Source organism: Undibacterium sp. TJN25 (assembly GCF_049339885.1).
Taxonomy (GTDB): domain Bacteria; phylum Pseudomonadota; class Gammaproteobacteria; order Burkholderiales; family Burkholderiaceae_D; genus Undibacterium.
On the sequence record NZ_JBMPPM010000002.1, the window covers coordinates 394,417 to 506,036 of the forward strand.

General features: G+C 56.8%; 110 protein-coding genes, 3 tRNA genes and 1 pseudogene (2 of these 114 only partly in view). 67 read left to right on the plus strand and 47 right to left on the minus strand.

The genetic code is table 11. The features are described 5' to 3' along the window. Positions 1 to 436: the 3' portion of a peroxiredoxin family protein gene (locus tag ACO0LO_RS05445; RefSeq protein WP_422963187.1), read on the plus strand. Its footprint begins 95 nt before the window's first position; the window shows 436 of its 531 coding nt (coding positions 96–531); its start codon lies off the left edge, out of view; the stop codon is at positions 434 to 436. A 27-nt stretch (positions 437 to 463) separates the two neighbouring features. Here the strand turns inward: ACO0LO_RS05445 and ACO0LO_RS05450 are convergent, their stop codons facing one another. Together ACO0LO_RS05450 and ACO0LO_RS05455 are read right to left on the minus strand one after the other, a co-directional pair. Continuing rightward, a complete protein-coding gene (locus ACO0LO_RS05450; RefSeq protein WP_422963188.1) occupies positions 464 to 895 on the minus strand; it encodes an SRPBCC domain-containing protein in 432 nt (143 codons plus the stop codon). 153 nt (positions 896 to 1,048) lie between these two features. Further along, the gene (locus tag ACO0LO_RS05455) at positions 1,049 to 1,702 is read right to left on the minus strand and encodes a TetR/AcrR family transcriptional regulator (protein ID WP_422963189.1); all 654 of its coding nucleotides are present in this window, start codon (positions 1,700 to 1,702) and stop codon (positions 1,049 to 1,051) included. Positions 1,703 to 1,910: 208 nt separating this feature from the next. Here ACO0LO_RS05455 and ACO0LO_RS05460 point away from each other — a divergent pair, with 208 nt between their 5' ends. From ACO0LO_RS05460 to ACO0LO_RS05470, 3 genes are read left to right on the plus strand one after another with little or no spacing between them, the layout of a single operon-like run. Beyond that, entirely contained in the window at positions 1,911 to 3,530 is a 1,620-nt protein-coding gene (locus ACO0LO_RS05460; RefSeq protein ID WP_422963190.1) for a hypothetical protein, read from the plus strand. 4 nt (positions 3,531 to 3,534) lie between these two features. Next, a complete protein-coding gene (locus tag ACO0LO_RS05465; RefSeq protein WP_422963191.1) occupies positions 3,535 to 4,122 on the plus strand; it encodes an SCO family protein in 588 nt (195 codons plus the stop codon). An 18-nt stretch (positions 4,123 to 4,140) separates the two neighbouring features. Continuing rightward, positions 4,141 to 4,386: a hypothetical protein gene (locus tag ACO0LO_RS05470; RefSeq protein ID WP_422963192.1), complete on the plus strand. Its 246-nt coding sequence runs from the start codon at positions 4,141 to 4,143 to the stop codon at positions 4,384 to 4,386. Positions 4,387 to 4,401: 15 nt separating this feature from the next. Here the strand turns inward: ACO0LO_RS05470 and ACO0LO_RS05475 are convergent, their stop codons facing one another. The 3 genes from ACO0LO_RS05475 to ACO0LO_RS05485 form a co-directional block, all read right to left on the minus strand. Next, positions 4,402 to 5,196: a basic secretory protein-like protein gene (locus ACO0LO_RS05475; protein ID WP_422963193.1), complete on the minus strand. Its 795-nt coding sequence runs from the start codon at positions 5,194 to 5,196 to the stop codon at positions 4,402 to 4,404. Positions 5,197 to 5,359: 163 nt separating this feature from the next. After that, positions 5,360 to 7,744, minus strand: a complete 2,385-nt coding sequence (locus ACO0LO_RS05480; protein ID WP_422963194.1) for a TonB-dependent receptor — start codon at positions 7,742 to 7,744, stop codon at positions 5,360 to 5,362. A 272-nt stretch (positions 7,745 to 8,016) separates the two neighbouring features. Next, positions 8,017 to 8,376, minus strand: coding sequence for a hypothetical protein (locus ACO0LO_RS05485; RefSeq protein WP_422963195.1), 360 nt, complete (start codon positions 8,374 to 8,376; stop codon positions 8,017 to 8,019). A gap of 276 nt (positions 8,377 to 8,652) precedes the next feature. Between ACO0LO_RS05485 and ACO0LO_RS05490 the strand changes: the two genes are divergently transcribed. The 3 genes from ACO0LO_RS05490 to ACO0LO_RS05500 all read left to right on the plus strand — a co-directional run bounded on the left by ACO0LO_RS05490 (position 8,653) and on the right by ACO0LO_RS05500 (position 10,703). Further along, on the plus strand, positions 8,653 to 8,868 hold the full coding sequence (locus ACO0LO_RS05490; RefSeq protein WP_422963196.1) for a hypothetical protein: 216 nt from the start codon (positions 8,653 to 8,655) through the stop codon (positions 8,866 to 8,868). 80 nt (positions 8,869 to 8,948) lie between these two features. Further along, positions 8,949 to 9,398: a DUF2844 domain-containing protein gene (locus ACO0LO_RS05495; RefSeq protein WP_422963197.1), complete on the plus strand. Its 450-nt coding sequence runs from the start codon at positions 8,949 to 8,951 to the stop codon at positions 9,396 to 9,398. Between the two features lie 21 nt (positions 9,399 to 9,419). Beyond that, complete coding sequence (locus tag ACO0LO_RS05500; RefSeq protein WP_422963198.1) at positions 9,420 to 10,703, plus strand: DUF3443 domain-containing protein; 1,284 nt, start codon at positions 9,420 to 9,422, stop codon at positions 10,701 to 10,703. Positions 10,704 to 10,763: 60 nt separating this feature from the next. Here the strand turns inward: ACO0LO_RS05500 and ACO0LO_RS05505 are convergent, their stop codons facing one another. Continuing rightward, positions 10,764 to 11,402 carry a TetR/AcrR family transcriptional regulator gene (locus tag ACO0LO_RS05505; RefSeq protein ID WP_422963199.1) on the minus strand — a complete coding sequence of 213 codons (639 nt, stop codon included), beginning with the start codon at positions 11,400 to 11,402 and terminating at the stop codon, positions 10,764 to 10,766. A 93-nt stretch (positions 11,403 to 11,495) separates the two neighbouring features. Here ACO0LO_RS05505 and ACO0LO_RS05510 point away from each other — a divergent pair, with 93 nt between their 5' ends. Continuing rightward, entirely contained in the window at positions 11,496 to 12,074 is a 579-nt protein-coding gene (locus ACO0LO_RS05510; protein WP_422963200.1) for a hydrolase, read from the plus strand. Positions 12,075 to 12,104: 30 nt separating this feature from the next. Then, on the plus strand, positions 12,105 to 12,557 hold the full coding sequence (locus ACO0LO_RS05515; RefSeq protein WP_422963201.1) for a GNAT family N-acetyltransferase: 453 nt from the start codon (positions 12,105 to 12,107) through the stop codon (positions 12,555 to 12,557). 37 nt (positions 12,558 to 12,594) lie between these two features. Here ACO0LO_RS05515 and ACO0LO_RS05520 read toward each other — a convergent pair whose 3' ends face one another. After that, positions 12,595 to 13,218, minus strand: a complete 624-nt coding sequence (locus ACO0LO_RS05520) for an SAM-dependent methyltransferase (RefSeq protein ID WP_422963202.1) — start codon at positions 13,216 to 13,218, stop codon at positions 12,595 to 12,597. Between the two features lie 16 nt (positions 13,219 to 13,234). On the opposite strand from ACO0LO_RS05520, the gene ACO0LO_RS05525 reads away from it, so the two are divergent. Continuing rightward, positions 13,235 to 13,654 (plus strand): hypothetical protein, encoded by a 420-nt coding sequence (locus ACO0LO_RS05525; RefSeq protein ID WP_422963203.1) that lies wholly within the window; start codon positions 13,235 to 13,237, stop codon positions 13,652 to 13,654. Positions 13,655 to 13,808: 154 nt separating this feature from the next. Continuing rightward, the gene (locus tag ACO0LO_RS05530; protein ID WP_422963204.1) at positions 13,809 to 14,408 is read left to right on the plus strand and encodes a hypothetical protein; all 600 of its coding nucleotides are present in this window, start codon (positions 13,809 to 13,811) and stop codon (positions 14,406 to 14,408) included. Positions 14,409 to 14,465: 57 nt separating this feature from the next. Here the strand turns inward: ACO0LO_RS05530 and ACO0LO_RS05535 are convergent, their stop codons facing one another. Both ACO0LO_RS05535 and dacB read right to left on the minus strand, forming a co-directional pair. Beyond that, positions 14,466 to 15,131 carry a DsbA family oxidoreductase gene (locus tag ACO0LO_RS05535; protein ID WP_422963205.1) on the minus strand — a complete coding sequence of 222 codons (666 nt, stop codon included), beginning with the start codon at positions 15,129 to 15,131 and terminating at the stop codon, positions 14,466 to 14,468. A 188-nt stretch (positions 15,132 to 15,319) separates the two neighbouring features. Further along, complete coding sequence (gene dacB, locus ACO0LO_RS05540) at positions 15,320 to 16,750, minus strand: D-alanyl-D-alanine carboxypeptidase/D-alanyl-D-alanine endopeptidase (RefSeq protein WP_422963206.1); 1,431 nt, start codon at positions 16,748 to 16,750, stop codon at positions 15,320 to 15,322. 252 nt (positions 16,751 to 17,002) lie between these two features. On the opposite strand from dacB, the gene ACO0LO_RS05545 reads away from it, so the two are divergent. Continuing rightward, positions 17,003 to 17,269: a hypothetical protein gene (locus ACO0LO_RS05545; protein WP_422963207.1), complete on the plus strand. Its 267-nt coding sequence runs from the start codon at positions 17,003 to 17,005 to the stop codon at positions 17,267 to 17,269. A 64-nt stretch (positions 17,270 to 17,333) separates the two neighbouring features. Here the strand turns inward: ACO0LO_RS05545 and ACO0LO_RS05550 are convergent, their stop codons facing one another. After that, positions 17,334 to 17,882 carry a carboxymuconolactone decarboxylase family protein gene (locus tag ACO0LO_RS05550; RefSeq protein ID WP_422963208.1) on the minus strand — a complete coding sequence of 183 codons (549 nt, stop codon included), beginning with the start codon at positions 17,880 to 17,882 and terminating at the stop codon, positions 17,334 to 17,336. A gap of 216 nt (positions 17,883 to 18,098) precedes the next feature. On the opposite strand from ACO0LO_RS05550, the gene ACO0LO_RS05555 reads away from it, so the two are divergent. Then, the gene (locus ACO0LO_RS05555; RefSeq protein ID WP_422963209.1) at positions 18,099 to 19,019 is read left to right on the plus strand and encodes a LysR family transcriptional regulator; all 921 of its coding nucleotides are present in this window, start codon (positions 18,099 to 18,101) and stop codon (positions 19,017 to 19,019) included. 38 nt (positions 19,020 to 19,057) lie between these two features. Here ACO0LO_RS05555 and ACO0LO_RS05560 read toward each other — a convergent pair whose 3' ends face one another. The 4 genes from ACO0LO_RS05560 to ACO0LO_RS05575 all read right to left on the minus strand — a co-directional run bounded on the left by ACO0LO_RS05560 (position 19,058) and on the right by ACO0LO_RS05575 (position 23,714). Continuing rightward, on the minus strand, positions 19,058 to 20,242 hold the full coding sequence (locus ACO0LO_RS05560) for a cytochrome-c peroxidase (protein WP_422963210.1): 1,185 nt from the start codon (positions 20,240 to 20,242) through the stop codon (positions 19,058 to 19,060). Positions 20,243 to 20,343: 101 nt separating this feature from the next. Then, on the minus strand, positions 20,344 to 21,798 hold the full coding sequence (locus ACO0LO_RS05565) for a metallophosphoesterase family protein (protein ID WP_422963211.1): 1,455 nt from the start codon (positions 21,796 to 21,798) through the stop codon (positions 20,344 to 20,346). Positions 21,799 to 22,002: 204 nt separating this feature from the next. Continuing rightward, on the minus strand, positions 22,003 to 22,497 hold the full coding sequence (locus ACO0LO_RS05570) for a pyridoxamine 5'-phosphate oxidase family protein (RefSeq protein ID WP_422963212.1): 495 nt from the start codon (positions 22,495 to 22,497) through the stop codon (positions 22,003 to 22,005). 89 nt (positions 22,498 to 22,586) lie between these two features. Next, entirely contained in the window at positions 22,587 to 23,714 is a 1,128-nt protein-coding gene (locus tag ACO0LO_RS05575) for a hypothetical protein (RefSeq protein WP_422963213.1), read from the minus strand. A 1,061-nt stretch (positions 23,715 to 24,775) separates the two neighbouring features. Here ACO0LO_RS05575 and ACO0LO_RS05580 point away from each other — a divergent pair. Next, on the plus strand, positions 24,776 to 25,192 hold the full coding sequence (locus ACO0LO_RS05580; RefSeq protein ID WP_422963214.1) for a hypothetical protein: 417 nt from the start codon (positions 24,776 to 24,778) through the stop codon (positions 25,190 to 25,192). Positions 25,193 to 25,261: 69 nt separating this feature from the next. Here ACO0LO_RS05580 and ACO0LO_RS05585 read toward each other — a convergent pair whose 3' ends face one another. Next, positions 25,262 to 25,636: a DUF4440 domain-containing protein gene (locus ACO0LO_RS05585; RefSeq protein WP_422963215.1), complete on the minus strand. Its 375-nt coding sequence runs from the start codon at positions 25,634 to 25,636 to the stop codon at positions 25,262 to 25,264. Positions 25,637 to 25,743: 107 nt separating this feature from the next. Continuing rightward, positions 25,744 to 26,094 (minus strand): S24 family peptidase, encoded by a 351-nt coding sequence (locus ACO0LO_RS05590; protein WP_422963216.1) that lies wholly within the window; start codon positions 26,092 to 26,094, stop codon positions 25,744 to 25,746. 222 nt (positions 26,095 to 26,316) lie between these two features. Here ACO0LO_RS05590 and ACO0LO_RS05595 point away from each other — a divergent pair, with 222 nt between their 5' ends. Next, positions 26,317 to 26,709 (plus strand): OsmC family protein, encoded by a 393-nt coding sequence (locus ACO0LO_RS05595; protein ID WP_422963217.1) that lies wholly within the window; start codon positions 26,317 to 26,319, stop codon positions 26,707 to 26,709. Between the two features lie 48 nt (positions 26,710 to 26,757). On the opposite strand, the gene ACO0LO_RS05600 is transcribed toward ACO0LO_RS05595, so the two are convergent. Next, positions 26,758 to 27,207 (minus strand): FlxA-like family protein, encoded by a 450-nt coding sequence (locus ACO0LO_RS05600; RefSeq protein WP_422963218.1) that lies wholly within the window; start codon positions 27,205 to 27,207, stop codon positions 26,758 to 26,760. Positions 27,208 to 27,623: 416 nt separating this feature from the next. Here ACO0LO_RS05600 and ACO0LO_RS05605 point away from each other — a divergent pair, with 416 nt between their 5' ends. Then, entirely contained in the window at positions 27,624 to 28,304 is a 681-nt protein-coding gene (locus ACO0LO_RS05605; RefSeq protein WP_422963219.1) for an RDD family protein, read from the plus strand. An 86-nt stretch (positions 28,305 to 28,390) separates the two neighbouring features. On the opposite strand, the gene ACO0LO_RS05610 is transcribed toward ACO0LO_RS05605, so the two are convergent. Further along, complete coding sequence (locus ACO0LO_RS05610; protein ID WP_394781633.1) at positions 28,391 to 28,675, minus strand: HU family DNA-binding protein; 285 nt, start codon at positions 28,673 to 28,675, stop codon at positions 28,391 to 28,393. A 237-nt stretch (positions 28,676 to 28,912) separates the two neighbouring features. On the opposite strand from ACO0LO_RS05610, the gene ACO0LO_RS05615 reads away from it, so the two are divergent. From ACO0LO_RS05615 to ACO0LO_RS05645, 7 genes are all read left to right on the plus strand, one after another. Then, complete coding sequence (locus ACO0LO_RS05615; protein WP_422963220.1) at positions 28,913 to 29,470, plus strand: exonuclease; 558 nt, start codon at positions 28,913 to 28,915, stop codon at positions 29,468 to 29,470. A 129-nt stretch (positions 29,471 to 29,599) separates the two neighbouring features. After that, positions 29,600 to 30,193 carry a TetR family transcriptional regulator C-terminal domain-containing protein gene (locus ACO0LO_RS05620; protein WP_422963221.1) on the plus strand — a complete coding sequence of 198 codons (594 nt, stop codon included), beginning with the start codon at positions 29,600 to 29,602 and terminating at the stop codon, positions 30,191 to 30,193. Beyond that, the gene (locus tag ACO0LO_RS05625; RefSeq protein ID WP_422963222.1) at positions 30,190 to 30,468 is read left to right on the plus strand and encodes an Rdx family protein; all 279 of its coding nucleotides are present in this window, start codon (positions 30,190 to 30,192) and stop codon (positions 30,466 to 30,468) included. The genes ACO0LO_RS05620 and ACO0LO_RS05625 overlap by 4 nt, the downstream gene beginning before the upstream one ends. Before the next feature lie 123 nt (positions 30,469 to 30,591). After that, entirely contained in the window at positions 30,592 to 31,053 is a 462-nt protein-coding gene (locus tag ACO0LO_RS05630; protein WP_422963223.1) for a hypothetical protein, read from the plus strand. Positions 31,054 to 31,120: 67 nt separating this feature from the next. Further along, a complete protein-coding gene (locus tag ACO0LO_RS05635) occupies positions 31,121 to 31,555 on the plus strand; it encodes a hypothetical protein (RefSeq protein WP_422963224.1) in 435 nt (144 codons plus the stop codon). Next, positions 31,552 to 32,229: a hypothetical protein gene (locus ACO0LO_RS05640; RefSeq protein ID WP_422963225.1), complete on the plus strand. Its 678-nt coding sequence runs from the start codon at positions 31,552 to 31,554 to the stop codon at positions 32,227 to 32,229. The genes ACO0LO_RS05635 and ACO0LO_RS05640 overlap by 4 nt, the downstream gene beginning before the upstream one ends. A gap of 144 nt (positions 32,230 to 32,373) precedes the next feature. Beyond that, positions 32,374 to 32,955 carry a cysteine hydrolase family protein gene (locus tag ACO0LO_RS05645; protein ID WP_422963226.1) on the plus strand — a complete coding sequence of 194 codons (582 nt, stop codon included), beginning with the start codon at positions 32,374 to 32,376 and terminating at the stop codon, positions 32,953 to 32,955. 18 nt (positions 32,956 to 32,973) lie between these two features. Here the strand turns inward: ACO0LO_RS05645 and ACO0LO_RS05650 are convergent, their stop codons facing one another. Further along, a complete protein-coding gene (locus tag ACO0LO_RS05650) occupies positions 32,974 to 35,043 on the minus strand; it encodes a methyl-accepting chemotaxis protein (protein ID WP_422963227.1) in 2,070 nt (689 codons plus the stop codon). Between the two features lie 507 nt (positions 35,044 to 35,550). Here ACO0LO_RS05650 and ACO0LO_RS05655 point away from each other — a divergent pair. The 3 genes from ACO0LO_RS05655 (at position 35,551) to ACO0LO_RS05665 (ending at position 38,850) form a co-directional block, all read left to right on the plus strand. Next, positions 35,551 to 37,326, plus strand: coding sequence for a chloride channel protein (locus tag ACO0LO_RS05655; protein ID WP_422963228.1), 1,776 nt, complete (start codon positions 35,551 to 35,553; stop codon positions 37,324 to 37,326). 191 nt (positions 37,327 to 37,517) lie between these two features. Then, on the plus strand, positions 37,518 to 37,898 hold the full coding sequence (locus tag ACO0LO_RS05660) for a nuclear transport factor 2 family protein (RefSeq protein WP_422963229.1): 381 nt from the start codon (positions 37,518 to 37,520) through the stop codon (positions 37,896 to 37,898). Positions 37,899 to 38,007: 109 nt separating this feature from the next. Further along, entirely contained in the window at positions 38,008 to 38,850 is an 843-nt protein-coding gene (locus tag ACO0LO_RS05665) for a helix-turn-helix domain-containing protein (protein ID WP_422963230.1), read from the plus strand. A 12-nt stretch (positions 38,851 to 38,862) separates the two neighbouring features. On the opposite strand, the gene ACO0LO_RS05670 is transcribed toward ACO0LO_RS05665, so the two are convergent. Together ACO0LO_RS05670 and ACO0LO_RS05675 are read right to left on the minus strand one after the other, a co-directional pair. Beyond that, positions 38,863 to 39,165, minus strand: coding sequence for a YciI family protein (locus tag ACO0LO_RS05670; RefSeq protein WP_422963231.1), 303 nt, complete (start codon positions 39,163 to 39,165; stop codon positions 38,863 to 38,865). Between the two features lie 76 nt (positions 39,166 to 39,241). Beyond that, positions 39,242 to 40,420 (minus strand): HPP family protein, encoded by a 1,179-nt coding sequence (locus tag ACO0LO_RS05675; protein WP_422963232.1) that lies wholly within the window; start codon positions 40,418 to 40,420, stop codon positions 39,242 to 39,244. A 310-nt stretch (positions 40,421 to 40,730) separates the two neighbouring features. Here ACO0LO_RS05675 and ACO0LO_RS05680 point away from each other — a divergent pair, with 310 nt between their 5' ends. The 5 genes from ACO0LO_RS05680 to ACO0LO_RS05700 all read left to right on the plus strand — a co-directional run bounded on the left by ACO0LO_RS05680 (position 40,731) and on the right by ACO0LO_RS05700 (position 44,712). Further along, on the plus strand, positions 40,731 to 41,156 hold the full coding sequence (locus tag ACO0LO_RS05680) for a hypothetical protein (protein WP_422963233.1): 426 nt from the start codon (positions 40,731 to 40,733) through the stop codon (positions 41,154 to 41,156). Between the two features lie 11 nt (positions 41,157 to 41,167). Continuing rightward, positions 41,168 to 41,728 (plus strand): TVP38/TMEM64 family protein, encoded by a 561-nt coding sequence (locus ACO0LO_RS05685; protein ID WP_422963234.1) that lies wholly within the window; start codon positions 41,168 to 41,170, stop codon positions 41,726 to 41,728. Positions 41,729 to 41,775: 47 nt separating this feature from the next. Further along, a complete protein-coding gene (locus ACO0LO_RS05690) occupies positions 41,776 to 42,321 on the plus strand; it encodes a hypothetical protein (RefSeq protein ID WP_422963235.1) in 546 nt (181 codons plus the stop codon). Between the two features lie 263 nt (positions 42,322 to 42,584). Continuing rightward, a complete protein-coding gene (locus tag ACO0LO_RS05695; protein ID WP_422963236.1) occupies positions 42,585 to 42,878 on the plus strand; it encodes a hypothetical protein in 294 nt (97 codons plus the stop codon). A gap of 244 nt (positions 42,879 to 43,122) precedes the next feature. Continuing rightward, entirely contained in the window at positions 43,123 to 44,712 is a 1,590-nt protein-coding gene (locus tag ACO0LO_RS05700; protein ID WP_422963237.1) for an EAL domain-containing protein, read from the plus strand. A gap of 73 nt (positions 44,713 to 44,785) precedes the next feature. Here ACO0LO_RS05700 and ACO0LO_RS05705 read toward each other — a convergent pair whose 3' ends face one another. The 4 genes and pseudogenes from ACO0LO_RS05705 to ACO0LO_RS05720 form a co-directional block, all read right to left on the minus strand. Further along, positions 44,786 to 45,829 (minus strand): bifunctional nicotinamide-nucleotide adenylyltransferase/Nudix hydroxylase, encoded by a 1,044-nt coding sequence (locus ACO0LO_RS05705; protein WP_422963238.1) that lies wholly within the window; start codon positions 45,827 to 45,829, stop codon positions 44,786 to 44,788. A gap of 62 nt (positions 45,830 to 45,891) precedes the next feature. Next, positions 45,892 to 47,586 (minus strand): NAD+ synthase, encoded by a 1,695-nt coding sequence (locus ACO0LO_RS05710; RefSeq protein WP_422963482.1) that lies wholly within the window; start codon positions 47,584 to 47,586, stop codon positions 45,892 to 45,894. Positions 47,587 to 47,646: 60 nt separating this feature from the next. Continuing rightward, a pseudogene (pncB, locus tag ACO0LO_RS05715) lies at positions 47,647 to 48,834 on the minus strand (nicotinate phosphoribosyltransferase); the annotation flags it as partial. Between the two features lie 59 nt (positions 48,835 to 48,893). Then, positions 48,894 to 49,766 (minus strand): cysteine hydrolase, encoded by an 873-nt coding sequence (locus ACO0LO_RS05720; RefSeq protein WP_422963483.1) that lies wholly within the window; start codon positions 49,764 to 49,766, stop codon positions 48,894 to 48,896. Positions 49,767 to 49,954: 188 nt separating this feature from the next. On the opposite strand from ACO0LO_RS05720, the gene ACO0LO_RS05725 reads away from it, so the two are divergent. The 3 genes from ACO0LO_RS05725 to ACO0LO_RS05735 all read left to right on the plus strand — a co-directional run bounded on the left by ACO0LO_RS05725 (position 49,955) and on the right by ACO0LO_RS05735 (position 53,123). Then, positions 49,955 to 50,620: an NUDIX hydrolase gene (locus tag ACO0LO_RS05725; RefSeq protein WP_422963239.1), complete on the plus strand. Its 666-nt coding sequence runs from the start codon at positions 49,955 to 49,957 to the stop codon at positions 50,618 to 50,620. Positions 50,621 to 51,118: 498 nt separating this feature from the next. After that, on the plus strand, positions 51,119 to 52,996 hold the full coding sequence (locus ACO0LO_RS05730) for a potassium transporter Kup (protein WP_422963240.1): 1,878 nt from the start codon (positions 51,119 to 51,121) through the stop codon (positions 52,994 to 52,996). Between the two features lie 50 nt (positions 52,997 to 53,046). Beyond that, positions 53,047 to 53,123 (plus strand) — tRNA-Arg (locus tag ACO0LO_RS05735). A gap of 102 nt (positions 53,124 to 53,225) precedes the next feature. Here the strand turns inward: ACO0LO_RS05735 and ACO0LO_RS05740 are convergent. Next, positions 53,226 to 54,521 (minus strand): NRAMP family divalent metal transporter, encoded by a 1,296-nt coding sequence (locus ACO0LO_RS05740; protein ID WP_422963241.1) that lies wholly within the window; start codon positions 54,519 to 54,521, stop codon positions 53,226 to 53,228. 623 nt (positions 54,522 to 55,144) lie between these two features. On the opposite strand from ACO0LO_RS05740, the gene ACO0LO_RS05745 reads away from it, so the two are divergent. Continuing rightward, positions 55,145 to 55,555 (plus strand): VOC family protein, encoded by a 411-nt coding sequence (locus ACO0LO_RS05745; RefSeq protein WP_422963242.1) that lies wholly within the window; start codon positions 55,145 to 55,147, stop codon positions 55,553 to 55,555. Positions 55,556 to 55,633: 78 nt separating this feature from the next. Beyond that, a complete protein-coding gene (locus ACO0LO_RS05750; protein ID WP_422963243.1) occupies positions 55,634 to 56,089 on the plus strand; it encodes a hypothetical protein in 456 nt (151 codons plus the stop codon). A gap of 57 nt (positions 56,090 to 56,146) precedes the next feature. Here the strand turns inward: ACO0LO_RS05750 and ACO0LO_RS05755 are convergent, their stop codons facing one another. From ACO0LO_RS05755 to ACO0LO_RS05765, 3 genes are read right to left on the minus strand one after another with little or no spacing between them, the layout of a single operon-like run. Beyond that, on the minus strand, positions 56,147 to 56,575 hold the full coding sequence (locus tag ACO0LO_RS05755) for a response regulator (RefSeq protein WP_422963244.1): 429 nt from the start codon (positions 56,573 to 56,575) through the stop codon (positions 56,147 to 56,149). Beyond that, positions 56,568 to 57,071, minus strand: a complete 504-nt coding sequence (locus ACO0LO_RS05760) for a GAF domain-containing protein (RefSeq protein WP_422963245.1) — start codon at positions 57,069 to 57,071, stop codon at positions 56,568 to 56,570. Before ACO0LO_RS05760 ends, ACO0LO_RS05755 begins: the two co-directional genes overlap by 8 nt. 44 nt (positions 57,072 to 57,115) lie before the next feature. Beyond that, entirely contained in the window at positions 57,116 to 57,334 is a 219-nt protein-coding gene (locus ACO0LO_RS05765) for a hypothetical protein (RefSeq protein ID WP_422963246.1), read from the minus strand. On the opposite strand from ACO0LO_RS05765, the gene ACO0LO_RS05770 reads away from it, so the two are divergent. The 3 genes from ACO0LO_RS05770 (at position 57,335) to ACO0LO_RS05780 (ending at position 59,128) form a co-directional block, all read left to right on the plus strand. Then, entirely contained in the window at positions 57,335 to 57,646 is a 312-nt protein-coding gene (locus tag ACO0LO_RS05770; protein ID WP_422963247.1) for a high-potential iron-sulfur protein, read from the plus strand. It begins immediately after the preceding gene. 125 nt (positions 57,647 to 57,771) lie between these two features. Next, positions 57,772 to 57,848, plus strand: a tRNA-Arg gene (locus tag ACO0LO_RS05775). 341 nt (positions 57,849 to 58,189) lie between these two features. After that, positions 58,190 to 59,128, plus strand: a complete 939-nt coding sequence (locus tag ACO0LO_RS05780) for an MBL fold metallo-hydrolase (RefSeq protein WP_422963248.1) — start codon at positions 58,190 to 58,192, stop codon at positions 59,126 to 59,128. 100 nt (positions 59,129 to 59,228) lie between these two features. Here the strand turns inward: ACO0LO_RS05780 and ACO0LO_RS05785 are convergent, their stop codons facing one another. After that, positions 59,229 to 59,645: a thioredoxin family protein gene (locus ACO0LO_RS05785; RefSeq protein ID WP_422963249.1), complete on the minus strand. Its 417-nt coding sequence runs from the start codon at positions 59,643 to 59,645 to the stop codon at positions 59,229 to 59,231. Between the two features lie 135 nt (positions 59,646 to 59,780). Here ACO0LO_RS05785 and tsaB point away from each other — a divergent pair, with 135 nt between their 5' ends. The 4 genes from tsaB to ACO0LO_RS05805 are packed head-to-tail and all read left to right on the plus strand — an operon-like array spanning position 59,781 to position 62,933. After that, entirely contained in the window at positions 59,781 to 60,500 is a 720-nt protein-coding gene (gene tsaB, locus ACO0LO_RS05790) for a tRNA (adenosine(37)-N6)-threonylcarbamoyltransferase complex dimerization subunit type 1 TsaB (protein ID WP_422963250.1), read from the plus strand. Next, entirely contained in the window at positions 60,497 to 60,961 is a 465-nt protein-coding gene (rimI, locus tag ACO0LO_RS05795; protein ID WP_422963251.1) for a ribosomal protein S18-alanine N-acetyltransferase, read from the plus strand. Before tsaB ends, rimI begins: the two co-directional genes overlap by 4 nt. Continuing rightward, entirely contained in the window at positions 60,958 to 61,944 is a 987-nt protein-coding gene (locus ACO0LO_RS05800) for a uracil-DNA glycosylase (protein WP_422963252.1), read from the plus strand. Before rimI ends, ACO0LO_RS05800 begins: the two co-directional genes overlap by 4 nt. Positions 61,945 to 61,955: 11 nt before the next feature. Beyond that, positions 61,956 to 62,933 carry a DUF1853 family protein gene (locus ACO0LO_RS05805; protein ID WP_422963253.1) on the plus strand — a complete coding sequence of 326 codons (978 nt, stop codon included), beginning with the start codon at positions 61,956 to 61,958 and terminating at the stop codon, positions 62,931 to 62,933. 127 nt (positions 62,934 to 63,060) lie between these two features. Here ACO0LO_RS05805 and lplT read toward each other — a convergent pair whose 3' ends face one another. Continuing rightward, complete coding sequence (gene lplT / locus ACO0LO_RS05810; RefSeq protein ID WP_422963254.1) at positions 63,061 to 64,323, minus strand: lysophospholipid transporter LplT; 1,263 nt, start codon at positions 64,321 to 64,323, stop codon at positions 63,061 to 63,063. Positions 64,324 to 64,600: 277 nt separating this feature from the next. Between lplT and radA the strand changes: the two genes are divergently transcribed. Beyond that, complete coding sequence (gene radA / locus ACO0LO_RS05815) at positions 64,601 to 65,995, plus strand: DNA repair protein RadA (protein ID WP_422963255.1); 1,395 nt, start codon at positions 64,601 to 64,603, stop codon at positions 65,993 to 65,995. Here radA and hpnE read toward each other — a convergent pair. Both hpnE and hpnD read right to left on the minus strand, forming a co-directional pair. Continuing rightward, a complete protein-coding gene (gene hpnE, locus ACO0LO_RS05820) occupies positions 65,992 to 67,338 on the minus strand; it encodes a hydroxysqualene dehydroxylase HpnE (protein ID WP_422963256.1) in 1,347 nt (448 codons plus the stop codon). The genes radA and hpnE overlap by 4 nt on opposite strands. Continuing rightward, positions 67,331 to 68,164 carry a presqualene diphosphate synthase HpnD gene (hpnD, locus tag ACO0LO_RS05825; RefSeq protein ID WP_422963257.1) on the minus strand — a complete coding sequence of 278 codons (834 nt, stop codon included), beginning with the start codon at positions 68,162 to 68,164 and terminating at the stop codon, positions 67,331 to 67,333. The genes hpnE and hpnD overlap by 8 nt, the downstream gene beginning before the upstream one ends. A 334-nt stretch (positions 68,165 to 68,498) precedes the next feature. Here hpnD and ACO0LO_RS05830 point away from each other — a divergent pair, with 334 nt between their 5' ends. Further along, on the plus strand, positions 68,499 to 69,383 hold the full coding sequence (locus tag ACO0LO_RS05830) for a hypothetical protein (protein WP_422963258.1): 885 nt from the start codon (positions 68,499 to 68,501) through the stop codon (positions 69,381 to 69,383). Positions 69,384 to 69,496: 113 nt separating this feature from the next. Here ACO0LO_RS05830 and ACO0LO_RS05835 read toward each other — a convergent pair whose 3' ends face one another. Beyond that, positions 69,497 to 70,201 (minus strand): M24 family metallopeptidase, encoded by a 705-nt coding sequence (locus tag ACO0LO_RS05835; protein ID WP_422963259.1) that lies wholly within the window; start codon positions 70,199 to 70,201, stop codon positions 69,497 to 69,499. A 405-nt stretch (positions 70,202 to 70,606) separates the two neighbouring features. After that, positions 70,607 to 71,416 carry a squalene synthase HpnC gene (hpnC, locus tag ACO0LO_RS05840; protein ID WP_422963260.1) on the minus strand — a complete coding sequence of 270 codons (810 nt, stop codon included), beginning with the start codon at positions 71,414 to 71,416 and terminating at the stop codon, positions 70,607 to 70,609. 202 nt (positions 71,417 to 71,618) lie between these two features. Here hpnC and ACO0LO_RS05845 point away from each other — a divergent pair, with 202 nt between their 5' ends. The 7 genes from ACO0LO_RS05845 to lon all read left to right on the plus strand — a co-directional run bounded on the left by ACO0LO_RS05845 (position 71,619) and on the right by lon (position 82,518). Then, positions 71,619 to 72,875, plus strand: coding sequence for an efflux RND transporter periplasmic adaptor subunit (locus ACO0LO_RS05845; protein WP_422963261.1), 1,257 nt, complete (start codon positions 71,619 to 71,621; stop codon positions 72,873 to 72,875). Continuing rightward, positions 72,872 to 75,964 (plus strand): efflux RND transporter permease subunit, encoded by a 3,093-nt coding sequence (locus ACO0LO_RS05850; RefSeq protein ID WP_422963262.1) that lies wholly within the window; start codon positions 72,872 to 72,874, stop codon positions 75,962 to 75,964. The genes ACO0LO_RS05845 and ACO0LO_RS05850 overlap by 4 nt, the downstream gene beginning before the upstream one ends. Positions 75,965 to 76,242: 278 nt before the next feature. Beyond that, a tRNA-Leu gene (locus tag ACO0LO_RS05855) sits at positions 76,243 to 76,329 on the plus strand. A 29-nt stretch (positions 76,330 to 76,358) separates the two neighbouring features. After that, the gene (tig, locus tag ACO0LO_RS05860) at positions 76,359 to 77,705 is read left to right on the plus strand and encodes a trigger factor (RefSeq protein ID WP_422963263.1); all 1,347 of its coding nucleotides are present in this window, start codon (positions 76,359 to 76,361) and stop codon (positions 77,703 to 77,705) included. A 16-nt stretch (positions 77,706 to 77,721) separates the two neighbouring features. Then, positions 77,722 to 78,348, plus strand: coding sequence for an ATP-dependent Clp endopeptidase proteolytic subunit ClpP (gene clpP, locus ACO0LO_RS05865; protein WP_394781559.1), 627 nt, complete (start codon positions 77,722 to 77,724; stop codon positions 78,346 to 78,348). Positions 78,349 to 78,624: 276 nt separating this feature from the next. Then, the gene (clpX, locus tag ACO0LO_RS05870) at positions 78,625 to 79,896 is read left to right on the plus strand and encodes an ATP-dependent Clp protease ATP-binding subunit ClpX (protein ID WP_422963264.1); all 1,272 of its coding nucleotides are present in this window, start codon (positions 78,625 to 78,627) and stop codon (positions 79,894 to 79,896) included. A 210-nt stretch (positions 79,897 to 80,106) separates the two neighbouring features. Further along, positions 80,107 to 82,518, plus strand: coding sequence for an endopeptidase La (gene lon, locus ACO0LO_RS05875; RefSeq protein WP_422963265.1), 2,412 nt, complete (start codon positions 80,107 to 80,109; stop codon positions 82,516 to 82,518). Positions 82,519 to 82,718: 200 nt separating this feature from the next. Here the strand turns inward: lon and lexA are convergent, their stop codons facing one another. Further along, positions 82,719 to 83,378 carry a transcriptional repressor LexA gene (lexA, locus tag ACO0LO_RS05880; protein ID WP_422963266.1) on the minus strand — a complete coding sequence of 220 codons (660 nt, stop codon included), beginning with the start codon at positions 83,376 to 83,378 and terminating at the stop codon, positions 82,719 to 82,721. Positions 83,379 to 83,711: 333 nt separating this feature from the next. On the opposite strand from lexA, the gene rpsF reads away from it, so the two are divergent. The 7 genes from rpsF (at position 83,712) to ACO0LO_RS05915 (ending at position 88,681) form a co-directional block, all read left to right on the plus strand. Further along, on the plus strand, positions 83,712 to 84,080 hold the full coding sequence (rpsF, locus tag ACO0LO_RS05885; protein WP_188564269.1) for a 30S ribosomal protein S6: 369 nt from the start codon (positions 83,712 to 83,714) through the stop codon (positions 84,078 to 84,080). 41 nt (positions 84,081 to 84,121) lie between these two features. Further along, positions 84,122 to 84,415, plus strand: coding sequence for a primosomal replication protein N (gene priB, locus ACO0LO_RS05890; protein WP_422963267.1), 294 nt, complete (start codon positions 84,122 to 84,124; stop codon positions 84,413 to 84,415). A gap of 13 nt (positions 84,416 to 84,428) precedes the next feature. After that, positions 84,429 to 84,713, plus strand: coding sequence for a 30S ribosomal protein S18 (gene rpsR, locus ACO0LO_RS05895; RefSeq protein WP_188564267.1), 285 nt, complete (start codon positions 84,429 to 84,431; stop codon positions 84,711 to 84,713). A gap of 28 nt (positions 84,714 to 84,741) precedes the next feature. Beyond that, complete coding sequence (gene rplI / locus ACO0LO_RS05900) at positions 84,742 to 85,194, plus strand: 50S ribosomal protein L9 (RefSeq protein WP_422963268.1); 453 nt, start codon at positions 84,742 to 84,744, stop codon at positions 85,192 to 85,194. Between the two features lie 245 nt (positions 85,195 to 85,439). After that, a complete protein-coding gene (locus ACO0LO_RS05905; RefSeq protein ID WP_422963269.1) occupies positions 85,440 to 86,828 on the plus strand; it encodes a replicative DNA helicase in 1,389 nt (462 codons plus the stop codon). Positions 86,829 to 86,935: 107 nt separating this feature from the next. After that, entirely contained in the window at positions 86,936 to 87,562 is a 627-nt protein-coding gene (locus ACO0LO_RS05910) for a DUF47 domain-containing protein (protein WP_394781153.1), read from the plus strand. A gap of 111 nt (positions 87,563 to 87,673) precedes the next feature. Continuing rightward, on the plus strand, positions 87,674 to 88,681 hold the full coding sequence (locus ACO0LO_RS05915; RefSeq protein WP_422963270.1) for an inorganic phosphate transporter: 1,008 nt from the start codon (positions 87,674 to 87,676) through the stop codon (positions 88,679 to 88,681). 178 nt (positions 88,682 to 88,859) lie between these two features. Here the strand turns inward: ACO0LO_RS05915 and ACO0LO_RS05920 are convergent, their stop codons facing one another. Then, on the minus strand, positions 88,860 to 89,291 hold the full coding sequence (locus ACO0LO_RS05920) for a hypothetical protein (RefSeq protein WP_422963271.1): 432 nt from the start codon (positions 89,289 to 89,291) through the stop codon (positions 88,860 to 88,862). A gap of 447 nt (positions 89,292 to 89,738) precedes the next feature. Here ACO0LO_RS05920 and ACO0LO_RS05925 point away from each other — a divergent pair, with 447 nt between their 5' ends. Continuing rightward, positions 89,739 to 92,795, plus strand: a complete 3,057-nt coding sequence (locus ACO0LO_RS05925) for a hypothetical protein (protein ID WP_422963272.1) — start codon at positions 89,739 to 89,741, stop codon at positions 92,793 to 92,795. 48 nt (positions 92,796 to 92,843) lie between these two features. Here the strand turns inward: ACO0LO_RS05925 and ACO0LO_RS05930 are convergent, their stop codons facing one another. The 4 genes from ACO0LO_RS05930 to ACO0LO_RS05945 form a co-directional block, all read right to left on the minus strand. Beyond that, the gene (locus ACO0LO_RS05930) at positions 92,844 to 94,931 is read right to left on the minus strand and encodes a M13 family metallopeptidase (RefSeq protein ID WP_422963273.1); all 2,088 of its coding nucleotides are present in this window, start codon (positions 94,929 to 94,931) and stop codon (positions 92,844 to 92,846) included. A 297-nt stretch (positions 94,932 to 95,228) separates the two neighbouring features. Continuing rightward, the gene (locus tag ACO0LO_RS05935) at positions 95,229 to 95,987 is read right to left on the minus strand and encodes a LytR/AlgR family response regulator transcription factor (RefSeq protein WP_422963274.1); all 759 of its coding nucleotides are present in this window, start codon (positions 95,985 to 95,987) and stop codon (positions 95,229 to 95,231) included. Between the two features lie 20 nt (positions 95,988 to 96,007). After that, positions 96,008 to 97,339 (minus strand): sensor histidine kinase, encoded by a 1,332-nt coding sequence (locus ACO0LO_RS05940; RefSeq protein ID WP_422963275.1) that lies wholly within the window; start codon positions 97,337 to 97,339, stop codon positions 96,008 to 96,010. A gap of 98 nt (positions 97,340 to 97,437) precedes the next feature. After that, positions 97,438 to 97,692, minus strand: a complete 255-nt coding sequence (locus ACO0LO_RS05945; protein WP_422963276.1) for a hypothetical protein — start codon at positions 97,690 to 97,692, stop codon at positions 97,438 to 97,440. A 376-nt stretch (positions 97,693 to 98,068) separates the two neighbouring features. On the opposite strand from ACO0LO_RS05945, the gene dusA reads away from it, so the two are divergent. From dusA to ACO0LO_RS05960, 3 genes are all read left to right on the plus strand, one after another. Next, the gene (gene dusA, locus ACO0LO_RS05950; RefSeq protein WP_422963277.1) at positions 98,069 to 99,055 is read left to right on the plus strand and encodes a tRNA dihydrouridine(20/20a) synthase DusA; all 987 of its coding nucleotides are present in this window, start codon (positions 98,069 to 98,071) and stop codon (positions 99,053 to 99,055) included. 16 nt (positions 99,056 to 99,071) lie between these two features. Beyond that, positions 99,072 to 99,524 carry a copper chaperone PCu(A)C gene (locus ACO0LO_RS05955; protein WP_422963278.1) on the plus strand — a complete coding sequence of 151 codons (453 nt, stop codon included), beginning with the start codon at positions 99,072 to 99,074 and terminating at the stop codon, positions 99,522 to 99,524. A 336-nt stretch (positions 99,525 to 99,860) separates the two neighbouring features. Beyond that, positions 99,861 to 100,418 (plus strand): hypothetical protein, encoded by a 558-nt coding sequence (locus ACO0LO_RS05960; protein ID WP_422963279.1) that lies wholly within the window; start codon positions 99,861 to 99,863, stop codon positions 100,416 to 100,418. Between the two features lie 42 nt (positions 100,419 to 100,460). Here ACO0LO_RS05960 and ACO0LO_RS05965 read toward each other — a convergent pair whose 3' ends face one another. Further along, positions 100,461 to 100,874 carry a VOC family protein gene (locus ACO0LO_RS05965; RefSeq protein ID WP_422963280.1) on the minus strand — a complete coding sequence of 138 codons (414 nt, stop codon included), beginning with the start codon at positions 100,872 to 100,874 and terminating at the stop codon, positions 100,461 to 100,463. Between the two features lie 70 nt (positions 100,875 to 100,944). After that, positions 100,945 to 101,868, minus strand: coding sequence for a LysR substrate-binding domain-containing protein (locus ACO0LO_RS05970; RefSeq protein WP_422963281.1), 924 nt, complete (start codon positions 101,866 to 101,868; stop codon positions 100,945 to 100,947). Between the two features lie 118 nt (positions 101,869 to 101,986). Here ACO0LO_RS05970 and ACO0LO_RS05975 point away from each other — a divergent pair, with 118 nt between their 5' ends. From ACO0LO_RS05975 to ACO0LO_RS05990, 4 genes are all read left to right on the plus strand, one after another. Further along, positions 101,987 to 103,054 carry an alkene reductase gene (locus ACO0LO_RS05975; RefSeq protein WP_422963282.1) on the plus strand — a complete coding sequence of 356 codons (1,068 nt, stop codon included), beginning with the start codon at positions 101,987 to 101,989 and terminating at the stop codon, positions 103,052 to 103,054. Continuing rightward, positions 103,051 to 103,974 (plus strand): NADP-dependent oxidoreductase, encoded by a 924-nt coding sequence (locus ACO0LO_RS05980; RefSeq protein WP_422963283.1) that lies wholly within the window; start codon positions 103,051 to 103,053, stop codon positions 103,972 to 103,974. The genes ACO0LO_RS05975 and ACO0LO_RS05980 overlap by 4 nt, the downstream gene beginning before the upstream one ends. Positions 103,975 to 104,240: 266 nt before the next feature. Beyond that, positions 104,241 to 105,227 carry a GlxA family transcriptional regulator gene (locus tag ACO0LO_RS05985; protein WP_422963284.1) on the plus strand — a complete coding sequence of 329 codons (987 nt, stop codon included), beginning with the start codon at positions 104,241 to 104,243 and terminating at the stop codon, positions 105,225 to 105,227. A 314-nt stretch (positions 105,228 to 105,541) separates the two neighbouring features. Continuing rightward, a complete protein-coding gene (locus ACO0LO_RS05990; RefSeq protein WP_422963285.1) occupies positions 105,542 to 105,880 on the plus strand; it encodes a DUF3817 domain-containing protein in 339 nt (112 codons plus the stop codon). A gap of 122 nt (positions 105,881 to 106,002) precedes the next feature. Here ACO0LO_RS05990 and ACO0LO_RS05995 read toward each other — a convergent pair whose 3' ends face one another. The 4 genes from ACO0LO_RS05995 to ACO0LO_RS06010 all read right to left on the minus strand — a co-directional run. After that, positions 106,003 to 106,341, minus strand: a complete 339-nt coding sequence (locus ACO0LO_RS05995) for an ArsR/SmtB family transcription factor (protein ID WP_422963286.1) — start codon at positions 106,339 to 106,341, stop codon at positions 106,003 to 106,005. 40 nt (positions 106,342 to 106,381) lie between these two features. Further along, complete coding sequence (locus ACO0LO_RS06000; RefSeq protein ID WP_422963287.1) at positions 106,382 to 106,894, minus strand: hypothetical protein; 513 nt, start codon at positions 106,892 to 106,894, stop codon at positions 106,382 to 106,384. A 169-nt stretch (positions 106,895 to 107,063) separates the two neighbouring features. Continuing rightward, positions 107,064 to 108,923: a biosynthetic-type acetolactate synthase large subunit gene (gene ilvB, locus ACO0LO_RS06005; RefSeq protein ID WP_422963288.1), complete on the minus strand. Its 1,860-nt coding sequence runs from the start codon at positions 108,921 to 108,923 to the stop codon at positions 107,064 to 107,066. Positions 108,924 to 109,167: 244 nt separating this feature from the next. Beyond that, a protein-coding gene (locus ACO0LO_RS06010) for a 2-oxoglutarate dehydrogenase E1 component (RefSeq protein WP_422963289.1) crosses the window boundary here: on the minus strand, positions 109,168 to 111,620 show its 3' portion. The gene runs 397 nt beyond the window's last position; 2,453 of the gene's 2,850 nt are visible here — the last part of the coding sequence; its start codon lies off the right edge, out of view — the gene reads right to left on this strand; the stop codon is at positions 109,168 to 109,170.

A 111,620-nucleotide genomic window follows, 5' to 3' on the forward strand; every position in this document is an offset into this window, starting at 1 on the left:
ATTGGATCCGCAGGAACTCAGCCTCAGCGGCGTGGACGCCGGCGGCAAGAAATTCGCGCTGTCCGATTTCCCCGGCCACACCGTGCTGGTCAGCTTCTTCACGGCCGGCTGCAACCTTTGCAACCACGACCTGAAGCTGATGCGCGAATTCTATGTGCGCAACGTCAAACGCAAATTCATCCTGCTCGCTGTCAGCCTGGACGACACCAGGGGCGATTTTGAAGCCTACAACAAGATAATCGCCCTCAGCATACCGAAAGAGCAGCGCTTCCCTATCCTGTGGCGGAGCGCACCCGGTTACAAGGACAATTTCGGCCCCATCGCCCGCCAGCCCACGCATTTCGTGCTGGACAAGCAAAGGCATGTGCTGCTGAAGCGGGAAGGTTCGTTTCAGCCGAACGATTGGGATATGCTGTGGGAGTGGCTGGAGGCTTGAAACATCCCGGCCACCTGGTTCTGCATGTTAACGATCTGGACTGCGCGACACTTCCGCCGTCAGGCGATCAAGATTCTGTTCATTGGCAGGAACACAGATGTGTTCAAGACGGCTCGCCACTTCCGGGCTTTCGAATGCCTGCGACCAGGACACCACTGTTCCTTTAGTTGATGAGGCCAGGCGTATGGTCAGGCGAAATACCGGTTCCGACACGTGCTGGACAACAACTTTTGTCGGAGCCTCTATTTCTGCAAACATGTTTTCGTTCGGATAGTTTTTGCCATCCGGCCCATGCATGGTGAAAGACCACTGTCCGCCATTTGTAAACTCGAAGACCTTGAAGGTGTTGGTAAAGCCGGCCGGCCCCCACCACAGCGCCAGGCGCTGCGGATCTTTGATCGCGGCAAAGACTTTTTCTACGGTAGCCGGAATTTCACGGGACGTATTGAATGTGGTCATAAAAATTCCTCGTTTCGCTGGTTGGCAAGTTGTGAAGTCTTGGTCTTCCTGGAGCTAAGCTGCACAAATGAAAACTTCAGCAGGAATACTAGAGATTTTTTGCTTAACCGGCAATATGCTCGGAGCAAGCAAAATGGAAATGTTCCGGCTGGGCTACTCTGCGCTGGCATTCCATCGATGCAGCATTCCATCAATAACGATCTCTGCCATCGTCTCCATATCCGACCACACCATGGTCCGCGTCATGCGCGGAAAGGCGACGATGCCGTGTACGGCGGCCATCAGCGTATCGGTTGCCAGGCGCGGTGGAATAGGCGGGTGGGGCAGGGTGCTGAAATAGGCATCTACGGCATCGTAATACACCTTCAGCGCGCGCATGACGGTAGGTGACTGGCCGAAGGGGCTGGGGTCTGCGGCAGGGTCGGCGGCTTTTTTTGCAGGCAGTGCAAACACCAGGTCGAAATCATCCAGGTGCTTAAGCCAGTACTGGGCGGTGGCCAGGAAGAGTTTCCTTACCCTTTGCTCGGGATCTTTGGTGCGGGCGGCGATACGTTCAAAGCGGCTGGTCGCCAACTCCATTTCATGCGCGCGCACCGCGGTGTACAGCGCGCGGTAATCGTCAAAATAATTGTAGACGGTGGCCGGTGAATAGCCGGCGACGGCGGCGATGCGCCTCAGCGACACCTTGGATGGGTCTTCCGTCGCCAGCAACTGGCGGCCTGCGTTCACAATCGCTTCACGCACCTTTTCCTTGTCTTCGGTGGCGCGAGCGCGGCTGCGGTCGGGGCGGTTTGTCCGTTTTTCCATTGGCGGGCGACAAATGCTTAGGTCAAAAAATTATTATACGTCAGGCAAGCCTGGCGCCTGGCACTTCTGTTGGGCGGCCCATGCTTTCGGCCTTTGGTAAAACCTGCTTGATTAAGTGAACGCGTTCAGCTATATTAATTCAGGCAGGCGGCTTATTCAAAAAAATACCTGGGGCCACCGACGCAAGCACATTCGCCATGGAGACAAAATGACCGATACCCTCACGCTGGCAGCGCCCCCGGCAGGCCAGGCACAGCTGGATTACGCGACCAGCGGGCTGGACGATCTGCAGCTGGCACACCTGCGCCATATAGAAAACCTGGCAGGCCAGGCAGATGGCGACTGGTCTCACATGGGCAATGCCGATCCCGGCCAGGAGTGGCTGGACTCTTACCGCTACCAGTTGGCAATGGCCGCCTATACGCTGGGCCTGGCACATCTGCACCGGCTGCCAGCGGCGCCCTGCGTCTTCAAGCCGGTGTATGAGTCGCTGATGCGCAAGATGCTGCGGCGCGACGTATGGGGTTACTGGAAAGACACCAGCCAGTCCGGCAAATTCATTAACCCGGATCTGACGGAATTGCGCAGTCCGTGGATAGATCCGGTGGTGAAGGAAAACATCATGTACAGCGGCCATTTGCATGCGATGGCCGGCCTGTATGCAGTGCTGTTCAATGACGACCGCTATGCGCAGCCGGGCGCGCTGAGCTTTACCCATGCGCCTATTTTCTGGGGCATGGGTCCGCAAAAATTTGAATACGACTTCCAGAAGCTGAACGACGTGATCTACTGGCAGATGGTGGAAAGCGGCTGGCTCGGCGTGCCTTGCGAACCGAATTGCGTGTTCCTGATCTGCAACCAGTACCCGATGCTGGGTTTCCGCTTCCACGATCTGAGGCATGGCAGCGCGATTGCGGAAGAAGCCACCGCCGCCTATAAAGATGCGTGGGCCCGGAAGGGCATGCTGGGCAAGGACGGCCATTTTTATTACTTCTGGCGTGTGCAGCAGGATAATTTTTTCTCGGTAGGGCGGGCCAGCTCCGACGCCTGGCTGGGTGCGGCGATGCATGCGTGGAATCCGGAATATGTGCGCGCGCAGTATCCGCGGCAATCGGCGGAATGGTTCAAGCGCAGCGAAGACGGCAGCGTGTCGCTGCATGCGCCTACCGTGGCCCAGGCCGCGCGCGTTGCAGCGGCGGAGGGCGGAACCCCGGCGCTGTTGCAGGATACTGCCTACCGCTGGACGGCGCCCGAATTCGGTTATGCAGCAATGTGGGCTTCGGAACTGGGCGACCAGGAGGTGCTGCAGGGTTTGCTGGCCCATGCAGACCGGTACATGCAGCCGGCAATGGAAAAGGGCGGCCTGTATTACCCGCGCCAGGATGCTTCCTGGGATGGCGACGGCAATATGATCTACATGGACCCGCTGACCGGCAATACCCTGCTCGCGTATGCGAGGCTGAACGTACCGGGCGGATTGATGCAACTGTACCGGACGCCATTCGATGCCAGCCATTTTATGCGCCCGGCGTTGACGGACATGCAGCCGCGCGTCGATGTCAGACGCGCGGTGTATAGCGAGGAACAAGGCCTGCTGCTGACGGTGGGTAGCCGCAGCCCTGGCCCGACACGAACGCGCCTGACCATCGGCAATGTTCCTGCAGCGCGGGCATGGAGCCTGTGGCGGGATGGCGTATTAGCCGTCACCAGCCGGGCTGCTGCTGTTGCCGCTGCTGGCGGCGATATGGTGGTTGAGCAGCGGGGCGACCAGTTGATGATTGAATGTACGCTGCCGGATGCCAGCGAGCTGCGTATACAATGGGAGTAAGAGAATGAGCACAATGACAGAAATGCCGGCAGAAAAATCCTGCTGCTGCAAATCACCTGGCATGGCGGCGCCAGCCAAGACAGCGGCCCGGCATGTCGCCATCGGCGGCGCATTCAGCCTGACAGACCATCATGAAAATCCTGTTACGCTGGACAGCTACCGGGGAAAGCTGGTACTGGTCTTTTTCGGTTTTACCCATTGCAAGCAAGTATGCCCGCGCGCCTTGTCCAAGATCAGCGAAGCGCTAGAACTGCTGCGCGATGAGGCAAGCCTCCTGCATGCCTTGTATATCAGCGTGGATCCGCAACGCGACACGCCGCCGGTGATGAAGGAATTTTTACGCCAGTACCCAAGGCTTACCGGCCTGACCGGCAGCACGAAGCAAATTGAATCCGTCAAACAGAAGTTCAAGGTGTTTGCGCAACGGGCGGAAGACGCGGATGCAGAGGATGGCTATGTGGTGCCGCATACCGCATTGACGTATCTGCTGGGGCCGGATGGCGCCTACCTCAGCCATTTCAGCGATGCGATGACGGCGCATGAGCTGGCGACCAGGCTGCATGTGCATGTCTCGCATCTGCAATATGCATGATTGTCCTGAGGCCCGGTCATGAGCTGCTGCCTGGCGGGGCTGGCTTTACTCGGCGGGCATCGCCTGGGTAAGCGTTTATCCCATGGCCTGCTGGCGGTTTTTGTCGCCGCTGAAGCGGCAGCCGGCACGGTGGCGGTTTATAACCACCGCGAACATATCGCCGAAGCAGGCCGATCTGCCTGGCGGCAGATCGGCGCCACAATGGGCACTACAGGAAGCGGCAACTCTGCGTCGTTTGAACGCATAGTCTGCCGCAGTAAATAAGCGGGCAGGAAGGCATCAACCGGCGGCGCCAGGTTGGCTCGCTTTCGATGCGGCCACAAACTCCTGCCACAGGCTGTCCAGCGGCGCACCGCAATATGTCTCGAACAGACCGGCCGAATAAGCGCTGCGGCTCAGCGCCAGGTTCAGCTCGCGTACGATATTCTTGTCTTTCTTTTCTTCCAGCCAGTACAGGAAGGTGGATGCCACTGTATAGGCCTTCAGATAACCCTGTTCCTCCAGGCTGGCGCCGGCATTTTCCAGTGCATAGAAATACGGTTCGGTTTTTGAATAGCCGGTCATCTTCCCGCTGGCGTCCAGCTTCAGGCTTGACTGGATGTCTTTTTCAAAATACTTGTGCCGCACATAGTCGGTAATGCCTTCCACCAGCCAGCCGGCATTCTCGGTTGACGGGTAGCTCTGGTTGATATGCGTCAGTTCATGGATCATCATCGCGCGGAAATCGTCCGGCATGGTCCGGATGTAGGTGGACGACACATGGATGGAACTGCCGCTGGCATAGGCGGCTGCGCCTTCGACTCCCAGGTCGGGCTCGAAAACGATCTGTACCGTTTTGAACGGCAGCCGGTGTCCCGCGCCGAACAGCGCCGTATTGATGCGCGGGTACCACTCTTCGACCAGGGCCTGGCTTTTTTTGGCAAAGTCCGCCGCGTCCGGCGCCTTGGAAATATCCACGGTGGTATGGTGTGCAGAATGGGGAGCTGCTCGCGCGCCGCCCGGCATGCCCAGAGTCAAAAAAAGGCATAGGGTACAGATGGCCGTCGTTCCAGCCCGGCAGGGTGTGTTTGTCATATCTGATCTGGTTTGATCTAAGTTGGTCTGGGTTGGTTTGATCTGACTATCATCGAATAAAAATGAGAATTATATCTTTGCCACGAATGCGGAGCCGTGCATCGTGACAAAAAAACGGGGCACATGCCGCAGCATGCGCCCCGCTTAGGTAGCACTACTTCGTTTAGAAGCTGGTGGACATCCCTACATACAGAGTGCGGCGGGGGCCGAACTGCGGTGCGCCCACGCCGACGCCGGAGCCGTCGCGCAACAGGTAGGATTTATCGAACAGGTTGATCATCGAGACGCGGCCTTCAACGTCGCCGACTGCGGTCTTCTTCCAGTTATGCGTGAATGCCGCATTGACGGTAGTGTACGCAGCCAGCGAAGCAGAATTCGGCGCGCCGCCATCCGGCGTCTTGCGCAAGCCGCTGCCGTATAGGAAATCGGTGCTGACCTGTGAATCGCCAAAATGGTAATGCACGCCGCCAGAGACCGAATAAGTCTGGTCGTGATCGACATAGATGTAGTGGTTGGCGATGTAGGCCAGCTCATCCGGATCAAACAGCGACTGGCCGGAAGTGATATTGGTGGCCTGTGCTTTTTGCAGCGTCACGTTCAGGAAGCCGCCCCAGTTGCGGTCGTTGTACACAGCGGACAGTTCCAGCCCTTTGGCAAAGCCTTTTGCATAGTTGAACGGCGACAGGATCAGCGCCTGGCCGAACTGGCCTTCATCCAGCATATTGGCGATGCGCTTGTAGTAGGCGTCCGCCGTCAGCGTCAGATTGTCGCTGACCTTCTGGCTGATACCCACGTCAAAGTAGTGCGTACGTTCTGATTTGACGTTGTCCGATGTGCCGATGGCCGGCGCATTGGTGGTGTTCGCATACAGGTTGATGCTTTCCTGCGAAGCCAGTTCTTGCGGCGGCGGCGTAAAGTAGCGTGAATAGCCGGCATGCAGCGCGGTGGAATCGCTCAGCTTATAGGCCAGGTTCAGGCGCGGGCTCCATTGCCGCTCCTGCACGAAGGCGGATACGCGGTCAAAACGCACGCCGTAGTTCAATGTCAGCGGTGCGGTGATATGCCATTCGTCCTGCGCATACAGGCTGTAGATATTGCCGGTCTTGCTGGAATTGTCGACAACCTTGAAAGGGTCGGTGGACGATTGCGTGCCGTCGTCGCCGGTCGGGAACACGCCTACCGTGTTGTCGCTATGCGTGGTCTGGCGCGTATACGCAAAACCGGCACGCAGCGTGTGGGCGGGGTTCAGCTTGTAGCTGGCATCGCCCTGCACGCCGCTGGCAGAGTTGGAGCGCAGCGTATCGGAAGCGACGCCGTTGTAGGCCAGGTCGCCCAATGCGTCCGGTGTGAAATGCAGTTCGGAATATTGATGGAAGGCGGACAACTGGTAGCTCGCATCGCCCATGGTTTTCTGGAAGGACAGCACCAGGAAGCGGTTAACCTCGCGCTGGTTTTCATTCAGGTTCGCGGAGGGCAAGGTGCTGGTGCCGGCATCCGCATCGCTGATGCCTGTCAGTGAAAAGCCTGGCGCCTGCCCGGGATTATTGGGGATCTGGAACTTGCCGTTGTAGGTGCCGAACATCAGGCCCAGGCGGGTATTGTCATCCACGAAATAGGACAGGTTGCCGAAGGTCTTGCTCTGTTCCGTCTTGTCATGGATGGCGCTGCGCGCCGACGTCGGGTTTTCTATGCCCAGCGAGTTGGACAGGTAGCTGCCCGACACGTAGTAATTAAAAGCGCCCTGCGTGCCGAAGAATTCTGCGCTGGGGTTGTAATAGTTATTGCTGCCGGCCAGGATGCCGATGCGGCCGCCAGGCGTCGTGTGGCCTTCCTTGGTCTGGATGTCCACAATGCCCGCGGTGCGCAGGCCGTACTGGGCGGGCAGGGCGCCGGTGACGAAATCGGTTTCATCGATCTGGCGTGTGTCGATGGACTGGCCGAAGCCGGTGATGCTTTCCGGCAGCTGCACGCCGTTGATGCGGTACTGCACATTGGCATGGTCGTCGCGCACGTGGATGCCGCCGGAGGCCTTGGAGTCTTGCGCCACGCCCGGCAGGCGCAACAGCACCTCATTGAAAGGCGTGCTGTCGCCCTGGCCCAGCGTATCGACCATGTGCCTGTCGATGGAGTAGACGGTGGTGCCGACTTTGGGAGACAGGTCGATGCGGGCGCTTTTCAAATGCGCTGCGGTCACCTCCACGGTGGAAACCGCATCCACTATCAGGGACACCTTGGCGCCCGCGGCGGCGACATCGATTTCCTTGCGGCTGGCGGTATTGCCCTTGATTTCCACCATATAGTGGCCGTCGGCGACATCGGCAAAGACGGCCTGGCCTTTGGCGTCGGTTTGCGTGCTTGCCAGTTCCGCGCCGGAGGCGGACAACAGGCTGACCTGGGTATTCGGCACTGCCTGGCCCTGGCTGTTGCGCACATCGCTTTGCAGTGTGGCGGAATAGGCGGAGGAAGCGACAAATAGGCCGGCCAGTATCAATGGCAGCTTACGTAACTGGAAAGTGTGTTGCTGGAGCGTGCGTTGCGGACCTTGCATAATGAACCTTTAAAACTTGGAATTGAATCAACAGCGTGGCCCGCGACGGACGCGGGACAGCGCTTTCTTGTTGTAATGTGCTGGAAACCGGGATCATCCGGCTTGCATGTGCCAGCTGAAACTCTTCTGCCTGCAGTCAGCCGAACGTATAAAACGGAAGGGCTGACAAGCGGAAGATGATCAGGCTGAGAGCACGCGCTGGCGCTAGAACGGCTACTGCCGGAAAGGCAGGGAGCTGCTATCTTGCATGCGCTACGTCTGTTGCAAGCGGATCAGGAGAGTGCGGGAGGGCCGCAGCTAGGCGGGAACAGCAGGGGGCAGGTATAGGCGACGCTGATCAGGTGCAGCGGCGGCAGGCGGTAAGCCAGGAAGACGACGGTCTGCGCCAGTTTCAGAACAGGCGTATCGCCGCTCAGTTTATGGGCAACGGCGGTACATAGCGAGCAGCCCTGGTCTTCCAGCGAGCTTGCGTGATGATGCGTTGCTGCGGTGGAGACCAGCAGCACGAAGCTGACGGCGGTAAGCAATGCTACCCACGCGCGCCAGCCGCGGCCGGCGTGCACGCGCAAAAGCCGCCACATCTGTGGCGAGTTTTGCAGCATTGGCGCGGTGGCGGAAAGGGCGTTAAACATGGTTGGCGTTGGAACCGGATTCTATGCTGAGCAGATATTCATCTGCATATCTGTACTTGGCGTGATCATAACAAAGAATTGTGCACCAAGTACATCACTACGTATGCAGACCCATCGCTTTTATGAAGCATGAAACCCTGGTTGCAAAAAATGTCTTGTGTAAATGCACGTAAAGGCAATGGACAGTTTTGCACGGTTTAGGTTCAATCTTTTGACAGGGTTTGTTGAGATATCTGTCAGGCCGCAGCGTGCGAGTGCCGCTCCGTATATGCTGTCATGAAAAGAAAATCCATGCTGGCTGGCCAGCTTGCAAAAGACAGTAACCAGATTGTCAATATTCTCTGGTATCTTGATAAAATGGCTGGCAAACCGGCGAAGGCAGTGGTGATTCTAAGGTGTGAGTTTCAAGCGTTACCGGCGCAGTTACCAACGCTTACAGACAGTGCTTGCAATAATCATTACATTGTCGTCAGGCATTTAATTTGGCTTTGAATATATCGATTACATCGTATGCCGGCAGTGTGTAGCAGGCTGCCGGCCTTTGAGCACTTTGGGTACATTAGGGAGTTCTTATGCGTATCATCCTACCTTTGTTATTACTGTCTGCATACTGCTCGACAGCCTCGGCGGCTTTAGGCGGCGCGCCCACCGATTTCGGCGCCAGCGACAGCGGTCGCCAGTTGCGCATGCTGTCCGCCAATAATGCCCGCGCCAATTACAGCGTCAGCGAAAGCACGCTGTCCTCCGGCACCGTGGTGCGGGAATATGTGGCCAGCAACGGCAGCGTTTTTGCGGTCAGCTGGAACGGCCCGCTCATTCCCGATCTGCAGACGCTGCTCGGCAAGCATGCCGAGACCCTGAACACTGCCGCCGCCAGCAAGCCCAGGGCCGGCAATTCCCAGTTGTCGGTTTCACGGCCGGAAGTGATCATCCATTCCGGCGGCCACATGCGCGCGTATCAGGGGCGGGCCTGGGTGCCGGCCGATCTTCCCAGCGGCGTTACCGCTGATGATATCCAATAACAATACCAGGGACGAATATCCATGAGATCTTTTGCCAGCCTACCGCAACAATTGAAGCACTTCCTGGTTTCCCGTTTATCCAGGGGCGCGGGCATTACCGGCGCTCTTGCTGTCGCCTCCTGCCTCGCATTGACGGCATGCGGCGGGGGCGGCGGTTCCGCTGCCACCACGCCGACTACCCCAACGACGCCGGTAACGCCTGTCACGCCGACCATCGTCAATTCGATACCCATGACCGTCGATGCCGGCCCGGCTGGTGATGGCAGCGTCATCAACCAGCCTTATGTCAGCGTGACGATCTGCACGCCCGGCACGACAAGCTGCCAGACCATCGACCATATCCTGGTGGATACCGGTTCTTACGGCCTGCGCATCATCGCTCCCGGTATCTTGAGTTCTTCGCTGAGCCTGCCGTCGGCAACGACATCTGCCGGCGCAACCATCGGCGAGTGCGTCAAATTCACCAGCGGCTATACCTGGGGATCCGTGAAAAAGGCAGACGTGCAGCTTGGCGGTGAAATCGCGTCCAACCTGCCGATCAATATTATCGGCGATACGTCATTTGCCACCGTGCCGGCAGCCTGCCGCAATGCCGCCAACGCGAACCTGGGCACGGTTGCCAGCCTGGGTGCCAACGGCATCCTCGGCGTCGGCGTCTTCAAGGAGGATTGCGGTACGGCTTGTGCGAGCCAGGCCAGGTCCGATGCCTATTATTCCTGCAGCGGCTCTGCCTGCACCGCCATTACCCTGCCCATCGCGCAGCAGGTTTCCAACCCTGTGGCTTCATTCCCGCAGGATAATAACGGGGTGGTGCTGGTATTGCCGTCCGTGCCGGCAGGCGGCGTTTCCACGCTGACGGGTTCGCTGATCTTCGGCATAGGCACGCAGTCGAATAATGCGTTTGCGTCGGAAATCGTCTACACAACCAACAATATCGGCAATTTCACGACCTTGTATAAAGGCCGTACGCTGACAACCTCTTATCTGGATAGCGGTTCCAACGGCTACTTCTTTGCGGATTCTTCTATCGCCCAGTGTTCGTCTTCGGTCGGCTTCTATTGCCCGCCATCGACGCAGAGCCTGAGCGCGGTCAACACCGGGGCGAATGGCACATCGGGCACCGTCAACTTCTCGGTAGAAAATGTGGATGCGCTATCACCCTCCGTCTCTGCAGCATCGATAGCGGGATCATCGGACAGCACTACCTTCGATTGGGGCCTGCCGTTCTTCTTCGGCCGCCGCGTGTTTGTGGCCATCGAAAATGCCAATACGCCGAAAGGTGTCGGTCCTTACTGGGCTTATTGATCCGGCGGGCGTTGCAGCCTTGATGGCGCAACGCCCGGTTTCCGAAGGTGGATCGTAAAACTAGTCGCTCAGCCTGAGCGTCAGGTAAGTCGTCACCACCGTCTTGAATTCCTGCACCAGCAATTTGCGCTCCGCGGCCTTGCTCTGTGCATATAGCGGATTGAGCCCCTTCACCAGTTGTAGCGTCACATTGGCGATCAGGTAGGCCTGCTCCGCGCTTAGCCCCGGTTTTTTTTGCTGGAAGATATGCGCGAAATGCTCGCGCAGGCGTGTCCTGGCATCGGCATTGCGCTGGTAGTTCAGTGGCGCGCTCAGTAGCGGGATATAGGCCGGCCGGCTGGCCATGAACTCCACCATCAGGTCGAACAGGCGGCTGACCAGCTGTTCCAGCGTCAGCTGCTGCGCAGCTTCATCCAGCGCCGCCCAACCCTGCGCCATTTCTTCTCCATACTGTTCGCGCAGCGCACGTGCGATTTCCTCCTTGTTGCGGAAGTACTGGTATAACGCGCCTATTGATGAGCCCGCGCGCTCTGCAATGGCCGTCATCGTGGCAGCTTCATAGCCGGTTTCTGCGATCAGCTCCGCGGCAGCTTCCAGCATGCCGGCCAGCCGGTCTTCGCTGCGTGCCTGGCGCGGCGTGCGCCTGCCGGCTGATTTTGCGGTGGCGGGGGTATCTGGTTTTTTTGTATGTGAGGGCATCCTCAGATTATACGTTATAATAATGTGAGGTTGGCCTCATGTAACGGCGGGCAACTTACTGTAACGAATTCTATGAAGCGAAATGGAGCGAATATGAGCAGTCTGGCGATAGAAGCGGCAAGCACGGCATTAGTCCTGGTGGACCTGCAGCACGGCATCGTAGCGCGGGAGCTGGCGCCGCATACCGGCGCGCAGGTCGTCAGCCGGTCGGCGCAGCTGGCGCAGGCATTCCGCGCGCGCGGCGGCACGGTTGTTTATGTCAGGGTGCTGGTGGACGAGATACTGAAGCTGCCGGTAGATACACCGACCTACCGCCCGCTTGGCGCACCGCCTTTGCCTGCAAATGCCTGTGAGCTCGTGCCCGAAGCAGGCGTGCAGCCCGGTGACGTGCTGATCGTCAAAAAACAATGGGGCGCTTTCTATGGGACCGACCTGGAGCAGCAACTGCGCCGCCGCGGCATACGTGCACTTGTCATGGCGGGCATCGCCACCAATTTCGGTATCGAATCTACCGCCCGGCAGGCGTATGACCAGGGTTTTGAACTGATTTTCGCCGAAGATGCGATGAGCACGATGGCCAGGGAGCTGCACGATTTCAGCGTGCAAAATATCTTCCCTAAAATGGGCCGCGTACGCAGCACGGAGCAAGTGCTGCAGGCGCTGGATCAATAACGCGGCAGCGCAGAAAACAGGAGAATAGCCATGGAATTCAGGAAGGCGCGGCAGCAGGACTTGCCTGCACTGGTGGCCCTGCTGGCGGACGATGCCCTGGGCGCGCAGCGTGAAGACGCATCGCTACCGCTGAATGCTGCTTATTCAGGCGCATTCAGCGCTATAGACAGCGACCCCAACAACGAATTGACGGTGGCGGAGGAGGGCGGCGAAATCGTGGGTATGATGCAGCTGACCTTCATTCCTTACCTGACGCACAAGGGAAGCTGGCGCTGCCTTATTGAAGGAGTGCGCATCCACAGCGGCTACCGCGGGCAGGGGCTGGGAAATACGTTTTTTCAATGGGCGATACAGCGCGCCTGGGACAGGCATTGCACGCTGGTGCAGCTGACATCGGACAAGCAGCGCCCGGGTGCCATCCGCTTTTACGAAAACCTGGGTTTCCGCGCGACGCATGAGGGACTGAAGCTGCAGCTTGGCTGACCGGACCAATGCCGGATTGCAGTGGCTGCTGCAGCGTTTAGCCGGCTTTTGACTTGTGCCCAGTCTTTAAGTCAACGATGTAGCGCTGGCCTTTTTCAATAAGCAGGGTTTCGTCCGGCGGCTCGTCACCGGCCAGTGCGCCTTCGACGACAGGCAAGCCTTCGCCCTTGCGCATCAGTTCATCGGCGCGCTCATAGACGTTCGCGCAGCCGGTTTCCGCGATCAGGCTTTGCACGATGGGTACTTTCCACGCATCGACGCCGGCGGCATTGAACTGGCAGATCAGGTAACCCTGCTTGCCGCCATGCCAGTCCACCAGCAGGCCGGGCAGGCCATTGGCTTCGCCGGTGATCAGCGCAATGTGGTCGCCCTTGGCGCCAGCCTGTGCGGCGACCGCAGCCTTGACCCTGCGCTTGACCAGCGCATGGTCCACCGCCTCATTCTGGTCGAAACTCCAGACGCGGGCGCGGATCTGCGATTTGGGGCTGTAAGCCGCGCGCGCCAGGAACTGGCCGGAAGAAGATTGCACCAGCGCCGTAGCGCCGGGCTTGTTCCTCTCTTCATGCTTGCCATCGACTTTTTCCACCGCGGACGCATAGATCCATGGCTGTTTGTCCAGCAGGCTTTTTTCCTTGCCTTGTTTGATGGTGATGATCAGCATGCGGACTCCGAAGGGTATGGGTAAGGATTTGTGGGGAGGGCGGATTATAGTGCTTTCCGCGAGAAAAGGCTTTAAACCGCGGAACACGCTGCGCGCGCAGTTTCTTGCATGTCCGCCGGGCAGTGCTTATATTGCTGCCTGCCTTCACGCAGTTTGTATTATCCTGTGCCTGTTCCAGCTGCGGTTTCCCGCAGCTTTCATTACCGATTCGGAGTTCATTATGCGCTTTTTGCGTCCGCTGTTAGTAGCCGGCCTGTTGTTCAGTGTGTTAAGTGCCTGCGGCAAGAAAGAAGAGAAGCCCCCTGTCAATTTCCTGGAGGGGCAGCAAAAATCGCTGCAGAAGGCCAGGAATGTCGAGCAGGATGTGCAAAAGGCTGCTGATGCCCAGCGCCAGCAGATCGACAAGGAGACCGGCGCCAGCAAGGCTGCCGAATAAGGCGGCGTCAGGGCAGCCATAAACAGTCAAGCCGGTTTGTCAAAACATGTCAATTTGTAATGTTTTGTAAATCCCTTCCCTTTCCAGTGCAAATTTTTGTTTAATGAGTGGAGTATTTATTCTTTTAGCCCATTTTGACGAAACGCCAACCACAATGAATTCAAAGGAAGTCCATTTTCACCATCGCAGGCTGCTGCTGTCGGCAGTGGCTGCGGCCGGGCTGGTGCTGGCCGGCTGCGCCGCACCGCAGCGTTCCCAGCATATAGACAGGGTCGCGACGGTAGCCATGCCGCCCCCGCCTGCGCCGCTGGTGGAAGCCATCTCGCCCGCGCCCTATGTGGACGCCTACTGGATCGCCGGCCACTGGATCTGGGACAAGGATGAATATGTGTGGAGCAACGGCCATTGGGAGCAATCCCGTCCGGACATGGTGTACCAGCAGGCCTACTGGAGTAGCGAACATGGCGGCTGGGTCTTTCACAAAGGCCGCTGGGTACAGCTAATCACGGAACCCAAGGCCGTGCCTGTCGTGGTGACGGTTGCGCCTCCCGTGCAGCGCGTCGAGCTACTGACGGCGGCGCCGGGTCCCAATTTTTTCTGGATTGGCGGTTACTGGCGCTGGGCGGGTGGCCAGCATAGCTGGGTAGCAGGCCATTGGGAAGCGCGCCGGCCAGGCTATTTTTGGGTGCCGGGTCATTGGGGTCACGCCGGTAATGCATGGAGATTTTCCGGCGGCTACTGGCAGCGTTATTGAATTTTTAAGAATGTAAAAACAGCCGGCAAGTGATTTTACTTGCCGGCTGTTTTTCTTTTAGTTGCCTGCCGCGATCTGGCGCAGCGCCCGTTCAAACACTTCCGGCGGCTGGCCGCCTGAAATCAGGTGTTTGTTGTTGATAATGACTGCCGGCACCGAGTGAATGCCGCTGTTCAGGTAGAACTGTTCTTGCAGGCGCACGTCTTCCGCATATTCATCGGAGGACAGGATCTGCTGAGCCCGCGCCTTGTCCAGTCCTGCCTGCTCCGCCAGCGCCAGCAGCACCTCATGCGAACTCGGGTCCTGGCCGTTGGTGAAGTAGGCGTCAAACAAGGCCGTTTTCAGCGCATATTGCTTGCCTTCCAGTTCTGCCCAGTGCAGCAGGCGGTGGGCGTCGAAGGTATTGTAGATACGCCCGCGCTTGTCCATGCTGAAAGTAAAGCCCAATGCCGCGCCCCGCGCGCGAATTGCTTCGCGGTTGCTAGCACTTTGCTCCGGCGTGGCGCCGTATTTTTCGGCAATATGCTCGGTGATGTCCTGGCCTTCGCTGCCCATGTTGGGGTTCAGTTCAAACGGCTGGAAGTGGATATCGGTCTTGATGTCGCCGCCGATACGGTCTATCGCCTGTTCCAGGGATTTCAGGCCGATGATGCACCAGGGGCAGGAAACGTCTGAAACAAAATCGATCTTCAGTGTGCCTGGCTGGGTAGAGGTGAGGGTCATTTGCTTGCCGCCTAAGGTTGGTGGCGCTACTGGACCAGTATTGAGGGCAGTATTGAATTTTTTTCAATACGCCCCAGCGCCGTGGGGATGATTTCCATATATAGGCGCTATACGAATTTTTTCAATGTTTATCCGCAGGCAACAGGAAAAAAACCGCATTGCCCTGTTTTTACGCTGCGGATTGCCGGTCATGGATCTTTTTTTATCGTCTGCTGCGCCAGCTTGGTCGCACCCTCCGCGCCGCCGTTGGCAACCCATACCAGCAACTCATCCAGCACGATACGTCCCTTGGATACATCGTCATTATTGATCATGGCGACCACGATCCAGTTTTCATCATAGCTGTCGCGCACATAGCCGGCCACAGCCACAGTGTTTTTTAGCGTGCCGGTCTTGATCCTGGCGCGCCCTTCGGCTGCAGTGCCTTTCAGCCGCCTGCGCATGGTGCCGTCCACGGCGACAATAGGCATGCTGCTGGCATACTCCGCAAACCAGTTGCTGTGTTCCGCCACTTTCAGCAGGGCGGCCATTTGCGCGGGGCTGATGCGTTCCAGCCGCGACAGGCCCGAGCCGTTTTCCAGCACCATGCCGTTCGGGTCTATGCCATGCTTGTTGAACCAGCCTATGATCTTGTCATTGGCCGCCTGCAGCGTGCTTTGGTAATTGCCCGTTTTGGCCTGTTCCGCACCCAGCGTCAGGTACAGCATGCGCGCCATCATATTGTCGGAGCGTTTGTTGACGATGCGGATGTTGTCGGCCAGGGTTTCCGACTGTCGCTCCACCAGCAGTTTGGCGCCGGCCGGCGTCAGGCCGTCGCGCACACTGCCGTTCCATGTGCCGCCGATTTCGCGCCACAGCGCCTGTATCACCCGTTCTATATACAGGTTGCGGTCCAGCGTGTTCAGTTCCGTTGCCGCTTTGCAGTTGCGGGGGAAGCTGCCGCTGAGGACGATGCTGATGGATTTGTTACGCACGATTTCGGCGGCAGGCGCCTTCCATCCTGCTTCCCACGCCGCGCAGTCGCGGTCGTCCAGCGATAAATGGTCTTCTATGGCTACCTTGTTCATCGGCGGCGACGTGCGCACGGTGATCTTGTCGGCAGAGGACTCCAGACTGAAGCTGATCAGGTTGCTGTGCACCATCAGCGCGTCGGGGATGACGTTGTAATACGCGTCTGGAGTGTCATCGAAAGGAGGCACGTTGATGTCGAAGCGGCCGGGCTGGAAAAAGCTGCGGTCCAGCACGATGTCGCCGCCTATCTTCTTGATACCCTGGTCGCGCAGCTTGCGCAGCATCAGCTCCAGTTTGTCCCAGCTCAGGTTAGGGTCGCCGCCGCCGCGCAGGTACAAGGTGCCGCGCAGCGTGTCATTCTTGATGCTGCCGTCGCTGAGCAGCGCGGTTTTCCAGCGGTAGGTGGGGCCGAGTTCATCCAGCGCAACCATCGTGGTCACCAGTTTCATCGTGGAAGCGGGACTCATTGGGCGGTCTGCAAAACTGGCCAGCGTAGGCGCCGTGGTATTGCCGACCGGCGCCACCCATACGCTCAATGCCTGCGCAGGCAGGTTAGCCTTGACCAGCGCTTCGCTGACATTGGCAGGCAACAGACTTTGCGCCTGCAAGGCTGGGGCTGCACATAGGAAAAAGGCCAAACTGATCAATCTGCGCATAGTGGTCCGGGTCGAGATGAAGGTGGAAGCTGTAATGAGGCAAAAACGGCAAGCTCCCAGTGTAAAGCAGTGTGGCATGTAGTGGGGTATCCACATGCGGCATGGCAACTGATTTTTTATGCGGACCGCATAATTTCAGGTTATGCTTGAAATGGGAGTTCGCCCCATGTCCGGGGCAAGCAGGCTTATCCATTGGAGGCTGGCATGCATACCGCCGTTGTGCTGTTCTTCAGCGTCATCCTGCTGGGTGTATGCCATATCCTTGCGCGCAAGCTGGCCGCCACCAGCGCCAGCGCGACCAGGCTGGCCACGCTGATGTTTCTTCCTTTGTGGCTGGTGACCGCCGGCTGCAATATGTGGATGGGGGTGGCGGGCGCCGGCTATACGGTGGCCGAAGAGCTGTCGATGTTTGCGCTGGTATTCAGCGTGCCGGCGGCGCTGGCACTATTCATACGCTGGAAGCTGGCCTAGCCGCATTGAAGAGGAGCAGCGCAAAACCTGGCCCAGGTTTTACGCATATCCGTTGCGGGCAAGATCAGTTGTTGTTCAAAGCAGCGGCTGCCGGGAAATCCACTTCGGTCTGCGCCACTTCATTGACATAGTTTGTCAGCGTATTGAGCGCTACATGCAGCACGATTTCCAGAATTTCTCCCGCGCTAAAGCCGGCGGACCGCACCGCTTGCAGGTCGCTATCCGCAATGTGGCCGCGCGCACCGGCTACTTTAAGCGCAAACCGTACCGCTGCATCTGCTTTAGGGTCATTCGAGCTTCCGTTGCGATTGGCGAGGATCTCGGCATCGTCCAGCTTGGCCAGGTTGCTGCCGAGGTAGGTATGCGCGGCCAGGCAATAGCCGCAGGCATTGAACTCCGCAACTGCCAACGCAATGCGTTCTCCGGTTTTGGAGCCGATGCTGCCTTTCCCCAGCGCTCCATTAAGGCTGAGGTAACCCTCCAGCGCAGCCGGGCTGTTGCCCAGCAGTTTCATCATGTTGGGCACGACACCCAGTTGTTTATGGACGGCAGCCAGCAATGGTTGCGATGCGGCAGGAGTTTGTTCTGCGGAAGGGATGGCGATGCGGTTCATGGTATTCCTTTAACAAAATGACGATTGGGTGTAATTCAATGCTTTGCGATGAACAGCCTCTTTCGCGAAGCGCATGCAACTTGTCCGCCAGTCTTTCTGTCGTGTACTGCGGATTCCATCACTATAGATAGTTCCTGTAAAATTAAGAATAATCAAAATGAGTAATTCATTGTTTCTCTAATTGGAATTGTGAGCATGTAAGGAGGAGGCCAGCAGATGGACCGGTTTCATTTAATGAGCGTCTTTGTCGCCGTGGCGGAGGAAGAAAGTTTTGCCGGTGCGGCGCGCAGGCTGTCGATGTCGCCGCCTGCGGTAACGCGCGCTATCGCGATACTGGAAGAACGCCTGGGTGTGAAGCTGCTGAACCGCACCACCCGCTACGTGCGCGCCACTGATGCGGGACTGCGCTACCTGGAGAGCGCACGCCGCCTGATTGCCGATGCCGACGAGGCGGACGATGCGGTTGCCGGCATCAATGCAGAGCCGCGCGGCTCGCTGGCGATCACCGCGCCTGTGCTGTTTGGCCGCATGTACGTGACGCCCAGCATCGTTGCCTATTTGCGTGCGTATCCTGACATGGCGGTGTCTGCCGTGTTCCTGGATCGCGTCGTCAATTTGCTGGAAGAGGGGATGGACGTCGGCGTGCGCATAGGCGAATTGCCGGATTCATCCATGCGGGCGATCAAGGTCGGCCATGTACGGCGGGTGGTGTGCGCTACGCCGGAATATCTGCAGCAACATGGTACGCCTGCTACGCCGCAGGAACTGGGCAAGCATGCGATCATCGCCGCGGCTGCCGTATCGCCATCGCTGGAATGGCGGTTCGGTATCGGCAGGGACGGCGGAAAGCCCGGCGGCAATGTGAGCACGGTTAAAGTGATGCCTCGCCTGACCGTCACCAATAACGATGCCGCCATTGAGGCTGCGCTGGAAGGCTTCGGCCTGACGCGGCTGCTGTCCTACCAGGTGGCGCCACACCTGGCTTCAGGCCGGCTGGTGACGGTGCTGGATGACCACGAGCCGGCCCGGCTGCCCATCCATATCCTGCACCGCGAAGGGCGGCAGGTATCGGCCAAGGTGCGCAGTTTCGTTGACCTTCTGGCGCAAACGTTGCGTGCCGATCCGGCATTGCGTTAAAGCAGCCTGCACACGGCGCACAGGTATGCCTAGCAGGCTTATTTTCTCTGTGCCGCCGCAGCGGCATAAGGGGCATCTGTCAGTGCCTTCAGGAAGGCGACGATGTCGTCGATCTCTTCGTCATTCAACGCCGGCCTGCTGCCTTCGCGGCGGTTATAGGGAATGGAGTTGACATTGACGTTGACCCGGTACTTTTCAGGCACGTCATCAAACTTCACCCCGGGTGTGTACCAGTCGCCGGGTTTGGTGGCACGCGTCGCATAAAAGCGCACTACGTCGCGCAAGGAATCGAACACGCCGTTGTGCATATAGTGGCTGCGCACTGCGACATTGCGCAGGCTGGGGGTCTTGAAGTAGGCGCACCATTGCCCGGGATCCTGCCATGCCAGTGTCCGCGCGGTTTCGCACAGGCCCTTGTCGTAGTGGCCGGGCATACGGTTGGCCGGAATCTTGCCGTTGCGCGGAACGGCAATGGCGTCGTAGCCGAAATCCGTAAACAAGGAACGGGCAGGGTTGCTGGATGTATCGTTGAACTTGTGGCAGGACGCGCAGTTGCCCTTGTCCGGATTCTTGAACAGCTGCAAGCCTTTCAGCTCGGCGCTGCCGAGGCTGGCCTTGCCACGCAGGTGCTCATCGTACCTGGAGCTGAATGGACTCATGTCTTCGCTGCGCAGGAAAGCTTCCAGCGCGCTGCCGGCCGCCGCGGTTGCCTGTTCCGGGTGCGCAAAGATACGGCGGCCAAAATGTGCCCGCATGGCGGCGCCATACGCCTGTTCCAGTTTGCCAGCGACGTGCCGCGCGCTGCCGTTGTTCATTTCCATGGGGTTCAGCAGCGGCCCCATGGCCTGCTCAGCCAGTGTATTGGCGCGGCCGTCGGCAAAGAAGCCGCCGAACGGGGCCGGCTGCAATGCATCGTCGTCCTGGTAAAAAAAACGCGGCGGCGTATAACGCAGATACAGCAAAGACGGCGTATTGCGCACGCCCATGCTGTCGGGTTTGCTGCCCAGCGGCACGCCCAGGCCGGAGCCGTGGTCGCCCGAGAACGCTTGCGCGGGTATATGGCAGGCTGCGCAGCTGGTGCCCCGGGGTTCAGACAGCCTGGGATCGAAAAACAGCTTGCGACCCAGTGCAGCCAGCGTGGGGTCGGCAGGCGCAACCGCCAGCGGATCAGGCATGGCTTGCAACAGTGGCGTGGGTGTTGAGGAGCCTGCCGGGTTTGCCATGGCAGGCTGACAGGCCATAAATACAAGGCCGGCGGCAAATCCGCAGTTCAGGCCTGCAGCAATGCCGCGCAGCAGCATCATAAAGACCCGGAGCCGCTGCATCAGTCCGGCAACAGGAAGCCGGTTTTGTCGCAGCTTATCTTGCTGCCTTTTTGCAGGCAGGTTGTCATCAGCGCGCCTTTGCTGGTGTAGGCTTTGTAAGCCCAGCCGCTGCTTTGCCTGTCCATGACCATGAAACCGAAGCTGCTGGTGTGCGAAATGCTGTCTATCAATGCACCCGGCGCCGGCGACGCATGGTCCGGCATGGGGTCAGGGAAATTCAGGTCCAGGTTGTCGCCGCCGTTGCCTGAAACGAAAGTGGCGGGATGGTCCGACGTGAAGCTGATGGCCTGGAAATCATGCACGTGGCCGTGCAGCGCCGTCGTCACCCCGGCCGGATAGTACGCTGTGGGCGTTACCGTTTGCATGACCGACAGCAGCGCCTGGTTGCCAGGCGCCAGCACCGAACCTGCCAGCGGCGCAAACGCCAGTATGGGATGATGGTCGGTAAAGATGCTGTTGATGCCCGGCCTGGCTGCCAGCTGCGTTGCTTTCAGAAACTGCGCCTGGTATTTTTTGAACTGCGGATCTGTGGCCGCCAATGCCGATCTACCGGCCTTGCTGGAGTCGAATACGATAATCTGCGTATCGGAGCCTAGTGCCACCGCATACGGGTCGGAAAAATTGCCCAGGCCGTCGTTGGCCGGATCGTCGCAACTGCGCTTGCTGTCATAGTCCTGCGTATCCAGGAAGCGAAACCAGCCCTGGCCGGCACGCCCGCATTCCTCGTGGTTGCCGCGCACGACTATCCATGGCGCGGCCGCCAGCAGGGCGGCTGCCGGTGTGAACAGATCGGCTTCCCACACATCCCAGCCATAACCCCATGGGCTGCCCTGGCAGCCACCGATATCCGGGGGGCAGGCATTTTCCCGGTAATGGTAGTCCCCTATATGCAGCACCAGGTCGGGCTGCATCGCGGCGGCGGTTTCAGCTATCGTCGCCAGCGGCCATGCATCGCTGTCGGAGCAGGCTTGCCAGGCGTTGTCCGCTCTTTTCATGCGGCAACCCGTGTCGGCAAGAATGACAATCCGTTGCGGCGAAGCTTTTGGCAACGGCAGGCGGCGGGAGCCTATGGATGCTGCGGTCGCTTTGGCCGGCAGCTTGTATTCGCAGCTTGCCACCGGAAACGCCGATGGTTTGGAGTCTTCCGGCGCGCTGGCGGTAGGGCGTAGCGCACTGGTGGACGGGCCGCTGCGCAAGGCCATTGCCTGTACCGTGCCGTCTACCCTGATTGCAGGGCAGGTATCCGCAGCAACGATTGCGCGCGCAATGGCCTGGCTGTCTGCCCCCAGCTCTACCCATGCGGCTTTCAGGCCGGCATCGTTAGCAGCGTCGCGGTTTTGCGCCATACCGCGCGGGCAGGCGAGCATTGCAGCGCACGCCAGCAAAGCGAAGATGGCGGCGACGGGTAGCTGGATGCAGCGGCGGCCGGAGCGCAAAGTGGCGAATGTGATCATCTGTGGGAGGAAGGGAATGAGAAGTCGGCGGAATGGGTATTTTCCGGCTTCGCAAAATTATAAGCAAATGTTGTTACATTGCCGTTACCCCGGGACAGAATAGCAGGCGGCCGGCAGGGTTGCGGTGGAGGATGCCGAGGAGGATATAGTGGAGGGAAGGGCAGGCGTCGCAAGCTTGCTGCCGCGACGCCGGGTTTCAACAAATTAACGGCTGATTTTGCCGTGCTCGCCTATGTCTTTCGGCTGCTCGCCGACGATGGCGGCCTTGATCATCGAGAAAAGCTGCATCATTTTGCTGGAATCTGAATCCCAGTATTCGGCAGCGTGCACATGGACCTTGATCAGCGCAACCTCCGGATCGTCTTTACCTTTTGGAAACCAGGCGGCAACCAGCGGATTCCATAGCTGTTCGATTTTCTGCCTGTCGCCGGATACTGAAGCATGGCCCGACACAGACAGATACAGACTCTTGCCCGGATCAGAAAAGGCCACGTTGACATGTGTATGCTGCGCCAGTTGCTGCGCTACCGCGGAATGGTCGGAACTGAAGAACCACAGATAACCTTCTTCATCCAGCTGCTGACTGGTCATCGGACGGCTGAACAGGTAATTGGACCCATCCATCGTGGTCAGCATGCCTACCTTGACCTGGTCTATTTTACTTTTCAGTTTGCTGAAATCTTCGGTGGTGAATGTCATGATGTGCCCCTTTTTGTCGCTATAAGAGCGATTAGGGTAGGGCCAAAGCCATCCGGCCTCTGTACGTTGACCAACAGACCGGCAGGTGCCTACTTTACCAGCGCATCCTTGGGGAACAGGTCGGGTCGGCTGGTGGATGTTTCCAGGATGGGGTTGAAGCTGGGGCCGGAATCCGGTTTTTGCTTGCAGTTGCTGACACTGGACAGCGATCCTGACAGCGGTATTTTGTACGCCACCTGTATGCCCGTATCGTTGACGCCATCGTCGCGCGTGCGGCTGACGCTGAGGTTCCAGTTGTTGCGCTCTATGCCCAGGTTCATGCGGTCGTAATTATCGCTGCTGCGGTAACGGCCCTGCAGCTGCGTGCAATTGTCGATGTTATGGGAATACTTGAAGCGGCTGGACATCAGGTTTTCCCTATCGGTGGCATCGTCGCCGACATAATAATTCAGGCGGCCGCGTTCGCGCCGCCATTCCAGCCGGCTATCGGCAGTGGGATGCAGGCCGAGGTTGAAAACGACGCTGGTCTTTTTGCCCAGCGCAGGCGTGTCCAGATACATGCTTTCTGTATCGCCCATGTCGGTGCCGGTGTTGGCGTTGGTATTGGCCGCAGGCCGTAGCGCATTGGATTTGCCGTTTGCTTCCACGACATAGGAGGTGAGGCCGATGTCGGAGATCAGGCTGTCCTTGGACCAGTATTTCTTGACATCCACCAGATAGCTGTTTTGCAGCAAGGCGTTATAGCCGTTGCTGCTGGACTCGGACACATAGTCGCTATTTGGCCGCAACTGGCCGCCGGAAACGGTAAAGCGCAGGTTGGGGCGGGGCGCATAGACGCCGTTGACCAGCACTTCGGACGATTCTCGCTGGTGCGTGACGCGGCCGCCGGCGGCAAGCTCATCCGTCAGGCGCAGGCCGTAATCAAAGATGAACATGGGATTGCTGCTTTTGTATTCATCTATGCTGGCGCGCCATTTTTGCTGCAGGCTGTCATAGTTCAGCGACACGCTCTTTTCACGCAGGTCGGTGTGGCCTGGTGCCGCAGCGTTGTCGCCGGGCAGTTCTGGCAGGGTCTTGCTGATGTCGGGCTGAGTGGGAGGCACCGACTCTTCGGCGGTTGCACCTGGGGCCGTTGCGAAAGCGCCCAGCAGTATTAGCACGGCAATTGCACGCTGGCGGTGTTCAGCAGATTTTTTCCTTGCGATAGGGGAGCTCATCAAAAAAATTCAGTCATCACGGCCTTATTGTACTGGCCGCGTTTTTCAATATCGTGACGCATAAGCAAAGCGGGTGGCGGACGGCATTTGCGCTGCTCTTGTGCCGTTTGGACGGGAAAGGCTGGAAATAGTTCAGCAGGCACACGTAAAAACGTCTTCCCGCCTGTACGGGTTTTCAAGCGTCCCTATGATACAGGTAGCTGCATGTACCGCCAATGGCTGATCATTGTTTGCTGCAAGCGCAAATGCCGCATGCATGGTGGATATGCCAGCAGCAGAGGGGATGCCGGAGGTTTTAGTGCTACCGTATTTTTACTATGTTGCATCGCACAATGGATGGGAGTATAGTTGTACCTGTCTCCTCCAAGCCTCCTAAGGGATTGGAATTAGCCCGCTACCGCAAGGTATGCGGGTTTTTTTTTGCCCCGAGGAATGATTTTAATTAAAGTTTTGCTTGAAAGTAACCGTAATTTATAAGACGATTCTGACAGCTTGGTAAGGGAAAGTCCGATGTTCAGGATGGCATTTCTTGCCCTGACAATGTTTAGGCGGAGAGATAAAGTGGAATAACCCTTAGCCATATGCCGGCAAGCTTTCCCGCAAATGTCCTGGATATCCTGTAGGATGACAGAGAGAGTTCGCAGGGTGGCTCAAAGGACCCTGAGAGAAGTTCCAGCTTTCCAATAGATGTCGATATTGGTATAAACCATTCTTTAGAATTGGACATTTGTCAAAAAATGTCGTATTACATGTAATAAGTGTATCAAATGTAAGAATTAGCTTGTAATTATGCTTCTTATCGGTAACATTAATAATTGTTTATATGAGTAATATCGATATAAGCAGGCGAGCTGGTAGAGTGCTTGTTACAAAAGTAAATATAAATGAAAAAAGTACAATCTTGTCCTATTATTAAATTAAGAAAATTAATGGCGACGGATTGCAAATAACGATAATAACTTTACGAGCGAAAAATATGAGCTTTCTTTTGAATCAGTCGTGGTGTTTTGCTGAAACCTGCAGCTTGGAATTGATCAGAAACTCTGGACGGTGAAGGGGTAATGAATATGTTTGGCTTCCAATCTCAAAAAACGAACGTAGGCACCCTGCTGTCGGAAGAAAGAGAAATCCTGAATTGCGGTTTGAATTCAGTGCTGCAGTCGGGAGACGATAGCGCAACCATCATCCAGCAGGTGCTGGCCCGCAAATACCCCGACCTGATCCGCGAAGAATTAGATGTGTATAGCCGCATCTGCAAGTCTGCCGTCAAATTCGGCCATGATCTGGTGAACTCCGTTCCCCACAGTGAAAGAGCGGCGCTGATGCCGATCTGGCAGGCAGGCACGCTGGCAGAATTTCCGTGGCTGAGCGACGCCAGCCTGGAGCTTTTGCTGACACGCGATGTTTATCATTCTGAAAACGATACCTTGCCAGACCTGACTGCCAATTCCATTCCGGGATACGGCCTTACTCTGTAAGTGGCTCAAGCCATAAAGCAAAACGCCCGCTAATGCGGGCGTTTTGCTTTATGGCTTGAGATTGGGCTGTTAAGCCGCCATAGGCAATCCTTGTTGGAAGACAAGCTTCCAGTGATGTCCTGAGCGTCTCCAGATCGAATTGCGCAAGCTGTTGCTGATCTCTCCCGACACCGGGTTGACGGTTCTCAAGTGGAAGCTCATTTGCGCCAGACCTGGTATCAGTTCCCTCAGTTTGAAGTCGGCCGGCACGAATTCCAGTAGCGGCAGGTTGGGTGGGCGGCACAGGATTTCCGATTTGCGGAACATCCGGCCGCTGGAGCCGAATTCAACAAAGCTTTCGTCAATCAACTGGTCCAGCGCTAGCGCGTTGGCACGAACTTCTGCCTGCAGCAAGCTTTGCTCCAAGGCTGTCAGTGTAGTGAGAAGCTTGTGCCGGGTATTCACGATGCCGCCTTTAGGAGATGAGGGAAGTGCTGAATTGAATGTAAATGATTATAAGCAATAATTGAAAAATTGTTTGGGTCTATGCGCGCTGCGCCTGGCTTAGATCGTCAGCCGCCTTGCCGGTAAACGAATTCTCCGAACAGTTTGATGCCGGCCAGTTCATCGGGAGCAAATCGTTGGTCCGGATAGGCTTCCTTGTCTGGATTACGCCCCTCCAGCAGCCAGCAGCCATCTGCCTCTATCCATAATTGCCGCACTTGCAGGCGGCCATGAAGTTCAATCGCAAATATCTTTCCATTGCGCGGTATGGTCTTCGAGATGTCAAAAATCATGATGTCGCCATTGACGATAAAATCTGCCATCGCATCATCCTCGGCATAGATGGCATCCGCGTTTTCCGGCGTGATCTTGAATTTGGTGAAAAAAGTCGGTTCTTTGATGAGATGACTGATGGCCATGGGAATCTCTAAAAGTACAATGCGGGCAGACGATGCATCCATTGTAGTGCATTATGGAAATGTTGGTAGATTGCAAAGGCTAATCTATCTGCCACATTGATAATCCGGGCGAGCTCCTGACGCTGGTAGGAATACCGGTGATTTTTAGGTACCATGCTCATTGTCTGGCGCATAACATTCGCCAATACAAATAATACAATTAAACGATTTTGGGAGCGGGACATGGAAATAAAGATAAGCAAAGGTGAGGGCAAACTGCAGCATGTCATCGACATCGGCCGGCACAGGCTGCTGACGGATGTCTCTGAAGCCCTGGGCGGAGAGGATTCTGGACCCGAGCCGCATGACCTGCTGGCGGCTGCGCTGGGCGCGTGTACCGCGCTAACGGTGACGATGTATGCAAAGCGCAAGCTGATGGATCTGCAAGATATTGATGTGCGCATAGAACATGCGCAACAGGAGGGCGTTTATGTTTTCACACGCAGGATACGATACGTGGGAAACCTGAGCGAAGCAGAGCAGGCAAGGCTGACCGAGATTGCAGGAAAATGCCCTGTGCACAAAACCTTGATGGGGCAGATGCGCATCGATACCGAGACTGTCAATAGTTTTTAATGCACGCCGCTCCCGGCCCGACGCCGAGGGCCTGGCTGGAAGTGCGTTTCAGGCGTAGAAATCGAGGAAACCGCCTACGGTCAGGCTGGCTGAACCCGGCCTGGGTGTGCCGCTGGCAGTGTTTTGAGTTTGCGCGGCGCTGGACGCAGCAGCAGCGGTAGCGGTAGCGGCAACGGTGCCCGTGCTTTCGTTCACCTTATTATTTACCTGGCTGGCGGCATGGTCTTTAAGTTTGCCCGTGCTGCCGGCGGACTGGTTCGTAGAGTCGCTGGCCTTGGCATTGCCGACCTTGTCTATGCGGCTTTTCAGGTCGCTGATCTTGCTGGAGATATCGTCGATCTGGGTTTTACCCTCTGGCGTTTTTGCCGATGCGCAGTTGACGCAGTCCGACAGCTCTTTCTGGTAGCGGTCCAATTGCGCTTGCAATGCTGCACTGGCTGAGCCGCTGCTGGCGGCACTCGTGGCAGCTGCTGTGTCCGGCGCGATAGCTTGTACCATGATATTTTCCTTTTTTATATGCACTGATGCTGCGGTCCGCCTGATTGTTTCTGGCGGAATCCAGCTTGAGCTGCCATGCCTGGCCGCCAGCCTGGAGCGCATTCATTCCTGCGAGCAGGCAGCTTTGGCTTTGATGATTCCATTTCGTCGGCCTTGCGGGGGAAAACTTACACAGGTCTGGAAATAAATTTCAGATTGACGCGACCTGGAAGTACGCCTGCGCGTATTTCTGTATTTTTACTGTCTCAAAACAGCGCATTTTTGTGATAGGGCCACGTTTCGCTTCGATATCTGTTCCGCTTCTGGTAAAACAGGGGGAACGGATTGTTATATTGATAAAATTAAAAAAATAGGTGATTCGTCAAACGGCCAACTCGGCTGAGCGCCCGATTCACCAAACTGTGGAAAAACGCCTTATGACAGAGATGACAGAAACGGATTTGGAAAAACTGGCGCCGAGAAGCAAAAGGTTCGCCGCGCGGTTGATCGACCTGGTGCTGATATCAGCGGCCTGCTGGGTGCTGGCGTTGAGCGAGCTGTTTTCTGCTGCTACGCTCAGCCTGGCGTGGATGCTGGCAGTGCTGGGGCTGGATACCGCCGTGCCTGGGCGCAGTCCTGGCAAGCAGATATTCAGGATTGCCGTAGTGTCGGATCGGGACGGCGGTGTATGTTCGCGCTGGCAGGCGCTAGGCCGCAATTTTCCTTTGGTGTTCCTGCCGGTGCTGGACTGGGCCTTCATTTTTTGCCGCGACAGGCGGCGCATAGGTGATAGCCTGTGCAATACGCTGGTCTTCCGCCTGGAGCATGTGCGCGAAAATGCTGCCGTCGAAGACCAGGTGTCGCCGTACGTCAATGAAGAGATGTCGCTGCAGACGGTCGCCGTGTTCGGCACCATGCTGGAAGCGGAGATACTGCGGGCGCGGCTGGAGGCCGATGGCATCCCGGCGGTGGTGGTGGACGGCAACCTGGTGCAGGCGTATTCGCTCATTGCGATCGCTGTCGGCGGCGTGCGCGTACAGGTGATGCAGGAATATGCTGTGCGGGCCGGCGAGCTGGTCAAGCTGCTCAATGACGGCGGACTGCAGATAGAAGGTTGACCAGGGGCAGGGCCCGCTGCCAGGCTGCAAATAGAAAAAGGGGCCAGCGGCCCCTCGTCATCCAGTACGCTGGCGAGTGATGCTTATTACTTCTTCTTAGGATTTACTGCGGCTTTCAATGTCGCGCCTGCAGAAAATTTTGGGGATTTGGATGCTGCGATCTTGATCGGTTCGCCTGTCGATGGATTGCGGCCTTTACGTGCAGCGCGTTTGGCTACAGAGAAAGTACCGAAACCGGTAATGCCTACAGTGTCACCTTTTTTCAGGCGTTCTGTAATGATGTCGATCAGCGTATTCACTGCATTGTTGGCAGCATTGGCGGACAATTCTGTACGCGCTGCGAATTCTGCAATCAGTTCACCTTTTTTCATAAAAACTCCATAGTTGTAAGAACGGATAGATTAGCACATGCTTTGCAATATGTGATGCCTGTGGGCAAATTCCTGCATCATTTTCTATTAATTTTCCTATGGTTTGTGGGGGCAGGCCCGTTTTTTTGCCCAAGGCAGGCGCCGAGGGCCCGGATTTTGCGCCAATTCGATTTTGTAACAAACGCCGTCAACCACGGCACAGCGCTCGGATTAAACCTGCCAGGAGGGCGAATTCCCATGGAAATTTATGTCAGCACCGACGTCGAAACCGACGGCCCGATTCCGGGTCCGTATTCCATGCTGAGTTTTGCGTCCGCCGCGTTCAGCAAAAACAAGCAGCTGCTCGACACGTTTTCAGCCAATCTTGAAACCTTGCCGGAAGCCGCAAGCGACCCTGCAACGATGCGCTGGTGGCAAGAGCGGCCGCAAGCGTGGGCTGCCTGCCGGGCCGACCTGGAAATTCCCGCCCTGGCCATGCAGCGCTATGCCGCTTGGCTGCGCGCCTTGCCTGGCAAGCCCGTATTTGTCGGCTATCCGGCCGCATTCGACTTCATGTTCGTCTACTGGTACTTGGTCCGTTTTAATGGGGAAAGTCCGTTTTCGCATTCCGCGCTGGACATCAAGACCTATGCCATGGCCAAACTGGGCAGTTCCTACCGCAACACAAGCAAGCGCGCGATGCCCAAACATTGGTTCGATGACCTGCCGCATACCCATGTGGCGCTGGATGATGCGCTGGAGCAGGGCGCACTGTTCTGCAATATGCTCAATAGCGGTGGCGGCAAGACGGACTGAGTTCAAGCTTGCAGATTGGCGAGATGCGGGAATATCGGTTTATTCCATTTTTCTTCCTTGACTTGAATGACGTACGTACGTATTATTTCTTCACCACTGTTGTTCGCCTCATTTCTTGCAAGGATTGCCATGCCGAAACCTTCATCACGCGATGCCTTGCTGGATGCCGGTTTGGCCGTCATGCTGGAACAAGGCTATTCAGGCGCCGGCCTGCGCGACATTGCGGCGGCTGCCTCCGCGCCGCTGGGTTCTTTTTCCAATCATTTCAAGACCAAGGAAGCCTTTGCTGTAGAAGTGATACAGCGTTACTTCACCCTGATGAAGGAGTGGATGGAGCCGACGCTGAATAACCAGTCACTGACGCCCTTGGACCGCATCAAGAGCTACCTGGAGATGATTTCCTGCAAGCAGGAGTCTACCGGCTGGTCGCGTGGCTGCCTGGTTGGCAATCTCAGTCTGGAAACGGCCACGCAAAGCGAGGAAATACGCCAGCAGCTATCGGCCATCTTTGCTGAATGGCGGCATTTCTTTTCGGTCTGCATGCGCGAGGCGCAGCAGCAGGGCCAGATAGAGGCCGACTTCCCGCCGGAAGACATGGCGGATTTCCTGATTGCCGGCTGGCAGGGCGCCATGCTACGCATGAAAGTGGACCGCAGCCCGCGGCCGCTGCAGCAATTCAAGAGCATGGCCTTTGCGACGTTTCTCAAGGAGAAGCGAGCATGATGTCAGGCACAATCGATAAAGCCGGCCATGCAGCGGCAAGACCGGGCTCGGTAACCATCACCTATTGCCGGCCCTGCGGATTTGCCGCCAGTGCCCTCAATACCGCCGCGGCCCTGAGAATGCAGTTGGGGTTGGATGCAGACCTGGTATCGCGCAAGAACGGTATTTTTCAGGTCTCCGTCAACGGCAAGGCCGTCGCCAGGAAAACCGGCGATGGCTTCCCGGGGGAGAAGGAAATTCTCGATGCAGTCGCTGCGGCGCTGGAGATGGCCTGATTTTACTCTTCCGGAGTTGGGTGCTGTCCGGACGCCCAAATAAGCCGCCATGGCTTGTCATGGTATTGTAAAATCTTCATCGTTGGCGCTTGCTGCGCCGGATCTTCCTGTCGGGAGCTATCGATGACGAGCCATTTTCTGACCATCGCCAAGCGTATTGCCGCAATGGCCTTGCTGTTCAGCTTCTTCCTGCCCCTATCGCAATGTTCACTCAAAGTCACAGACCAGGACCCCGCTGTGGCCGCGCAGGCGGTTGCTGACGAGCCCGCGGATATTGCCGCCTATTCAGCCTATCCGTGGCCCAGTATTGCCAGTGCAGTAGTGCTGCTGCTATTTGCATGGCCCACCGCTGTGCAGTGTGGCGCGTGGCTTAAGCCAGGGACATTTGCCTTGCATGCGTATAAATTGGCATTGTTTGAATTGCCGCTGGCAGCCGTCACGCTGTGCTGCATAGTACTACTGGCCAGCATGGGCCAGCATGTGCGTTACGGCGCTTTTGCGGCGAGCGCGGCGGTAGCCTGTTATGCGCTGGCGGTATTGTTGCCCTTGATGCGGTCGCGCGAACCTCGCAGCATTCCCGCCTAGGCGCCAGCTTCCGCTATACTTCCCGCTTTATGAATTTGCGGCCGTTAGCTGCAGCCTGAATATTGTCATGTCCTCCGCGTCCTCTCTAGAAACTGCTGCTTCTACTTCCTATCCCGCCATCGAACCCGCCGTGTTGCAGCGGGTGCGCCAGCACATCATCGAGTATCTGGAAATCGCGGCATCGTTCGACGAGCAGCGCGCCTACCAGGCCAGGTCGCCGGAGATCAATGTGCCGGCTGAAGTGCTGCACCAGTGGGAAGATTGGCTGACAGATGAATGGCAGACGCGCTATGCGGACCCGGTTTTTTCAGATGAAGAACGCGCCGCGATGATGGAGTACCATCACATCATCGACCCTCTGGCAAATGGCGCCATCGACACGTCGCCGGGACTGGAGCAGTTGTGCGGCATGGCGCACTGGCAAGCGCTGCGCCGCGAAGCAGAGACCATCCTGGGCGTGTTCATGGTGCGTGGAAAATTAAAGGAACAGGCCAAGGCATGATGAACTGCCTGCGTTTTTTCCGGCTATGCGCCACGCTAGGTATGCTGGGTGTTGTGTGCGCAGGCGGATGGACTGCCAGCGCATTGGCGCAGGAGCGCGCCGCAAATGCCGCCAGCCTCATGCTGTTGCTGCGCGAGGCGCCCGGCGCCAACAAGCCGGACGACATCATGGTGCCTGCGGATCCGGTCAGCCCGTCTGATGGCGGCTGGTTCGATTATCTCGGCGACATGCAATTGCGCTTTGTTTTTGACGATGGTCTCAGCCTGCGCGATGCCTCGCCTCAGGAGTTGCGGGCACTGGACCTGACACCCAACCAGGCGGTGCGCGTGGCGCTGCAAAATATCAGGCGCGTTTATGGCGAACCGGAGATCAGGCGCGGCAATGGCGGCCTGATGCTGATCCAGGGAAAATCCGCAGACTTCAGCAGCAGCTACCTGCTGGACAAGGAATTCTGGCCCAGCCTGCTGGCGCAGGCGCCGGGTGGGCTGGTGGTGGCAGCCCCAAAGCGCAGCAGCCTGCTGTTCGTTCCCGCCGATGATGCGAGGTCGGTGGAGCGCCTGCGCAAGCTGATTGCGCAGCTGCATTCCAGCAGCGAACGCGGCAAGGTCTCTTCTGCGCTGTATCTGTTCAAGGACAACCGCTGGTCCGTACTCCAGGCGCCTGCCACGGAATAGTATAGCGGCTGCGAGTCTCGCATCGACATTCCCCGCCTGCGCCAGCTTGTCCCGATATGGCCGATAGTTGTCGTCTGCCGGTGCTGTGTGCCAGTGGTGCTGGGGATAGAATCTGTTCAGTTACTCACCCACTGAAAGTATCTTATGTCCGCTTTGCAAAACGCCACAGCCCTGCTGGTGATCGACGTCCAGGAATCCTTCCGGCACGCCGCCTATTGGCGCGAAGATGATCTTGAGGCGTACCTCGGTCATCAGAATCGTCTGATTGCCGGCGCTCGCGACGCCGGCCTCCCGGTGGTGCGGGTGTTCCACGCAGACATCGGTATGCCCGAGTTTCCGCATTTCGACCCGGCGTCCGGCTATGTCGTTGCGATGTCAGGCAGCGATCCGTATGCCGACCATACCGTGCAAAAACAGGTGCATAGCGCCATGGTGGGCACGGGCTTGGTGGAATGGCTGCACGTGCGGGGCATAGGCAAGCTGGTGATCTCGGGTATACGCACCGAGCAGTGCTGCGAAACCACGACCCGCAATGCGTCCGACCTCGGCTTCCAGATCGATTACGTTACCGAAGCTACGCTGACTTTCCCGATGCGTCATTTTGCCACCGGCCGCTTGTATGAGCCGGCGGAAATCAAGGAAAAAACCGAGCTGGTGCTGGAAAAACGCTTTGCACGTATCTGCAAGGTTGACCAGCTCCTGCAGGAGTGGCAAGCCGCGCGCTGATCGACGACGCTCGCAGGTTCAGCTGCGGGTGATGGCCGGGCGCCTGGCGGAGGGGCCTTTGCCGGTCTTGCTTGCAGAAGCCTTGTGAATTCCCGGCTGCACTGGCGGCAGCGAGGTCTCCGCAATCTTGAATACGCTGACAGACTCATGCAAGGCGGCTGCCTGTTCGCGCATGCTTTCTGCCGCTGCTGCCGCCTGTTCCACCAGTGCGGCGTTCTGCTGCGTAATTTCATCCATTTGCGTAATGGCGACGTTTACCTGTTCTATGCCGTCGCTTTGCTCCTGGCTGGCGGCGGTGATGTCGGCCATGATGTCGGCCACCTGCTGTATGCTGGCGACGATTTGCGTCATGGTCTGGCCTGCTTCATCCACCAGGCGGCTACCGGCATCCACCTTGCCGGTGGAGTCGCCTATCAGTGCCTTGATTTCCCTAGCGGCAGCGGCGCTGCGCTGCGCCAGGTTACGCACTTCGGAGGCCACCACGGCAAAGCCGCGGCCTTGTTCGCCGGCACGCGCTGCTTCTACCGCCGCGTTCAGCGCCAGGATATTGGTCTGGAAGGCAATGCCGTCGATGACTGAAATGATGTCGGCGATCTTGCCCGAGCTTTCCCTGATCGAACCCATGGTTTCCACCACTTGCCCTACCACCGAGCCGCCTTTCGCCGCGATGCTGCTGGCAGATACCGCCAGCTGGTTGGCCTGGCGCGCGTTGTCGGCATTCTGCCTGACGGTGCCGGTCAGTTCCTCCATCGAGCTTGCCGTTTCTTCCAGCGAGCTGGCCTGCGATTCGGTACGGGAAGACAGGTCGGCATTGCCTGCAGCGATTTCCTGCGACGTCAGCGTGATGGTTTCCGTACCGGTGCGCACCTTGCCTATTACATTGCTCAGGCCCTGGTTGATGCCGTCCATGGCTTCCATCAGCTTGCCGATTTCATCGTTGCGGTGCGCATGGATGGTGCTGCTGAGGTCGCCGGTCGCCATTTTTTCCGCCATGCGGGTCGCAAAGCCCAACGGCTTCGTGATCATTCTGTGAATCGCGTAATACAGCAGCATCGCGATCAACAGGATCAGCACCGCGGCCAATATGCCGTACCTGACCAGCAGGTCTGTACTTTCCCGCGTGATCTCGCTGGCATAGACGTCGCCGACCAGCAGCCAATTCATGCTGCCGACCTGGGAGAAAACGGCGATCCGCTTTCTGGCGGATTGTCCCGCTCCTTTGTCCACCCACGGGTATTCCATGACACCTTCCTTGCGTTCCATCATCTCCTTGATGATTTCACGGCCGTCGGCATCCTTGCGCTCCAGCGCCGGCTCGCCTTCATGATCGGGCGCAATCACCAGCGTGCCGCGCGTGTTGCCGGCTTTCTGGTCGGCGGCAAAGAAATAGCCGGTATCGCCTATCTTGACGGACCTTACCTTGTCTTTCAGCTGTTTCAGGTCGCCGGTAATGTCAATGCCGATAAACAGCACGGCGATCACATTGCCGCTGCTGTCCTTCACAGGTTCATAGACTGTCATCGTATCCTTGCCGAACAGCTTGGTCATGCCGGTAAAAGTGTCGCCCCGTGCCAGCACAGGGTAGGCAGGGCTGGTCTTGTCCAGCAGTGTGCCTATCGCCCGTTCGCCGTTTTCTTTTTTTACCGACGTGGAAATGCGCACAAAATCTTCGCCATCCTTGACGAAGACGGTTGCCAGCGCGCCGCTTTGCGCGGTGAACTGGTCCACTACCGCATAGTTCATATTGACAGTGCTGTCGCCGTTCTTCAGCGTGGGGACTGATTTGCCGCCGGTATCGACCTTGGCCGCGGTGTCCAGCGAGAAGCCGGGAGTAAAACTGGATTTGAATACCTTGCTGATGCGCGTCGCATCGCTTTTAACGGTCTTGTCGAACATTTCAAACATGCCATTGACACTGGCCATCTGCTGCGCGAGGTCGGAAACGGAACGGTTTTGCAGCAAATGATAGGTGGCATTTCCTATCGCGCCGGTAAAGGCAGCAAACACCAGGATGAACATGGCAAAAGTGAAAAACGCAAATTTTTCACCAACCCCCCAGAGGCGTGGGTTGAATATGGTAGTAGGCATTTAATTTTCCGATTTTTGGATGATGCGTTCCCTGATTCAGCGTGTCAGCCAGGCGCTAGCGGGTTGCATTACATCGCATTGAATAAGCCGGATATATCGTCGTGGGCGATATGCAGTATTGGATGCGCCTCCGTGCAGGTGGCGTCGGACTGTCTGATGTGGGCTATGCGAAGGCGTAATTCTAGCGTTCTATGTATTGCTTTTGGTAAATAAAAGCGTATTTATCAAAAAAAGAGTTCTTTTTTAAGCAATTGACTATTCAATGTAGCAAGCAAGCCTGATAAATATACTACGTATGTGCCGCCAGATGCTTCATGCGGCTGTTCTTGCGGGGGAAACTGCAACACCGGTTTGAATCGGGACAATGCGCTAAAACTGGAGGTCGGCGCCGCTTATTCGCACTAGCATGAAGAAGTGGTCTGGCTCGGCATCCGTAAAATATATCATGCTGTGATATATTGTCGGCGAACTGAATTTTTAAAAAGCCGATATTTTTTACCCTCCATCATGCACCCCTCCAATCCTTCCCCGCATCATCTGCACAAACGCGATTTCGCCGCCGATGCACGCCTGCTCAAAATTTCATGTATCGCTGCCTTCATTGGCTGCTGCGGAACGCTGGCGGCGTTCCTGCTGCTGAAGCTGATACGACTGTTTACCAATTTGTTTTATTACCAGTCGTTTTCATTTGGCGCCAGCTCTCCCGCAGACCATCACCTGGGCTTATGGGCGGTATTGCTGCCGGTGCTGGGAGGTTTGATCGTTGGCCTGATTGCGCGCTTTGGGTCTGAAAAAATCCGCGGCCACGGCATTCCCGAAGCGATCGAGGCCATTCTTTTCGGCAAAAGTAAAATGTCCGCCAAGGTCGCCATCCTGAAGCCCTTGTCATCGGGAATCGTGATCGGCAGCGGCGGCCCGTTTGGTGCCGAAGGGCCCATCATCATGACCGGCGGCGCGATAGGCTCGCTGATTGCGCAGTTGTTTCACCTGACGGCGGCGGAGCGTAAAACCCTGCTGGTGGCAGGGGCGACGGCCGGCATGACAGCGGTATTCGGCACCCCGGTAGCAGCAGTATTGCTGGCGGTGGAGCTGCTGCTGTTTGAGTTGAGGCCGCGCAGCCTGCTGCCGGTGATCATCGCTTGCGCCGTCGCCGGATTTACGCGTCCATTGTTGCTGGAGTCTGGGCCCTTGTTTCCGCTGCATACAGCGCAGGCGGGTGTGGCAGCCTTGCTGTCCTGTGTCGTCGCGGGCATCCTGGGCGGGGCCTTATCGGCATTGATGTCTACTGCGCTGTACCGGGTAGAAGACCTGTTTGGCAAATTGCCGCTGCATTGGGCGTGGTGGCCCGCCATCGGCGGTATCGCCGTAGGTATAGGCGGTTATATAGAGCCGAGGGCGCTGGGTGTCGGGTATGACGTCATCGGCGATTTGCTGAACAACTACCTCGCCTTGCAGGTCGTGCTCGGCCTGCTACTGGTGAAGGCTGTTATCTGGGTCATCGCGCTGGGTTCGGGCACGTCCGGCGGCGTGCTGGCCCCACTGCTGATCATCGGTGCCGGTCTCGGCGTCTTATTGGCGCCCTGGCTGCCGGGTGCGGACGCACAGCTTCTGCCGCTGATCTGCATGGCGGCGGTGCTGGCGGGCGTGCTTGGCGCGCCGCTGACCTCGGCCGTTTTTGCCTTCGGCCTGACCCGCGACGCTGACGCCTTGCTGCCCTTGCTGCTGACGACTGGGATCTCCTACGGCTTTACCGTACTGACCATGAAGCGTTCCATCATGACTGAGAAAATCGCGCGACGCGGCTATCACATCTACCGGGAATACGGTGTCGATCCCATGGAGCGCCAGCACGTGGACGAGGTAATGACGAAAGATGTCGAAACCATTCCTGCGGGCCTGTCTGTTGCGGCGGCGCTGGATGGCTATTTCGGCACTCGGCAAATCCACCGCTGCTACCCGGTGGTAGATGCCGATGGACGCTTGACGGGCATGATAGAGCGGAGCAGTTTTCCTGCGCTGTCCAGCGCTGTGCGTCCGGTGGCGACCTTGTTTGAGCCGGGACCTGAATCGCTGGTTCAGTTGGTTCAGCTGGTTGCCTTGCCTCACGAAACCTGCCGCATCGCGGCGGCAAGAATGGCGACGCACCATCTGGAGCGATTGCCGGTGGTGCGCGATCTGCAAAGCATGCAGCTCATCGGCATTATCAGCCGCAGCGACCTGATCAAGCCGTCCAGGGCCTTCTTCGAGGATGAGCAAAAGCGCGAGCGCTTGATACGGCGCTGACGCTTACCGGGCAATCTTTGCTGCCCGTTGCTGGCGGCGAAATGGTTGCGGAAAACGCCGGCAGGCGGTCTTCGTTACGATTACCTTGGACGTAATCGACCCGTCGCTGGCGATCGCAGACAATTCAATGGTCGATATCGACTGCCGGTTGCCCGGCACATGTTCACATCACTTTTGAAGGAGCAATCATCATGACAAATCCTCACGCCTTGCATAATCCCTTGCATATTGCGTCAGCCTATCTCTCCGCCTGGAATGAGCTGGACGCCGTCCGCCGCCGTACAATGATCGCCGCGGTCTTTACTGCAGACGCTGCCTATGCAGATCCTATGGCGTGCAGCGCCGGGCATGAGGCACTGGATGGGATGATAGGCGCCGTGCAGCAGCAGTTCGAAGGCCTGCGCTTCCGCTTGCATGGGAAACAGGATGGCCATCATGACGTCGTGCGGTTTTCCTGGGCGCTGGCGGCGGACGGTGCAGAACCGGTGGCGTACGGAACCGATGTGGCCCTGATCGCCGAAGACGGCCGCATCCGCAGCGTTACCGGCTTCCTGGACGTAATGGCGCCTTAGCAGGGCAGGCGGCGCAGGCAGGGCAGGGTATGTCGGCGCTCGCACAAGTTTGGCAGGCAATGGTAGATTAGCGTAGCGCCCAGCGCTTAACGACCATGGAGAAGGTGTCATGCAAACAGGCCAAAGTCAGCCAGCGGCTGCGCCGGACCGTTATTTCAGTGATTTTGCGGCAGCCTTGCGCTACTGGCGTGGCAAGCGCGGCTACAGCCAGCTTCGCCTGTCCGTCGAAAGCGCGATTTCCCAGCGGCATATCAGCTTCCTGGAAAGCGGGCGCTCGCAGCCCAGCAAAGAGCTGATCCTGAAGCTAGGCACGGTGCTGGATATTCCGCTGCGCCAGCGCAATGTAATGCTGCTGGCCGCAGGGTTTGCTCCCGCGTACCAGGAGAGGAAATTGTCCGATCCCGAATTGCAATCCGTCAAACAGGCATTGGATTTCATGCTGGCGCAGCAGGCACCTTATCCGGCGCTGGTGGTTGACCGACTGTGGAATCTGGTGATGACCAACGGACCGGCGGCGATGATGATGAAATGGCTGCTGGACATGCCGGACAGCCAGCTGTTGCCGCGGGAAGGGATCAATGTATTGAAGCTGATGCTGGATCCGGCGGGCGTACGCAAGTACCTGCTCAACTGGGAAGAGGTGTGTGCCGACCTGCTGCATTGGATACAGCGCGAGGCCATGGGGGACGGCCCCGGCAGCGAGGCCACGCAGTTGCTGGAAGAATTGACTGCACTGCCGGGCATCAGGGCGGCGTCGCAGGCGCCCAACCTGGATTTGCGCGCCTTGCCCTTCCTGGCAGTGATCATAAGCAAGGATGATGTGGAACTCAGATTATTCACATCCATCACAACGCTGGGGACGCCACACGATGTGACTGTGCATGAACTGAGAGTGGAATGCTTTTTCCCGGCCGATGCGGCGACGGCGGACTGGTTCAAATCACGCGCCTGACCGCGACAGACATTAATCCTGTGGGAAGCCCGCTTTTTGTGGCCACAGGTTGACAAACGGCAGCACCGAGACGCTGCCGTACACGCCGCCTTTTGTGAACGGTTCGTCCGCCTGCCACCGCAGCGCTTCCTCGCGGCTGGCAAAGTCGATGGCAAGCAGACTGCCCAGCATGCTGTTGCCATCCTCGCTCATCAGCGGCCCGGCGAAGGCAATGCGGTCTACAACCTCGGCCAGGTAGGCTTTATGCCTGGGGCGCAATTCGGTGCGCAGCGCCAGTGAATCGGGCTTGTCCAACAGATGAAATATGTAGATCACGGCCTGTCCTTTTCCGGCGTTGTCGATGCTCCTGCCCACGCAGATTATGCAACAGAACCGGCTGCAGTGCAGGGTGCTAGGCGACCTGCGCTTTTCCCAGCCCCGCCTCAAACAGCGCTGCAATCATGTCGGACTGCGTGACTACGCCCTGCAGCCTGTTCTGGTCGTCAACGATCAGTATCTGGTGCATTTCCTGGTCGGACATCAAGGGGACGAGTTCCACGATGGGCTTGCCGAGGTGTACGGTCTGGATGCCGGTTGTCATGATCTGGCCGGCAACTTCAGGCTTGCTGGCATACATGCGGCGGGTGCGGCGCAGCAGACGTCCCAGCTTGCTGCCGATTTCGGCATGCCGCTCCAGCTCTGAATGGCGCAGGAAGCTATCGGTCGTGACCATGCCGAGCACACGCCGGCTGCGGTCCACAATGGGCAGCGCGTGCAGCCGGTGCTGCCACATCAGCTGCCAGGCTTCGTCAAGGGGCGTGGCGAACTCTGCGGTCACTACATCGCCAGACATGATCTGTCCGCAATTGACGTCGCCAAAACGGCGCCGGTAAGCGGACATCTCGGTCTGCAGCAGGATGGATTCCAGGTCGTCGCGGCTGACGTCCAGCACCTGGTTATATTTTTGCAATACCGTATCTAGGTCGGCAGTGGTAAAGCCCAGCCTGCCGGTAGGAGGCGCATCGGCGGTTTCATGCCTGCTTTTATGTTCCGCCTGCTGAGGGTGCGGATAGCGCCTGCCTGTGGTGTTGTTGAAAAATATCGCCGTCATGACCAGCAGCAGCGAGTTCGCCGCAACCGGCAGCAGGATGAACTGGTAACCCAGCGCATGCACGGCCGGGCCGCCCAGCACCGCAGTTAGCGCGACGGCGCCGCTGGGAGGATGCAGGCATCGCAGCGCGAACATCGCACCTATCGCCAATGCAACCGCCACGGACGCGGCAATGACAGGCTCGCCGAACAGCCTGGCGCAGGCAACGCCGATCAGCGCGGAAACCAGGTTGCCGCCCATGATGGACCACGGCTGCGCCAGAGGGCTGGCCGGTACCGCAAACAACAGCACCGCCGATGCGCCCATGGGGGCAATCAGCCACACGGCAGCTGGATCATGCCCCAGAAGCAGGTAGCTGATTGCGGCAGTCAGCACCATGCCGAACAGTGCGCCGGTGCAGGCGCGCATGCGCTCAAACCGGTCTACCGGACTGGCTGAGGGCAGGAAGCTGTGCAGCCACAGCAATAAGGCTTCTTTCATTCTGGTTTTCTATTTGCTAGGGCTTGTTAACATTTACATCAGGAGATGCGTTCAATCCAAAACACCGTCCAGCATGTGTTATGGTTTAGACCCATTCGTCCTCCTGGTTGTAAGGTTAACAGACACTGATACGGTGACCTGGACTGGCGATCATCATCGCCGTGGATCGTAATTACATCACAATATGATGTAATTTGCTGGGGTGTAGCGAAAAATTGATTTTTTTGTATGACGGCACGGCCGTTTTGTTTGGCCTGACCGCCGGATCTTGAGGTACCCTACGGGGTTCAAGAGTTAAACAGATAAAGCAATGATGGACCAGAGCAGCAAAGAATCGGACGACAGCAGGGAGCCGCAGCCGGAATATCCGTGGATTGTCCTCAGCACCACCTACGATGTGGAAATGTGGATAGACAACTACAACCGCGAGCTGCAGCGCTGCATCGACGGCAAGAATCCGATCGGCCATGGCGTTTGCTTTAATCTGCAATATGGCGGCGAGATCTATCTGCACACCACATCGGAAGGCGAGATCGTGCTGGATGTGACGCCGGATGCAGAATGGGTTGCTCCCGTCATTACGGCGAGCAGCCGCGTGCAGTCGCCGCGCGGGCAGATCTGGGCCTTGCCGGGCGAGGTGCTGACGCAGCTGATCGTGGGCCTGAGTCCCTTGATTGCGTCTACCCGGCTGGTGCTCGAACATGATTTTAAGATCAAAAAATACTGGAATATGTGAGCAGGGGATGCATGCAGGCTTATAAGAGAATATTGCTGGTTCTTGCTTTTCTGGCGCTGCTGCTCGGCGCGTTCGAACTTTCCGGCCTGCGCGAGCATTTCAACCTGGCGTTTGTGCATCAGGCCATCACTGAGCACAAGTTGAGCGGACTGCTGATTTTCATAGCGCTGTTTTGCCTGGGTAACCTGCTGCATATACCGGGCCTGATATTTCTGGCTGCGGCGGTGCTGGCTTTCGGCAAGCTGTGGGGCGGCCTGGCGACCTATATCGCTGCGGTGGCGTCCTGCATCCTGACCTATTTCACGATACGCCTCATTGGCGGAAACGCCTTGCGTGAACTGAAGAACCCCTATGCCGCGCGGATATTCGGCCAGCTGGACAGGCATCCGGTCAAGAGCATCATCCTGTTGAGGACCTTGTTCCAGACCATGCCGACGCTGAATTATGTCCTGTCCCTTTCGGGCGTCAGGTTTTATCAATACCTGCTAGGCACATTGCTGGGCTTGCCGTTGCCGATTGCGCTGTACTGCATATTTTTCGACTATGTGGGCAAGAGCCTGCACCTGAGCTAGCCTGTATTGCGAGTGGCAAGCTGAACTGAAGAACGGAGCCGGGCATCATGACAGACATCCATATCCAGACCGAAGCGCAGTACGCCGCCATCTATGACGAGGCAGGGCCGGCCAATACGGCAGGCTTCATTGAAACGCAACTGGATGCTGCCCGGCAGGTCATGGACGCGAAGGAAACTGAAGCGCGCCTGGCTTCCTATTATCTGGAGCGCCAGCTGATTTCCTGCGCCAGCCGCGGCGAGCTGCTGGCCTGGGCCTTGCCGTTCAACGGCACTTTCAAGGTAGCCATCGAGTATGCGCCGCCTTTGCTGCAAGACCGCAACGACGGCTTGCATCTCGAAGACGTACTGCCGCATACCGCAGATCTGGTGTGCCCCAGTGGCCGCTTGAAGATCAGCTGCGTCAGCAAACTGGGAGTGCCTTTGCCGACTGCCGCGGTCAGCGTTGAGCCCGGTGCTTACCGTGTATCGTTATTGCGCAATGAACAGCAGGAGGCCCTGCATTTTGGTTTGGATGGCAGCGCGCAATATCCTGCCACGGACGGGCCCGACTGGATATTCACGCTGCAGCGCTTGCAAGGACAGCAGCGCTGACGTTGCGCCTCAGGACGAGAATTTCCTCCTTTCTGGCACGGCAAAATTTATCACTCTGCGCATTTGCAACAAGGCAATTTTGTCTTGTTGTTATTGTTGTATTTCACAATTGGATAAACTATTTTGTAGGAATTCATTACCTTTTACTTGCATTTGGTCTATACTTTCTAGTATGCAATTGCAACGGAAACCCTAAACCATTTCTCTCTTTCCGTGGCTTAGCGATAGGAGCAGGGGACTTGGTTGCGCTTTCTAAAAGGAAATTGGCATCGAGAATTTCAATTCTCGCGGCGACGTGTGCCCTGCTGCAAGCCTGCGCTTTTGTGTTTACCTGGGTTGCCGACTACACGGGTAATCCTAATTATTTCGACCATTTACTGATGTTGTCCGTCGGCGTGTTCCTGCCGGCTTTTTTCTTCGTTACCTTCCTTGCCCTGTACAAGTTTGCCCATCGTAAAAAGCTTTCTTTTGCGCTCGGCTACACGATTACCTATACGGTCGTCACCTATTGCGGTTTTGCCGTAGTCTCTTTTTTCATCATCTTCGCACCCAGTTAATCCGCTACGCCGCGGACGGCCCGATTCCCGCGCCATGCCTTGCTCCGACGACGCAAGACTTAAGTGCAAGCCCTTTTCGGTCGCATTGCTGTTGTAAGCTCCGCAGGCACGGATATACACTTGGCACGCCTTGCTCTATACTTTTCACTTACTCCACGTTTGCCCGGAGTGCCCCGCCAGAGGCGCATGCAAGGCAAATCCTGGTCATGCAGAGGCTTGCGACAATAATAAATGTAGGGGACACATGCCGAAGGCATCCGCAACCACGCTGGCCGTTATTACCGGGCTTATTGCCCTGTCCATTCCGATACTCGCCGCGCTGAAGCTGGCGCAGTACCAAAGCCTGGAATCGGAAAAAGAGCGAGCGCTCAGCTATGCGACTGAAGTGATGGGCAGGTCCGAGCGTACTGCACTGCAAATTTTTGACGGCATCGAGAAGCTGGTGCGCACGCGCGGCGACAGTGGCGATGATCCTTGTTCGGAAACCCAGATTGCGCTGATGCGCGAGATCGACCTCAGCTCCAGCTATATCCAGGCGATAGGCTATGTGTCCGGCGAACGCATGCTGTGTTCATCGATGGGCGTGCATCCCGGCGGCCTTGCGCTGGGGCCAGCAGAGCAGGTCACGCGCAGCAATGCCCTGGTGCGCACCAATGTGCGCCTGCCGACTGCGGTGCCGGATACGACCTTCATCGTCATACAGCGGGGCAGCTATGCGGCCATCATCCACAAGTCGCTTCCCATTGACGTATCCACACAGGAAAAAGATGTTTCGCTGGCGACCTTCACCCCCGGTTACCGCGAATTCAGAACCTCGCGCGGCCTGGTCAAGCAAGAGTGGATAGACCGGTTGCAAGGCCGTAACGAAGTCACTTTTTTTGACGGCGAATATGTCGTGGCGGTAGTGCAGTCCACCCGCTTTGCTACCGGCGCGGTTGCTGCGGTGCCCGGCGTGTATCTGAACACGCGGGTGCGCGAATTCGCGATGATCCTCGTCCCGCTGGGTCTGCTGGCCGGTATTGCACTGGCCTTTGTCGCCCGCTACCTGACCAAGCTGCAGCAATCGCTGCCGACGCTGATCAAGGCTGCGCTCCGGAAAAATGAATTCTTCATGGTCTACCAGCCTCTGGTGGATTTGCAGACGCGCGAATGGGTGGGTGCAGAGGCGCTGATACGCTGGCGTCGGGCAGACGGCACGATGATGCGGCCCGACCAGTTCATTCCGGCCGCGGAAGAAAGCGGCATGATACAGCGCATTACCCAGCATGTGCTGCAGTTGGCGGCGCAGGACGTGCCGCAAATTTTCAGGCAGCATCCCGACTTTCATATCGGCATCAACCTGTCGTCCGCAGACCTGCATGCAGGGGAAACCGTCGCGCTGCTGCAGCAACTGCTGCGCGATGCCAGCGCCGGGCCGCATAATATCCTGATTGAAGCCACCGAGCGCGGCTTCATGAATGCCGACATTGCGCGCGAAGTCGTCCGCGATATCCGCGCACTGGGAATTGACGTTGCCATTGATGATTTCGGCACCGGTTACTCCAGCCTGTCGTATCTGGAATCCTTTGAGCTGGATTATCTGAAGATAGACAAATCCTTTGTCGACACGATAGGCACCGACGCCGCCACCAGCCGCGTGGTGTTGCACATCATACAGATGGCAAAATCGCTGAACCTGAAAATGATCGCGGAGGGGGTGGAAACCGAGGCACAGGAACAGTTCCTGCGTGAGCACGGTGTGCAGTTCGCGCAGGGCTGGCTGTTCGGCAAACCCATGCCGGTGGCGGATCTGGCGAGCGAGCTGGCGAAAAGACGGCCGGCTAAACCGGCGTAAGCTTCGCTGCCTAAGCGGAGGCAGCCGCCGGCTGTCGGTTTTCTTCGGTGCCGCTACATGGCATGCAGCCGCATCAATCCTTGGTCAAGTGCAAAAAGTGGTTGAGGATATGGAAGTGGTCGTCAAAGAATAATTCTTCCATGCCGGCCAGTTCATGCACCGGCACCCAGCTGGCGCTGGCGGCATCGTCGCCGGCTTCCACCTCGGGCAACTGCTCATGCTTGAGGTCAAAGAAGTGCGCATGCGTGATGGTGCGGCCGCGCAGGCTGCGGTCGGGATGGTCGAATACTTCGACGCCCACCAGCGCATCCGGCAGCGTATTGCTAAGCACGCCCAGAGTTGTTTCCTCTTCCAGTTCGCGTATGGCCGCCTGCAGCAGGCGTTCGCGCGGCTCCACGAAGCCGCCCGGCAGCGCCCACAGGCCAAGGCCGGGATGGTTTTTACGCTTGATCAGCAGTACGTGTCCGGCGGTTTTGACGACGGCATCCACGGTGGAGAAAATCGGCGGATATGGGGTGCCGCTCCAGGACGCCTTATGCTCTTTCAGCATCGCGTATTCCCTTACCAGCTCCCGGTAGCAGGGCAGCAGCGACCAGGCTTTCAGGTAGTGGCGCACGGCCAAGGGTATGGCAGCGGCGACGACGTCCAGCGAGATGGCCATGTCTTCTGCCTCGAACAGCACTTGGCGGATATTGGTCGCGTCAATGTCGCCCTGGCTGCCGATTTCTATCAGCTCCCATTGCGGGAAGTGGCGCAGGTAGTGGCTGGACGCGTCCTTGAAGTGGCCGACCAGCGCGATCCGGGCGGCAGCAGGCACCTGTTTTCCGACTTCTTTCAGCACGGCGCTTGCCCAGCGCTTGTCGTCGTAATAATCCCTCAGCGGGATGTAGGATACCCTTTGCCGGTCCGCCTCGCTCAGCGTATTGGCGATCATCGCGGCGCGCTCCTGCCAGTTGAAGGGATTCTTGGGGTTGCGCGCATGAAAGGCCGAACCAAGGATGACGACGACCTTCGGCGCACTTTGCAGCGCCTTGGCAAGCAATGCAGCATGGCCATGATGGAAGGGCTGGAAGCGGCCTATCAGGACAGCCAGGTCGGTCGGTTGAGTTGTCGTCATTATGGTTTCCGGGAGGCAGGATTTCAGAGTCTGCCGTTCTCCTGTCGATTGTTATTCAGTTTTCAGTATTTTGCAGCAATAGGCATCTGGCGTCCACTGCCGAAGGCGCGAGCGCGCACCCTGATCAGAGGCGGAGCCTGGCGGCGCTTGTATTCGTTCCTGGCGACCATGCCGAGGATACGCTTTACCAGCTGCCGGCCTTCATCGCCGGCCTGCAATTGCTGGACAAATCCATAGGCTGCGTCGGCTTCCGTTTGCGGCATGCGCCTGCCTTCCAGGTGCCACTTCAGTATTTCGTCCAGCACTTCGTAGGGGGGCAGGCTGTCTGTATCTTTTTGTCCCGGCGCCAATTCCGCAGAGGGCGCCTTGCTGATGACGGCCTCGGGAATCAGCTCGCGGCCCGCCTGCAGGTTGATATGGCGCGACAGTGCATACACCTCGGTCTTGTACAGGTCGCCGATCAGGCCGAGGCCGCCGTTGGTATCCCCATACAGCGTGCAGTAGCCGACCGAAATTTCGCTCTTGTTGCCGGTGGTGAGCAGCAGTGCGCCAAAGCTGTTGGAATACTCCATCAGCACAGTGCCGCGGATACGGGCCTGCAGGTTTTCCAGCGGCAGGCCTTGCAGCGGTGCTGCAAACGCATCCTTGAAGCCGGCTCCATATTGCTGTACCAGACTGGCAATGGGGTGAACATAGAGAGGAATGCCGAGATTTGCACACAGGGTTTGCGAATCGGATACCGAGCCTTCGCTGGACCAGCCGGAGGGCATAGTCACAGCGGCCACGTTTTCCGCGCCAAGGGCCTGCACGGCCAGCGCCAGCGTCAACGCCGAATCTATGCCGCCGGATGATCCGACCACGGCCTTGCTGAAGCCGCAGCGGCGCGCATAGTCTTGCACGCCGAGGATGATCTGGCGCCGGGCGAATTCTTCCGTCGACAGGCCTTGGCTGGGTATGGGCAAGGCAGCACCGCCGGCAGCGGTGAAATTTCCTTCATCGAAGGCGATGAGCTGGAAGTCTTCGCTGAACTGCTCCGCCTCGAAAACGATGCGCCTGTCCGGCATCAGCGCAAAGGAGGCGCCATCGAATACCAACTGGTCCTGGCCACCCACCTGGTTGACAAACAGGATGGGTAGCCCTGTGTCGGCAGCAGCCTTGCCCAGCGTGGAGTGCCTCAGCGTGCGCTTGGCAATGTCCGAAGGACTGGCATTGATGCTGATGACCAGCTCAGGCCCGGCCCGCCTTAATGCGTCAAACGGATTGATCTTGTAGTCGCGGCCTGGCTGGTTCCAGCCATCTTCGCATATCAGGAAGCCGATGTGGTGGCCGGCGATGCGGAGTGTACAGGCCGTCTGCTGGCCCGGCTCGAAATGGCGGTATTCGTCAAAAATGCCGTAGGTCGGCAAGAGCTGTTTATGGTACTCCGCAATAATGATGCCGTCCTGAATGACCAGCAAGCTGTTGTGCAGCGGCTTGCCGGCTCCCGTATTGCGGCGCACGGTGCCGACCACGGTAGCCAGCTTCGGCATCTGCCGGGAGGCTTCAAGCAGTTTTTCCAGTGCCGGTTCAAACTGCTCTAGAAATGCAGCATCTTCCAGCAAGTCGCCCGGATAGTAGCCGCAGACTGCAAGTTCGGAAAAAACGACGATATCTGCAGCGCGTGCAAAGGCCGTGCGCATGCCGCCGATAATAGCGGCGACGTTGGATGTAAAGTCTCCGACCGTGTAGTTCAGTTGGGCAATGGCGATATTCAGCATGGTAGGCTGGCAGTGGACCGGATGTGGCCGGATAAGAGTCCAGGCTTTTTCTGTGGCGGGGAGGGCCGGATGGTTGAACACCTGCCGCAGGTAGGCGAGGAAGGTTTCATCCTTGCACAGTGTCTTGCCGGGAGCGTCCGACAGCTTCGCTACCGCCTGCCCATTGCAGGACACCAGCTTCATGACGATGTTCAGCGGCGTAATGCCCATGTCGTTGGTCAGGTGCGTGCCTATGCCGAAGGCCACCATAGTCCTGTCTGAAAAATGCCGGTATAGAGAAAACGCAGTCGCAAGATCCAGTCCGTCGGAAAATACCAGCCGCTTGGTATTGGGGTTGATGCGCAGTTTCTGGTAATGCGCGATTGCCTTCTCTCCCCAGATGACAGGGTCGCCTGAGTCGTGGCGCAAGCCGTCGAACAGCTTGGCGAAGTACAAGTCAAAATCGGCCAGGAAGGCATCCATGCCGACGACGTCGGTCAGCGCGGTACCGAGGTCGCCGCGAAATTCCTGTACCCAGCCTTCCAGCGCCGCCTTCTGGAAATCGCGCAGCCGCACGCCAAAAGACTGGTAAGACTGCAGGTATTCATGCGCCATCGTGCCTATAGGCACCAGCTGGTATTTTTTTGCCAGGTACACATTGGAGGTGCCGTTGAAATACTCGGGAATTTCGCGCGCCAGCGTTGACACCACTTCTTCCTGCCACGCACCCGAGAAGCGGCGACGCAGGCCGAAGTCGAAAAAGCCGAACGGATTGCGGCGCGGCGCTTCCTTGCTGAACTCTTTCAGTACGGCGATTTTGGCATGCAGCCGCTTGCGGCCTTCTTCCAGCAGCGGTTCTGCATTGAAGCGGCGGAAATACAGTTCATTGACGATATACAGCACATAGATCTCAAAGCCCATCACATGCACTTGCGGCCCCTTGGCCTGGATGACGAGCTTGTCGTCTTCCTGTTCAACGGTGATCAGCCGCCGCTGGAAGCGGAATACGGTCAGGAAATCGACGAAATCGCTTTTGATGAAACGCAGCCCGCGCAGGTAAGCCAGTTCGTCCTCGGTAAAGGACATCGTGCATAAATGGTCCAGCGCCTGGTTGACTTCGTCCTTCAGTTCCGCCAGCGGATATTCCGGCGTGTTGCGGCAAACGAAGGAATATTCCGTCTGCGTATTGGGGTGGCTGTGCAGCAGCGCCTGCCACATCGTGAACTTATACAGGTCGTTTTCCAGCAGGCTGCGTACGATGGTTTTCATTATTCTGTTTGTCCGGTGATGTAGGGAACAGGTACTGTAATATTTTGCCGGGACTGATATTAGGGGCCGGAAGCGTTGGCCAGCAGTTCCGGCAGGATGTCAGCGCTTTGCGCCAGCCTCAGGCCTTTTTCCTGCATGTCCCGCAGGAAGCTTTGGTACTGCGCATCGAATCCGCCGACGGGACTGATGCAGTCGGTAATCAGCACCAGCTTGGATAATTGCTGTGCGCCGAAATTTTCCACGATATGTTCCGTAGTCGCCCGCACGCAGTGGCTGCCTGCCTCGCCCGCGATCAGCACCTCGTCGGCGGCTGCCAGCGTGGCGATAAAGCTGCTGTTCAACTGCGTATCCGGGTCTTCCGCATCGGGCACTTCTGCCATCACTGCGGAGTAATGCTCGGTCCAGGGATTGGCTCCCTTGTTGAGCTTGGCGACGATGCGCTGGTTGGCATCTTCCCACTCGTTGTAGGCAGCATGGATGTCCGCATGCACATTCTGGCCCCAGGTGCCAATCTCGCAATGCACAGGCCACACCATGAGCTGATAGCGGCCCGCGCTTTCCAGCGCATCCAGGTAGCTGAGCGTACGTGGCAAGGCCCGGGCATCGCGCGGCTGGTATTTGCCGTTGCTTACTTCTGCAGCGGATATCTGCGTGAATGCTTGCACAGGCTGCAGGCCGGCAGTATGCCAGAAGCCTGGATGTGCAATGTCCAGCCTGTGGTGGGAATCCAAAGTGACGCTGATATTGCTAATGCCTGTGCCGCCCCGGCGAATCAGGCTTGCCAGCCGCAGCATGTCCGCATGCGCGCCGGCGACGGGCAATGCAGGCGAGATCTGTGTGTTGGTGGCGGCATCGGTCGGCAGGTAATTCTCGGGCAGGTCGCAGAAGTCGTTCTGCGGGTCGATGATCAACAAATGGATATTGCGCATGATGTGCATCCTTGCGTGCGTTGTGTGATGTGCTCTGATGTGATTCTAGTGTAGGATACTTAAAATAAAAATGCAACTAAGTATTCGTGATCTATTGAATGACATGTAATAGACGAATATTGACAATATTATCTATCGCGCTTATCTTTGATCCAGATTTGTCCTAACTAATAGTGGAAATGAAGGATAGCGTGAGTCAGGTAATTTGTACGGTGGATCTGGTTTTGCTGACGCTGAAGGCCGGCGAACTCCAGGTTGCACTACTGAAAAGGGATAAAGAACCTTTCAAGGATGTGCCTGCTTTGCCGGGCGGCTTCATCCACGCGGGGGAGGATGCTGACGCGCGTGCGGCGGCCTTGCGTGTGTTGCTGGAAAAGACGCATATCGCAACGCCTTATCTGGAACAATTGGCCACCTTTTCCGGCCCCGCGCGCGACCCGCGCGGCTGGTCGGTATCGATTGCCTACTATGCGCTGGTCTCCATCGACATCATTGAGCAGGGCTGTAGCGAGCAGATCAGGCTGGCCAGCGTGGACCGGCTGATGCAGCTGCCGTTTGACCATAAATTGATTGTCGATACCGCGGTGGCGCGGCTGCGCAGCAAGAGCCAGTATTCGTCGTTGCCCTGTTACCTTGCCGGCGAAAGTTTTACGCTGCCGCAATTACAGCGGGTCTATGAGGCCCTGATGGGCGAGGAATTGAACAAGGTCAGCTTCAGGCGCAAGATGAACGAAATGGGCATGCTGGAAGAACTCGATGGCCAGTTCGGCGCCGCCGGCGCTCATCGGCCCGCGCAGCTTTACCGGCTGAAGCCCGAATACAGGGACAACCTGACCTTGCTGGAGCGGGGCCTGTAGCATAAGCAAAGGGCCTTGGGCATGCGGGCCTTTGCAGAAAAGGCTTGCACCAAAAAAATACTCGTGGTATATTAATTTCCAATGAATGTTGAAACGCAGTGCTGCTGCGGTAATACATGAGTTGATTCTTTCACGTCGAGGCCACTTTTCAGATAGAACTGGGTTTCGGGAATCCACTCATGTATTGTTGTAGCAGTTAAAAATATTCTGACAAAAAACCCCGCAAACGCGGGGTTTTTTGTTTTTGTATTCATTTTCTGTCGTGGCAAAGGGTTCGCGCCCAGGCAGCACGATGCCGCTCTAAAGGGCGTCCATGCGTGCATTTTTAGTGCGGGCAGTGCGTCATAGTATTTTTTTGCCTATGCCGCAACCGGATTTTGTGCAAAACTGCCGTTCTGTTGCGCATTTACCTAAGCAAATGCAAAAAATGATTTCCATCTTGAAATTCGACCGGGAATCACCTATTGTGCAATGCACCAATAATAACTAGGTATTCACTTGTCTACCCAACATACTAAAAGCAGCCTCAGCGCTCTCACGCTGGCTGCCATCGGTATCGTCTACGGCGATATCGGCACTAGTCCTCTTTACACGATGAAAGAGGTGTTCTCCAAAGAGCATGGCCTCGCACTCGACCAAACCAATATTTTCGGCATCGTCTCCCTGATTTTCTGGGGCTTGTTCGCCATCGTCGCCGTCAAATATGTGACGCTGATCCTGCGTGCCGACAACCGCGGCGAGGGTGGCATCATGGCGCTGACCGCGCTGGCGCTGGAGTCTGTCACCAAGGCGTCGCGCTGGCACTTCGTGCTGCTGGTGCTGGGCTTGTTCGGCGCCTCGCTGTTTTACGGTGATGGCGTCATTACGCCAGCCATTTCGGTGCTGTCGGCAATCGAGGGGCTGGAAGTGGCCACACCCACCTTCAAGCCCTATGTGATACCGATCACGCTGATCGTGCTGATCGCGCTGTACTCGGTGCAGTACAGCGGCACGGCGGGCATAGGCAAGTTATTCGGCCCCATCATGGTGCTGTGGTTCGGCGTGCTGGCAGCCATGGGGCTGGTGAATATCGCCAAGATGCCGAGCATATTGCTGGCGCTGAATCCGCTGTATGCGCTGGAGTTCCTGAATTACCACCGTTACCTCGCATTTCTCGCCCTGGGCGCAGTCGTGCTGGCGTTTACCGGTGCGGAAGCGCTGTATGCGGATATGGGGCACTTTGGCCGCAGGCCTATCCGCGTCGCATGGTTCACGATTGTATTTCCTGCGCTGGCGCTGAACTACCTGGGGCAGGGCGCCTTGCTGATGTCCCGGCCGGAAGCCGTCAACAATCCTTTCTACCAGCAGCTGGGTCCCTGGAGTGTCTATCCGCTGGTGGTGTTGTCGACTGTGGCCGCGGTGATTGCATCGCAGGCGACGATTTCAGGTGCGTTCTCGATGACCAAGGAAGCGATTTCTCTCGGTTTCCTGCCGCGCATGAAAATCATCCATACGTCTGCCAAGGAAATCGGCCAGATCTATATCCCTATCGTCAACTGGCTGCAGTTGCTGGTGGTGGTGGGCGTGGTAGTGGGCTTCGGTTCTTCGTCCGCGCTGGCTTCGGCCTACGGCATTGCGGTGACCGGCACGATGCTGATCACCTCCATCCTGACCTTCTTCGTCATCCGTTACGGCTGGAAATATAACCTCGCAATATGTTTCCTGGCGACCGGCTTTTTCTTCGTGATTGATGCTGCGCTGTTTTCCGCGAATGCGCTCAAGTTCCTGCAGGGCGGCTGGTTCCCGGTTGTGCTCGGCGGCCTGATGTTCACCATCATGGTGACGTGGAAGAGCGGCCGTGAACTGGTGTTCGATAATCTGCGCAAGCATGCGATTCCGCTGGAAGATTTCCTGGAGTCGCTGTTCGTCTCGCCGCCTACCCGCGTCGCCGGTACGGCGATCTTTCTGCGCGGCGAAGCAGACGGCGTGCCGCACGCCTTGCTGCATAACCTGTCGCACAACAAGATACTCCACGAGCGCGTCGTATTCCTGACGCTGCATAATACGGACATACCGTGGGTGCCGTTTTCCGATCGCGTCAAGATCAGCGATCTGGGGCACAACTGCTTCCAGCTGGATGTGTTCTACGGCTTTAAAAATGAACCGGATATTCCGAAAGCGCTGGAGCTGTGTTCTGCCCACGGCCTGCACTTCGAGCCGATGGAAACATCCTACTTCATCGCCCGCCAGACCATCATCTCCCGCCCCGGCGGCGGCATGGCCATGTGGCGCGAATGGCTGTTCGTCACCTTGTCGCGCAACGCGCGCGATGCGGCGGATTATTACCAGGTGCCGACCAACCGTGTCATTGAAGTAGGTTCCCAGGTAGAAATTTGAACAAAAGGGGATGACAAACGAAAAATAGCTATGCTATAATTTTGTTTTTCGCGGCTGTAGCTCAGCTGGATAGAGTACTTGGCTACGAACCAAGGGGTCGTGGGTTCGATTCCTGCCAGCCGCACCAGATTCAAGGGACTAGATGAAAATCTAGTCCCTTTTTTCTTTTTGGCCGCCCATTTCAGTGGTTTGCCGGTTCCCTGAAAACGGTGCAGCGTCCTCGCGAAATTTATTGCCCCATCATCCAGAACATTGCCAATACCGCCAATGCCATTGCGGCGGTCGCTCCCCATCCCAGTACCTGCAGACGGCGGCCGATGACAAAGCGGCCCATGATGGCTGGTCTCCCTGCCATCAACATCATTACGACCATGATGGGAACAGAGATCACGCCGTTGATCACCGCGCTCCAGTACAGTGCCATGATAGGATTGATCGACGTAAAACCTAATGCGATGCCGGCCATTGTGGAGAGGGCAATGACGCTGTAGAAGCCCCTGGCCTGCGATGCTTTTTTTTCCAGTCCTTTCTGCCACTGAAAGGCGCCCGCCACCGCATAGGCGGCCGAACCGGCCAGTACCGGAACTGCCAGCATACCGGTGCCGATGATTCCGGCGCTGAACAGCGCGAATGCAAAGTCACCGGCCAATGGGCGGAGAGCTGCTGCCGCCTGCGCGGACGTCTCTATGACGTCTATGCCGTGCATGTGCAGCGTCACCGCGCTCGTCAGGATAATGAAGAACGCGACCAGGTTGGAGAATCCCATGCCTACCATCGTATCCACCTTGATGCGATGAAAATTGGCGCGGGCCTGAGCCGGCACTTCGCGTAGCGGCTGCGAGTGTGGGCAGGCCTGCAGCTCTTCAACTTCCTGGGATGCCTGCCAGAAAAACAGATAGGGGCTGATGGTAGTGCCGAAAACGGCAACCATTGTCGTGACATAGCCGGACGACCATTTCAGATGCGGCAGCGCGGTGGCGGCCGCCACTTGCATCCATGGCACGTGGACCGTGAATACGGTCGCCACATAGGCCAGCAGTGCCAGGGTCAGCCATTTCAGGAAGCGCACATAACTGCTATAGGGAATGAGCACCTGTAGTAGCAGCGATATCAAGCCGAACAGCGCAGCGTACCAGCGTGGCGAACCACCTGCGATCAATGTCATTGCCTCGCCCATGGCTGAAACATCGGCCGCGATATTGATCGTATTGGCGATCAGCAGCAACGCCACGATCGTGCGCACCATCCATGCCGGAAAATGCTCGCGGATGTTTCCGGCCAGACCCTTGCCGCTGACGCGGCCGATTTTTGCGCTGACTATCTGGATGCCGACCATCAGCGGATAGGTGAACAAAATCGTCCACAGCATTTGCAATCCGAACTGGGCTCCGGCCTGCGAGTAGGTTGCGATGCCACTTGGGTCATCATCGGCGGCGCCGGTGATCAGCCCTGGGCCAAGTTTTTTCAGCCAGGCGGCGGCGAGGGCGCGAACTGGTGCAGCCGCGGTAAAGTAAGTATTCAGCATGATTTATCCGGCCATCGATAGCCCTGCAGCGGGCGCAATAAGGGGGATGCTGCGAAGCGGCGATCACGGTAGATCGCTCGGCTTGCACGGGTCGCCAGCTGACCTTAAGCGCACCCTGCGGTTCATGTTTGCAATGAACGACAAAAGAAGGGCGCACGCGCGATCGGCGTGGCAACATGTGTGCAGCAGGAATTTGGATGGTGTGATGCGGGCCTCAGCCCGCGTTGAACGCCATCATCCGCGTTGAGCAAGATGACGGCGGGGAAGCTCCGTTATCTTGCCGAGGCGGTGCCAGAAATTATCTGGCTACAACTATCACTCGAACAAGTACCCATGAGGGACTCCGGAAAATGGAAACCAGCGAAAGATAACGGGAATTGCAGTGCTTAGTCAACAGTAATTATTTGTCGACTTGCCACGGGTATTAAACTTTGGGTTGGGTCAGGCGTAAAAAATAGGCTGCTGGACTAAAACTGCCGGAAGCGGCATGATCGAAAAATTGGGGGTGTGTTGATAGAAAAGAATTGCTAATACAATATCGGATAAGAGCGCTTGCTGAAAACCGAGTTCAATGGTGAGCAAATATTTTGCCTTGCACGCAATTTACCTAATTGGAATCAACCATGAATGATATAGGGCTGACACACATTGCCTTACCCTGCCGTTCTCTTACTGCGAGTATCGAATTTTACGGTATCTACGCGAGCATGCAGGTCATTCATAGCAGGCCTGGCGTGGTATGGCTGAGCGACCGGACGAGACCATTTGCCATTGTGCTGATCGAAACGTCGGCGAACATTGTTTCGCTGATGCCCTGGGCGCATTTAGGCGTAGCCCTTGCTTCCAGGGAGGCGGTGGACCTTCTTTGTCTGAGGGCGGAAGGAGAAGGATGCCTTGCCAGGCCGCCGGAGGATTCCGGACCACCGGTTGGTTACTGGGCATTCCTGAGAGATCCTGACGGACACACGCTGGAACTTGCGTTCGGTCAGGAGATTGGTGCGCTGCTTGGTCTTGCATCTGATGCATGCAAGTGAATGGTAGTAAAAAAATGATTCTGCCTGATTTTGCCAGCTACGGCTTTCAGGTTTATTCGGTGTTTGTGAGTTAAAAAGATGTTCAAACTTTTATTCCTACTCCCTGTTTTAATCCTTGCAGGATGCGTTGATGGCATGGCCCCGATTACGAAAGGGACCGTTATCGATGATGGTTTATTTTTGGGAAAATACACCGTTGTGCAAAAAGAGACGCAGGGACACACTTGGCCGCTATCGGCGGGGCAACTGGAGAAGCTGAGCGCATGGCTTAAATTTCACGCCTCTGGCTGGCATCCAGTTCTTGTCAGCCCGCCGCCGCCTTCCTACTCCGTTATCCTGTTTCATTCCAATAATGTGCGCACACAAATAGATTTGTATTCAATCAATGAAAGTTGGCGACATGCTATTCGCATGACCCATTGGGATGCCACTGGAAAGTTCCTCGGAAGCGAAATTGAAAACCTTCCATCCAAGGACATTGATAATTTGAAGCAGCAACTGAGTGGGATGGAATCCGCGCAAGATGAGGGCTGAACTGTTGGTTGACTGGTGCTGGTAGAAAAAATGATCGCTTTCCGGAGTGCGGTGCCGCTAATTCCAGTTTTTCACTTTAACATCTGCGGTACTAAATTCGGTAAACACATCCAACAGCAAGCGTGCCCGGAAGGGTTTCAGGATGATGCGCGTGATGTCGCGCCGGCGCAGTTCCTGCAGCAGCGCGGCGTCGCAGCGCTCCGCCAGCACGGCGATCGGGATTGCGCTGTGGCTGGCCGTCATGCCGTTTCTTACCTGATCCAGCAAGCCGAGATCGCATACGGTGTCGGTTGCGCCGGTGTCGATGGCGATGACCGCGCCGTGGAAGGCTTTTTCTTTCAGCATTCTTTCCGCCAGCGCCGCATTGCCGGCTTCCTGGATATTGCCGACGCCAAGGGTGCGCGCAGTCAGTGCCACGGTACGGCGCAGCAGCGTTTCCGGTTCCATCAGCAGCATGCGCATACTGTCTTTACCCAATTCAGGCATGTTTCACCTCGCTTCTAGTGCTTAGCTCCTGCACGGCGAGGTCGCGCAGCGTGGAAAAAATCGCCAGTTCGATCTGGTCCATTTGCCGTGGCCGGGTGTCGATGATGCATAGTGTGCCCAGCGCATGGCCGGATGGCATGATCAGCGGCGCGCCCGCATAGAAGCGTATAAAGGGGTCTCCGGTCACCAGTGGATTATCCGCAAATCTTTCGTCGGCAAGGGCATCCCGTATCACCATGATTTCCGGCTTGAGAATGGCGTGGCCGCAGAAGGATACATCGCGCGAGGTTTCGCAGGCGCTCAGCCCCAGCTGCGACTTGAACCATTGTCGGTCCTGGTCTACCAGCGTGAGTAATGCAATAGGCACGTCGAACTCCGCTGCTGCGAATGACACTATCTTGTCGAAACGCTCTTCCGGCGGGGTGTCCAGCATCAGCAGCGCATACAGCGCTGCCAGGCGTTCTGCATCATTATCGGAAATCGGGGCTGCAAGCATGAGCTGTCAGCGCCAGCTGGCTGGCGCGCTTGGTGTAGGTAAGCTTAATGTAGCAGATGATGCGGGATTTCCTTAACATTTTTAAAGCGGATGACCCTTTTTGCCACTGGTTTTGAGGTGGATTCCGGCTGGGCAGGTGAGAATGCATGCGCGCCGATTCCTATATAATCGCTGTCAAGAAAAGTTTGCCGCAAGACAAGCAGGCCATGAGGCTTGCCGTATGCGGGCGTATATTTGCTACCCATCTGGCTGAGGATATTCACATGAGTTCCGTTTCGAATTTACGCCGCAGGACATTCGTCATTCGCTCCCTGGCCGGCGCGGCTGCGCTGGCGGGCTGCGGCCTGGCGCGGGCCGAAGATCCCAAATTGCAGGAAGCAGATCCGCTGGCGCTTGAGCATGGCTACAAAATGGATCCGTCCACGGTGGACAAGACGAAATATCCCACCTATCAAAAAGGCCAGATCTGCGGTACTTGCCAGCTGTTTGAGGAAAGAAGCAAGGAGTGGGGCGCTTGCGCATTATTTCCCGGCAAGCAGGTACACGTGAACGCGTGGTGCGATGCCTGGGGCTGATCTGCCTGTGGAGTGCATGGCTGTTGCGTTTTAGCGTGGGCGTGCCGCATATTTACTAAATTATTCCACTTTTGCACCAATATTCTTTCTATTTGAAAATACCCGTGCTATACTTTCGTTCTTTCGCGGCTGTAGCTCAGCTGGATAGAGTACTTGGCTACGAACCAAGGGGTCGTGGGTTCGATTCCTGCCAGCCGCACCAGATTCAAGGGACTAGATGAAAATCTAGTCCCTTTTTTCTTTCTTGTTCCGGTTCCTTGCTCATTCGGAAATCGTCATCCGCTTGCCGTCATATCCGGCTCAGCCTTCAGCTCTTTTCACTGGCAGAAAACCAGTGCAGATTGGCATCAAGGCGACCTCCGTCTTTATATCGAAATTCAGGCCTTATCCGCATAATCCTTACGCATGCGGGCGATCCCGTTCGCTCAGTCAAAAGGAGTAGCGCCAATGAATGCGTCGAAGAAAACCGGAACAACTGCGAAGGCATCCTGCCTGCGATCTTGCCTGCTCTCCGCAGGAATTGTCCTTGCTGCAGGCGCCCTGTTGATTTCTCCTGCGGCCTTTGCCGATCCCGTCAGCCAGGCCGTGCAAAGCAAGGATACGACGCCGGACGATTATTTCCACACCGGCGCAGGCGCCCGATATTTACGCCGTGCCGATACGGATATCGTTGTGGAACCTCTGCGTGGAAATATCACCGTACTGATGGGCTCGGGCGGCAATATCACTGTACTGTCGGGCAAGGAAGGCAAATTCCTGGTGGACGCAGGCATCAGCAAATCGCATGAAAAATTGCAGGCCGTACTCGACAGCATCAGTCCAGCACCACTGAAATACGTGGTCAACACGCATTGGCATTGGGACCATACCGATGGCAATGCATGGCTGCATGCGGCGGGCGCCACCATCGTTGCGCACAAGAATACCTTCAGGCATTTGACAGAAACTACGCATGTCAACGCCTGGAACTGGACCTTCGATCCGGTGCCGGCAGGGGCGCGTCCGACGCTGCTGGTGAACGGTAAAAAGAGATTTAATTTTGCAGGAGGCAGGATAGAAGTGGAAAATTTCGGCCATGGCCACACCGATGGCGATCTGTGGGTCTACTTCGAAAAGGCGGATGTTCTGGCGTTAGGAGATACCTTCTGGAATGGCATTTATCCGTATATCGACAATGAGGATGGCGGCGATATCGATGGCGCAATCAAATGGGCCAACCAGGCAGTGGCGCGTACGACTGATCACACCATCGTCATCCCTGGCCACGGTGCGGTCGGTACGCGTGCTCAACTGATTGAATTTCGCGACATGCTGGTCGCTGTGCGCAACGCCGTTGCGGCCCTGAAGCAGCAGGGCAAATCACTCGACGAAATTATTGCTGCCAAACCGACGGCTGCCTTCGACGCCAAATGGGGAAACTTTGTATTCAACGGCGACCAGTTCACAAAAATGGTCTACGTCGGTTTGCAATCAAAAAATTAAGGGACCAATCTCGCGCGTTGTGTCGTCCCGGTGTGGTCACGCCTGGATTTCCCGGCAAGGGCTTTATTCAGTGGCTTGAAAAGTTTGAGCCTGGCCGGATTTACGCGGCTTCGAGCAGCAGCCTGCGCAGGCTCCAGCCGGCAGGCGTGCCCTGATTGAGCAGCCGGCTGCCGGCAATGCCCTGGCCGGCAGTTTCTTCCAGCGAAGCCAGCAGCCTGTGTACCTGGCGGGCATCGGGCAGCATGGTGCCGAAAAACAGCACCTCATCGCCGTGCTGGATCAGGATGGTGGGAAAATTCTCTACATCGATTTCGTCTACCAGGTGGGCCTGGTCTTCAATATCCAGCCAGGCAAAGCATTTGTCCGGATGCTGCACGCGCAATGCGTCGAAAGCCGCCCGGTAATCACCGCAGGTATTGCACCAGGCGGCACACAGGCAGGCCACGAGCCAGGGTTTGTCTGACAATTCTGCCTGGATATGGGCAAGATCTTCTGTATTGGCGGAGGCTGGGTTCATGATGCCACATTTTACTGTATAGGCTGCTCATGCGCATGCACGGCTTTGCAAGCGCTACGGACGCTTGATTCTGCCCTCGCTTCTATCCTCGCTTCTATCTGCACTCCTGCCGCTACGTCGCGGTAAAATACGGCCATGACAATTATTTTAAGCATAGAAACGTCTACCGAGCTGGCATCGGCGGCATTGTTGACGGACGACGGTATTATTTTTCAAGAGCTGTCCGGCGTGCAGACCCACTCGCAAGGCATCTTGCCGATGGTGCAGGCCTTGCTGGCACAGGGCGGCGTTTCACTGAGCCAGTGCGACACCATAGGCTTTGGCTGTGGTCCAGGGGCCTTCACCGGAGTGCGTACTGCCTGCGGCATCGTGCAGGGCCTGGCCTTTGGTGCGGATCTGGAGGTGGTGCCGGTCGTTAGTTTGCTGGCAATGGCGGAGGGTGCCCGTACATCGGCGCAGCAAGTGGGGCACCCAGAATTTATCTGTGTGCTGGATGCGCGCATGGAAGAGGTCTACTGGGCGCGTTACCGCCATACCGGCGCAGGATGGCAGACGCTGAGTGAGCCGGCCCTTTCTTCGTTTGCACAATTGCTGGCCATTGCCGATTTTTCCATTGCAGCGCTGGTGCATGGCAATGGCCTTAAGCTGGAAGGCGTGCCTGCCGGTACGGCGACGATTCCCTGCATGCCGCATGCGAAACAGGTGGCGTATCTGGCGTTGGCGGGCTACAGGAATGGCGATGCGGTGTCCGCAGCGCAGGCGCAACCGCTTTATCTGCGCAACAAGATTGCACTGACCACGGAAGAGCGCCTGTTGGCCAAACAGGAAGCGGCGGCTGGGAAAGGGAATGCATGAGTGTGCTGCCTCCCGGCTTCCAGCTTTGCCCGCTGACGCTGGAGCATGTCGACCAGGTATTGGCGATAGAGCAGCAAGTCTATGCGCATCCGTGGAGCAGGGGTAATTTTACCGACTCGCTGGCCGAAGGTTATGAGATATGCGGGCTGCGCGATGAGCGGGGCGAACTGGTCGGCTATTTCCTGGCGATGCTGGTCGTGGATGAGGTGCATCTGCTCAATCTTGCCATTACGGCTTCACGGCAGGGCCATGGTTTTTCTACATTGCTGATGGATCGCCTGTGCGCATATTCACGTGAAAACAAGGCTGCCTCTATTTTGCTGGAGGTCAGGGTGAGGAATAATCGCGCGATTCAAGTCTACCGCCACTACGGTTTTGCTGAAATAGGCCGCAGAAAGGCGTATTATCCGGCGGAGGATAATACCCGGGAAGATGCAATCGTCATGCGGATGGCACTGTGAATAATCGTCAAGCTATTGAAAAAAATACACCGAGCGACAGGCGCTCGCGGATACTGGCCGAAATGCGCCTGGGGCCGGTATGGCAATTACGTCAGACCCAGGGAGAGCCTGGCGCGGTAGATGAACTGCATGCAGGTTCTGCACTGGCGCATGGCGTTGCCGAGTTGGAGGCGCCCGTGCTTGAGGCCCCGGCTGTACTGGCGGCCCCGAATGCACCGGTTGCGCAGCAGAGAAGCGTTCCTGCATCTCTGGAAGATGCATTTGCCGCCGATGTTGCCGAAATTGCTTTGACGCCCCCGGGTTCTGTCGCGTCTATGCCGGATACCATCGCCAGCGAGGACAGGGCATTGCAACGCGCCGACGCCATTGCGGAAATGGGCTGGGACGAGCTCGAAGCCAGTGTCGCCGGCTGCCGTGCCTGCAGGCTGTGCGAAGGCCGCGCCAATACGGTGTTCGGTGTCGGCGACCGCAAAGCTACCTGGTTATTCGTGGGTGAGGGGCCAGGCTACAATGAAAATCTGCGCGGCGAGCCCTTTGTCGGTGCCGCCGGCCATCTGCTGGACAATATGATGCGCGCGCTGGACATGCAGCGTGGCGAAAATACCTTCATTGCCAACGTTGTCAAATGCAGGCCTACCGATGCCCAGGGCAAGGACAGGCCGCCGGCGCCGGATGAGGCTGCTGCCTGCCTGCCTTACCTCAAGCGGCAGATAGCGCTGATCGCGCCGGGCGTTATCGTGGCGCTGGGCAAGACGGCTGCGATATCGCTGCTGGGGCTGGACCCCGAAACGCCGGTCGGCCAGCTACGCGGCAAACAGCATCGCTATGCCAGGGTGCCGCTGGTCGTGACGTATCATCCTGCCTACCTGTTACGCAAGCCTGTAGAAAAAAGCAAGGCGTGGGCCGACCTGTGCCTCGCCAGGACTGCCAGCGGCACGGTAGGCCCGTCAGCAGCAGAAAATGCAAAGGCGGGCGATGCCTGAGTTTGCCTGATATGGAATTTCAATCGCTGTTTCACCAGTATTGGCAGCACCTGCATGACCCGCATGTGCGCTCGCTTGCGTGGATGCTGACTTCTCCCGACCTGCTGGCGGCAAAATCCCCGACCTGGAGCAACCAGATCGCCAGCATACCGATCACCGATCCGCAGGCGCTGATCAGCTGGCTCAGCGCCCTGGATCGCCAGCCCGCCCCATTGCACCAGGCGCTGGAACTGCATAAGCACAGCCGGCTGGGGCACTATGCCGAGAACCTGCTGGCGTTCTACCTGAAGCATCAGGGCACCTTGTTTGCGCATGGCCTGCAGGTCAAACAAGGCACAGGGCAAACGGTAGGGGAGTTCGATTTCCTGGTGCGGCAGCGCAGCGGGCTCGCACATTGGGAACTGACGACCAAGTTTTACCTGTTCGATCCGGGTTCGGAAACCGGCGAACTGCAACCCGGCTACCAGCCCGACCTGTACAGCTACGTCGGCCCCAACCTCGCAGATACGCTGGGCGCGAAGATGGCAAAAATCATCGATCACCAATTGCCGCTGGCGCAAAATCCCCTGGCCCAGTTCGTTGTGCAGGAATCCATTTATAAGTCGCAGGCGCTGGTCAAGGGCTGGCTGTTCTACCGCGACCTGGCGCACGCCGAGCACGGCGCCGCCGGCATATCTCCAAACCATTGCCGGGGTTTCTGGTGGTTCATGGATGACATGGACAAGCTGGCGATCCCGTATGCGATGATATTGCCGCGCCAGCAGTGGCTGGCGCCTGCACAGGCAAGGGAAGAGGAAGTGATGAGCAAGCCCCTGCTGCTGGATGCGCTGCTGCGGCATTTCGCAAACGACAGCGCACCCGCGATGGTGGCCATCATGCGCCGCAATGGCGAACTGATGCAGGAAATCTGCCGTGGCATGGTTGTGCCGGACAAATGGCTACGGCAGGCGGCAGAAAGAAGGGGGTTGTTGCGCAGTCCGTTGATATAGGCGGGATTATCCCGGTTGCGCCTTTGGTACGCTACCATTGGGAGTAGAAACAAAAAGGCTTACAGTCGATTGCTGTAAGCCTTTCCTTTTTGCAAGGCTGCTTTTTGTGCAGCCACGTACACGCTACCTAGTCGTGGTGCTCGCCGATCAGCGCCAGCGAATCGTGCTCGCGCTGATTGGCCTTGTGCTTCAGCATGACCATATACATGGTGCCGGACACGAACATGCCAAACAGGATAATCACGACGTTGATGTCCAGGTTCAGCGATACCATCAGCGCGTACAGCGCCAGCATTGACAATACCGACAGGTTTTCATTGAAATTTTGCACGGCAATGGAGTGGCCTGCGCTCATCAGCACGTGGCCGCGGTGCTGCAGCAGCGCATTCATCGGCACGACAAAAAAACCGCCTAGAACGCCTATCACGATCAGCAAGGGATAAGCGACCCAGACGCTGGAGACCATTGTCATGGTCATCACGACCAGACCCATGATAATTCCTAGCGGCATGACCGACAGGGATTTCCTTAATGGGATGAACTGTGCCGCGCCTATCGCGCCAAGTGCGATGCCGACTGCCACCACGCCCTGCAGGATGGCAGCCTTGTCCAGCGGCATGTCCAGCGACTTCTCAGCCCATTTCAGCACGATGAATTGCAGTGTGGCGCCGGTACCCCAGAACAAGGTTGTCACGCCCAGCGATATCTGGCCCAGCTTGTCTTTCCACAGCACCGAGCAGCAGCCGGCAAAGTCAGCCACCAGCTTCACCGGGTTGCGCTCCTGGTGCGCATACCTGGCGCCGGTATCCGGTATCCTCAGGTTGAACAGCGCCGCCATCGCATATAAGGAGGTAATGACGCACAAGGCTGCTTCGGTCGGCGTTTCTATGCCCAGGTCTACCATCGGCAATTCAAACTTCAGCAGCAGCGCGGCAACACTGGGGTTGATCAGCATGCCGCCCATGACCGTGCCGAGGATGATGGAAGACACCGTAAGGCCTTCTATCCAGCCGTTGGCGGCCACCAGTTTCTCGGGAGGGAGCAGTTCAGTCAGGATGCCGTATTTGGCCGGGGAGTAGGCTGCAGCGCCGAAACCGACGACCGCATAGGCGATCAGCGGGTGCACATTGAAAAACATCAGTGCGCAGCCCAGCACCTTGATCAGGTTGGTGATGAACATGACTTTCCCCTTTGGCAAGGAGTCCGCGAAGGCGCCGACAAAGGCGGCCAGCAGTACATAGGAAAGTCCGAAAAACAATTTGAGCAGTGGAGTCATCCACTGCGGCGACTTCATCGTGGCCAGTAAAGCCATCGCTGCAATCAGGAGCGCATTATCGGCAAGCGATGAGAAAAACTGCGCTGCCATGATGGTGTAAAAACCGCGTTTCATTCGTATTATTTGCCTGTTACAAAATGTCACCGGCTTGCTTTATACCATGAAAACGATTGCTTTCACGCGAATTAAAGTCCGGCTCCGGTAAATGCTCGGTAAAATGTAAGCATACGAGAAACTTTGCTGAACGCATGCTCAGTAGTTGTTGATAAGGGGACTGATGCCTCTATATTCAACGGACGAGCAGCGTTTTAGTGAACATTTTTTCTGCAATACATTTGGTGCGCTGCGGCATAAGCAGACACTATCATGCAAGAATATCAACAAGAATTTTATGGCAAAAGCAAAAACCAATTACACCTGCACCGAGTGCGGCGGCATCGTCAATAAATGGGCGGGCCAGTGCCCGTCCTGCGGCCAGTGGAATACGTTGGTGGAAACGATCATCGAAACTGCCGGCAACCGCTTTTCCGGCAAGCATCAGAGCCTGGCGCAGACCGCGCCGGTACTGAACCTGGCAGAGATAGAGGCATTGGACGTGCCGCGCTTCGGCACCGGTATTGAAGAGTTTGATAGGGTGTTGGGTGGCGGCCTTGTTGCCGGCGGGGTGGTGCTGATCGGCGGCGACCCCGGCATCGGCAAATCCACCTTGCTGCTGCAGGCGCTGTCCAACCTGTCCCGGCTGAAAAAAGTGCTGTACGTCAGTGGCGAGGAATCCGGCGCCCAGATCGCCTTGCGCGCCAAGCGGCTGGCGGTGGATGCGCAGGATCTTCAGTTCCAGGCTGAAATCCAGCTGGAAAAAATCCTCGGTACGCTGGGCGAGCAAAACCCGCAGGTAGTCGTCATCGATTCGATACAGACCATGTATTCGGATGCGCTGACTTCCGCGCCCGGTTCGGTGGCGCAGGTGCGCGAATGTGCGGCCCAACTGACCCGCGCTGCCAAGACCATGGACATCACGATGATCATGGTCGGCCATGTGACCAAGGAGGGTGCGCTGGCGGGGCCGCGCGTGCTGGAGCATATCGTCGATACCGTACTGTATTTTGAAGGAGATACGCATTCCAGCTTCCGGCTGGTGCGGGCCATCAAGAATCGTTTCGGCGCCGTCAACGAGCTAGGCGTGTTTGCCATGGGCGAGCGCGGCCTGAAGGGTGTATCGAATCCTTCTGCGCTGTTCCTGTCGCAGCACGATACCCAGGTGCCGGGCTCCTGCGTGATGGTGACGCAGGAGGGGACGCGTCCGCTGCTGGTGGAGATACAGGCGCTGGTGGACAGCTCCCACGCGCCCAATGCGCGCCGCCTGTCGGTGGGGCTGGAGCAGAACCGGCTGGCGATGCTGCTGGCGGTCTTGCACAGGCACGCCGGCGTGGCCGCGTTTGACCAGGATGTGTTCATCAACGCGGTGGGTGGCGTCAAGATTACTGAACCGGCGGCCGATCTGGCAGTACTGCTGGCGATCAATTCCTCCATGCGCAACAAGGCGCTGCCGCGCGGCCTGGTGGTGTTTGGCGAAGTTGGCCTCGCCGGCGAGATACGCCCGGCGCCGCGCGGCCAGGAGCGCCTGAAGGAAGCCGCCAAGCTCGGCTTCTCCATCGCGATGATTCCGAAGTCGAATGCGCCCAAGCAGAAGATAGAAGGACTGACGATTATCGGCGTGGACCGCATCGAGGAAGCGCTGAATAAAATCCGCGATGTGGACAGTTATATAGCGGAGCCTGCCGTTTAGGTAAAGAGTGCTGCCTTGCCGGCGGCCAGCACGCCGCTTCTGACGGCAGCCTCCAGCGTGGCTGGATAATCTCCGGCAGTGTAATCGCCTGCAAGCAGCAAGCCGGGAATGGAGGTCTCATTGCCCGGCCTTGCCAGGCCGGGGCTACAGGAGAAGGTAGCCCGTTTTTCTGAAATGACCTGCTGCCATAAGGGCGCTGCCAGCTCCGGCAGGCCCAGAGCTTGCGCAAGCTGCGCGGCAATCGCCGCTGCCAGCGCGCCGTTATCCAGTTCAATGGCGTTGCCCGATGCGCTGACCACCACGGCCAGCAAGCCTGCCTGTTCCGGGTTCAGTTGCCCGCGGTCAAACACAAACTGCCCCCAGTGACCCAGCTCCGGCTGGTCAAGCAGTGCGAAAAATGCGCGCGGCAGCGTTATCTCCGGCGCATATTGCAGGTAGCAGGTAGTAATGGGTTCATAGCCGAAGGAGGGTAGCGCGGGAGGGGTGTCGGCCCCTTCGAGCGTTGCCAGCAGTTTCGCCGCACGGTCAGCGCCGGTCGCGATGATGATGCGGTCGAACAATTGTACGTCCGGGGTTTCACCGGCGCCGCATTCCAATTCCCAGTTCGTGCCCGTCTTGCGGATTTTTCGTACGGCGATACCTGTTTTTACCTGCCCGCCGCGTTGCGCGACGAAATCGGCTGCATGTTGCGGAAATAGCGCGGTCAGGTCCGTGCGTGGCAGCAGCATGTCGGAGGCCGCGCGCTTTGCACCCAGGCTATCGCGCAAGACGTTCAGGAACACCTGCGCGGAAGCGCGTTCCGGCGGCGTGTTCAGCGCGGCGATGCAGAGCGGCGCCCACATCAGGCGGCACAGCCTCTCGGTCTGGTCGAAGCGTTGCAGCAGTTCGCTGACGCTGCAATCCTGGTACATCTGCCAGCCCATCCAGCGCGCTGTCGTTGAAAAACGCGCCAGCGACATTTTATCTTCCCGGTTCAGGCCCGTGGATGTTAGCAGTGCCCATAGCAGGTGCAGCGGCGCCGGCAGTGTGGGCGCCACAAAATGCATGCCTCCACTAGCGGGCGGATAGCACATTTGCAGCGGCAGCCTGAGCAGCGACTTTTCCAGGTCCACGCCTACCTTGCGCATCAGCCGCAGGCTTTCCGCATACGCGCCGAGCAGGATGTGCTGGCCGTTATCCAGCGTCCGCCCATGCTGTTCCACCTTGCGGGCACGGCCGCCCAGCGTCCGGGACGCCTCCAGCAGTGTGACATTGTGTCCCTGGTCCGCCAGTTCGACAGCAGCGGCGCAACCTGCCCAGCCGGCGCCGATCACTGCAATACGCAGGGCGGAAGCGTCAGCCACGGACGTAGGTCTTCCACGCTAGCCATAGCTTGCGGATGGGCGTCAGCGAAATACGCTGGTTCAGCACATGGAAACCGTCATTTTTGATCTCCACCAGCAGCGCCCTGTAGATTGCCGCCATGATCAGCCCGGTGCGCTGCGCCTTGCGGTCTTCTGCGGGCAGCAAGGCAAAGGCTTCGTCATACAGTTTTTGCGCGCGTTCGTACTGGAACTGCATCAATGCTTCAAATTGCGGACTATGGCGCGCATTCAGGATATCGGCGGCGGTTACCTGGAACTGCTGCAGCTCATTGACAGGCAAATAGATTCGGCCCTTGCGCGCGTCTTCGCCGACGTCGCGGATGATATTGGTCATCTGGAAGGCCAGGCCCAGCTTTTCGGCAAACTCGCGGGTTTGCGGATTCTTGATGCCGAAGATGCTGGCCGACAGGATGCCGACTACGCCGGCCACATGCCAGCAATATTTTTGCAGCGCGACGAAGTCGAGGTAGCGGGTCTGGTTCAGGTCCATTTCCATGCCGTCGATAATAGCCAGCAGATGCGCGCCGTCCAGCGCGTACTCGGTCATGTGCGGCAGCAGGGCCTTGGTAACCGGGTGCGTAGGGTTGCCGGCCAGCATGGCCTGGATTTCCTGACGCCACCAGCCTAGCTTGGCGCGCGCGATCGAATCGTCGGTGCTTTCATCGACGACATCGTCGACTTCGCGGCAAAAGGCATACAGCGCGGTAATGGCGCGCCGCCTCGGCATGGGAAGGAACAGGAAACTGTAATAAAAACTGGAGCCGCTTTGAGCTGCTTTCTGTTGGCAATATTCGTCTGGGGACATGCTTTAATTGGGCTAGGGCTGACAGTAAGGAAAAAAGCGCATCGCGCTGCGGTAACATCGTCTTTCAGGCATAGCCGGATCCTGACGCAGGGATTGATGCTATTATCGCATCAAAATCCAGGTATACTGGCCGCGTATCGGATATCTGCTATTGGCGCTTCACCTGCCCTTCATGGGCTGTTACCCTGCAAAGGCGATGTAAAGACAGGTAACAGAGTGTAATCCTGCAAGCGGCGCCTGCCCCTTCAGGTATATCTAGCTCGTATAATGGTGCGCGCATTATAATATTGCCCGCAAGCCTTTCGCATTAAAAACATTAAAACTGGAAAATATCTTGAAGAAATTAAAATTTGGAACAGTTGCAGCTGTTGTTGGCCTCATTGCCGTATTGGCGGGATGCGGCGGTTTTGTATATACCACCGTCGGTGGCACGGTGAAGGGCCTACCCAGCGACGGCACAAACAGCCTGACGCTGACAAATGACCAGAACTACAGGGTCGCTCTGACGACCGACGGTCCATTTTCTTTTAATGTTGCGAGTGATGGCGCCTATGTCATTTCCATATTCAACCAGCCTAACCAGGTATTTTGCAGTGTGGCCAACGGTTCCGGCAGGATGACAAGTTCCGCATCCGTGACCAATGTCGCCGTCACCTGTATCCCCAGCATACCGCTGGGCGGCACGGTCAGCGGCCTGAACACGGGCGCTTCGCTGTCGCTGCAAAACAATGCCACCAGCACGGATACCACACTGGCAGCGTTGGCTCAGTCCGTAACGACAAATGGTGTATTTACTTTCGCCAGGTACGTGCCTCCGGGCAAATCCTACAATGTGAGCGTCGCTGTCCAGCCGGTAGCGCAGGACTGTGCCGTGGTCAATGGGACCGGCGTAGCCGACCCCAGCCAGGCGGGTGCTTATGCAAATATTGTGTCCGTCAACTGCGTGCAGGCGGTTCCGGTGGCAGTCAATATCAGCGGGTTGGCAGCAGGCAAGACCTTGGTACTGATGGACAATGGCGATACGACACTGATCAACATGATCACGACGACCATCAATGGCGTGTTTGATTTCAATACCAGCATCCGCGACGGCAAGCCTTACAACGTTACCGTCAATACCCAGCCTGCAGGCCAGACCTGCACGGTGGCAAACGGTTCCGGCATTGCACAACTGTCGAACCCGACTGCTGCCGGCAACATCCTGGTGACCTGCCAGTAAAAGCTTGAAGCCTTCATGGCGGCGACGCCGCTGTGAAGGTCACTCGGTGCTGTTGCTATGCCCCGGCAGTGAGCCGGCGGCATGGCAGTAATAAGCCAGTTGAAAACGCCGGCTTAAAGCTCTTCCAGCTCGCCTGCCTGGTTGAAGAAAAAAATCCCCTCATGCTTGAATCCCCACTTGCCGCCTTTGAGCCTGACGAAAGGCTCATAGCTGAAAAAGGGTACGTCGCCCAGCCGCACATCGTTGTTGGCCTGTATGTACTGGCGCCCCTCGCGGTTGGTGGCAATGCTATGGCCGACATTGTTGCGGTAGTCGAGGTTGACGAATCCGCCCTGGCGTATCCGCATATTGGTCCAGTCGAACAGTTGGCCGAAAGTTGTGTGGGGCTTTACCACGGCCGGCATCTGCGCATGCATCTGGTGTACAAAACGCAGGCCGTTCTTGAATTCCAGCGATTGCGGCGCCGCAGTGACCTTGCCGTTTTCCATGACAAAAGAACGGGCGCAGTCGCCCCAGTACTCGCGGTGGATAGGGCTTAGGTCGACGGTAATCAGGTTGAACGAGCCCACGCTTTCTTCGCAGGGGCTGTAATCCCGGCCAGACACCGACACACAGCTGCGCGATCCCAGCAGCACCAGCGCCGGGCAATCGTAATACCAGGTATCGGGATAACCCGCTTCCTGCAGCATGCGATGGGCCTTGGCTGCAATGCTTTGTTCTGTATCTTCGGGGGTGATCAGTGGCGCCAGCGCGTCCAGGACGGCTTTGGCGGCGAGTTGGACTTTACGGTGTTCTGCAATTTGTAATTCTGTAGGCATGGAAGCTGGATCTGTTTGTTTCTGAAAACCGCATAGAGGATTTGTATGCGGCTTATTACGTCAGTTGTGGCGACGGTTGCCGCTATTTCAAGCCATGCCGGCGCCGGTATTTGTCGTGCCGGCCATACCAGGCGCAACTTATGCCCGATGCAAAGCTGCATAGTAGGAAAGCTGCGCCACATATACAAGGACGCAGGCAGCCTTGGCCGTTGCGGCCTGTAACATAGTGCAACGACGCGAGGCAGCCTGAAGGCTTGCGCCTATTGATAGCGCCTTGCTACAGTCCTGCGCATGGTAAAACTGCCGCAGCATATGACGCCATGATAAGTTTGCAACAATTTGTAAGGGATAAAAAACGCCCGTTCGTAAAGCGCTGCCGTGCAGGTAAAACAGTCTTTACCCCGGCTACATCCAGAGTGCGCGCCACAGCAGTATGACCCAGTCGGACTTGCCCAGTTTGGGCCTTTGCGTAAATACGTCTCCCTTCACGCGGTCTATTCTTTCCAGAATGCGCAGGCCGCCCTGGATCACCAGGCGTAGTTCCCAGCCTATGCGTCCGGGAAGTTTTTTTGCGAGTGGACTGCCCGTCACCAGCATTGCCCTGGCGCGACTCGTCTGGAAAAGCATCATCTGCTGCCAGGCGTGGCCGGAATTGGCTTGAGCGATGTCATCTTCGCTGATGTCAAACCGCCGTAAATCCTCCTCGGGTATATAGATGCGCCGCTTTTGCCAGTCCACCGCGACATCCTGCCAGAAATTGATCAGTTGCAGCGCGGAGCAGATGGCGTCGGATTGCCGCAGGCTCGCATCATCGGCGGCGCGGTACAGGTGCAGCATCAGCGTACCTACCGGATTGGCCGATCGCCGGCAATAATCGAGCAAACTGGCAAAATCCGCGTATCGGGTGGTCACAACATCCTGTTTAAATGCCGATAATAGATCTCGCAGCGGCTGTACCGGCAGGTGATGCTGCCTGACAGTTGCCGCCAGCGATTGAAATAGTGCTGATCCGCTTTGCAGCTGTTGTTCCAGCCTATCCAGTTCACGCTCATAGGCGTTCAGGCCGGCTAGCCGTTCATCGGCAGTGGCATCGCCTTCGTCTGCAATGTCGTCCGCGGTCCTGGCAAATGCATAAATGGATTCAACCGCCGGCCTCAGGCGGGCGGGCAGTAGCAGAGAGGCGACAGGGAAGTTTTCGTAGTGTTCTACCGACATAAATCTCTTAATGACCGAAAAGTCATTGGCAAATATAAAATGCGTCACTATAATTACTAACCGCCAAGTCAGTTACTAAAAAATAGCCAGGCAGAGTAGTAAAATAATAATATTCTCAAGCGCGGCAACCGCATTCAATTGAAAAAACTGGTCAGTCTTGCTTAAAGAGCCTGAAGAGCCTGCATAGTAAAGGAAAATTCTCGTGTCAACACCACAAACTACAGATAGCCCGGATGCGGCGACAGATTTGCGCAAGAACAGGAAACACGGCATGGGAACCTATGCACCGGTGCTGGCTTTTGCCGCCGTATTGGCGCTGGCAGCTTGCAGTAAACCTGCGGAGAAAACGGAAGACATCCGGCCAGTCCGGGCGATCAAGATCGCCGCCGGCAATGTGGATGTCAGCAACGAGTATTCTGGCGAAGTGAGGGCACGGGTTGAATCCCGTCTGGGGTTCCGCGTCGGCGGCAAGATCGTTTCGCGCAAGGTGGACGTGGGAACGCTTGTCAAGCGCGGCCAGGTATTGATGCAGCTTGATCCGCAAGACCTGGCGCTGGCCCAGGCGCAGGCCAAGGCGGGCCTGTACTCTGCCGAAAGTAACCGTGACCTCGCAAAGGCCGAGCTGCAGCGGTATAAAGATCTGCGGGAAAAGAATTTCGTCGCCGCCACTGTGCTGGACAGCAAACAAACCGCCTTCAAGGCGGCCCAGGCCAGCTATGAGCAGGCAGCCGCCGCGTACAAGAACCAGTCCAACCAGGCGGGCTATGCAACCCTGGTATCCGACGTAGACGGGGTGGTAACCGGCATTGACGCCGAAGCAGGGCAGGTCGTAGCTGCCGGTACGCCGGTGGCGCGTGTGGCACAGGCAGGAGACATGGATGTCGTCGTCGGCATCCCTGAAGACCAGGTGAATACCATCCGCCAGATTACTGATATCCGCGTGCGTTTCTGGGCCAATCCCAACCAGACTGTGCCGGCCAAGCTGCGCGAACTATCCCCGATTGCGGACCCCACCACCCGCACTTTTACTGCCAAAGTGGCCATTCCTTCGGATGCACAGGGCGTCAAGCTGGGGATGACTGCCTACGTTACCTTCGGCGCCAAAAATCCGAATGCGATGATCAAGCTGCCGCTGACGGCCTTGTTCCAGGAAAAAAATGCGACTTCGGTATGGATAGTGGAAAACGGCGCAGTGCGCCTGGTGCCGGTTCAGGTAGGCGGATCTTCGGGGGATGACCTGCTGATTGCCAGCGGCGTTACGCCCGGTCAGACGGTCGTGACCGCAGGCGTCAACCTGCTGAAACCTGGGCAAAAAGTGACGATACTCGGCCAGACAACCGTGCCGGTACCGCCTGCAGCTCCAGGCGCACCGGCCGCACCGGCCGCACAGGGGGCTCCTGCAATTGCCGCCTCGGCGTCCACCGCTGCAGCAGCTTCGGCTGCGGGAGCGGCTAAATGAGCGATTCATCCCGTGGTTTCAATCTGTCCAGGTGGGCGCTGGAGCATATCCCGCTGACGCGCTACCTGATCGTTGCGTTGCTGCTGGGCGGTATCTGGAGCTATGGCCGTCTCGGCCAGGACGAAGATCCTCCATTCACTTTCCGCGCGATGGTTGTCAGCGCCAACTGGCCCGGCGCGACTGCATTACAGATGGCTGACCAGGTTACCGACAAGCTGGAAAAAAAACTGCAGGAAACACCTTACATAGACAGGATACGCAGCTACTCCAAGCCAGGGCAGACGCTGATCATCCTGCAGTTGCGCGAATCCACTCCGCCAAAGGAAACGGCACAGGCCTGGTACCAGGTGCGGAAAAAAATAGGCGATATCCGTAGCACCTTGCCGCCAGGCGTGCAGGGGCCATTTTTCAATGACGAGTTCGGCGATACCTACGGTTCCATTTTTGCGCTGTCGGGCGACGGTTTTACTTACCAGCAGGTCAAGGACTATGCCGATTTCGTGCGCCAGCAGTTCTTGCGCATTCCTTCTGTTTCCAAGGTAGAGATGTTCGGTGTGCAGGATCAGAAAATCAATATCGTCTTCTCGCAAAAGAAATTTTCGCAGCTCGGCATCCCGTTTGATGCCGTTGTATCGCAAATAGCGTCTCAGAACTCGGTGGAAGGCACCGGCGTCATGGTGACGCCTACCGATAACCTGCAGGTGCGCGTTACAGGTGCGCTGATGACAGTCAAAGACCTGGAAGACCTGCAACTGCGCGCCAACGGCACGACTTTCCGACTGGGCGACTTTGCCGATGTTACGCGCGGCTATACCGATCCGCCTTCCGACAAGATGCGCTTCAACGGCAAGGAAGTCATCGGCTTGGGCATATCGATGGAGCGGGGCGGCAATATCATCGAACTCGGCAAACACCTGGAAAGCGCGATGAAAGAGATTCGCGCCAAGGTGCCGGTCGGCATCCAGATCGAACGTGTTTCCGATCAGCCCAAGGCGGTGGCATCCTCGGTGGGTGAATTCATCCATACGCTGATCGAAGCGGTCGTCATCGTGCTGGCGGTCAGCTTCCTGTCGCTGGGCCTGCATACGCGGCCTTTCCGGCTGGATATCTGGCCCGGCCTGGTAGTGGGGCTGACCATACCGCTGGTGCTGGCGGTGACCTTTCTTTTCATGCGCATCTTCGACATCGACTTGCACAAGATATCGCTGGGGGCGCTGATTATCGCCCTGGGTTTGCTGGTGGACGATGCGATCATTGCCGTGGAGATGATGGTGCGCAAGCTGGAAGAGGGCTTCTCGCGTTTTGATGCCGCGACCTTTGCCTACACATCCACGGCGATGCCCATGCTGACCGGCACGCTGATCACCGCAGCCGGCTTCCTGCCTATCGGGCTGGCGCAATCCGCCGCAGGCGAATATACGTTTTCCATGTTCTCGGTTAATGCGCTGGCGCTGATCATTTCGTGGCTGGCGGCGGTGCTGTTTACGCCTTACCTGGGCTATCTGCTACTGAAGGTGAAGCCGGCGGCATCGGCGGACGGCCATCACGAATTATTTGACACGCCTTTCTACACGCGCTTCCGCGCGCTGGTGAACTGGTGCGTGGAGTGGCGCAAGACAACGATCACCATCACGCTGATCGTGTTCGGCCTGGGTGTGTATGGCTTCAAGTTTATTGAGCAGCAATTCTTCCCCGATTCCGCACGGCCGGAGCTGATGGTGGAAATGTGGCTGCCTGAAGGTTCTTCGTTCAAGGCGAACGAAGCCCAGGTGAAAAAGTTTGAAGCCTTTATCGGCAAGGAGCAGGGTGTAGAAAGCGTGACCTCGTATGTTGGCACGGGCAGCCCGCGTTTCTACCTGCCGCTGGACCAGATTTTCCCGCAAACCAACGTGTCGCAAATCGTCGTATTGGCAAAAGACCTGAAGGCGAGGGAAGACCTGCGGTTGAAGATCACGCAAGTATTCAAGGTAGATTTTCCTGAGGTGCGCGGCCGCGTGAAGCTGCTGCCGAACGGCCCCCCGGTTCCTTATCCTGTACAGTTCCGCGTGACGGGCCTGGAGGTGGACAAGGTGCGCGAGGTGGCGGACCGCGTCAAGGAAGTGATGCGTGCCAATCCTAATGCCATCGGCGTCAACGACAATTGGAATGAATCTGTCAAAGTCGTGCGCATCGACCTGGACCAGGAAAAACTGCGTGCGCTGGGCGTGACCTCGCAAAGCGTGATGCGCGCGGCTAACACGATTTTGTCCGGCACCACGGTAGGCCAGTTCCGCGAGGGTATCAACCTGATTGATATCCTGGTGCGCCAGCCGGTGGAAGAGCGTTCGACCATCAATGCGTTGAGCCAGGCGAATATCCCGACCTCCGGCGGCAAGACCGTGCCGCTATCCCAGGTAGCGCGTATACAGATGGTGTGGGAACCGGGTGTGGTCTGGCGTGAAGCCCGTGAATGGGCCGTGACAGTGCAATGCGACGTAGTAGATGGCATCCAGGGCCCGACGGTGTCCAGCCAGATATCGCCGAAACTGGACCAGATCCGCGCCAGTCTGCTGCCCGGCTATAAGATAGAGCTGGCCGGCGCTGCGGCCGACAGCGGCAAGGCGCAGGATTCGATTGCCGCCAATGTGCCACTGGTGATCTTTATCATTTTCACCTTGCTGATGCTGCAGCTGCATAGCTTCTCGCGGGCACTGCTGGTATTCCTGACGGGGCCGCTGGGTATTGCCGGTGCGGCCATGGCCTTGCTGCTGTTGCAAAGGCCTTTCGGTTTCGTTGCCCAGCTCGGGGTCATTGCGCTGTTCGGCATGATCATCCGCAACTCGGTGATCCTGATCGACCAGATCGAGCACGACATCCTGAACGGTGCCAGCCCATGGGACGCCATCGTGGAATCCGCCGTAAGGCGTTTCCGCCCCATCATCCTGACGGCGGCGGCGGCAGTGCTGGCGATGATCCCATTGTCGCGTTCGGTATTCTGGGGGCCGATGGCGGTGGCCATCATGGGTGGCCTGGTGATTGCGACTGCGTTGACGCTGCTATTCCTGCCCGCGCTGTATGCGGCATGGTTCCGGGTGAAAAAGCCGGCCTAGGCTGAAGTAAACGCCGTGGTTCAGGTGCAAAATGAAGGCGGTTGAAGCGGGGCTTGCAGGGCTGGGAATTCCCAGGCGCCGCAAGCCCCGCATGCTTTACTGAAAGAAAACGGTATAAACGGTTCTCCCCGTCAATTAAATTGCAATTTACTATGAAAAAAACGAGACACGCCCAAGTAAAATCCAGTAGAATACGCGGCTGGGGTTGATATGCCACATACGATAGTTTTGGGCGACACTTGATTTTCGGGTCGCCCTTTGCTTTTGTGCTAATTCCCGCGAGGATGGCGAAATTGGTAGACGCACCAGGTTTAGGTCCTGACGCCAGCAATGGTGTGGGGGTTCGAGTCCCCCTCCTCGCACCACAGATTCCTTTTATATTTGGACGATTTTCATGGCAACTGCAGTCGAAACTTTAGATAAATTAGAGCGCCGTCTTACTATTTCTTTCCCGATCGCAGAAGTGCAGTCCGAGGTAGAGAAACGTTTGAAAGTGCGTGCCCGCACGGCGAAAGCACCGGGCTTCCGCCCAGGCAAAGTGCCAATGAAAATGGTTGCCGCCCAGTTCGGCTACCAGGTTGAGACTGAAGTGCTGAACGACAAAGTCGGCCAGGCATTCAACCAGGCTGCCAACGAAAACAACCTGCGCGTAGCAGGCTTTCCGCGCATCGAGCCTAAAACCAGCGAAACAGTCGCGGAAGGCAATGTCGCTTTCGACGCTACTTTCGAGGTGTATCCTGAGTTCACAGTCGGCGATCTGGCCGGCGTGGAAGTTGAACAGATCAAAGGCGAAGTCAGCGACGTGGAAATCGACAAGACGATCGATATCCTGCGCAAGCAACGCGTGCACTACCATGTAAAAGGCGAGCAGGGCGCGCATGGCGACGGCGGCGAACAAGCTGCGCAAAACGGCGACCGCGCTACTGTAGATTTCACAGGCAAGATCGACGGCGTTGAATTCGCCGGCGGCAAAGCTGACGATTTCGCATTCGTGCTCGGCGAAGGCCGCATGCTGCCTGAATTTGAAACAGCCACACTGGGCCTGAAAGTCGGCGAAAGCAAAACTTTCCCGCTGTCCTTCCCGGAAGACTATCACGGCAAGGATGTCGCAGGAAAAACTGCTGAATTCACGATCACGCTGAAACAGCTGGAATGGGCGCATTTGCCTGAAGTGGATGCAGAATTCGCCAAGATGCTGGGCATCACGGATGGCGACCTGTCCAAAATGCGCACCGACATCAAAGAAAACCTCGAACGCGAAGTCAAAGGCCGAGTCAAGGCGAAGACTAAAGACAGCGTGATGGATGCTCTGGTCAAGGCCGTTGAATTTGACGTGCCTAAAACCCTGGTAGAGCAGGATGGCCAGCGTCTGGCTGAAATGACGCGCGAAGACATGAAGCAGCGCGGCATGAACGTGAATGATGTACCATTCCCGCCTGAACTGTTTGCTGCGCAAGCTGAACGCCGTGTACGCCTGGGTCTGATCCTGGCTGAGCTGGTCAAGGCCAATAACCTGCAAGCAACTGCAGAACAGATCAAGGCCCAGGTAGAAGATTTCGCCCAGAGCTACGAAGATCCGCAACAGGTAGTTAAATACTACTATAGCGATCGTAGCCGTCTGGCTGAAGTCGAAGCCCTTGTATTAGAAGAAAACGTCGTTACTTATGTGCTGGGTAAATCGAAGGTGACAGAAAAAGTTCTGCCTTTCGACGAATTAATGGGTAACAACGCGCAAGCTTAACAATTAAGGAAATCACATGTCAGGCATCATCCACAATTCTGCATTAGAAACCAACATGCTAGGCATGGTGCCAATGGTTATTGAGCAAAGCGGCCGTGGTGAGCGTGCATACGACATCTACTCCCGCCTGCTGAAAGAGCGTGTGATTTTTCTGGTTGGCCCGGTCAATGACCAGGCTGCCAACCTGATCGTGGCGCAATTGCTGTTCCTGGAAAGTGAAAATCCTGACAAGGATATTTCGCTGTACATCAACTCTCCCGGCGGTTCGGTTTCTGCCGGGATGGCAATTTACGACACCATGCAGTTCATCAAGCCTGATGTTTCGACGCTGTGTACCGGTCTGGCTGCATCGATGGGAGCTTTCCTGTTGGCTGCCGGCGCCAAAGGCAAACGCTTCTCCTTGCCTAATTCACGCATCATGATCCATCAGCCGCTGGGTGGGGCGCAAGGTCAGGCTTCGGATATCGAAATCCAGGCTCGTGAAATTCTGTATCTGCGTGAACGCCTGAATGCCATGCTGGCTGAAAAAACCGGCAGGAGCATCGAGCAGATCGCCAAGGATACCGATAGGGACAATTTCATGTCCGCAGATGCGGCCGCTGAATATGGCCTGATCGACAAGGTGCTGACACATCGCGCCTGATCCTTGTATCGGGATTACACCCGATCGTTGAAATAATAAAAAACGCCCGCACTTTAAAGGTCCGGGCGTTTTATTTATTGTGCTCTATAATCTGGCTTGTGAATATGCACTAAATCAATTCAAGGCTGCTGAAAAATTGCTCTGGCATGACGGCCAGGCCGGCCGGGCCAATTTTTCAAAGCCTTGTCTCTATTGTTGGCGGACAAAAATAAGTTCGATGACGGATTGTGAATTTGCAGGTAATATCAAACCCATTTCTGTTTAATTATTCGTACCATGCCCGATAAAAAATCCTCCACTGGCGAAAAGCTGCTCTATTGCTCCTTCTGTGGCAAGAGTCAACATGAGGTAAAAAAACTGATTGCAGGTCCGTCGGTTTTCATCTGTGACGAATGCATCGATTTGTGCAATGACATTATCCGTGACGAAGTGGCAAGCCTGGATTCCATTTCCAGCCCGCGCACGGAGTTGCCGACTCCTCTGGAAATTACCGAACTGCTGGATCAGTATGTGATCGGCCAGCCAACGGCCAAGCGCATCCTGGCGGTAGCGGTATACAACCACTACAAACGCCTGAAGCACCTCGGTAAAAAAGACGACGTAGAACTGGCCAAGAGCAATATCTTGCTGGTAGGTCCTACAGGTTCCGGTAAGACTTTGCTGGCGCAAACACTGGCCCGCATGCTGAATGTGCCTTTTGTTATTGCCGATGCAACAACATTGACCGAAGCCGGCTATGTGGGCGAGGACGTTGAAAACATCATTCAGAAATTGTTGCAAAATTGCAATTATGAAGTGGAGCGTGCACAAAAAGGCATTGTCTATATTGATGAAATCGACAAGATTTCCCGTAAATCGGACAATCCGTCGATCACCCGCGACGTTTCCGGCGAAGGCGTGCAGCAGGCCTTGCTGAAGCTGATCGAAGGTACGATGGCTTCCGTGCCGCCACAGGGTGGACGCAAGCATCCGAACCAGGATTTCATCCAGATCGACACGACCAATATCATGTTTATCTGCGGCGGCGCGTTTGATGGCCTTGCCAAGATCATTTCAGACCGCTCGGAGCGCAGCAGCATCGGCTTTTCGGCCAGCGTGAAGAGTTCGACAGAAAAGAGCGCCAGCGAGATCATGCAGGATGCAGAGCCGCAAGATCTGATCAAGTTCGGCCTGATCCCTGAACTGGTAGGCCGTTTGCCTGTTATCGCCACGCTCAATGAGCTGGACGAGGCTGCGCTGATCCAGATCCTGATCGAGCCGAAAAATGCATTGCTCAAGCAATATTCCAAATTGCTGGAAATGGAAGGCTCGGAACTGGAAATCCGTCCGGCCGCACTGCACGCGATTGCCAAAAAAGCGATAGCGCGCAAAACCGGCGCCCGCGGCCTGCGTTCCATCCTGGAGCATGCGCTGCTGGACATCATGTTTGAACTGCCAAGCCAGCAGAATGTCGCCAAAGTGGTCATCGATGAAAACATGATCACCAATGGCGCCAAGCCCTTGCTTATCTACCATGAACAACCGAAGGTTTCGGGTGGGAAATCCTGATTTTCAATAAACTGAGGGGGATGGCAAGCTTGTCCCCCCTGTTTGCTGGAATCGCAGTACAATTTAAGCACATAAAAATTTTCTAGCTTCAATCGAAAAGCTACCGGAGAAGCCTCTGTGTGGCTTTTTTTTATTGTTTTTTAGCATGACGGGCTTGAGTTTCCGCCTAGTGCGCCAATCTACGAATAGAAATTTTGAATAAGGTGCGCCATGACAACTACTACAATCACTGAACAAACCGAATTGCCCTTGTTGCCGTTACGCGATGTTGTCGTATTCCCGCACATGGTCATCCCGCTCTTCGTTGGCCGTCCCAAGTCTATCAAGGCGCTGGAAGCTGCGATGGACCAGGGTAAGAGTATCATGCTGGCAGCGCAAAAAGCCGCAGCCAAGGATGAGCCTTCTGCCGACGATATCTACGAAATCGGCTGTATCGCCAACATTTTGCAAATGTTGAAATTGCCTGACGGCACCGTCAAGGTGCTGGTAGAAGGCGCTCAGCGTGCACGCATCCACAAGATCACCGAAACCGAATCCCATTTCATCGCGGACCTGACACCGGTTGCGCTGGAAGAGGGCGACGATTCCGAGGTTGAGGCCATGCGCCGCGCGATCGTCCAGCAGTTTGACCAGTACGTCAAACTGAACAAAAAAATCCCGCCTGAAATTTTGGCTTCCCTGGCTGGAATCGACGACGCCGGCCGCCTAGCCGACACCATCGCGGCGCATCTGCCGCTGAAACTGGAGCAGAAGCAGGTCATCCTGGAGATTTTCAGTGTCGCCAAGCGCCTGGAGCATCTGCTCGGCCAGTTGGAAGGTGAGCTTGATATCCTGCAAGTGGAAAAACGCATCCGTGGCCGCGTCAAGCGCCAGATGGAAAAGTCCCAGCGCGAGTACTACCTGAACGAGCAGGTCAAGGCTATCCAGAAAGAACTTGGTGAAGGCGAAGAAGGTGCCGACATTGACGAGCTGGAGAAGAAAATTATCGCTGCCAAGATGCCTAAAGAGGCGCGCGACAAGGCTCAGAATGAACTGAAGAAACTGAAGATGATGTCGCCGATGTCTGCGGAAGCAACCGTCGTGCGCAATTACATCGACACCATCGTCAATTTGCCGTGGAAGAAAAAATCCAAGGTCAATAATGACCTGACCAATGCCGAGAAGGTGTTGGAAGATGACCACTATGGTCTGGATAAGGTTAAAGAACGCATCCTGGAATATCTTGCCGTGCAACAGCGCGTGGACAAGCTGAAGGCGCCTATCCTGTGTCTGGTAGGTCCTCCCGGCGTCGGCAAGACATCGCTGGGCCAGTCCATTGCCCGCGCCACGAACCGCAAGTTCGTACGCATGGCATTGGGTGGCGTTCGCGACGAGGCCGAGATTCGTGGTCACCGCCGCACCTATATCGGTTCCATGCCCGGCAAGATTTTGCAAAGCCTGTCCAAGGTAGGCGTGCGTAATCCTTTGTTCCTGCTGGATGAAGTAGACAAGATGGGCGCCGATTTCCGTGGCGATCCTTCGTCCGCTTTGCTGGAGGTGCTGGATCCTGAGCAGAACCACACTTTCTCAGACCACTATATCGAGGTGGATTTCGATCTGTCCGATGTGATGTTCGTGGCGACGTCCAACTCATACAACATCCCGCCGGCTTTGCTGGACAGGATGGAAGTAATACGTTTGTCGGGTTACACCGAAGATGAAAAAACCAGCATTGCGCAACGTTATCTGCTGCCGAAGCAAATCAAGAACAATGGTTTGAAGGAAGAAGAGATCAGCGTTTCGGAAGGTGCATTGCGCGACATCATCCGTTACTACACGCGGGAAGCCGGTGTGCGTTCGCTGGAGCGTGAAATCTCCAAGATCTGCCGCAAAGTCGTCAAGATGCTGCTGCTGAAGAAAAGCGATAAGAAAGCGATCATCAGTTCCAAAAACCTGGATAAATTCCTGGGCGTGCGCCGTTATGATTTCGGCGTGGCAGTCAAGGACAACCAGGTTGGCCAGGTAGTTGGTCTGGCGTGGACTGAAGTTGGCGGCGATCTGCTGACGATCGAGGCTGTGTCGATGCCGGGTAAAGGCGGCGTCATACGCACCGGTACCCTGGGCGACGTCATGAAGGAGTCGATCGAAGCGGCCCGCACCGTTGTCCGCAGCCGCGCCAAGCGTCTGGGCATCAAGGCTGAGGTGTTTGAGAAGAGCGATATCCATATCCACGTGCCGGAAGGCGCGACGCCGAAAGACGGTCCATCGGCAGGTATTGCGATGACAACGGCGCTGGTATCGGTGTTCACGGGCATCCCTGTGCGCGCAGACGTGGCAATGACGGGTGAGATCACCTTGCGCGGCGAAGTCCTGCCTATCGGCGGCCTGAAAGAGAAGCTGCTGGCAGCTCATCGCGGCGGCATCAAGACCGTGCTGATTCCGGAAGAAAATGCCAAGGATCTGGCCGAGATTCCGGACAACGTCAAAAACAAACTGGAAATCATCCCGGTGCGCTGGATAGACAAGGTCCTGGAAATTGCGCTGGAGCGTCAGCCGGTAGAGCTGGTGGAAGAGGAGGTGCCGGTCGCAGCGGCTGCTGCCAAGACCGACGGCCAGGTAGATACCGGTGTTGTAAAGCACTAAGAACTTCGTCTCATGCAAAAACGCCCCGAATAAAAATCGGGGCGTTTTTTTTATTGGAGGCTAGTCGGCATGTGCGATTGACCTTCTTGGCTTTGCTGTCTGGATGGGCCAGAGCTTAAATTAGTGATGTTTGTTCACCGTTTTTATGAAGTTCTCCCGGATTGCGCTGCGCTCTTTCCGGGCTACCTATGGCGGCGGATTTAGGTCCACGCCCTCACCAGGCCAACGGCAAGGCCTTCCAGTGAAAAATCCTCGTCCTGCTCGCCGACCTTGATGTTCGGATAATCCGGATTTTCCGCCAGCAGTTCAATAATGGAGCCGGTACGCTTGTAGCGTTTGACGGTAACATCTTCACCCAGGCGGGCGACCACGATCTGGCCGTTCTTGGCCTGGTCGGATTTTTTTACCGCCAGCAAATCGCCATCCAGGATGCCGGCGTCGCGCATCGACATGCCTCGCACCTTCAGCAGGTAATCCGGCGTTGCGGAAAACATCGCCGGGTCTACCGCGTAGGTTTTGTCCACGTGTTCTTCCGCCAGTATCGGCGAGCCGGCGGCAACGCGGCCTATCAGCGGCAGGCTCAGCTGCATCAGCGCGGGGTGGGGCAGTGCCAATTGCATCCCTGACGTGCGGCTGCTGTCGTGCGCCGATTCGCGCAGGCGTATGCCGCGCGATGTACCTGGGGCTATGTCTATTGCCCCCTTGCGCGCCAGCGCCTGCAGATGCTCTTCCGCTGCATTGGTGGAGCGAAAGCCCAGCTCATTGGCGATCTCGGCACGGGTGGGTGGGAAGCCGGTGTTCTGGATGGCGTCCTTGATCAGCGTCAATATCTGTTCCTGGCGTGCAGTAAGTTTTAGCATGTGGTTTCTCTGATGTAGGGCTGACTGGGCTGGTGTACATAAATACAGGCTGCTTATATGCTCAGCCTGTATTTTTGTACAGTATAGCGCAAAATATAGTTATAAACGCAAGCCTTGGCTGTGAAAATTCTGAAAAAAGCACAGAAACTACGAAAAAGACGGCCGGGCCGATGAACTGAAATGGCCGCTGCCGCGATCCGCCCGGAGGTAAAGGGAACAAGTGGCTGAAACTATTGAACAATTTGGCAAAACCGGGTATAGTCGTGGGCTTTCCTCTTCCCGCACTCGTCTTGACGCCGAGGCGGGCTATTTTATTGTCCACAAGGAGAATATATGCGTCATTATGAAATCGTATTTATCGTACACCCGGATCAAAGCGAGCAAGTGCCTGCAATGATCGAACGCTACAAAGCCAGCGTTACAGCCCGCAACGGTCAAGTTCACCGTGTGGAAGACTGGGGCCGCCGTCAACTCGCCTACATGATCCAGAAGCTGGCGAAAGCTCACTATGTTTGCATGAACATCGAGTGCGACGCTGAGACTTTGCTTGAGTTGGAAACAGCATTCAAATTCAATGATGCCGTTCTGCGCCACCTCACAGTAAAAATGAAAAAAGCTGAAACAGCTCCTTCGCCAATGATGAAAGCAGTACAGAAGGAAGATGCTGCCAAGACTTCACGCGTTGAAGCGCCTGCAGCTTAATTCATTCGTATTTGACCTGTTAGAGGACGCAACAGAAATCAGTGAACCAGCTTAGAGTCGTTGCCAGTATTGCGGAAAAAGGTGTGTTGCGTTATACGCCGGCCGGAATTCCGATAGCTTCAGCAATATTGATGCATAGCTCGCAGCAGATGGAGGCCAACACCAGCCGCCTGGTCGAATTTGAAATATCCGCAATAGCTGCGGGTGAAATCTCAAAACGATTCATGGACATAGAGTTGGGCGTCGTCATGGCATTCACGGGTTTTTTGTCGCGCAAGAACCGCAATAGCAAAAGCCTCGTATTTCACATCGTTGAATTCGAAGCTACCACCTGATTAGGAGCCAAAAATGGCATTCGGTAAAAAATTTGATAAAAGCAAGCTGAAACAAAAGCGTCAGCAACAAAATCCACTGTTCAAGCGTAAAAAATTCTGCCGCTTCACCGCTGCACACGTAGAACAAGTTGATTACAAAGACATCGACACACTGAAAGACTTCGTGCAAGAAAACGGCAAAATCATGCCAGCACGTCTGACAGGTACTAAAGCCCTGTATCAACGTCAAGTTGACACAGCAATCAAGCGCGCACGCTACCTCGCGTTGCTGCCATACACTGATCTGCACACAGCGTAATTGACGGCTGAACGTTTAGGAGAAAAATATGCAAGTTATTCTGATTGATAAAGTCGTTAATCTCGGCAACCTGGGTGATGTAGTTCGTGTAAAAGACGGCTACGCTCGCAACTTCCTGATCCCGCAACGCATGGCTCGCCGTGCGACTGCTGCAGCGATTGCTGAATTCGAAGCAAAACGCGCAGACCTGGAAAAAGCAGCCGCCGAAAAATTGGCAGCCGCTGAAAAACAAGGCGAAAAACTGAGCGGTCTGACCGTTCAGATTTCTCAAAAATCCGGTGTTGACGGCCGTTTGTTCGGTTCCGTGACTAACCACGATATCGCTGAGGCCCTGACCAAACAAGGTTTCGCAGTTGAAAAATCACAGATCCGTATGCCTATGGGTCCACTGAAAACTACTGGCGATCATCCTGTTTCTGTTGCTCTGCATACAGACGTAGTGGTTGAAGTGACTGTTTCCGTAGTAGGCGAGCACGCTTAATACGTAGCGTCATTGCTGAAAAAAAGCCGGGTTCGCCCGGCTTTTTTTGTGTGCGTCTGTGTCATTTTTATACTTGATATGGCCGGTGCATTGAGTTGGCAGCTTGCCTGGTTGCTAATTTATTTTTAAAATAATTTGGATGATTATCCGGATGCCCGGGGCGTTGTGCTTTATTCGATACAAAGGGGCATTTTGCCTCTGCGTCGAGTTCTTTTCAAATTGAATTAGCAGGTATAATGCGCGCCATGAAAGCTCCTTCCGATCCGCAACTCGATTCCATCCGCGTACCCCCGCATTCCATAGAAGCAGAGCAGTCAGTGCTTGGCGGTTTGCTGCTGGATAACGCCGCGTGGGACAGGATCGCGGATTTCATCCGGGAAGATGATTTTTACCGCTACGATCACCGCATCATCTTTGCGTGCATGGTCAAGCTGATCAACAGCTCCAAACCCGCCGACGTAATCACCGTATTTGAAGCGCTTACAGGCATCGGCAAGGCCGACGACGCAGGCGGCCTGAGCTACCTGAATGCGCTGGCGCAGAACACGCCTTCGGCGGCCAATATCCGCCGCTATGCAGAAATCGTGCGCGACCGCGGCGTGCTGCGCAAGCTGATTACCGTGGCCGATGAAATTGCCGGCAATGCGTTCAATCCGCAGGGCAAGGAAGTCAAGCAGATGCTGGACGATGCGGAATCCAAGATCTTCGCGATCGCGGAAGAGGGCGCGCGCGGCGCGCAGGGCTTTACCGCGATCCAGCCGCTGCTGACGCAGGTGGTGGAGCGCATCGATGAACTCTACAACCGCGACCACACCAGCGACATTACCGGCGTGCCTACGGGCTTTAACGACCTGGACCGCATGACGTCCGGCCTGCAGCCCGGCGACCTTATCATCGTTGCCGGACGCCCCTCAATGGGCAAGACCGCATTCTCCATCAATATCGGTGAAAACGTCGCCATCGACAGCGGCTTGCCGGTTGCCGTCTTTTCGATGGAAATGGGCGGCGCCCAGCTGGCGATGCGTATGCTGGGCTCAGTAGGTCGCCTGGACCAGCACCGGCTGCGTACCGGCCGCCTGATCGATGAAGACTGGCCGCGCCTGACGCATGCGATCCAGAAGATGAACGACGCGCAGTTGTACATCGATGAAACGCCGGCGCTCAGTTCCATTGAGTTGCGCGCGCGTTCGCGCCGCCTGTCTCGCCAGTGCGGCAAGCTTGGTCTGATCATCATCGATTACTTGCAGCTGATGTCCGGTAACTCTGCCGGCGAAAACCGGGCAACTGAGATCTCCGAAATTTCACGGAACCTGAAAGGCCTGGCCAAGGAATTGCAATGCCCGGTGATCGCACTGTCGCAGCTGAACCGTTCGCTGGAGCAGCGGCCGAACAAGCGCCCCGTGATGTCCGATCTGCGCGAATCCGGCGCGATCGAACAGGATGCCGACGTCATCCTGTTCATCTACCGCGACCAGGTGTACAACCCCGATTCGCCGGACAAGGGAACCGCCGAGATTATCATCGGCAAGCAGCGTAACGGCCCGATCGGCAGCGTGCGCCTGACCTTCCTGGGCGAGTACACCAAGTTTGATAATTACACCGGCTCCTTGTCGGTATATGGCGATAATGAATAAAGTGCGGCATTTGCCGTAGTAGCAGTTTTCCGGGAGCCGTGCTGTCTTTGGCAAGCAAGCTCCGCAAAGTGTATGTTTTAGAATGTTCTATTTTCAGCGAGAAAAAAATGTTTGGACGATTGATGCCCACCGAGGGCAAGTTTTTTGACCTCTTCAACCAGCACGCAGAACTGTGTGTCAAAGGCGCGAAGGAAATGGTCGCACTGATGACTAATTTCGACGACCTTGAAAACCGCGTGCATGCGATCGAAGTCATAGAAAAACAGGCTGATACGGTCACCCATAACACGATAGAACTGCTGCATAAAACCTTCATCACTCCGCTGGACAGGGACGACATCCACAAGCTGATCACACGCATGGACGACATCCTGGATTTGCTGGAAGACGCCGGCCAGACCATTTCCCTGTACGACATCCGCGAGATCACGCCGGAAGCCAAGCGTCTGGCAGAACTGTGCCTGGCCTGCGCCGAAAAAGTAAAAGCGGCGGTAGCCCTGCTAAGCAATATGGATAACTCGCGCGAGATCCTGCTGATTTGCGAAGAAATAGACAGGCTCGAATCAGACGCCGACCATGTGATGCGCGCAGCGATGTCCAAACTGTTCCGCGACGAGCCGGACGTGCGCAACCTGATCAAGCTGAAGGCTATCTACGAAATCCTGGAGACCGTGACCGACCGTTGCGAAGATGTGGCCAACATCATCGAAGGCATCATCGTAGAAAACGCGTAAGCGGCGCTGTACTCATTGAAATGAGGCCGGACCCGGCAGTGCGCCGGACCGGCCGAAGTATTGACAAGCAAATGCGTCGCCCAAGAACGCAAAAACAAGAAGTGATACCCCATGCATACCCTCCAAATCAGCATTTATGTCCTCGTCCTGTTGATCGGCCTGGCATTGATATTTGATTTCATGAATGGCTTCCACGATGCTGCGAACGCCATTGCCACCGTTGTTTCCACCGGCGTGTTGAAACCGCAGACCGCAGTCGCGATGGCAGCCTTTTTCAACGTTGTCGCCATTTTCTTTTTCCACCTGAAGGTCGCCTCGACAGTCGGCACAGGTACCATTGATGCGTCCATCGTCGACCAATATGTGATCTTCGGCGCGCTGGTCGGGGCCATTTTCTGGAATCTGGTCACCTGGTATTTCGGCATCCCCTCGTCTTCGTCGCATGCGCTGATCGGCGGCCTGGTCGGCGCTGCGGTTGCCAAGTCCGGCACCAGCGCGCTGGTTTCCGAAGGCCTGATCAAAACCGTGACCTTTATCGTCATCTCGCCCTTGCTGGGTTTTGTGCTGGGCTCCTTGATGATGCTGATCGTCTCGTGGCTGTTTGTGCGTTCCACGCCGATGAAGGTAGACAAATGGTTCCGCCGCCTGCAACTGATATCGGCATCGATGTACAGCCTGGGCCATGGCGGCAACGATGCACAGAAAACCATGGGCATTATCTGGATGTTGCTGATCGCATCGGGCTACCTTGCCAAGGGCGATTCCTTGCCATGGTGGGTTATCACTGCCTGTTATGCCGCCATCGGCATGGGCACGCTGTTCGGCGGCTGGCGCATTGTCAAGACCATGGGACAAAAGATTACCAAGCTGAAACCAGTGGGCGGTTTCTGTGCTGAAACCGGCGGCGCGATTACGTTGTTCATTGCCAATGCAATGGGTGTGCCGGTCTCCACCACGCATACCATCACCGGCGCGATTGTCGGTGTCGGCTCCGCGCAGAAAATGTCGGCGGTGCGCTGGGGCGTCGCCAGCAATATCGTCTGGGCCTGGCTGCTGACGATACCCGCATCGGCTTTTGTCGCTGCGGTCGCTTGGTGGATAGGGAAACAGATCCTGTAAAGCAGGGGATGCTTGAAGGGGCAGATGAATGCCTCGCCTGTTAAAACGCCAACTGAAAAGTTGGCGTTTGTATTTGTATTTGTATTTCGCAGTTCAAAAAAATACGTAGATGCAAAGGATGCGCTCCGATAGAAAGTATTACGAAAAGTATTCAATGCCGCAGATTGCTGAAGATCATTCAGCGGAAGGCAATGGTCACAAGTTCTTCGCTGGAGACGCCGCTGCCTGCAATATTGGCCCGTGGAACCAGCATCAGCAGTTCTCCGCTGACATTGCCGTCATCATGCAGATCGACCCGCATTTTCAATTTTTCGTCCAGGGAAACAAAGGCATTGGGCGCAATAGCGACAATCTCATGTCTTTCCTGGTCTTCCATTTTGGCGTACATTTTGGTGCCTTTGCTGAAGACGGAAAAAGTTTTTCCGTTCGAAAGCATATAGGCACCCTGGTATTCCCGGTACTCGTTTGGCCACATCTTGTGGTAGTTGCTGGGAAGCGAGATCGGTTTTTCAATGCCGGCGATAGTGACCGTTTCGGTGTCGGGTGCGGTTTGTGCTATGGCTGCAATGGACAGCGCGTTCAGGATCAGGGCAAAAGCAAATTTTTTCATGATTTCTTTCCTCAAAAGGGTCGTTGAACAATACCTCTGTCGCATGTGGAAAATGGAAGCAAGCGATGCGTCTCTTTCTCAATCGGAACCAGCGTCGGTCCCGGTTTAAAAAACGTTTGGTCCATCAATGCAACACAAGAGATGTGAAAGGGCTGCCCGTGTACATTAAGGAAAGACGACTTGCAGATGGCTTACCGATTTGATTTTTTTCATATTTAAGCCACACCATGCAATCACTGCTGGCATCTCAACACTGATGAACTAGAATTCATTGCGGACCGTAGTAGCCTGATGGTGCACCAAGGGCATCAGCGAGGCCTGCGGCTGTTGCGGCAACAGGCGGATGCACGGACCATTGTGCGAGAGAATCTGTCGGCTGTGCATCATGGGCGTGCGCTCCAGAGTTGGCTTGGCGCCGCCGCCGGTCATAGTCACATTGAAAAAAAGATGGCATACGCCAAAATCAGTGTGCCGCGTTTTCGCGGCATCCTTCAGCGTTCCCGCATATTCAGCATACTCGATCAAATGAGCGATGCCGGCGGGATATGGGTGTCCAGCCCGCCGGGCGGAGGAAAGACCTCGCTGGTAGGCAGTTATCTCGAAGCCGACGATAGGCCGGTGCTCTGGTATCACCTGGACCGCAGCGATCGCGATCCTGCGAGTTTTTTTTCATGCTTTGACGACGCATTGGCGCAACTTTGCGAACGTGGGCTGGGTGCGTTCTGCAAATTTACGTCGGGGCAAATTCTCGACTTTCCACTTTTTTGTTCCAGCTATTTGCGCGAGGCCTACGAATATCTACCGGCCCGTTGCGCGATTGTGCTGGACGATTATCACCAGGCCGAGGGCGGGGCGCTGGAGCATTTTGTCAAGGCAGCCATCGCCGAAGCCCCTGCGGATGCCCGCGTGTTTATCACCAGCAGGACTCCGCCACCGTCTTTCCTGGCAAGGGAGCGCGCCAACCGGCGCCTTGGAGTAATCGACTGGGATGTGCTCAAGTTTGACACTGAGGAAATATCCGCCCTCTGCCTTGCAGCCGGCGTGCAGGTTAACGGCGATTTGCTCAATCAACTCACGCAAAAAACCCAGGGCTGGGCTGCCGGGCTGATCCTGTTGCTGGAAAGAGCAAAGGCGGGAAATCCGGCCGGCTGGTCGCTAGCGCCGGGACATTCTCCGGAAACCATCTTCAATTATTTTGCCGAAGAAATTTTCGCGCTGGAAAGCGCCAAGACGCAGGGGGTATTGATCTCGCTCGTATTCTTGCCGCAATACACACGGCAAGTAGCGGCGTATATGGCGGACGATCCTGCTGCAGCGGAGATAGTTGACGACTTATATAGCAGGAATTTTTTTACCGACAAGCGCAGCGGCGCAACAGAAACGTATCAATTTCACTCGCTGTTCCGCGAGTTCCTGCAAAGGAAGGCAAGGAGCATGTTATCTCCCGGCGAGCTCAGCCAATTGCAGAGAAAGTCCGCTATTGCCCTGGAGGGGGCGGGAGATTTTGATACGGCGATCGAGCTTTATCGCCTGCTGGAAGATTTTTCCGGAATAACGCATATTGTGTCGACCCAGGCGGAGCGCCTGTTTTCAGCAGGTCTGGAGGAAACTGTTTCCCGTTGGATGCTGCAGCTTCCTTTTGAGTGGATAGCGAAAAGTCCGGTACTGCAATACTGGTCGGCAAAAGCGGAAATTTTTTCCAACCCGCAGCATGCGCGGCGGTTAATGGAGCAAGCCTATCAGGGCTTTACCGCAGCCACGGATTTTCGTCACCAGATTGCCGCTGTCTCGGGCATTCTCCGCTGTTACGTAACGGAGGCCAGAGATTTTAAGGGAGCGGAGGCATGGGGAGAATGCCTGGAGAACCTGCTTGGCCGGTATGGCGCCGAGCTGCCGGTACCGCTGAAAGCGGAGGCAGTCTGCAGTCTGCTGTGCGTGCTGTCGCCGGCACAGCCGCAGCGCCCATCGTTGGACGGCCATGCTGAGCAACTGTCGTCGATGCTGCATGAGGAGCTGGCGCCGGACTTAAAAAATGCCATTGCCGGCTGCCTGCTCGACCACTACGCATGGCGGGGCCAGTTCTCCATCTGCGAAGAGTTACTGGCCCATGTACGGGCGCTGCCGATATTCCCCGAAACCGCCGTCGGCCTCGCGTGGCTTGGCATCGCCAAGCTGCATTACTTTGTCAGCGTCGCCAATTACCCTGACGCCAGGGCTGAATTTGAATCGCTCAGCCGGGCTATTCCAAACACCAGGCAATTTTTTCTCAGTGCTTCAGTCTACGTCAGCCATGTTCAGGCCTGTCTGGTGGCAGGCTGTTTGCAGGAAGCGGATGCGCTGATCGAGAAACTGGGACAGATGGTTGAGCCGCGCCGGAGTATGGATCTGATGATGACGCATTTTGTGAAGTCCTGGCGTTCCCTGCTGTACGGCGATCTGGCAAAAGCGAAGGCGGAAGCGGAGCGCATGCTGGTATTGCAGAAGGAATCAGGCGCCGGCAGAAGCCATGCCCTTGGGCTCGTCGCCCTGGCGACGATTAATGTGCTCGCCGGTGAATACGACGCCGTTGCCGACATGCTGAATGAGGGGCGCAGTCTTTTTCCCGGCATGGCCAATCCGTTGCTGGACTTTCATTTGCGTTTGCTGGAAGCATACCTGCAGCTTCATACCGGCCAGCGTGCGGCTTGCCATCAGTCGCTGGAGGCGGCATTTTCACTCGCCAGGCGCGAAGCTTTGCGCAATACCGTTTTCTGGGTGCCGGCACTGGTGGCGCCGCTATGTGCCGAAGCATTGGATGCCGGCATCGAGACAGAGTATGTGGCCCAGCTTATCCGGGGGCGGCAGCTGTTTCCTCCTGCCGGCAGCTACATGCCAGGCTGGCCCTGGCCGGTCGAGATACGCGCGCTGGGGAGTTTTGAAATAAGGATAGGCGGAGAACTGCTGCAGTTTACGCACAAGGCACAGCGAAAACCGCTGGAGCTTCTCAAGCTCCTGATTGCCCAGGGCGGCAGGAACGTCAGCGCCGAAAAAACCGCCGACGTCCTATGGCCGGATTCCGACGGCGACGCCGCACAGAGCTCATTCGATTCCACCTTGCACCGCTTGCGCAAGCTGCTGAGGCACGATGATGTCGTGATGCTGAGCGAGGGCAGGCTTTCGCTCAATCATTCACTGTGCTGGCTTGATATCTGGGCTCTGGACAGGCTGGCGGAAGAAGTCTCTGCATCGCCCTCCATAAAAAAACTTTCTGCACACGCGGCGCAGCTATTTCATATTTATCGCGGGCCCCTGTTTTCCGCCGATGCAGACTTGCCTGGGCAAAGCCAGGCGTCGAACGGCCACAGGAGCAAATTTGAGCGCTGCCTGATGGATTTATGCAGCATTTTCCAGTCTATGGGAAAGATGGGACTGGCAATAGAATTACTGGAGCAGGGGCTGGAGAATGATGCTGAAGTTAAATTGTTGCCGATGCTGTTGAGGGATTTGAAAAAACAGCTGCGATAGCAGGCAGGCTCAAACAAAAAAGCCCCCATTGCTGGGGGCCCAAGCTTGTTACCAGATGATGGTGCGCTTATCTTCCGGCACGAACATCTTGTCGCCTTCCTTCACGCCAAACGCAGCGTAGAAGCCGGGTACATTGGTCAGCGGGCCGTTGCCGCGGAACATGGCAGGCGAGTGTGGATCGACGTTGATCAGGCGTATGGTTTCCGCATCGCGTGCCTTGCCGCGCCATACCTGGCCCCAGCCCATGAACAGGCGCTGGTCGCCGGTAAAGCCGTCTATGACCGGTGCAGGCTTGCCGTTCAGCGAGATATGGTAAGCCTTGTAGGCAATCGCCAGGCCGGAATTGTCGGCGATGTTCTCGCCCAGCGTCAGTGCGCCGTTGACGTAGTACCCTGGGATAGGGCTATAGGCATTGTACTGGGCCACGAGGGCGCCCGTCAGCTTGCCGAAGTTGGTCTTGTCATCCTTGGTCCACCAGTCGCGCAGGTTGCCGGTGCCATCGGACTGGCTGCCGGAATCGTCGAAGCCGTGGCTGATTTCATGGCCGATGACCGCGCCTATGCCGCCGTAGTTGACGGCATCGTCCGCTTCAGGATTGAAGAAAGGCGGCTGCAGGATGGCGGCAGGGAACACGATCTCGTTCATGCGCGAGTTGTAGTAGGCGTTGACTGTCTGCGGGCTCATGCCCCATTCGGTGCGGTCCACCGGCTTGCCCAGTTTATCGAGCTGGCGCTGGTTTTCAAATTCGCGCGAGCGCATCACGTTGCCGACCAGGTCGTCCTTGCCGATGCTAAGCTTGCTGTAGTCGCGCCATTTGTCCGGGTAGCCGATTTTCGGCGTGAAGGCCGCCAGCTTTGCCAGCGCTTCCTTCTTGGTTTCCGGGCTCATCCATGTCAGCGTGGAGATGCTTTGCTTGTATGCGGTCAGCAGGTTGCCGACCAGTTCCTGCATACGCGCCTTGCTTTCGGCAGGGAAGTGCTTTTCCACATACAGCTGGCCCAGTGCCTGCCCCATGGATTCCTCTACACGGCCTACGCCGCGTTTCCAGCGCGGCTGCATCTCTGGGATGCCGCGCAGCGTGACACTGCTGAAGGCAAAGTCCTCATCGACAAAACGCTTGCTGAGGAAAGGCGCATACGCGTCCAGCGCATGCCATTTGAAATAGGCTTTCCATACATCGACAGGCGTATCTTGCAACACCTTGCCGAAGCCGCTGACAAAGCCGGGCTGGCGCACGATGACAAAATCGGCCTTGCCGCCCACGCCAGTCGCGGTCAGGAAGCCGTTCCAGTCAAAGCCGGGCAGCAACTGCTGCAGGCCTGCCACTTCGGTTTTGTTGTAAGTCTTGATCGGGTTACGGTTTTCCACCTTGGTCCATTGGATTTTGGCGAGTTCGGTTTCCAGCGCCAGAATGGCGGCCGCTGTTTTTTCCGGATTCGGCTGGCCGCTCATTTCCAGCATTTTTTTCATGTGCACCAGATAGGCGTCACGGAAGCCTTTCAGCTTGGCATCGTCATCTTTCAGGTAGTAATCGCGGTCGGGCAGGCCCAGGCCGCTTTGGTTCACATACACCGCGTAGCTGGTGGAGTTGCGTGCATCCTGGTTGATGCCGGTTTGCAGCGGCACTGAAATGCCCAGCTTGGCCAGTTGCGCCATCATCGCCGGCAATTCGTTTTTGCCGGACAGCTTGTCGATACGCGCGAACTCGGCTTGCAGGGGCTTGATATCCAGCGCGTCGGCGCGGGTTTCATCCATGAAGCTGTTGAACAGGTCGGCGATCTTCTTTTGACTGGAGCCTGCGGACAGACTGCTCTGATGCGCCAGGTCATTGATGATCTCGTACGACTGCTTCTCCGACAGGTCGCGCAACTGGTCAAATGCGCCGAAGCGAGCCTTGTCGGCAGGGATGGCCGTTGTATCCAGCCACTTGCCCGACATGTAACGGAAGAAGTCGTCTTGCGGGCGTACGCTGGTATCCAGCCATTGCAGGTCGATGCCGGAACTGCGCGCGGCCGCAGGGGCCGAACTGGAGGCTGCAGTAGCGACAGTCGCAGCGGCAGGCGCGGCCAGTGCGATGGTCGAAGCCGAGCTAGCGCATAAAGCCAGTACTGCGCTCGCAATCAATGAACGATGCATGCTTGTTTCCTTTATTGAAGAGGGAGGTGATATTTTTATCAGTGGCGGCCATGGTGCTGGTGCCGGCTGCTGTCAGAGTCAGATCAGTTTATATAGTTCCACATGGCAAACAACATTTCGAACTACGGTGCTGCCTGGCGTCTGTCGATACCGGCGTAAATAATGCCTGATATATTTATCTTATGTAAATAAATTTCCATGTGGTGATGCACAAAAGACTTAATTCGTAGCAAATATCATGCCTCCAGCCATAAAAAAATCCCGCGAGCGGGATTTTTGGGCGAAAGGCTTGCAGCTTCACATCTGCTTGAACAGGTGTACAAAGCTGCGGCTCACTTCCAGCTTCTCTGTCAACCCCTTGATCTGCACCAGATGCCGGCCGCGCAGGTCGCGCACCACGCCGGAAATGGCCTTGGCGTTCACCAGCGTAGCGCGGTGGATTTGCCAGAATAGTGCAGGGTCCAGTTCTTCCGCCAGGTCGCGCACCGGTTTGCGGATCAGCGCCTCATAGGTGGCGGTTTGCACCCGCGTGTATTTTTCGTCGGACTGGAAAAACAGGATGTCTTCAACCGGGATCAGCCGCAACTCCTGGCCTATCGACGCCTGTATCCATTGCAGGTAGTTGGCCTTGCCGCCTATACCCATCTGCTTGGCCAGCTGCGCCAGCATATTGCTCATGTCGTTAGGCTGGCTCTGGCTGGACATGCGGGCCTTCAGGCGTTCCACCGTGCGGGTCAAGCGCTCCACATCGGCGGGCTTCAGCACATAATCGACCGCGCCGTGGTCAAAGGCCTGGATTGCATACTGGTCGTACGCGGTGATAAAGACGATATGTGCCTTGGTGCCGATTTCCTTGGCGGCTTCCAGGCCGGTTTTTACCGGCATGCGGATGTCGAGGAAGGCAAAATCCGGCTGCAAGGTTTCCACCAGTTGCACGGCTTCTTCGCCGTTCTTGGCTTCTTCCAGGATGTCCAGTTCCGGCCACACCTGTTCCAGGCGCGACTTCAACTGGTCGCGCATCAATCGTTCGTCGTCGGCAAGTATCGCAGTAGGCATAGTGTCAGTGATATAGCAGATTAGTTGGCTAACTCATAAGGAATCTCAATAGTAACGCAAACTCCGCTGGGTTGATTAGGTGTAATAATCATTTGGCCCTTTTCTTTGTAAATAAGCTTCAGGCGTTCGCGGATATTTTGCAGGCCAAGTCCGGTGCCATTGCTCGGCACTGCGCCAAATCCCAGGCCGTTGTCGGTCACCGATACCCGTAATTTATTGTGCGCCACCTCGGCATGGAAACGCAGCGTGCCGCCTTCGGCCTTCACTTCCAGCCCGTGCTTGATGGCGTTTTCCACCAGCGACTGCAACATCATCGGCGGGAAGGAGGCGCTGCGCAGACCTTCCGGCATGATGAATTCCACTTCCAGCCTTTCTTCCATGCGCATTTTCAGCAAGTCCAGGTAGGATTTGACCATGTCTGCCTCGCGTCCCAGGTTGGTCACCGATGCATTCTCGCGCATCTGCGGCAATACGGCGCGCAAATACTGGATCAGGCTGCGCTGCATCTTGGCGGCGCGTGGCGGGTCGGTTTCTATCAGATACTCCACCGATGCCAGCGTGTTGAACAGGAAGTGCGGTTCCACCTGTGCCTGCATCATCTGCATCTGCGCTTCGCTGACCTGCCTTAGCAGTGATTCGCGTTCCGCCGCCGCATTAGCGACCTTCGCGTTTTCCTCAGCGCGGGCCTTGCCGCCCAGCAGGGCTTTCATGCCGAACAGGCCTACTACCAGCAGCACTACAAAATTGCCGAACCAGCGCGAGGATTTCTTCTTGTAGCTTTTTACTTCCTCGTCGGCCGCATCGGCCACTGCATCTTCAATCTCGTTGCTGATTTCCTGTGCCACTTCCGGCGGCAGCTTGATATGAATATCGTCGCCTGCCTTCGGCATTGTCGTCGGCGCTGCCGGCGGTTCCGGATTGGCTGGCGAAGCTTGCGGCGCGGCATTGGGCGCAATGTCAGGCTCGGCATCACTGGAATCGGCTGTGCCACCCTTGCGGACATGAACACCGTTCTGGTCGATTTCTATTTGTTTACTATTCGCATCCGGGCGGTTCTTGCGGATATGAATACCGGTGCCGTCGATTTCCACATTGCTGTCGCCATCGGTGATGGTTTTCGATTTACTGGCTTTTTTGTTTGCCTTTTTCTTGGTGACGACAACGCTTTCTTCTGCAGAAAACAGCGTGTCCTGCAAAATGGCCCCTGCCGTCATCGCCAGGATCGCAAACAGAAAAAATTTCCACCATGACAATTTTGTTACCCATGCCAGGGTTTTATCAAAAGCAATGCGTAATCCCTGCTTGAAATTGCCTGCGGCACGCTCTAAGGATTCGACGGTGTTCGGGTTCATGATGATTTTTTATTAATTGCGGTAATTTTCTATAACTTGCCAGTGTAGCTTACAGTAGCAAGTCTGCGTTCTTTGCTTGCAACAACGGCGGCTTCGCTTCAGGTCAGAACCCGGAAATGCTTTTTCGGCAATGGCGCATTGTGCGTCGACAGCAGATTTTCTATCTGGTCGATGCGAGCCTTTTCAGCGGGCGTAAGGCGCTTGGCGCTGATCACCACGGTTTGTACGTCGTCTGCACCGGTAACATGGACGGGAGTAGCTGCCTGCGGTGCGGCATGGGCGCTGAATGCAAAAAAAGTCACAGCCATCAGGCTGGCGAGGGTAAAAGCTTTGCTTGCGGCGGCGTTGTTCATTTTGGGCTCCCATGCTGACGGTTCGGTATGCTTGCACTGTAATGAAAGCCTCCCTGTTTATCTATTGCCTTGCGACAGTCTGCATGTTTGGCGGGACAGAATAGATAAAAGCTGCGCTGGTCTGAATAGAAAACATCACGGCAGCCGCGGTGGGGCCGGCGCGGGCTACTGGCTCCAAGGGTGAAAATTATATAAATGTTATTTTCGGGACTGGGCGCCGCACGTTGTGCCGCCGTCACAGCGGGCAGGCCTGCGGACTATCGGGCTGAGCAGGGCGCAACGCGGTACAATGTCGGATTACAGAATTTTGATGTGCAATCACCTTTTATCCGTGAAATCTACTGCTTTGCCTTCGCGCCGTTTATCGGTTGCTCCCATGATGGACTGGACGGACCGGCACTGCCGCCAGTTCCACCGCCAGATTACCCGCCATACCTGGCTTTACACTGAAATGGTCACCACCGGCGCCTTGCTGCACGGCGACGTGCCGCGCCATCTGGATTTTAACCAGGAAGAGCACCCGATTGCGCTGCAACTCGGCGGCAGCGAGCCGTCCGACCTCGCCAAAAGCGCAAAGCTGGGCGAGCAATGGGGCTATGACGAGATCAACCTGAACTGCGGCTGCCCGTCTGAACGGGTACAGAAGGGCGCTTTCGGCGCCTGCCTGATGGCGGAGCCGGCGCTGGTGGCCGATTGCGTGAAGGCGATGAAGGATGCGGTGGATATCGATGTCACCGTCAAGCACCGCATAGGCATAGACGATGTCGAGTCCTACGATTTTGTGCGCGACTTTGTCGGCAAGATTGCCGATACAGGCTGCACCACGTTTATCGTCCATGCGCGCAATGCGATACTGAAGGGCCTGAGCCCGAAAGAAAACCGGGAAGTGCCGCCGCTGAAATACGACTACGCCTATCAGTTGAAGCGCGATTTCCCGCAACTGGAAATCATCATCAACGGCGGCATCAAGACGCTGGAAGAAATCGACCTGCATCTTGAGCACCTGGATGGTGTGATGCTGGGGCGCGAGGCTTATCACAACCCCTACATCATGTCGCAGTTCGACAGCCGCTATTACGACGACGATGCGCCGTACAAGTCGCGCCGCGAAGTGATCGAGGCGATGCTGCCCTACATCAGCGCGCAACTGGAGCAGCACGGTCCCGGCAAAGGCAGCGGCGGTGGATTGAAGCTGAACGGCATTACCCGCCACATGCTGGGCCTGATGACAGGCCTGGTCGGCGCCCGCGCATTCCGGCAGACCCTGTCGGACAGCAAGAAGCTGGCGTCCGGCGATCCGGCGCTGCTGCTGGAAGCGCTGCAGCGCATGCAGGGTATCTCGGATTACGTGTCCCATGTTTGATATTGAAAAGGATAAGATGAAAACAGTATTGAAATTCTTGTTCACCGGCAGCGTGCTGGCTGCCAGCCTGGCCGCCCATGCGGAAACGGTCGTCAAGGACGCCTGGGTGCGCGCCACCGTGCCGCAGCAGAAGGCTACCGGCGCCTTCATGAAGATACTGGTGCCGCAGGATGCGCGCCTGGTGGAAATCCAGACGCCCGTGGCGGCGATCGCCGAAGTACACGAGATGAAGATGGATAACAACGTGATGAAGATGCGGCCAGTGGCCGGTCTGGAACTCCCGGCGGGCAAAGAAGTTGAGCTGAAGCCTGGCAGCTATCACGTGATGCTGATGGGCCTGAAGGCGCAGGTGAAAGAGGGGGACATCGTGCCGCTGACACTGATCATAGAAGGCCGCGACAAAAAACGTGAAGCGGTTGAAGTCAAAGCCAAAGCCAGGCCCTTGAACAGCGCCGAAGGAAAAATGTAGCATGGATTTTCTGGGCGCAGGCAGGCCGTTTTTGGCATGGATGTAAAGATCCATGTAAAGCCTGCGCACCCTCTGTATCCACAAAGTACAAGGTCGTAATAAATTGTAATAACGCTCAGTGAGACAGGGGCGCGGAGCTATATTGTCAACAGCTTCACTGCATGCTCCTTCATCTCACTGCGACAGTGAGTTTGCCTACGTAGAGATTACGTAGGCATTTTTTTTGGGTAAACCAACAATGGCGAATAACGAAAACCGTGCGCGTTTTTCTGCCATTTTGCTGCCATTCACCGCGAAACGAACACGGCCACCTTCCCCAATTTGATACCAAAAAAAATGACACTGAAATTCGCTGCACGCAAAAAAATATCCATGATTGCCTTCGCGCTGGCCTGCACTTTGACGGCGTCTGCCCATGCCGCCTCCGTCATGGACGTCAAACTGGAAAGCCTGGTTCCGCGCATGGGTGAAATCAAAAGGTCCCTGAACCTGAATCCTAACCAGCAAACTCTATGGCAGCAGACCGAGAGCAAGACCAACAGCATCCTGCATGCGCGGGATATCCGGCGCGAGCATCTGCAGGCGGAGATCGGCCAAAGGATGGACCAGAGCGGCGGCGAGCTGCGCGACCTGGATAAACTGGTCGATGCCGAAGAAGATGTCTCGCTGCAGGAGGCGAGGCAACTCAGGGAATTGTGGCTGACCATGAACGATGCGCTGGACGACAACCAGCGTCAGATTGCACAGGGCTTCCTGGCGGAGCAATTACGCCGCCAGACAGAAGGCCCGGTAGATTCTAGCCATGCCAAACCGGCAGCCGATGCGCCCAAGCGCGGCATGGGCAGGAAAGGCGGCATGGGCGGCGGTAGCATCGGAGGAAGCGTAGGCGGCTAGAAAGGCACCGGTTCCACGCAGTTCCTGCGTCGCCGGGCAGGTTCAGCCCGCAGGCCAGGGAGCGCCTTTCAGCTCTACCGTGTTGCCTTCCGGATCGGCGAGGTAGATGGAAGGGCCTTCGCCTTCTGCGCCATAGCGCGATCCGGCATCGCCGGCTTCCACGCCGAATGCGGCCAGATGATGGCGGATCGCTGCTTCATCATAAGCTTCCACGCGGAAGCAGAAGTGATCCATATTCCTGCCTTCCTTGCCGGGTGCCGCGCCGCCCATTTTTCCCAGCTTGCCATCCAGGCTCACCAGGTCCACCAGCGAACTGCCGGCCCGCAACTGCACGAGGCCGATTTCATCCTGTCGGCGCTCTATGCTGCATCCCAGCACTTCGCAATAAAACCGTATCATGCTGTTCTGGTCTTTCACCCGCAGCACCAGGTGGTCGATTTCTCGTATATGGATCATGGCATCTACGGATAAATAAAAAATAAAGTATAGACCACATCAGCGGTCCGTATAAATCCACTCCGGTGTTTTACTGCTTGCGGCGGACCGGCGGCGCTGGCGCGGTGTCATTCCAGCGCGCCTTGATAAAGTCGATGAACAACCTGGTCCTGGCAGGTAGCAGACGGGTTTCCGTAATTGCGTGCACCTGTACCGGTGACAAGTTCCAGTCTGGCAGCACGCGCCGTAGCTGGCCGGAGGCGACGTCTTCTCGCGCCAGCTCCGTATCCAGTACTGCGATGCCCACTCCCAGCTTGGCCAGCGCCCGGCTCAGGCCCACGCTGTTCATTGCAAAGCGCGTCGGCACGGTTACCTCCACGCTTTCTTCGCCGCGATACAGCGTCTTTTTTCCATCCGGCTGCCGCAGCCCCTGGCCTATGCACAGCACGTGATTGACCAGGTGGCTGGGATCGGCCAGCGGCGGCGCGGTTTTCAGGTAGGCCGGCGATGCGTACAGGTAACGCGGCAAGAGCGCAATCTGGCGCGCCACCAGCATCGAAGGCGCGGTGGGCGGCGGTCCGATGCGGATGGCCAGGTCGAAAGGCTCGGTCTGCAAGTCGACGCGGCGCGGCGTCAGGTCAAACTCAAACGCGATGAGTGGATAGGCCTGCGCAAAATCAGCCAGCACAGGCGCCAGATAGCCGGTCGCAAGATCCACCGGCATCGATACCCGCAATGTGCCGCTGGGACGTTCTGCAACATCCAGCAAGGCCTCGTGCGCAATGCGCGCTTCCTCGACGATGCTCTGGCAGCGTTTGAAGTACACCTCGCCCGCCTCCGTCAGCTCCACTTTGCGGGTGGAGCGGTGCAAGAGCCGCAGGCCGATCGCTTTTTCCAGTTCCGAAATATTGCGCGACAGCGTGGAATTGGGCATATCCAGCGCCTCTGCCGCGCGGCGGAAATTCCGGGTACGGGCGACCTCGACAAACAGGCGCATGTAGTTCAGCACTTCCATCGCAGCTTCCTTTGTGGTTGATTGCTCCAAATATGGAACAGTGTTTTCGATTATACCTATTTGTTCCAAATTCGGAACGATATACGATGAAGGCTCATTAACAGAAAAGGAAATCCAGATGAATATCCTCTCTACACCAACGCCTCTAGGCCGCTATACCTTGCGCAACCGTCTTGTCATGGCGCCGATGACGCGCTCGCGTGCAGACAATGACACCGGCGTGCCGTCTCCGCTGGCGGCAACTTACTACCGCCAGCGCGCCGGCGCCGGGCTGATCATTACCGAAGGCACACAGCCTTCTGCAATGGGGAAAGGCTATGTGCGCACGCCAGGCATCCACTCGGCGGAGCAAGTGCAGGCATGGAAAGAAGTGACGGATGCGGTACATGCCCAAGGCGGCCGCATCTTCCTGCAACTGATGCACTGCGGGCGCATTTCCCATCCCAGCCTGCTGCCGGACCAGGCAACGCCGGTAGCGCCTTCCGCGATACAGCCTGCGGGCAAAGTGTTTACCGCCAGCGGCCCGCAAGACCTGGTGATGCCGCGTGCGTTGATGACTGCAGAAATTGCCGGCATCATCGCGGATTACCGCCTAGCCACCAGGCACGCGCTGGAGGCTGGGTTTGACGGCGTGGAGCTGCATGCGGCATCCGGCTATCTGCCGGAACAATTCCTGTCTTCCGGCACCAACCAGCGCAATGACCAATACGGCGGCTCGCTGCCCAACCGCGCACGCTTCATCCTGGAAGTGCTGGCAGCCATGGTTGCGGAAGCCGGCGGCGACCTCGTCGGCATCAAGATCGCGCCTGAAATGAATTTCAACGATATCCACGATGCCGCGCCTCAGGAAACTTACCGCTACCTGGTGGAACAACTGTCACCACTGAAGCTGGCGTATCTGCACGTAGCAGTTTATAAGACGGAGTTTGACTACCACGGCATGCTGCGGCCACTGTTTGCCGGCGCTTATCTGCAGGGTGGCGGCTTGAGTAGGGATAGCGCCGCCGCGGCGCTGGAGGAAGGGCGCGCCGATGCCGCCGTGTTCGGCAGCCTGTATCTTGCCAATCCCGATCTGCCGCAGCGCTTTCTGCAAGATGCGCCGTTGAATACGCCGGACAGGGACAGCTTTTTCTCGCCCGGTGCCCAAGGTTATACCGATTACCCAAGCCTGGAGCAAACAGCATGAACCGCGCACTGAGAATCCACCAATATGGCAGCGCAGATGCTGCAAAGATAGACGCAGTCCTCGTACCCTTGGCCGCAGCGGGTGAGGTTGTGGTGCGGGTCCACGCGGCCGGTGTCAATGGCCTGGACTGGAAAATCCGCGACGGCACGCTGCAACAGGTCTTCCAGTTGCCCTTGCCGATCACGCTGGGCATAGAATTGGCCGGCGAGGTAGTGCAAACCGGCAAGGGCGTCAGCGGTTTCAAGGTTGGCGACCGCATCATGGGGGCTTTGGGAGGATTGGGCGCGTATGCAGACCACGTGGCGGTTGCGGCAGACAAGCTGGCACTGATCCCTGCCGGACTGGACGAGATACGCGCCGCGGCCATACCGGTGGCGGCGCTGACGGCATGGCAGGCATTGTTTGAGACCGGCCGGTTGCAGACAGGGCAGGCGGTACTGATCCACGGCGCTGCCGGCGGCGTAGGCAGTTTTGCGGTGCAATTTGCCCGGCGTGCCGGCGCGCGTGTGATCGCGACTGCGCAAGGAGTCAATGCGGCTTATTTGCGCGCGCTGGGTGCAGACCAGGTTGTCGATTACCGCAATACCGATTTTCGCGATCACGTACATGACGTGGATTTGGTTCTGGATCTGGTTGGCGGTGCAACGCTGGCTGACTCCTGGCAAGTGCTCGCGGCAGGCGGCAGGATAGTCAGCACCGCTGCGCCCGAGATTGTCGCTACGGCGCCTTCTGGCAAGCTAGGCTTTTGGTTCCAGATGCGGCCCGACGGAAGCAGGCTGGCCGAGATCGCTGCCCAGGTAGCTGCAGGAAAGCTGAAGGTGGAAGTGTCCGAAGTCGCCACCTTGGCAGATGCACCTGCCGTCATAGAGAGAAACAAGACCGGGCATGGCCCCGGGAAGGCGGTAATCCGGTTTATATAGCATGACTGCGCATATCCTCGGCTGTCGGAACCGCTTTGCTATATCCGGCAGGCCGAAGCCGAGGTAAACTAGCATCGGTAAATTTCAGACAGGCCGTGGCGGCCCGGCATGCATAAAACAGCCTCAGGCAAGAGTTCCGGTGATAAACCTGGCAGGCCTGGACTGAAGATCTGAGCCAGATTGACCGGAAAATATACGGTCTTCACAGGGCCGATTGAAAAAGGCTGTCTCAGAAATAGATGCCGCAGGAGAATAGGAATAATGCGATGAAGTTGACTTTGGTTGTTTTCGATGGAGTGCAGGCGCTTGACGTGGCCGGGCCGCTGGATGTTTTTGCAGAGGCGAATCTTTTATTGCCGAAGAAAGACCATTATGAAATCACTCTTGTCGGGGAGCACCCCGGCAGCGTCGTGTGCTCGAGCGGAATGGAGTTCAAGGTCCATTGCGATTATCCGAATTTCCATTCGGAAAGTGACCTGCTGCTCGTTGCCGGAGGCCCAAGAGTGCCGGAATACAAGCCGGATCTTGCCTTCCTGACCTGGTTGAAAGAGCGGGCGCAGCGTGCCGGCAGGTTTGGCGCCGTATGCAACGGCGTATTTTTACTGGCGCACGCCGGACTTCTGGCGGGCAGGGAAATTACGACACATTGGGACCACGCGGAGCGGCTCGCCAAACAGTTTCCCTGTGCAAATGTCAGGCCGGACAAAATATTTGTCCGGGATGGAAATCTGTTTACTTGCGGCGGGGTCACTGCCGGAATCGATTTATGTCTGGCATTGGTTGCCGAGGACTGGGGGCATGAGCTTGCCGTGAAGGTAGCGAAGCGCCTTATTGTGTACATTCGCCGGGACGGCGGGCAGTCACAATATAGTCCTTATCTTGCAGTCGGCCCTGACGAGGATTCCCTGGTCGCCAAGGTCTTGAAATATGTCACGGACCACATCAGCGATGCGTTGACCATTGAGGGCATTGCCGACGCAATAGGAGTCAGCCGGCGGACGTTTTCGCGTGCCTTTGCAAAGCATGCGCATGTAACACCGTCTGTTTTTGTAGAACAGGTTCGCATAGATTTTGCACGAAAGCTGCTGGAAGAAACGGATATTCCGTTGAAGACGGTCGCCTTCAGATGCGGGTTTCACAACGCGACACAGATGAGGATGATTTTTTCGCGCCAGCTGGACACTACGCCCAAACTGTATAGAGAGCGCTTTCGCGCGGACGATGCTCCTCGCGTAGAGCTTGCCGTGCTATAAGCGGCAGGTGTTGCGCTGCCGCTAGCTTAGCGTTATTTAAGGCACTCTCTCAGGCGGCACACCTGCCTGTGCTTACAGGGCACTCGGCGCGTATTCATTCCATGCCGTTCAATACGGCGATCTCATATCCTGCCTTCCTGTCGGCCTTCTGTTGCCACCTGTTCTGCAATCCAAGCTGATTTCGGTTCCGGTAACGCTGAGGCTCAGGTGCGGCGCGCGGTGAAAGATCCTGGCCGAAAACAGCGCAAGATTGGCCGCTTGATCTGATTGCCCACGTTCACAATGGAGGCCCTGATATCGAGTATTGACACATCATGAACCGAGACCTTGAGTTTCTTAAGCTGTTGCGAATTCTTGCAATGATTGAGGCAACGACGCTGATTTTTCTGCTTGGCATAGCCGTTCCGGCGAAGCATATCGGCGGCTACGGCATGGGTGTGTCTGTGATGGGCCCGATTCATGGCGTGGCATGCCTGATGTATGCGTGGGTCTTGCTTGCCACGGCGTCCCTGGGAATGTGGAAGAGCAAAGAGCTTTGGCGCCTTGCGTTAAGTCTGGTCATTCCGTTCGGCGGCTTCGTCAACGCAGCCTGGATTGCAAAAACAGCCGATGGCGCGGAACTTTTCGCAATGAAGGCGACTGGCGGCCTGTAGTCATCAAGCGAAAAAGAAGTGCATGTCATCTGCAGCGCATGGCCCTCGCGGCGTCGACGGTTCGCGCGTTTGCAATGCGGCCATGTTTAACGCCCTCAGGCGCCAAAGGACAGCGTAATCTGCTACAGCTGGCGCTGCATTTCTTCAAGGAAGGCTTGTACCGTCTTCTCATTTCGTTTAAAGAAGATCCATTTCCCCTTGCGGTGCAGGGAAACCAGGCCGGCCCGCTGTAAAGCAGCCAGGTGCGACGACGTGGTTGACTGGGATAAGCCCGACCGCAGGTTGATCTCGCTGGCACATACGCCATCTTCCAGTGGATGTTCGGGGGACGAGAAATTACTTTCCGGATTCTTTAGCCAGGCCATAATGTCGCGCCGCGCGGGATTGGCAAGGGCCTTCACAATTTCATTTATATTCATGGTGTCTGAGGTTGAACTAGGATCTTCTTTATTACCCGGCATGGCTTTGCCTGTTCTTTGGAGTGTCGGCTTGCACAAACCTTTAGTGCTCGGCCATCGCATGCTTAGGCACCAGTTGCTCCATTAAATCCTCCGGTATGGAGTCGGCGCAAAGGACAATAGCGCTTGCCATTTCTTCCAGGCTTCGATAACCGCTAGCGCCCTCAGCCACAAAACGCTGGCGCGCCTTCTGCCGGAGCATTTCCTGCATGCTAGCGGAAGCGGGATTGCTTTGTGCACTTTCCGCCAGGCCACGGTGGTTGATGACGGTCGTCAGGTTGAGCCCGTTACCGGTAAAAACCACCTTGAAAGGATCGAATCCGGCCGCCAGCGAGTAGGCAAGGAATTTTTCATGGAATTCTGCATGCTGCATGCCGTCCAGCGCCAGCAGATGGAATGAAAGCCCTTTGCCCTCGTTATAAGCCGACGCACCGGCCTTGGCCAGGGCTTCCAGTTCCATCCAGGGAAATCTGGAAGGATCATCCTGCCAGCGTTCCTCCAGATACAGGTAATCACCTATCAGGCGATTGATGTCTTGCGTTGCTGTCGTTTCCATGTTGCTTCTCCTTTGGTCGGTACCAGGGAACTACATTCCATGTCTGATTGTAGGCATAGCAGCGCTTGAAAGACATCTCCGCCTGTTTCCGCGCGGGGCCAATTGACATCCGTTTCGGGTCATTTCTTGCTGGCAAGCCTCAATCAAGAGGCATGCCGCATCCCGGACCTCAGAACAGGTCCGGCAACTCCTGTGCCTGGGTGGCGCGCCCGGTGTCTGCAGACTCCTTGCGGCGAGAGGGAATAAAATCCCCTGTGATCATGTTTTCATAGGTCTGGCCAGGCCCGACCATGGGGAATACATCGGCATTCTGGTCTACCATGACCTCCAGGAATGCCGGCCCGTCAAAGGCCACAAAATCTCTCAGCGCCTGCTCCAGCAATTCTTTCTTTTCTATCCTGTGGGCAAAGCTGAAGCCATCGGCCTGGGCTGCCATGACAAAATTTTTGCGGTGCAGGGACTTGTCGCTGACACAGAAACGGTCTTCGAAAAAAAGACGCTGCCATTGCCTGATCATGCCGTCGCCAAGATTGTTCAAAACCAGGATTTTGACCGGGACGTCGTAGGTCGTGGCTGTTTCCAGGTCGCCGATATTCATCCGGATACTGCCGTCACCGTCGATATCGATTACCAGAGCGCCGGGACATGCCAGTTGCGCGCCGATCGCCGCCGGAAGCCCGAATCCCATGGTTCCCATGCTGCCCGACGTCAGCAGGCTGCGAGGATTTTTAAATTGATAATATTGGGCAGCCCACATTTGGTGCTGGCCTACCCCCGTCGAAATAATGGCTTGCCCATCCGTAACTTCACTGAGCTTTTCTACAACGTATTGCGGCTGGATGCCCGGATTCGCCCTGTCGTAGTTCATTGCATATAAACGCTTTGATTCAGCGATGGTGTCCAGCCAGGAGGAGGGTGAATGGTATCCGGCATCACCGAACTCCATCAGCGATAGCAGCGTGTTACGCGCGTCGGCAACATGGCTCCAGTCTGCCTTTTTCACCTTGCCGATTTCCGCCTCGTCAATATCGATGTGGGCGATATACCGGGCGTTCGGCGCGAATCCGGCCGGGCATCCCGCGACGCGATCGTCGAACCGGGCGCCGACGGCGATCAGGAAGTCGCAATCCTCGACGGCATAGTTGGCGCATGCCATGCCGTGCATGCCGAGCATGCCCAGTGACAGTTCATGGCTGGCGGGAAAAGCGCTCATGCCCATGAGCGTCTTGACGACCGGGATGCGATAACGCTCGGAAAAACGGATCAGCTCCTGCGTTGCTCCGCTGGCGATGATGCCGCCGCCGGCATACAGCAATGGACGCTTGCTTTGGGCCAGATGTTCAAAAAACGTTTTTCGCTTGGCAGCGCCGAGTGTTGACCCCTGTGCAATGGCTTGCAATCTTTCCGAATATCCGCGGAAGTGCAGCATCCCTTCGCCTTTATAGACACCTTTCCAGTTCTGGATATCCTTGGGTATATCCACAACGACGGGGCCTGGCCGGCCGGAACGGGCAATATCAAAAGCAGACCGCAACGTTGACTCCAGCTTGGCAGGATCAGTGACCAGGAACACCTGCTTGGCGCAGGCAGACATGATATTGAATACCGGCGCTTCCTGGAACGCGTCCGTGCCGACGGCAGAGCGGGGCACCTGCCCGCAAATCAGCACGACGGGCACCGAGTCGCCGTTGCAGTCGGCGATCGGCGTTACCGCATTGGTTGCTCCGGGCCCCGATGTCACCATGAAGACGCCAACCTTGCCACTGGCGCGCGCATAGCCGGCGGCCATAAAGCCGGCAGCCTGTTCATTGGCAGGCACAATCATCCTGATCTGGCTCTCCGGGGCCAGTGCGCGTTCTTCATTAAAGCGAAAGACGGCATCATAGGTGGGCAGGATGGCGCCGCCGCTGTAGCCGAACACGGTGTCGACGCCTTCGTCGCTCAGTACGCTTAAAATAATATCGGCGCCGGTCATTGTTTTGCCGGCAAGAGGGGAAATCCCCGGATTGGTCTGAATGGTCTGGTCCATACTTCACTCCTTGAAAAAAATGAATACGTCGCCCTTGCAGCGCCATGGATGGACGCCACAAAGGACAACGTAAAGGAAAGGAAGCAATATGTGCGGATGGCGCGACGCGCGGTGAAGATGGTAGGTGCCGCCATCAGATAAATTCACCGCTTTGCATTACCTGGAACACATCCCCGCGACCAGCTGGTAAGCAGGCGAGGGGATGCTGGTGCTCGTTGGTGCTCGTTGATGCTCTTTAGTGCTGTTACTGCTGATTGCCTGTGAATGCTCTGGCGACAAGCGCTGTCTGCTGTGCGATGTGCATGGAGCGGTAGCCTGGGGCAGTAGAGGCCATCGCCGGACGGGTAGAGTCACGCAGTACGGCATTTGCGGGTAAAACCGTCCTCAGATCTTCTTCAATGGCTTTCCATGCGCCCTGGTTCCGGGCTTCTTCCTGGGCCCACACCACCGTGCGGACGTTTTTATACAGCGCCAGTTCGGTAGCTAACTGTTCGGCTGGGAAGGGATACAGCTGCTCCAGGCGAACGAGGGCGGTATTGCTGATGCCTTTGGCACGGCGGTATTCCAGCAATTCAAAGTACACCTTGCCGGAGCTGACGATGACTTGCTCGATATTGCCGCGGTCCGCCGCATCGATGGTGGAGTCACCGAGAACAGGCTTGAATTCTCCGCTTGCCAGCTGATCCAGGCTGCTGACCGCTTCAGGATGGCGCAGCAGGGACTTGGGCGTCATCACGACCAGCGGGCGGCGTTCGCGCAGCGTTGCCTGCCTTCTCAGCAGATGGAAGAACTGCCCCGGTGTTGTTGGCTGGGTCACCTGGATGTTTTGCTGGGCGCACAGCTGCAGGTAGCGTTCCAGTCTGGCGGATGCATGTTCCGGGCCTTCTCCCTCCTGTCCATGCGGCAGGAACATCGTCAGGCCGCTGGTCTGGCCCCATTTGGCTTCGCCGGCAGCGATGAAGTTGTCGATGACGACCTGGGCGCCGTTGGCAAAATCGCCGAACTGCGCTTCCCAGATGACCAGCGCATCTTCCCTTACCGTTGTATAACCATACTCGAATGCCAGTACCGCGGCTTCGGACAGGATGGAGTTGTTGACCGTGAACCGGGCCTGATCCGCGCTGATGTGTTCCAGCGGGATATACCGGCCTTCGCCGCGCGCTGCACGATTCTGGCTATTCAGCACTGCATGCCGATGGCTGAATGTGCCGCGTTCGGAATCCTGGCCACTGATGCGTACATCAATGCCGGATGCCAGCAGCGACGCAAAGGCCAGGTGTTCGCCCATGCCCCAGTCTATCGGTTTAGCGCCGTTTGCCATTTCGCGGCGGCCGGTGATCACTTTTGTCACCAGCGGATGCAGGCTGTAGTTTTGCGGCACTTCGGTGATATTGTGTGCCCACCCTGCAACCTCTTCCCGAGAAGGCGCCTTATAGCCGCTTGCCACCGCGCTATTTTTGGTCTTTTTGCTTCCTTTACTGCCAGCTGCCACTGCGCGCGCTGCGGATGCGGTTTCTGCCTCAGTCTCGGGCTGTGCGTTGGCCAGTTGTTCGCGATAGGCATTGCCATAGTCTTCCACTTGCTCGGGCGTGACGACCTTGTCATCCACCAGCTTCTTGGCATAGATTGCCCTTACGCCCGGATGGCCAGCGATGGAGCGGTACATCAGCGGTTGTGTGATGTTCGGCGTATCTTGCTCCTGGTGGCCGTGGCGGCGGAAGCAGACCAGGTCGATGACGACGCTCTTCTGGAAAGTTGCGCGGTATTCGACCGCCAGACGGACAGCAGCGACAACGGCTTCGGGATCGTCGCCATTGACATGCAACACTGGCGCCTCGATCATTTTTGCAATATCGGTGCAGTAGAATGTGGACCTGGTTTCACCGGGATCCGATGTGGTAAAACCGATCTGGTTGTTAACAACGATATGGATGGTGCCGCCGTTGCCGTGGCCTTTGGTGGAGCCCAGATTCATGGTTTCCATGACGATGCCCTGGCCGGAAATCGCTACGTCGCCGTGAATTTCCACCGGCATCACGGCGCCATCGCCGACTACGCCGAGCGCCTCTGCTCTTGCTCGTGCGATACCCTGGACGACGGGGTTGACGATTTCCAGGTGGGAAGGATTAAACGCCAGTAAAACCTCGACTGATCCGTGCGGGGTTTCCATCTTTCCGGTAAAACCCTTGTGATATTTGACGTCCCCGGCTGGCAGCAGGTGCGCTGTCTTGCCGTCAAATTCGTCGAAAAGCGCCTGGGGCGGCTTGCCGACCGTGTTGACCAGTACATTCAGGCGGCCGCGGTGCGCCATCCCGACAACGATGCTTTTCAGGCCGTGGGATGCACCGGCCAGGATGAGCTCGTCCATCAGCACGATAAGGGATTCTCCTCCCTCAAGTGAAAAGCGTTTCTGGCCGACATAACGGGTATGCAAGTACTTTTCCAGTCCTTCGGCAGCGGTCAGCTGCTCCAGGATGTGCCGCCGCTGCTCAGCCGACAGCGATGGCCTGGCCCGTGTCGATTCCAGGCGCATCTGCCACCATTGGCGCTGGGCCGCGTCCGCCAGGTACATGTATTCGGCACCAAGCGTGCCGCAATACGTATCCTCCAGTGCATCCACGAGATCTTTCAGGGATGCGGTGTCGTGTTCCCAGAAATAGGTATCCGCCGTGCTGAAGTTCGTTGTCATGTCCGTCG

Excerpts from the sequence above, each read along its gene's own strand:
- rpsF (WP_188564269.1), top strand. The coding sequence starts at position 83,712 with ATGCGTCATTATGAAATCGTATTTATCGTACACCCGGATCAAAGCGAG.
- ACO0LO_RS05485 (WP_422963195.1), bottom strand. The coding sequence starts at position 8,376 with ATGTTTAACGCCCTTTCCGCCACCGCGCCAATGCTGCAAAACTCGCCA.
- ACO0LO_RS05500 (WP_422963198.1), top strand. The coding sequence starts at position 9,420 with ATGAGATCTTTTGCCAGCCTACCGCAACAATTGAAGCACTTCCTGGTT.
- ACO0LO_RS05545 (WP_422963207.1), top strand. The coding sequence starts at position 17,003 with ATGCATACCGCCGTTGTGCTGTTCTTCAGCGTCATCCTGCTGGGTGTA.
- ACO0LO_RS05605 (WP_422963219.1), top strand. The coding sequence starts at position 27,624 with ATGACAGAGATGACAGAAACGGATTTGGAAAAACTGGCGCCGAGAAGC.
- ACO0LO_RS05620 (WP_422963221.1), top strand. The coding sequence starts at position 29,600 with ATGCCGAAACCTTCATCACGCGATGCCTTGCTGGATGCCGGTTTGGCC.
- ACO0LO_RS05480 (WP_422963194.1), bottom strand. The coding sequence starts at position 7,744 with ATGCAAGGTCCGCAACGCACGCTCCAGCAACACACTTTCCAGTTACGT.
- ACO0LO_RS05985 (WP_422963284.1), top strand. The coding sequence starts at position 104,241 with ATGAAGTTGACTTTGGTTGTTTTCGATGGAGTGCAGGCGCTTGACGTG.
- ACO0LO_RS05750 (WP_422963243.1), top strand. The coding sequence starts at position 55,634 with ATGTTCAAACTTTTATTCCTACTCCCTGTTTTAATCCTTGCAGGATGC.
- ACO0LO_RS05975 (WP_422963282.1), top strand. The coding sequence starts at position 101,987 with ATGAATATCCTCTCTACACCAACGCCTCTAGGCCGCTATACCTTGCGC.
- ACO0LO_RS05760 (WP_422963245.1), bottom strand. The coding sequence starts at position 57,071 with ATGCTTGCAGCCCCGATTTCCGATAATGATGCAGAACGCCTGGCAGCG.
- ACO0LO_RS05560 (WP_422963210.1), bottom strand. The coding sequence starts at position 20,242 with ATGGCAAACCCGGCAGGCTCCTCAACACCCACGCCACTGTTGCAAGCC.
- ACO0LO_RS05520 (WP_422963202.1), bottom strand. The coding sequence starts at position 13,218 with ATGCTGATCATCACCATCAAACAAGGCAAGGAAAAAAGCCTGCTGGAC.
- ACO0LO_RS05525 (WP_422963203.1), top strand. The coding sequence starts at position 13,235 with ATGGGTAAGGATTTGTGGGGAGGGCGGATTATAGTGCTTTCCGCGAGA.
- ACO0LO_RS05990 (WP_422963285.1), top strand. The coding sequence starts at position 105,542 with ATGAACCGAGACCTTGAGTTTCTTAAGCTGTTGCGAATTCTTGCAATG.
- ACO0LO_RS05970 (WP_422963281.1), bottom strand. The coding sequence starts at position 101,868 with ATGGAAGTGCTGAACTACATGCGCCTGTTTGTCGAGGTCGCCCGTACC.
- ACO0LO_RS05450 (WP_422963188.1), bottom strand. The coding sequence starts at position 895 with ATGACCACATTCAATACGTCCCGTGAAATTCCGGCTACCGTAGAAAAA.
- ACO0LO_RS05755 (WP_422963244.1), bottom strand. The coding sequence starts at position 56,575 with ATGCCTGAATTGGGTAAAGACAGTATGCGCATGCTGCTGATGGAACCG.
- hpnC (WP_422963260.1), bottom strand. The coding sequence starts at position 71,416 with ATGTCGGTAGAACACTACGAAAACTTCCCTGTCGCCTCTCTGCTACTG.
- ACO0LO_RS05505 (WP_422963199.1), bottom strand. The coding sequence starts at position 11,402 with ATGCCCTCACATACAAAAAAACCAGATACCCCCGCCACCGCAAAATCA.
- ACO0LO_RS05555 (WP_422963209.1), top strand. The coding sequence starts at position 18,099 with ATGGACCGGTTTCATTTAATGAGCGTCTTTGTCGCCGTGGCGGAGGAA.
- ACO0LO_RS06000 (WP_422963287.1), bottom strand. The coding sequence starts at position 106,894 with ATGGAAACGACAGCAACGCAAGACATCAATCGCCTGATAGGTGATTAC.
- ACO0LO_RS05580 (WP_422963214.1), top strand. The coding sequence starts at position 24,776 with ATGAATATGTTTGGCTTCCAATCTCAAAAAACGAACGTAGGCACCCTG.
- ACO0LO_RS05655 (WP_422963228.1), top strand. The coding sequence starts at position 35,551 with ATGCACCCCTCCAATCCTTCCCCGCATCATCTGCACAAACGCGATTTC.
- ACO0LO_RS05590 (WP_422963216.1), bottom strand. The coding sequence starts at position 26,094 with ATGGCCATCAGTCATCTCATCAAAGAACCGACTTTTTTCACCAAATTC.
- ACO0LO_RS05645 (WP_422963226.1), top strand. The coding sequence starts at position 32,374 with ATGTCCGCTTTGCAAAACGCCACAGCCCTGCTGGTGATCGACGTCCAG.
- ACO0LO_RS05490 (WP_422963196.1), top strand. The coding sequence starts at position 8,653 with ATGAAAAGAAAATCCATGCTGGCTGGCCAGCTTGCAAAAGACAGTAAC.
- ACO0LO_RS05660 (WP_422963229.1), top strand. The coding sequence starts at position 37,518 with ATGACAAATCCTCACGCCTTGCATAATCCCTTGCATATTGCGTCAGCC.
- ACO0LO_RS05675 (WP_422963232.1), bottom strand. The coding sequence starts at position 40,420 with ATGAAAGAAGCCTTATTGCTGTGGCTGCACAGCTTCCTGCCCTCAGCC.
- ACO0LO_RS05770 (WP_422963247.1), top strand. The coding sequence starts at position 57,335 with ATGAGTTCCGTTTCGAATTTACGCCGCAGGACATTCGTCATTCGCTCC.
- ACO0LO_RS05680 (WP_422963233.1), top strand. The coding sequence starts at position 40,731 with ATGATGGACCAGAGCAGCAAAGAATCGGACGACAGCAGGGAGCCGCAG.
- ACO0LO_RS05575 (WP_422963213.1), bottom strand. The coding sequence starts at position 23,714 with ATGAGCTCCCCTATCGCAAGGAAAAAATCTGCTGAACACCGCCAGCGT.
- ACO0LO_RS05920 (WP_422963271.1), bottom strand. The coding sequence starts at position 89,291 with ATGAAAAAATTTGCTTTTGCCCTGATCCTGAACGCGCTGTCCATTGCA.
- ACO0LO_RS05615 (WP_422963220.1), top strand. The coding sequence starts at position 28,913 with ATGGAAATTTATGTCAGCACCGACGTCGAAACCGACGGCCCGATTCCG.
- ACO0LO_RS05650 (WP_422963227.1), bottom strand. The coding sequence starts at position 35,043 with ATGCCTACTACCATATTCAACCCACGCCTCTGGGGGGTTGGTGAAAAA.
- ACO0LO_RS05700 (WP_422963237.1), top strand. The coding sequence starts at position 43,123 with ATGCCGAAGGCATCCGCAACCACGCTGGCCGTTATTACCGGGCTTATT.
- lon (WP_422963265.1), top strand. The coding sequence starts at position 80,107 with ATGACAACTACTACAATCACTGAACAAACCGAATTGCCCTTGTTGCCG.
- ACO0LO_RS05665 (WP_422963230.1), top strand. The coding sequence starts at position 38,008 with ATGCAAACAGGCCAAAGTCAGCCAGCGGCTGCGCCGGACCGTTATTTC.
- ACO0LO_RS05905 (WP_422963269.1), top strand. The coding sequence starts at position 85,440 with ATGAAAGCTCCTTCCGATCCGCAACTCGATTCCATCCGCGTACCCCCG.
- ACO0LO_RS05690 (WP_422963235.1), top strand. The coding sequence starts at position 41,776 with ATGACAGACATCCATATCCAGACCGAAGCGCAGTACGCCGCCATCTAT.
- ACO0LO_RS05465 (WP_422963191.1), top strand. The coding sequence starts at position 3,535 with ATGAGCACAATGACAGAAATGCCGGCAGAAAAATCCTGCTGCTGCAAA.
- ACO0LO_RS05495 (WP_422963197.1), top strand. The coding sequence starts at position 8,949 with ATGCGTATCATCCTACCTTTGTTATTACTGTCTGCATACTGCTCGACA.
- ACO0LO_RS05910 (WP_394781153.1), top strand. The coding sequence starts at position 86,936 with ATGTTTGGACGATTGATGCCCACCGAGGGCAAGTTTTTTGACCTCTTC.
- hpnD (WP_422963257.1), bottom strand. The coding sequence starts at position 68,164 with ATGTCCCCAGACGAATATTGCCAACAGAAAGCAGCTCAAAGCGGCTCC.
- ACO0LO_RS05510 (WP_422963200.1), top strand. The coding sequence starts at position 11,496 with ATGAGCAGTCTGGCGATAGAAGCGGCAAGCACGGCATTAGTCCTGGTG.
- ACO0LO_RS05565 (WP_422963211.1), bottom strand. The coding sequence starts at position 21,798 with ATGATCACATTCGCCACTTTGCGCTCCGGCCGCCGCTGCATCCAGCTA.
- ACO0LO_RS05475 (WP_422963193.1), bottom strand. The coding sequence starts at position 5,196 with ATGACAAACACACCCTGCCGGGCTGGAACGACGGCCATCTGTACCCTA.
- ACO0LO_RS05640 (WP_422963225.1), top strand. The coding sequence starts at position 31,552 with ATGATGAACTGCCTGCGTTTTTTCCGGCTATGCGCCACGCTAGGTATG.
- ilvB (WP_422963288.1), bottom strand. The coding sequence starts at position 108,923 with ATGGACCAGACCATTCAGACCAATCCGGGGATTTCCCCTCTTGCCGGC.
- ACO0LO_RS05995 (WP_422963286.1), bottom strand. The coding sequence starts at position 106,341 with ATGCCGGGTAATAAAGAAGATCCTAGTTCAACCTCAGACACCATGAAT.
- dusA (WP_422963277.1), top strand. The coding sequence starts at position 98,069 with ATGATGGACTGGACGGACCGGCACTGCCGCCAGTTCCACCGCCAGATT.
- ACO0LO_RS05955 (WP_422963278.1), top strand. The coding sequence starts at position 99,072 with ATGAAAACAGTATTGAAATTCTTGTTCACCGGCAGCGTGCTGGCTGCC.
- lplT (WP_422963254.1), bottom strand. The coding sequence starts at position 64,323 with ATGAAACGCGGTTTTTACACCATCATGGCAGCGCAGTTTTTCTCATCG.
- ACO0LO_RS05805 (WP_422963253.1), top strand. The coding sequence starts at position 61,956 with ATGGAATTTCAATCGCTGTTTCACCAGTATTGGCAGCACCTGCATGAC.
- ACO0LO_RS05785 (WP_422963249.1), bottom strand. The coding sequence starts at position 59,645 with ATGAACCCAGCCTCCGCCAATACAGAAGATCTTGCCCATATCCAGGCA.
- ACO0LO_RS05745 (WP_422963242.1), top strand. The coding sequence starts at position 55,145 with ATGAATGATATAGGGCTGACACACATTGCCTTACCCTGCCGTTCTCTT.
- ACO0LO_RS05925 (WP_422963272.1), top strand. The coding sequence starts at position 89,739 with ATGGCATACGCCAAAATCAGTGTGCCGCGTTTTCGCGGCATCCTTCAG.
- ACO0LO_RS05600 (WP_422963218.1), bottom strand. The coding sequence starts at position 27,207 with ATGGTACAAGCTATCGCGCCGGACACAGCAGCTGCCACGAGTGCCGCC.
- ACO0LO_RS05980 (WP_422963283.1), top strand. The coding sequence starts at position 103,051 with ATGAACCGCGCACTGAGAATCCACCAATATGGCAGCGCAGATGCTGCA.
- ACO0LO_RS05570 (WP_422963212.1), bottom strand. The coding sequence starts at position 22,497 with ATGACATTCACCACCGAAGATTTCAGCAAACTGAAAAGTAAAATAGAC.
- ACO0LO_RS05535 (WP_422963205.1), bottom strand. The coding sequence starts at position 15,131 with ATGACCCTCACCTCTACCCAGCCAGGCACACTGAAGATCGATTTTGTT.
- ACO0LO_RS05550 (WP_422963208.1), bottom strand. The coding sequence starts at position 17,882 with ATGAACCGCATCGCCATCCCTTCCGCAGAACAAACTCCTGCCGCATCG.
- ACO0LO_RS05940 (WP_422963275.1), bottom strand. The coding sequence starts at position 97,339 with ATGAACCCGAACACCGTCGAATCCTTAGAGCGTGCCGCAGGCAATTTC.
- tsaB (WP_422963250.1), top strand. The coding sequence starts at position 59,781 with ATGACAATTATTTTAAGCATAGAAACGTCTACCGAGCTGGCATCGGCG.
- rimI (WP_422963251.1), top strand. The coding sequence starts at position 60,497 with ATGAGTGTGCTGCCTCCCGGCTTCCAGCTTTGCCCGCTGACGCTGGAG.
- ACO0LO_RS05945 (WP_422963276.1), bottom strand. The coding sequence starts at position 97,692 with ATGAACAACGCCGCCGCAAGCAAAGCTTTTACCCTCGCCAGCCTGATG.
- lexA (WP_422963266.1), bottom strand. The coding sequence starts at position 83,378 with ATGCTAAAACTTACTGCACGCCAGGAACAGATATTGACGCTGATCAAG.
- clpP (WP_394781559.1), top strand. The coding sequence starts at position 77,722 with ATGTCAGGCATCATCCACAATTCTGCATTAGAAACCAACATGCTAGGC.
- tig (WP_422963263.1), top strand. The coding sequence starts at position 76,359 with ATGGCAACTGCAGTCGAAACTTTAGATAAATTAGAGCGCCGTCTTACT.
- clpX (WP_422963264.1), top strand. The coding sequence starts at position 78,625 with ATGCCCGATAAAAAATCCTCCACTGGCGAAAAGCTGCTCTATTGCTCC.
- ACO0LO_RS05705 (WP_422963238.1), bottom strand. The coding sequence starts at position 45,829 with ATGACGACAACTCAACCGACCGACCTGGCTGTCCTGATAGGCCGCTTC.
- ACO0LO_RS05630 (WP_422963223.1), top strand. The coding sequence starts at position 30,592 with ATGACGAGCCATTTTCTGACCATCGCCAAGCGTATTGCCGCAATGGCC.
- ACO0LO_RS05710 (WP_422963482.1), bottom strand. The coding sequence starts at position 47,586 with ATGCTGAATATCGCCATTGCCCAACTGAACTACACGGTCGGAGACTTT.
- ACO0LO_RS05625 (WP_422963222.1), top strand. The coding sequence starts at position 30,190 with ATGATGTCAGGCACAATCGATAAAGCCGGCCATGCAGCGGCAAGACCG.
- ACO0LO_RS05515 (WP_422963201.1), top strand. The coding sequence starts at position 12,105 with ATGGAATTCAGGAAGGCGCGGCAGCAGGACTTGCCTGCACTGGTGGCC.
- ACO0LO_RS05470 (WP_422963192.1), top strand. The coding sequence starts at position 4,141 with ATGAGCTGCTGCCTGGCGGGGCTGGCTTTACTCGGCGGGCATCGCCTG.
- ACO0LO_RS05610 (WP_394781633.1), bottom strand. The coding sequence starts at position 28,675 with ATGAAAAAAGGTGAACTGATTGCAGAATTCGCAGCGCGTACAGAATTG.
- ACO0LO_RS05460 (WP_422963190.1), top strand. The coding sequence starts at position 1,911 with ATGACCGATACCCTCACGCTGGCAGCGCCCCCGGCAGGCCAGGCACAG.
- ACO0LO_RS05835 (WP_422963259.1), bottom strand. The coding sequence starts at position 70,201 with ATGCCTACAGAATTACAAATTGCAGAACACCGTAAAGTCCAACTCGCC.
- ACO0LO_RS05960 (WP_422963279.1), top strand. The coding sequence starts at position 99,861 with ATGACACTGAAATTCGCTGCACGCAAAAAAATATCCATGATTGCCTTC.
- ACO0LO_RS05455 (WP_422963189.1), bottom strand. The coding sequence starts at position 1,702 with ATGGAAAAACGGACAAACCGCCCCGACCGCAGCCGCGCTCGCGCCACC.
- ACO0LO_RS05850 (WP_422963262.1), top strand. The coding sequence starts at position 72,872 with ATGAGCGATTCATCCCGTGGTTTCAATCTGTCCAGGTGGGCGCTGGAG.
- ACO0LO_RS05935 (WP_422963274.1), bottom strand. The coding sequence starts at position 95,987 with ATGCCTACTGCGATACTTGCCGACGACGAACGATTGATGCGCGACCAG.
- ACO0LO_RS05530 (WP_422963204.1), top strand. The coding sequence starts at position 13,809 with ATGAATTCAAAGGAAGTCCATTTTCACCATCGCAGGCTGCTGCTGTCG.
- ACO0LO_RS05740 (WP_422963241.1), bottom strand. The coding sequence starts at position 54,521 with ATGCTGAATACTTACTTTACCGCGGCTGCACCAGTTCGCGCCCTCGCC.
- ACO0LO_RS05635 (WP_422963224.1), top strand. The coding sequence starts at position 31,121 with ATGTCCTCCGCGTCCTCTCTAGAAACTGCTGCTTCTACTTCCTATCCC.
- ACO0LO_RS05930 (WP_422963273.1), bottom strand. The coding sequence starts at position 94,931 with ATGCATCGTTCATTGATTGCGAGCGCAGTACTGGCTTTATGCGCTAGC.
- rplI (WP_422963268.1), top strand. The coding sequence starts at position 84,742 with ATGCAAGTTATTCTGATTGATAAAGTCGTTAATCTCGGCAACCTGGGT.
- ACO0LO_RS05915 (WP_422963270.1), top strand. The coding sequence starts at position 87,674 with ATGCATACCCTCCAAATCAGCATTTATGTCCTCGTCCTGTTGATCGGC.
- ACO0LO_RS05965 (WP_422963280.1), bottom strand. The coding sequence starts at position 100,874 with ATGATCCATATACGAGAAATCGACCACCTGGTGCTGCGGGTGAAAGAC.
- rpsR (WP_188564267.1), top strand. The coding sequence starts at position 84,429 with ATGGCATTCGGTAAAAAATTTGATAAAAGCAAGCTGAAACAAAAGCGT.
- ACO0LO_RS05595 (WP_422963217.1), top strand. The coding sequence starts at position 26,317 with ATGGAAATAAAGATAAGCAAAGGTGAGGGCAAACTGCAGCATGTCATC.
- ACO0LO_RS05685 (WP_422963234.1), top strand. The coding sequence starts at position 41,168 with ATGCAGGCTTATAAGAGAATATTGCTGGTTCTTGCTTTTCTGGCGCTG.
- radA (WP_422963255.1), top strand. The coding sequence starts at position 64,601 with ATGGCAAAAGCAAAAACCAATTACACCTGCACCGAGTGCGGCGGCATC.